Annotated in this window: 105 protein-coding genes and 4 pseudogenes (1 of these 109 only partly in view); 51 read left to right on the forward strand and 58 right to left on the reverse strand. The window is 72.1% G+C overall.

The genetic code is table 11. The annotated features are described in order from the left end of the window. Positions 1-168: 168 nt before the first annotated feature. Genes ACFVSN_RS35690 through ACFVSN_RS35705 form a run of 4 tightly spaced genes read right to left on the reverse strand, consistent with a single transcriptional unit; the run spans position 169 to position 2,744 of the window. Positions 169-1,011 (reverse strand): metal ABC transporter permease, encoded by an 843-nt coding sequence (locus ACFVSN_RS35690; RefSeq protein WP_387600452.1) that lies wholly within the window; start codon positions 1,009-1,011, stop codon positions 169-171. A gap of 31 nt (positions 1,012-1,042) precedes the next feature. After that, positions 1,043-1,492 carry an ATP-binding cassette domain-containing protein gene (locus tag ACFVSN_RS35695; protein WP_387600449.1) on the reverse strand — a complete coding sequence of 150 codons (450 nt, stop codon included), beginning with the start codon at positions 1,490-1,492 and terminating at the stop codon, positions 1,043-1,045. Beyond that, the gene (locus tag ACFVSN_RS35700) at positions 1,423-1,905 is read right to left on the reverse strand and encodes an ATP-binding cassette domain-containing protein (RefSeq protein ID WP_387600455.1); all 483 of its coding nucleotides are present in this window, start codon (positions 1,903-1,905) and stop codon (positions 1,423-1,425) included. The genes ACFVSN_RS35695 and ACFVSN_RS35700 overlap by 70 nt, the downstream gene beginning before the upstream one ends. Before the next feature lie 32 nt (positions 1,906-1,937). Further along, positions 1,938-2,744 carry a metal ABC transporter solute-binding protein, Zn/Mn family gene (locus ACFVSN_RS35705; RefSeq protein WP_387957599.1) on the reverse strand — a complete coding sequence of 269 codons (807 nt, stop codon included), beginning with the start codon at positions 2,742-2,744 and terminating at the stop codon, positions 1,938-1,940. A 525-nt stretch (positions 2,745-3,269) separates the two neighbouring features. Here ACFVSN_RS35705 and ACFVSN_RS35710 point away from each other — a divergent pair. Continuing rightward, complete coding sequence (locus tag ACFVSN_RS35710; RefSeq protein WP_387600444.1) at positions 3,270-4,535, forward strand: vanadium-dependent haloperoxidase; 1,266 nt, start codon at positions 3,270-3,272, stop codon at positions 4,533-4,535. 147 nt (positions 4,536-4,682) lie between these two features. Here the strand turns inward: ACFVSN_RS35710 and ACFVSN_RS35715 are convergent, their stop codons facing one another. Further along, positions 4,683-5,417 carry a Rieske (2Fe-2S) protein gene (locus ACFVSN_RS35715; protein WP_387600441.1) on the reverse strand — a complete coding sequence of 245 codons (735 nt, stop codon included), beginning with the start codon at positions 5,415-5,417 and terminating at the stop codon, positions 4,683-4,685. Further along, entirely contained in the window at positions 5,414-5,989 is a 576-nt protein-coding gene (locus tag ACFVSN_RS35720) for an RNA polymerase sigma factor (protein WP_387600438.1), read from the reverse strand. Before ACFVSN_RS35720 ends, ACFVSN_RS35715 begins: the two co-directional genes overlap by 4 nt. Positions 5,990-6,286: 297 nt before the next feature. Between ACFVSN_RS35720 and ACFVSN_RS35725 the strand changes: the two genes are divergently transcribed. The 3 genes from ACFVSN_RS35725 to ACFVSN_RS35735 are packed head-to-tail and all read left to right on the forward strand — an operon-like array spanning position 6,287 to position 8,204. Continuing rightward, the gene (locus ACFVSN_RS35725) at positions 6,287-6,808 is read left to right on the forward strand and encodes a cupredoxin family copper-binding protein (protein WP_387600436.1); all 522 of its coding nucleotides are present in this window, start codon (positions 6,287-6,289) and stop codon (positions 6,806-6,808) included. Continuing rightward, on the forward strand, positions 6,805-7,746 hold the full coding sequence (locus ACFVSN_RS35730; RefSeq protein ID WP_387600433.1) for a metallophosphoesterase family protein: 942 nt from the start codon (positions 6,805-6,807) through the stop codon (positions 7,744-7,746). The genes ACFVSN_RS35725 and ACFVSN_RS35730 overlap by 4 nt, the downstream gene beginning before the upstream one ends. Further along, positions 7,743-8,204, forward strand: a complete 462-nt coding sequence (locus ACFVSN_RS35735) for a hypothetical protein (RefSeq protein WP_387600431.1) — start codon at positions 7,743-7,745, stop codon at positions 8,202-8,204. The genes ACFVSN_RS35730 and ACFVSN_RS35735 overlap by 4 nt, the downstream gene beginning before the upstream one ends. Positions 8,205-8,292: 88 nt before the next feature. Here the strand turns inward: ACFVSN_RS35735 and ACFVSN_RS35740 are convergent, their stop codons facing one another. Further along, positions 8,293-8,760 (reverse strand): nuclear transport factor 2 family protein, encoded by a 468-nt coding sequence (locus ACFVSN_RS35740; RefSeq protein ID WP_387957601.1) that lies wholly within the window; start codon positions 8,758-8,760, stop codon positions 8,293-8,295. Positions 8,761-8,861: 101 nt separating this feature from the next. Next, positions 8,862-9,680, reverse strand: coding sequence for a MerR family transcriptional regulator (locus ACFVSN_RS35745; RefSeq protein ID WP_387600425.1), 819 nt, complete (start codon positions 9,678-9,680; stop codon positions 8,862-8,864). A gap of 128 nt (positions 9,681-9,808) precedes the next feature. On the opposite strand from ACFVSN_RS35745, the gene ACFVSN_RS35750 reads away from it, so the two are divergent. Next, entirely contained in the window at positions 9,809-10,183 is a 375-nt protein-coding gene (locus ACFVSN_RS35750) for a nuclear transport factor 2 family protein (protein WP_387600423.1), read from the forward strand. Between the two features lie 451 nt (positions 10,184-10,634). On the opposite strand, the gene ACFVSN_RS35755 is transcribed toward ACFVSN_RS35750, so the two are convergent. Next, a complete protein-coding gene (locus ACFVSN_RS35755) occupies positions 10,635-11,651 on the reverse strand; it encodes an alpha/beta hydrolase (protein WP_387600420.1) in 1,017 nt (338 codons plus the stop codon). Positions 11,652-11,792: 141 nt separating this feature from the next. Between ACFVSN_RS35755 and ACFVSN_RS35760 the strand changes: the two genes are divergently transcribed. From ACFVSN_RS35760 to ACFVSN_RS35780, 5 genes are all read left to right on the forward strand, one after another. Beyond that, a complete protein-coding gene (locus tag ACFVSN_RS35760) occupies positions 11,793-12,626 on the forward strand; it encodes an alpha/beta fold hydrolase (RefSeq protein ID WP_387600417.1) in 834 nt (277 codons plus the stop codon). Between the two features lie 19 nt (positions 12,627-12,645). Beyond that, on the forward strand, positions 12,646-13,551 hold the full coding sequence (locus ACFVSN_RS35765; RefSeq protein ID WP_387600414.1) for an alpha/beta fold hydrolase: 906 nt from the start codon (positions 12,646-12,648) through the stop codon (positions 13,549-13,551). Next, positions 13,548-15,128, forward strand: a complete 1,581-nt coding sequence (locus ACFVSN_RS35770; RefSeq protein ID WP_387600411.1) for an FAD-dependent oxidoreductase — start codon at positions 13,548-13,550, stop codon at positions 15,126-15,128. Before ACFVSN_RS35765 ends, ACFVSN_RS35770 begins: the two co-directional genes overlap by 4 nt. 46 nt (positions 15,129-15,174) lie before the next feature. Beyond that, a complete protein-coding gene (locus tag ACFVSN_RS35775) occupies positions 15,175-15,519 on the forward strand; it encodes a DoxX family protein (RefSeq protein WP_387600409.1) in 345 nt (114 codons plus the stop codon). Between the two features lie 203 nt (positions 15,520-15,722). Next, positions 15,723-17,072, forward strand: a complete 1,350-nt coding sequence (locus tag ACFVSN_RS35780) for a ferric reductase-like transmembrane domain-containing protein (RefSeq protein WP_387600406.1) — start codon at positions 15,723-15,725, stop codon at positions 17,070-17,072. Positions 17,073-17,205: 133 nt separating this feature from the next. Here ACFVSN_RS35780 and ACFVSN_RS35785 read toward each other — a convergent pair whose 3' ends face one another. After that, positions 17,206-17,832: a TetR/AcrR family transcriptional regulator gene (locus ACFVSN_RS35785; RefSeq protein WP_387600403.1), complete on the reverse strand. Its 627-nt coding sequence runs from the start codon at positions 17,830-17,832 to the stop codon at positions 17,206-17,208. Between the two features lie 536 nt (positions 17,833-18,368). Between ACFVSN_RS35785 and ACFVSN_RS35790 the strand changes: the two genes are divergently transcribed. Genes ACFVSN_RS35790 through ACFVSN_RS35800 form a run of 3 tightly spaced genes read left to right on the forward strand, consistent with a single transcriptional unit; the run spans position 18,369 to position 22,597 of the window. Beyond that, the gene (locus ACFVSN_RS35790) at positions 18,369-20,537 is read left to right on the forward strand and encodes an MMPL family transporter (RefSeq protein ID WP_387600400.1); all 2,169 of its coding nucleotides are present in this window, start codon (positions 18,369-18,371) and stop codon (positions 20,535-20,537) included. Between the two features lie 3 nt (positions 20,538-20,540). After that, positions 20,541-21,218, forward strand: a complete 678-nt coding sequence (locus ACFVSN_RS35795) for a response regulator transcription factor (protein ID WP_387600396.1) — start codon at positions 20,541-20,543, stop codon at positions 21,216-21,218. Then, the gene (locus tag ACFVSN_RS35800; RefSeq protein ID WP_387600393.1) at positions 21,215-22,597 is read left to right on the forward strand and encodes an ATP-binding protein; all 1,383 of its coding nucleotides are present in this window, start codon (positions 21,215-21,217) and stop codon (positions 22,595-22,597) included. Before ACFVSN_RS35795 ends, ACFVSN_RS35800 begins: the two co-directional genes overlap by 4 nt. A gap of 132 nt (positions 22,598-22,729) precedes the next feature. Here ACFVSN_RS35800 and ACFVSN_RS35805 read toward each other — a convergent pair whose 3' ends face one another. The 3 genes from ACFVSN_RS35805 to ACFVSN_RS35815 form a co-directional block, all read right to left on the reverse strand. Next, positions 22,730-23,164 (reverse strand): nuclear transport factor 2 family protein, encoded by a 435-nt coding sequence (locus ACFVSN_RS35805; protein WP_387957603.1) that lies wholly within the window; start codon positions 23,162-23,164, stop codon positions 22,730-22,732. A 112-nt stretch (positions 23,165-23,276) separates the two neighbouring features. Further along, positions 23,277-24,542, reverse strand: a complete 1,266-nt coding sequence (locus ACFVSN_RS35810; protein WP_387600387.1) for a M24 family metallopeptidase — start codon at positions 24,540-24,542, stop codon at positions 23,277-23,279. A gap of 4 nt (positions 24,543-24,546) precedes the next feature. Next, positions 24,547-25,572, reverse strand: a complete 1,026-nt coding sequence (locus tag ACFVSN_RS35815) for an NAD-dependent epimerase/dehydratase family protein (protein ID WP_387600384.1) — start codon at positions 25,570-25,572, stop codon at positions 24,547-24,549. A gap of 56 nt (positions 25,573-25,628) precedes the next feature. On the opposite strand from ACFVSN_RS35815, the gene ACFVSN_RS35820 reads away from it, so the two are divergent. The 3 genes from ACFVSN_RS35820 (at position 25,629) to ACFVSN_RS35830 (ending at position 28,291) form a co-directional block, all read left to right on the forward strand. Continuing rightward, positions 25,629-26,096 (forward strand): MarR family winged helix-turn-helix transcriptional regulator, encoded by a 468-nt coding sequence (locus tag ACFVSN_RS35820; RefSeq protein ID WP_387600380.1) that lies wholly within the window; start codon positions 25,629-25,631, stop codon positions 26,094-26,096. 1,211 nt (positions 26,097-27,307) lie between these two features. Further along, positions 27,308-27,658, forward strand: a complete 351-nt coding sequence (locus ACFVSN_RS35825) for a helix-turn-helix domain-containing protein (RefSeq protein WP_387600377.1) — start codon at positions 27,308-27,310, stop codon at positions 27,656-27,658. 270 nt (positions 27,659-27,928) lie between these two features. Next, on the forward strand, positions 27,929-28,291 hold the full coding sequence (locus tag ACFVSN_RS35830) for a hypothetical protein (RefSeq protein ID WP_387600374.1): 363 nt from the start codon (positions 27,929-27,931) through the stop codon (positions 28,289-28,291). A 108-nt stretch (positions 28,292-28,399) separates the two neighbouring features. Here the strand turns inward: ACFVSN_RS35830 and ACFVSN_RS35835 are convergent, their stop codons facing one another. Then, positions 28,400-28,579 carry a hypothetical protein gene (locus ACFVSN_RS35835; RefSeq protein ID WP_387600461.1) on the reverse strand — a complete coding sequence of 60 codons (180 nt, stop codon included), beginning with the start codon at positions 28,577-28,579 and terminating at the stop codon, positions 28,400-28,402. A gap of 77 nt (positions 28,580-28,656) precedes the next feature. Beyond that, positions 28,657-29,526 carry an NAD-dependent epimerase/dehydratase family protein gene (locus ACFVSN_RS35840; protein WP_387600371.1) on the reverse strand — a complete coding sequence of 290 codons (870 nt, stop codon included), beginning with the start codon at positions 29,524-29,526 and terminating at the stop codon, positions 28,657-28,659. Between the two features lie 86 nt (positions 29,527-29,612). Here ACFVSN_RS35840 and ACFVSN_RS35845 point away from each other — a divergent pair, with 86 nt between their 5' ends. Next, the gene (locus ACFVSN_RS35845; RefSeq protein ID WP_387600368.1) at positions 29,613-30,188 is read left to right on the forward strand and encodes a TetR/AcrR family transcriptional regulator; all 576 of its coding nucleotides are present in this window, start codon (positions 29,613-29,615) and stop codon (positions 30,186-30,188) included. Positions 30,189-30,275: 87 nt separating this feature from the next. On the opposite strand, the gene ACFVSN_RS35850 is transcribed toward ACFVSN_RS35845, so the two are convergent. The 4 genes from ACFVSN_RS35850 to ACFVSN_RS35865 form a co-directional block, all read right to left on the reverse strand. After that, positions 30,276-30,644 carry a hypothetical protein gene (locus ACFVSN_RS35850; RefSeq protein WP_387600458.1) on the reverse strand — a complete coding sequence of 123 codons (369 nt, stop codon included), beginning with the start codon at positions 30,642-30,644 and terminating at the stop codon, positions 30,276-30,278. Between the two features lie 85 nt (positions 30,645-30,729). Next, positions 30,730-31,125: a DUF2267 domain-containing protein gene (locus tag ACFVSN_RS35855; protein ID WP_387600365.1), complete on the reverse strand. Its 396-nt coding sequence runs from the start codon at positions 31,123-31,125 to the stop codon at positions 30,730-30,732. A 54-nt stretch (positions 31,126-31,179) separates the two neighbouring features. Next, complete coding sequence (locus tag ACFVSN_RS35860; protein WP_387600362.1) at positions 31,180-31,584, reverse strand: DUF2267 domain-containing protein; 405 nt, start codon at positions 31,582-31,584, stop codon at positions 31,180-31,182. Positions 31,585-31,714: 130 nt separating this feature from the next. Beyond that, positions 31,715-32,149 (reverse strand): Hsp20/alpha crystallin family protein, encoded by a 435-nt coding sequence (locus tag ACFVSN_RS35865; protein ID WP_387600359.1) that lies wholly within the window; start codon positions 32,147-32,149, stop codon positions 31,715-31,717. A 109-nt stretch (positions 32,150-32,258) separates the two neighbouring features. Here ACFVSN_RS35865 and ACFVSN_RS35870 point away from each other — a divergent pair, with 109 nt between their 5' ends. From ACFVSN_RS35870 to ACFVSN_RS35880, 3 genes are all read left to right on the forward strand, one after another. Then, positions 32,259-32,969: a hypothetical protein gene (locus ACFVSN_RS35870; protein WP_387600356.1), complete on the forward strand. Its 711-nt coding sequence runs from the start codon at positions 32,259-32,261 to the stop codon at positions 32,967-32,969. Beyond that, positions 32,944-33,222 carry a hypothetical protein gene (locus tag ACFVSN_RS35875; RefSeq protein WP_387600353.1) on the forward strand — a complete coding sequence of 93 codons (279 nt, stop codon included), beginning with the start codon at positions 32,944-32,946 and terminating at the stop codon, positions 33,220-33,222. Before ACFVSN_RS35870 ends, ACFVSN_RS35875 begins: the two co-directional genes overlap by 26 nt. Before the next feature lie 238 nt (positions 33,223-33,460). Next, positions 33,461-33,892, forward strand: coding sequence for an Hsp20/alpha crystallin family protein (locus tag ACFVSN_RS35880; protein WP_387600350.1), 432 nt, complete (start codon positions 33,461-33,463; stop codon positions 33,890-33,892). A gap of 193 nt (positions 33,893-34,085) precedes the next feature. Here the strand turns inward: ACFVSN_RS35880 and ACFVSN_RS35885 are convergent. The 3 genes and pseudogenes from ACFVSN_RS35885 to ACFVSN_RS35895 form a co-directional block, all read right to left on the reverse strand. Next, positions 34,086-34,839: pseudogene (locus tag ACFVSN_RS35885) on the reverse strand (IS701 family transposase); the annotation flags it as partial. A 74-nt stretch (positions 34,840-34,913) separates the two neighbouring features. Beyond that, on the reverse strand, positions 34,914-36,707 hold the full coding sequence (gene ltrA, locus ACFVSN_RS35890; RefSeq protein WP_387600347.1) for a group II intron reverse transcriptase/maturase: 1,794 nt from the start codon (positions 36,705-36,707) through the stop codon (positions 34,914-34,916). Between the two features lie 675 nt (positions 36,708-37,382). After that, positions 37,383-37,787, reverse strand: a pseudogene (locus tag ACFVSN_RS35895) (transposase); the annotation flags it as partial. 288 nt (positions 37,788-38,075) lie between these two features. Between ACFVSN_RS35895 and ACFVSN_RS35900 the strand changes: the two are divergent. Next, a complete protein-coding gene (locus ACFVSN_RS35900) occupies positions 38,076-39,551 on the forward strand; it encodes an aminotransferase class I/II-fold pyridoxal phosphate-dependent enzyme (protein ID WP_387600344.1) in 1,476 nt (491 codons plus the stop codon). A 5-nt stretch (positions 39,552-39,556) separates the two neighbouring features. Here the strand turns inward: ACFVSN_RS35900 and ACFVSN_RS35905 are convergent, their stop codons facing one another. Both ACFVSN_RS35905 and ACFVSN_RS35910 read right to left on the reverse strand, forming a co-directional pair. Beyond that, on the reverse strand, positions 39,557-39,826 hold the full coding sequence (locus ACFVSN_RS35905; RefSeq protein ID WP_387600341.1) for an SsgA family sporulation/cell division regulator: 270 nt from the start codon (positions 39,824-39,826) through the stop codon (positions 39,557-39,559). A 17-nt stretch (positions 39,827-39,843) separates the two neighbouring features. Beyond that, entirely contained in the window at positions 39,844-41,073 is a 1,230-nt protein-coding gene (locus ACFVSN_RS35910; protein WP_387600338.1) for an IS110 family transposase, read from the reverse strand. Positions 41,074-41,860: 787 nt separating this feature from the next. Between ACFVSN_RS35910 and ACFVSN_RS35915 the strand changes: the two genes are divergently transcribed. Further along, positions 41,861-42,109, forward strand: a complete 249-nt coding sequence (locus ACFVSN_RS35915; RefSeq protein ID WP_387600335.1) for a hypothetical protein — start codon at positions 41,861-41,863, stop codon at positions 42,107-42,109. Between the two features lie 49 nt (positions 42,110-42,158). Here ACFVSN_RS35915 and ACFVSN_RS35920 read toward each other — a convergent pair whose 3' ends face one another. Further along, entirely contained in the window at positions 42,159-43,328 is a 1,170-nt protein-coding gene (locus tag ACFVSN_RS35920) for a YbdK family carboxylate-amine ligase (protein WP_387600332.1), read from the reverse strand. Positions 43,329-43,521: 193 nt separating this feature from the next. Here ACFVSN_RS35920 and ACFVSN_RS35925 point away from each other — a divergent pair, with 193 nt between their 5' ends. The 4 genes from ACFVSN_RS35925 (at position 43,522) to ACFVSN_RS35940 (ending at position 47,097) form a co-directional block, all read left to right on the forward strand. Then, positions 43,522-44,490 (forward strand): LLM class F420-dependent oxidoreductase, encoded by a 969-nt coding sequence (locus tag ACFVSN_RS35925; protein WP_387600329.1) that lies wholly within the window; start codon positions 43,522-43,524, stop codon positions 44,488-44,490. A gap of 195 nt (positions 44,491-44,685) precedes the next feature. After that, on the forward strand, positions 44,686-45,030 hold the full coding sequence (locus ACFVSN_RS35930; protein ID WP_387600326.1) for a hypothetical protein: 345 nt from the start codon (positions 44,686-44,688) through the stop codon (positions 45,028-45,030). A 22-nt stretch (positions 45,031-45,052) separates the two neighbouring features. Next, positions 45,053-45,592, forward strand: coding sequence for a DUF6328 family protein (locus ACFVSN_RS35935; protein ID WP_387600323.1), 540 nt, complete (start codon positions 45,053-45,055; stop codon positions 45,590-45,592). 347 nt (positions 45,593-45,939) lie between these two features. Beyond that, positions 45,940-47,097: a PP2C family protein-serine/threonine phosphatase gene (locus ACFVSN_RS35940; protein ID WP_387597311.1), complete on the forward strand. Its 1,158-nt coding sequence runs from the start codon at positions 45,940-45,942 to the stop codon at positions 47,095-47,097. 76 nt (positions 47,098-47,173) lie between these two features. Here the strand turns inward: ACFVSN_RS35940 and ACFVSN_RS35945 are convergent, their stop codons facing one another. Beyond that, positions 47,174-48,073, reverse strand: a complete 900-nt coding sequence (locus ACFVSN_RS35945) for an SDR family oxidoreductase (protein WP_387597473.1) — start codon at positions 48,071-48,073, stop codon at positions 47,174-47,176. 316 nt (positions 48,074-48,389) lie between these two features. Beyond that, a complete protein-coding gene (locus tag ACFVSN_RS35950) occupies positions 48,390-48,899 on the reverse strand; it encodes a flavin reductase family protein (RefSeq protein ID WP_387597314.1) in 510 nt (169 codons plus the stop codon). A gap of 339 nt (positions 48,900-49,238) precedes the next feature. Between ACFVSN_RS35950 and ACFVSN_RS35955 the strand changes: the two genes are divergently transcribed. The 6 genes from ACFVSN_RS35955 (at position 49,239) to ACFVSN_RS35980 (ending at position 53,243) form a co-directional block, all read left to right on the forward strand. Beyond that, on the forward strand, positions 49,239-49,406 hold the full coding sequence (locus ACFVSN_RS35955) for a hydrophobic protein (protein ID WP_387597317.1): 168 nt from the start codon (positions 49,239-49,241) through the stop codon (positions 49,404-49,406). A gap of 55 nt (positions 49,407-49,461) precedes the next feature. Continuing rightward, entirely contained in the window at positions 49,462-49,623 is a 162-nt protein-coding gene (locus ACFVSN_RS35960) for a hypothetical protein (protein WP_387597320.1), read from the forward strand. A 106-nt stretch (positions 49,624-49,729) separates the two neighbouring features. Continuing rightward, positions 49,730-50,053 (forward strand): plasmid stabilization protein, encoded by a 324-nt coding sequence (locus ACFVSN_RS35965; protein WP_387597321.1) that lies wholly within the window; start codon positions 49,730-49,732, stop codon positions 50,051-50,053. A gap of 85 nt (positions 50,054-50,138) precedes the next feature. Next, on the forward strand, positions 50,139-50,336 hold the full coding sequence (locus tag ACFVSN_RS35970) for a hypothetical protein (protein ID WP_387597324.1): 198 nt from the start codon (positions 50,139-50,141) through the stop codon (positions 50,334-50,336). 52 nt (positions 50,337-50,388) lie between these two features. Next, a complete protein-coding gene (locus ACFVSN_RS35975) occupies positions 50,389-50,862 on the forward strand; it encodes a hemerythrin domain-containing protein (protein WP_387597326.1) in 474 nt (157 codons plus the stop codon). Between the two features lie 35 nt (positions 50,863-50,897). After that, a complete protein-coding gene (locus ACFVSN_RS35980) occupies positions 50,898-53,243 on the forward strand; it encodes a molybdopterin oxidoreductase family protein (protein WP_387597329.1) in 2,346 nt (781 codons plus the stop codon). 132 nt (positions 53,244-53,375) lie between these two features. Here ACFVSN_RS35980 and ACFVSN_RS35985 read toward each other — a convergent pair whose 3' ends face one another. The 7 genes from ACFVSN_RS35985 to ddaH all read right to left on the reverse strand — a co-directional run bounded on the left by ACFVSN_RS35985 (position 53,376) and on the right by ddaH (position 59,105). Beyond that, positions 53,376-53,915: a hypothetical protein gene (locus ACFVSN_RS35985; RefSeq protein ID WP_387597332.1), complete on the reverse strand. Its 540-nt coding sequence runs from the start codon at positions 53,913-53,915 to the stop codon at positions 53,376-53,378. A gap of 155 nt (positions 53,916-54,070) precedes the next feature. Further along, positions 54,071-55,255 carry an alcohol dehydrogenase catalytic domain-containing protein gene (locus ACFVSN_RS35990; protein WP_387597335.1) on the reverse strand — a complete coding sequence of 395 codons (1,185 nt, stop codon included), beginning with the start codon at positions 55,253-55,255 and terminating at the stop codon, positions 54,071-54,073. Positions 55,256-55,292: 37 nt separating this feature from the next. Continuing rightward, on the reverse strand, positions 55,293-56,264 hold the full coding sequence (locus ACFVSN_RS35995) for an SDR family NAD(P)-dependent oxidoreductase (protein WP_387597338.1): 972 nt from the start codon (positions 56,262-56,264) through the stop codon (positions 55,293-55,295). Between the two features lie 76 nt (positions 56,265-56,340). Then, a complete protein-coding gene (locus tag ACFVSN_RS36000; RefSeq protein ID WP_387597341.1) occupies positions 56,341-56,565 on the reverse strand; it encodes a CDGSH iron-sulfur domain-containing protein in 225 nt (74 codons plus the stop codon). Further along, positions 56,552-57,202: a HemK2/MTQ2 family protein methyltransferase gene (locus ACFVSN_RS36005; RefSeq protein WP_387597343.1), complete on the reverse strand. Its 651-nt coding sequence runs from the start codon at positions 57,200-57,202 to the stop codon at positions 56,552-56,554. The genes ACFVSN_RS36000 and ACFVSN_RS36005 overlap by 14 nt, the downstream gene beginning before the upstream one ends. 41 nt (positions 57,203-57,243) lie before the next feature. Continuing rightward, positions 57,244-58,269, reverse strand: a complete 1,026-nt coding sequence (locus ACFVSN_RS36010; protein ID WP_387597346.1) for an iron-containing redox enzyme family protein — start codon at positions 58,267-58,269, stop codon at positions 57,244-57,246. After that, complete coding sequence (gene ddaH / locus ACFVSN_RS36015) at positions 58,266-59,105, reverse strand: dimethylargininase (protein WP_387597349.1); 840 nt, start codon at positions 59,103-59,105, stop codon at positions 58,266-58,268. Before ddaH ends, ACFVSN_RS36010 begins: the two co-directional genes overlap by 4 nt. Before the next feature lie 380 nt (positions 59,106-59,485). Between ddaH and ACFVSN_RS36020 the strand changes: the two genes are divergently transcribed. The 3 genes from ACFVSN_RS36020 (at position 59,486) to ACFVSN_RS36030 (ending at position 60,671) form a co-directional block, all read left to right on the forward strand. Next, positions 59,486-59,644 carry a hypothetical protein gene (locus ACFVSN_RS36020; protein ID WP_387597352.1) on the forward strand — a complete coding sequence of 53 codons (159 nt, stop codon included), beginning with the start codon at positions 59,486-59,488 and terminating at the stop codon, positions 59,642-59,644. Between the two features lie 251 nt (positions 59,645-59,895). Then, on the forward strand, positions 59,896-60,072 hold the full coding sequence (locus ACFVSN_RS36025) for a hypothetical protein (RefSeq protein ID WP_387597355.1): 177 nt from the start codon (positions 59,896-59,898) through the stop codon (positions 60,070-60,072). A 173-nt stretch (positions 60,073-60,245) separates the two neighbouring features. Then, complete coding sequence (locus ACFVSN_RS36030) at positions 60,246-60,671, forward strand: hypothetical protein (protein WP_387597479.1); 426 nt, start codon at positions 60,246-60,248, stop codon at positions 60,669-60,671. A gap of 223 nt (positions 60,672-60,894) precedes the next feature. Here the strand turns inward: ACFVSN_RS36030 and ACFVSN_RS36035 are convergent. Continuing rightward, positions 60,895-61,038: pseudogene (locus tag ACFVSN_RS36035) on the reverse strand (cyclase); the annotation flags it as partial. Positions 61,039-61,226: 188 nt separating this feature from the next. Here ACFVSN_RS36035 and ACFVSN_RS36040 point away from each other — a divergent pair. After that, positions 61,227-62,753 carry a recombinase family protein gene (locus ACFVSN_RS36040; protein ID WP_387957605.1) on the forward strand — a complete coding sequence of 509 codons (1,527 nt, stop codon included), beginning with the start codon at positions 61,227-61,229 and terminating at the stop codon, positions 62,751-62,753. Between the two features lie 305 nt (positions 62,754-63,058). Here the strand turns inward: ACFVSN_RS36040 and ACFVSN_RS36045 are convergent, their stop codons facing one another. From ACFVSN_RS36045 to ACFVSN_RS36090, 10 genes are read right to left on the reverse strand one after another with little or no spacing between them, the layout of a single operon-like run. Beyond that, entirely contained in the window at positions 63,059-64,822 is a 1,764-nt protein-coding gene (locus tag ACFVSN_RS36045; protein ID WP_387597361.1) for an ABC transporter ATP-binding protein, read from the reverse strand. Beyond that, the gene (locus ACFVSN_RS36050) at positions 64,819-66,606 is read right to left on the reverse strand and encodes an ABC transporter ATP-binding protein (protein WP_387597364.1); all 1,788 of its coding nucleotides are present in this window, start codon (positions 66,604-66,606) and stop codon (positions 64,819-64,821) included. The genes ACFVSN_RS36045 and ACFVSN_RS36050 overlap by 4 nt, the downstream gene beginning before the upstream one ends. Beyond that, on the reverse strand, positions 66,599-68,206 hold the full coding sequence (locus ACFVSN_RS36055) for a (2,3-dihydroxybenzoyl)adenylate synthase (protein ID WP_387597367.1): 1,608 nt from the start codon (positions 68,204-68,206) through the stop codon (positions 66,599-66,601). The genes ACFVSN_RS36050 and ACFVSN_RS36055 overlap by 8 nt, the downstream gene beginning before the upstream one ends. A 1-nt stretch (position 68,207) precedes the next feature. Then, positions 68,208-69,530 (reverse strand): salicylate synthase, encoded by a 1,323-nt coding sequence (locus ACFVSN_RS36060; RefSeq protein WP_387597370.1) that lies wholly within the window; start codon positions 69,528-69,530, stop codon positions 68,208-68,210. Between the two features lie 24 nt (positions 69,531-69,554). Beyond that, complete coding sequence (locus ACFVSN_RS36065) at positions 69,555-74,969, reverse strand: amino acid adenylation domain-containing protein (RefSeq protein ID WP_387597373.1); 5,415 nt, start codon at positions 74,967-74,969, stop codon at positions 69,555-69,557. Then, positions 74,966-76,324: an FAD-binding oxidoreductase gene (locus ACFVSN_RS36070; protein ID WP_387957607.1), complete on the reverse strand. Its 1,359-nt coding sequence runs from the start codon at positions 76,322-76,324 to the stop codon at positions 74,966-74,968. The genes ACFVSN_RS36065 and ACFVSN_RS36070 overlap by 4 nt, the downstream gene beginning before the upstream one ends. Beyond that, entirely contained in the window at positions 76,312-77,028 is a 717-nt protein-coding gene (locus tag ACFVSN_RS36075) for a VOC family protein (RefSeq protein WP_387597379.1), read from the reverse strand. The genes ACFVSN_RS36070 and ACFVSN_RS36075 overlap by 13 nt, the downstream gene beginning before the upstream one ends. A 5-nt stretch (positions 77,029-77,033) precedes the next feature. Then, on the reverse strand, positions 77,034-79,244 hold the full coding sequence (locus ACFVSN_RS36080) for a Gfo/Idh/MocA family oxidoreductase (protein WP_387597382.1): 2,211 nt from the start codon (positions 79,242-79,244) through the stop codon (positions 77,034-77,036). Continuing rightward, complete coding sequence (locus ACFVSN_RS36085) at positions 79,241-80,320, reverse strand: saccharopine dehydrogenase NADP-binding domain-containing protein (RefSeq protein WP_387597385.1); 1,080 nt, start codon at positions 80,318-80,320, stop codon at positions 79,241-79,243. Before ACFVSN_RS36085 ends, ACFVSN_RS36080 begins: the two co-directional genes overlap by 4 nt. Further along, the gene (locus tag ACFVSN_RS36090; RefSeq protein ID WP_387597388.1) at positions 80,317-87,924 is read right to left on the reverse strand and encodes an amino acid adenylation domain-containing protein; all 7,608 of its coding nucleotides are present in this window, start codon (positions 87,922-87,924) and stop codon (positions 80,317-80,319) included. The genes ACFVSN_RS36085 and ACFVSN_RS36090 overlap by 4 nt, the downstream gene beginning before the upstream one ends. Positions 87,925-88,038: 114 nt before the next feature. Between ACFVSN_RS36090 and ACFVSN_RS36095 the strand changes: the two genes are divergently transcribed. Next, the gene (locus ACFVSN_RS36095) at positions 88,039-89,634 is read left to right on the forward strand and encodes an MFS transporter (RefSeq protein ID WP_387597391.1); all 1,596 of its coding nucleotides are present in this window, start codon (positions 88,039-88,041) and stop codon (positions 89,632-89,634) included. A gap of 23 nt (positions 89,635-89,657) precedes the next feature. Here ACFVSN_RS36095 and ACFVSN_RS36100 read toward each other — a convergent pair whose 3' ends face one another. From ACFVSN_RS36100 to ACFVSN_RS36115, 4 genes are read right to left on the reverse strand one after another with little or no spacing between them, the layout of a single operon-like run. Then, positions 89,658-90,434: a thioesterase II family protein gene (locus ACFVSN_RS36100; protein WP_387597394.1), complete on the reverse strand. Its 777-nt coding sequence runs from the start codon at positions 90,432-90,434 to the stop codon at positions 89,658-89,660. 33 nt (positions 90,435-90,467) lie between these two features. Further along, positions 90,468-92,894: an ATP-binding cassette domain-containing protein gene (locus ACFVSN_RS36105; protein ID WP_387957610.1), complete on the reverse strand. Its 2,427-nt coding sequence runs from the start codon at positions 92,892-92,894 to the stop codon at positions 90,468-90,470. A gap of 41 nt (positions 92,895-92,935) precedes the next feature. Further along, a complete protein-coding gene (locus ACFVSN_RS36110) occupies positions 92,936-93,889 on the reverse strand; it encodes an ABC transporter permease (protein ID WP_387597400.1) in 954 nt (317 codons plus the stop codon). Continuing rightward, positions 93,886-95,448 (reverse strand): ABC transporter substrate-binding protein, encoded by a 1,563-nt coding sequence (locus ACFVSN_RS36115; RefSeq protein WP_387597403.1) that lies wholly within the window; start codon positions 95,446-95,448, stop codon positions 93,886-93,888. The genes ACFVSN_RS36110 and ACFVSN_RS36115 overlap by 4 nt, the downstream gene beginning before the upstream one ends. A 114-nt stretch (positions 95,449-95,562) precedes the next feature. Between ACFVSN_RS36115 and ACFVSN_RS36120 the strand changes: the two genes are divergently transcribed. Further along, on the forward strand, positions 95,563-96,357 hold the full coding sequence (locus tag ACFVSN_RS36120; protein ID WP_387597406.1) for a class I SAM-dependent methyltransferase: 795 nt from the start codon (positions 95,563-95,565) through the stop codon (positions 96,355-96,357). 360 nt (positions 96,358-96,717) lie between these two features. Here the strand turns inward: ACFVSN_RS36120 and ACFVSN_RS36125 are convergent, their stop codons facing one another. From ACFVSN_RS36125 to rpmG, 7 genes and pseudogenes are all read right to left on the reverse strand, one after another. Further along, the gene (locus tag ACFVSN_RS36125) at positions 96,718-97,458 is read right to left on the reverse strand and encodes a TIGR03943 family putative permease subunit (protein WP_387597409.1); all 741 of its coding nucleotides are present in this window, start codon (positions 97,456-97,458) and stop codon (positions 96,718-96,720) included. Continuing rightward, the gene (locus ACFVSN_RS36130; RefSeq protein WP_387957612.1) at positions 97,446-97,997 is read right to left on the reverse strand and encodes a permease; all 552 of its coding nucleotides are present in this window, start codon (positions 97,995-97,997) and stop codon (positions 97,446-97,448) included. Before ACFVSN_RS36130 ends, ACFVSN_RS36125 begins: the two co-directional genes overlap by 13 nt. A 115-nt stretch (positions 97,998-98,112) precedes the next feature. Beyond that, positions 98,113-98,460 (reverse strand): annotated as a pseudogene (locus tag ACFVSN_RS36135) (permease); the annotation flags it as partial. A gap of 544 nt (positions 98,461-99,004) precedes the next feature. Further along, a complete protein-coding gene (locus ACFVSN_RS36140; RefSeq protein ID WP_387957615.1) occupies positions 99,005-99,820 on the reverse strand; it encodes a hypothetical protein in 816 nt (271 codons plus the stop codon). Between the two features lie 369 nt (positions 99,821-100,189). Further along, entirely contained in the window at positions 100,190-101,413 is a 1,224-nt protein-coding gene (locus ACFVSN_RS36145) for a GTP-binding protein (protein ID WP_387597417.1), read from the reverse strand. A gap of 38 nt (positions 101,414-101,451) precedes the next feature. Then, positions 101,452-101,721 (reverse strand): type B 50S ribosomal protein L31, encoded by a 270-nt coding sequence (locus ACFVSN_RS36150; protein ID WP_387597420.1) that lies wholly within the window; start codon positions 101,719-101,721, stop codon positions 101,452-101,454. A gap of 32 nt (positions 101,722-101,753) precedes the next feature. Further along, on the reverse strand, positions 101,754-101,918 hold the full coding sequence (rpmG, locus tag ACFVSN_RS36155; protein WP_030461239.1) for a 50S ribosomal protein L33: 165 nt from the start codon (positions 101,916-101,918) through the stop codon (positions 101,754-101,756). Positions 101,919-102,082: 164 nt separating this feature from the next. Between rpmG and rpmB the strand changes: the two genes are divergently transcribed. The 11 genes from rpmB (at position 102,083) to ACFVSN_RS36210 (ending at position 108,822) form a co-directional block, all read left to right on the forward strand. Then, positions 102,083-102,319 (forward strand): 50S ribosomal protein L28, encoded by a 237-nt coding sequence (gene rpmB / locus ACFVSN_RS36160; RefSeq protein ID WP_387597424.1) that lies wholly within the window; start codon positions 102,083-102,085, stop codon positions 102,317-102,319. Then, positions 102,319-102,624 carry a 30S ribosomal protein S14 gene (gene rpsN / locus ACFVSN_RS36165; RefSeq protein WP_387597427.1) on the forward strand — a complete coding sequence of 102 codons (306 nt, stop codon included), beginning with the start codon at positions 102,319-102,321 and terminating at the stop codon, positions 102,622-102,624. The genes rpmB and rpsN overlap by 1 nt, the downstream gene beginning before the upstream one ends. Before the next feature lie 123 nt (positions 102,625-102,747). Then, a complete protein-coding gene (locus ACFVSN_RS36170) occupies positions 102,748-103,935 on the forward strand; it encodes a CobW family GTP-binding protein (protein ID WP_387597430.1) in 1,188 nt (395 codons plus the stop codon). A 35-nt stretch (positions 103,936-103,970) separates the two neighbouring features. Beyond that, entirely contained in the window at positions 103,971-104,222 is a 252-nt protein-coding gene (gene rpsR / locus ACFVSN_RS36175) for a 30S ribosomal protein S18 (protein WP_387597433.1), read from the forward strand. After that, positions 104,219-105,457: a GTP-binding protein gene (locus ACFVSN_RS36180; protein WP_387597436.1), complete on the forward strand. Its 1,239-nt coding sequence runs from the start codon at positions 104,219-104,221 to the stop codon at positions 105,455-105,457. Before rpsR ends, ACFVSN_RS36180 begins: the two co-directional genes overlap by 4 nt. Positions 105,458-105,472: 15 nt before the next feature. Further along, positions 105,473-105,643 carry a 50S ribosomal protein L32 gene (gene rpmF, locus ACFVSN_RS36185; RefSeq protein WP_387597439.1) on the forward strand — a complete coding sequence of 57 codons (171 nt, stop codon included), beginning with the start codon at positions 105,473-105,475 and terminating at the stop codon, positions 105,641-105,643. Positions 105,644-105,649: 6 nt separating this feature from the next. After that, positions 105,650-105,931, forward strand: coding sequence for a hypothetical protein (locus ACFVSN_RS36190; RefSeq protein WP_387597442.1), 282 nt, complete (start codon positions 105,650-105,652; stop codon positions 105,929-105,931). Next, entirely contained in the window at positions 105,928-106,974 is a 1,047-nt protein-coding gene (locus ACFVSN_RS36195) for a CobW family GTP-binding protein (protein ID WP_387597445.1), read from the forward strand. Before ACFVSN_RS36190 ends, ACFVSN_RS36195 begins: the two co-directional genes overlap by 4 nt. Beyond that, the gene (locus tag ACFVSN_RS36200; RefSeq protein WP_387597448.1) at positions 106,971-108,017 is read left to right on the forward strand and encodes a WD40 repeat domain-containing protein; all 1,047 of its coding nucleotides are present in this window, start codon (positions 106,971-106,973) and stop codon (positions 108,015-108,017) included. The genes ACFVSN_RS36195 and ACFVSN_RS36200 overlap by 4 nt, the downstream gene beginning before the upstream one ends. A 2-nt stretch (positions 108,018-108,019) precedes the next feature. After that, the gene (locus ACFVSN_RS36205) at positions 108,020-108,415 is read left to right on the forward strand and encodes a (2Fe-2S) ferredoxin domain-containing protein (RefSeq protein ID WP_387597476.1); all 396 of its coding nucleotides are present in this window, start codon (positions 108,020-108,022) and stop codon (positions 108,413-108,415) included. A 71-nt stretch (positions 108,416-108,486) separates the two neighbouring features. Then, positions 108,487-108,822, forward strand: coding sequence for an ArsR/SmtB family transcription factor (locus tag ACFVSN_RS36210; RefSeq protein ID WP_387597451.1), 336 nt, complete (start codon positions 108,487-108,489; stop codon positions 108,820-108,822). Between the two features lie 196 nt (positions 108,823-109,018). Here the strand turns inward: ACFVSN_RS36210 and ACFVSN_RS36215 are convergent, their stop codons facing one another. Together ACFVSN_RS36215 and ACFVSN_RS36220 are read right to left on the reverse strand one after the other, a co-directional pair. After that, a complete protein-coding gene (locus ACFVSN_RS36215; RefSeq protein ID WP_387597454.1) occupies positions 109,019-109,705 on the reverse strand; it encodes a cation transporter in 687 nt (228 codons plus the stop codon). Beyond that, positions 109,696-110,031: an ArsR/SmtB family transcription factor gene (locus ACFVSN_RS36220; RefSeq protein WP_387597456.1), complete on the reverse strand. Its 336-nt coding sequence runs from the start codon at positions 110,029-110,031 to the stop codon at positions 109,696-109,698. The genes ACFVSN_RS36215 and ACFVSN_RS36220 overlap by 10 nt, the downstream gene beginning before the upstream one ends. Before the next feature lie 223 nt (positions 110,032-110,254). Here ACFVSN_RS36220 and ACFVSN_RS36225 point away from each other — a divergent pair, with 223 nt between their 5' ends. Together ACFVSN_RS36225 and ACFVSN_RS36230 are read left to right on the forward strand one after the other, a co-directional pair. After that, complete coding sequence (locus ACFVSN_RS36225) at positions 110,255-111,217, forward strand: metal ABC transporter solute-binding protein, Zn/Mn family (protein ID WP_387597459.1); 963 nt, start codon at positions 110,255-110,257, stop codon at positions 111,215-111,217. Beyond that, positions 111,214-111,477, forward strand: partial view of a metal ABC transporter ATP-binding protein gene (locus ACFVSN_RS36230; protein WP_387597462.1) — the beginning only. 663 nt of this gene lie beyond the right edge of the window; the window shows 264 of its 927 coding nt (coding positions 1-264); its start codon is at positions 111,214-111,216; its stop codon lies beyond the right edge, outside the window. The genes ACFVSN_RS36225 and ACFVSN_RS36230 overlap by 4 nt, the downstream gene beginning before the upstream one ends.

The following is a 111,477-nucleotide window of genomic DNA, read 5'->3' on the forward strand; positions in this document are numbered from 1 at the left end:
GCGCCCCCCCCGGGGGCCGGGGGGGTTGTAGGGCGCCCGACCCCCCCTTGGGGGGGCCGGGGGTTTCCCGTGGGCCCGCCGCGGGGGGGGGCGCCACGACGGAAGACTGTGGTCAGCGTCTTGCTCTTCGTCTCGGTCACGGTCAACCCCCGGTGGTCGCGCTGCCGGTCAGGCCGGCACCGGCCGGGCGGCGCGGGCCGGGCGGATGAGGAAGGTGGCCGCGTAGACCGCGCTCGCGGTGGCCATGATGGCGAAGCTCGGCGGGAGCTTGGGGGCGGCGGCGCTGAGCAGGAGCCCGCCCCACATCTCGCCCACCGCCAAGGCGGCGGAGAGCGCGAGAGCGCGGAACGGGCGGTCGGTGAGCCGGATCGCGGCGCCGGCCGGGGCGGCGAGCAGGCCGAGCAGCAGCAGTGAGCCGACCGCCTGGGTGGCCTCGCCCGCGGTGGCGCCGACCAGCGCCAGGAAGCCGAAGCCGAGGAGGCGCACCGGCACCCCGCGGGCCGCCGCCACGGCCTCGTCCAGGGTGGCGAACAGCAGCGGCCTGCCGATCACTGCCAGCACCGCGAGCACCACCGCACCGACCATGGCCAGGGTCACGACCTGGCCGGTGGTGATGCCCAGGAAGTCGCCGAACAGAAGCGCGGTCGGCCCCTCCAGCAGGCCCTTGTAGAGGCTGATGAACAGGAACCCGCAGGCCAGCGCGAACGCTTGGACGGTGCCGGTGACGGCCGACTCCTCGCCGCCGGCCTCCCTGCCCTTGCGGTTCAGCGCGGCGATCACCAGCGCGGCGGCGATGCAGAAGCCGAAGTAGCCGAGCGTGGTGGAGAAGCCGGCCAGCACGGCCAGCGCCGCGCCGGGGAAGGCCGCCACGGAGAGCGTGTGTCCGGCGAAGGTCTGCCGGCGCAGCACCATGAACCAGCCCACTACCGCGCAGACCACGGCCACGATCAGGCCGGCCCGGAAGGCGTTCACCATGTACAGGTAGGACCACATGTCTTGGAAGTCCGCCATCAGGTTCCACGAGAACGCGGGCGATGTAGCGTCAGATGCCAGCATTACGGCCTCCCGTGGCGTGCCGGTCGGTGTGCAGGGCCGGGGCCTCCGGCTGGCCGACCACCACCAGGCGGCCGTCACTCGTGCTCAGCACCTCGACGGGTGTGCGGTACAGGCGGGTCAGCGCCTCAGAGGTGATCACGTCTGCGGGCGCGCCGGAGACGGCGCCGCCCTCGGCGATGTAGACCACCCGGTCCAGGTGGTGCAGTATCGGGTTCACATCGTGCGCGACCATCACCACCGCCACCTTCTCCAGATGGCAGATCTTGCCCAGCAAGCAGGCGATAGCAGCCTGGTTGGTCAGGTCAAGACTGTCCAGCGGCTCGTCCAGCAGCAGCACCCGGGGGCGGCGGACCAGCGCCTGGGCGATCAGCAACCGCTGCTGCTCACCGCCCGAGCACTGCCCGATCGGCCGGTGCGCGTACTTCGTGGCACCCACCAACTCGATGACCTCCGCGACGCGTTCGCGCGCGGCCCGTCGCTTGGCCCGGCCCAGGCCCGGAACGGGGACCCCCCCCACAGATCCCCGTCCAGGCCCAGGCGCACCACGTCCACCCCGCGGATGCGCACGCTCGCGTCGAAGCTGCGGCGCTGCGGCAGGTACCCCACGGCGCCACTGTGCGAGCCGGGCTCGCCTCCCAGCACGCGCACCTCACCTGCCGCTGCGGGCAGCACCCCGAGCAGCACCTTCACCAGAGTGGACTTCCCTACCCCGTTGGGGCCGAGCACGGCGGTGAACTCCCCGGCCCCCACGGTCAGATCGACACCCGACCACAGGGTCCGTCCGCCCACCCGGACGGCCGCGCCGCGCAGCGACAGCACCGGGTCCGCACCCGGTGTGGTGCGCCCCATCTCCGTTCGGACCTTCTCGGTCGGGTGGATGCTCACTTGCCCGTCGCCGCCTTCAGTGCGTCCGCGATGCCCTGCAGCTCCTGGGTCTGCCAGTCCTGGAACGTGGCGTTCGCGGGGGCGAGGGTCTCGGTGACCTGGGCGACCGGGATGCCCTGCGCCTTGGCCGCGTTGACCTGGGCCACCACGTCCGGGTTGGAGTTCTGGGTGTTGTAGACGTAGATCTTGATCTGCTTGCCGCTGATCTGCTGGTCGATGGCCGCCTTGTCGGCGGCGGTCGGGTCGGTGCCCTCGCTCTCCGCGTCCAGGAAGGTCTCCGGGGTCAGCATCTTCAGGCCCACGCTCTCGGCGAGCGGGGTGACGATCGACTCCGAGGCGCCGATCGGTGTGTCCGCGTACTTCGCCTTGATGTCGGCTTCCAGCTGGTTGTACTTGGCCAGCGTCTGGGTCTCGAAGGTGCTCTTCTGCGTGTCGAAGTAGGCCGCGTCGGCCGGGTCTATCTTCTTGTAGTCGGCGGTGATCTGGTCGATCACCATGTACACGCTGTCGTGCGAGTACCACTGGTGCGGGTTGTCGCCCTCCTTCTTGCCCAGCAGGTCCCCGACCTTCAGCGCGGTCCGGCCCGAAGCCGGGTTCGCCGCGAGCAGCTTGTCGGACCAGGCGTCGTACCCGATCCCGTTGCTGATCACGTAGTCCGCACCCGCGACCGTGCGCCCGTCGGCAGCGGTCGGCTCGTAGGAGTGCGGGTCGGTGTCGGGGTTGGTGATGATGCTGGTCACCTTCACGTGCTCGCCGCCCAGTTGCGTGGCGATGCTGCCCCAGAAGTTCTCCGCCGCGGTCACCTGGATCACCTTCGAGCTGCCCCCGCCGGTGGCGGAAGCCGCAGCCCCGCTCTTCGGCGACGACGCGGTCGAGCAGGCGCTGGTCGCAGCCAGGGCGGTAACCGCCGTGGCTCCCAGAACGAATCTGAGCGAGCGGCGGAGCGTGATGGACAGGACGGCGGGCATGACGGATCACTCCTCGAAGACAGCCGGCCACCGCTGGGCAGGGTCCGGCTCCGTTGGACACCGCCACCCTAGATGGAAACGATTTTCACCACCAGGCACAAGGTGGGCAAAATGGAAATCATTGCCAAGACTTGACGTGCGGGCAGCGGCGAGGCGCGGCCGAGTCGGCCACGTCGAACCGTCGATGGGCGTTGCAGGTCGAGCCTCGGCGTGTTGGTGGGACCCCCTTCTTCGAGTTCAGCCGAGCGGGTGGACGTCAAAGGGGCTTGTCTGGCTATGAGACATCAAGTCGCACTAAGTGTGTAAAAGTCCACGATGGCGGCCAAAGTCCTGTATCGCGTACCAGATTGGAACTCACCCATGAGGCGCACAACCTGGCTGATCGCAGCCCTCGCCGTGAACCTGGCCATCGTCGGCGCCACCGCCTCTGTGGGGCACGCCGCCGGCGCGCTGGACGCGGCGCCCGCGTCCAGCGTTCCGGACCAGGTTCTCGTGTGGAACCAGGAGCTGAGCACCGTGCTCGTCGCTCCTGGAGCACAGCCGGCGACGATTCAGCCCACCCGGACCATGGCGATCACCCAGCTCGCGGTCTACCACGCGGTGAAGACCGTCGAGGGAGGGCACTCGTCCCCCCAGTCAGACACCTCCGCACAAGCCGCCGCCGCGGCGGCGGCACACGCCGCGCTCGTGGCGCTCCTGCCGACCCAGAAGCCGGCGCTCGATGCGAAGTTCCAGGAGTCGCTGGCCCAGCTCGGCTCCGGGACGCCGGTCCGCCAGGGCATCCAGGTCGGCGAGGAAGCCGCGAAGGAGGTCCTCGACGAGCGGGCAGACGACGGCTCGGCGACCGTCGTCCCGCCGTACCAGCCGCAGCCCGGCCCGGGTGAGTACCAGATCACCCCGCCGAACAACCCGACGCCGGTGTTCACCGGCTGGGGCAAGGTGCGGCCGTTCGTGCTCGACAGCGGTGACCAGTTCCGCCCGCCGGCCCCGCCGGCCGTCACGAGCCCGAACTACGCCGATGACTTCAACCAGGTCAAGTCGCTCGGTCAGCTGAACAGCACGACGCGCAGTCAGAACCAGACCGACATCGCCAAGTTCTGGAGTGCCGGCCCGGTCTGGATCGTGTGGAACCAGATCGCGCAGCAGGCCGCGGCTCAGGCCCACACCAGCCTCGGGCAGAACGCGCGCCTGTTCGCCCAGCTCGACGTCAGCCTCGCCGACGGCGTGATCGCGCTCTACGACGCCAAGTACGCGTACCACTTCTGGCGTCCGGTCACCGCCGTCCGCGCCGCCGGCACCGACGGCAACGACGCCACGGCCGGCGACCCGGCCTGGCTGCCGCTCTTCAACACCGCGCCCGACCCGAGCTACCCCGGCGCCCACGCGGAGATCAGCCAGTCCGCCGCATCGGCGTTGCGCAACTTCTTCGGCAACGACGTGGTCGACATCTCGCTCTCGAACGCCGGCGTCCCCGGAGTCGTACGCGAGTTCCACAGCTTCTCCGCCGCCGCGGACGAGGCGGCGGAGAGCCGGATCTTCGCCGGCCAGCACTTCCTGTTCGACGAGAACGCGGGGCAGGCGCTCGGAGACCAGGTCGGCGACCTGGTCTCGCGCTCCTGCCTCTAGTAGGACAAGCTCACGGCCATGCCCGGAATCCCTGGCCCGACGATCTTACGAATGCCCGCCCCGGGCCCATGCTTGGTGGGGTAGGACAGGCTCAGAACTCGGGCACGTCGGTTGGCTTCCTCCCGGAGCTGTCCCGGTGGGGCGACGTTACTCGGTTGTCGCCTTCGGGGAGTGGTCGGCAGCCGGGGCGTAGATCTGGATGGCGCCGTCGAGTTCGCGCACCGGGAGCCGCGGCAGCGCGGGCAGCGGCTCGCCGGACTGGTGCGGACGCGTCAGGTTCACGCCGGCGAGGCTGAAGGTCGCTCCGTGGCACGGGCAGGCGAGCCTGTCGCGGGCGCTGTCCAGGTCGAGCCGGCACCCCTGATGGGTGCAGTTGCCCGAGACGGCCCGGATACGCCCGTCGGTACGGCGGACGAATCCGGTCACAGCGCCCAGGTCGAAGGCGACGACGGCTCCCTCGGGCAGCTCGGCGGCCTGGACGACCGGCTGCCAGCTGCCGGTGACCGGGACGAGCTCTGCCGACGGGCCGGGCTGCTGCGCCTGCGCGCCCTCCTCGCGTCGCTGCAGGAGCTGGTCCGCGGCCACGCCGGCCAGCGCGCCGGTGGCGGTGAGCGCTCCCGCAGCCAGCAGCCGACGGCGCGGCGGGGTGCGCCACGCCGGCTGCGGTGCGGGCGTGGCGGCCCGCGTCTGCTCCTGTTCGCGCAGCTGCCGGCGCAGCCGGTCCACGAAGGCAGGGCTGGGGCCCTGGGCGTCCGGTCCGGCGGCCGCGAGGTCGATGGCGGTGCGTACCACGGCCAGCTCCTCCTCGGTGGCCGCGAACGGCTTGGGGCGGCGCCGGGCGAACAGCCGTTCCACGTAGCGCTCCACTGCCTGCCGTCTCATGACGCTTCCCCTTCCTTGTCGGCGTTGTTCTCCACCCGGGCGGCCGCACGCAGGGCGCGGTGCTGGAGGACCTTCGCGTTCGCCACCGTGACCCCGAGTTCCGTCGCGGCCTGCCGGACGGTGTACCCCCGCAGGAATCTCAGGACGAGAATCTGCCGGTACCGCTCCGGCAGCGCTTCCAGGATGCGCTGCGCGTGCGCGTCGGCTTCGGCGGTGTCGCCCTCCCCGGCACCGAGTGCTTGATCGGCGAGGTCGAGGTCGGCGGGGTCGATCTCGGTGACCTGGTGGCCCAGGGTGCGACGCCAGTGCTCGGCGAGCACGGTGCGCGCGGTCGCCGTCAGGTAGGCGCGTACCTGACCGATCTCGGCGCCGGGCCGCAACGGCCCGAGCGCGGCCGTGAACACCTGCGAGGTCAGGTCTTCGGCGTCCGGACGGTTGCCGACCTTCGCGAACATCAACCGGTAGATACGCCCCACGTTGTCGGCGTAGATCGCGTCCCAGTCGGGGTACGTCGCCCACGGCAGTACCGAGGGGCGGGACGCCGGCACCGCGGTGTCAGCCCGCCAGATCATGCCGGGGCCGACCCGTCTGAGCGCTGCGAATCTCCGGCGACCGGCCACGGCTCATGGTAGAGCGCGGCGTGCACCGGACCTGTTCTCTCGGCATCGATTGACCTCCGTCGATTCTCCTCGCCAACAGATACGGGCAGGGGTTACAGCCGTGCCGTGCGCGGTGCCGGTGTAACCCCCGCCCGTATCCCCTTTGCGACGGCAGCGGGCCGTGGCGCAAGCGCCCGGCCCCGGCACCCGTCGAAGCCAGATCGAGGTCTGCGTCCGCGCCCGTCCAGGGCCGATCAGAGAGCCGAACCGATGAACATCTCCCTCACCAGGCGCCGGGCATGCGCCGCTGCCGCGCTGCTCGCGGCAGCCGGGCTGACCCTGGCCGGATGCTCCAGCCCCACGCGCAGCACCGCGTCGGCCACCGCCACCGCCCTCACCCCCGGCTCCGGCCAGTCGAGCCTGGCCGGGATGCCCGGCGCCACCGCAACCGGCGCCGGTCCCATGCCGACCATGACGATGCCGATGCCCACGACCCCCGGCACCGACGCGCAGACACCCGCGGGTACTCCGGTGGGCTCCGACAGCGTGGCCATCAAGAACTTCGCCTTCGCCCCCGCCGCCGTCACGGTGAAGGCCGGCACCACGGTGACCTGGACCAACCAGGACAGCGAGCCGCACACCGTCACCGGCCAGAACAACACCGGACCGCTGAACTCCAAGGCGCTGACCACCGGGCAGAGCTACTCGTACACGTTCACCACCCCGGGCACCTACAGCTACCTGTGCACCATCCACCCGTTCATGACGGCCACCGTGACGGTGACCCGATGACCGATCCCGTGACCGCCCCCATGACCCGCCGCCAGCTCGCCCGGCACGCCGGCTGGTTCGGCGCCGCCGTGGTGCTGAGCGTCACCGCGGGCGAGGTCGTCAGCCACATCGCCGACTCGCGCGACAGCATCGCCGCCGCAGCGACCGGCGACGCCAAGACGCTGCGCTTCGTGCAGGTCTCCGACAGCCACATCGGCTTCACCGGGCCCGCCAACACCGACGTCACCGGCTCCTTCACCCGCGCGATCGACCAGGTCAACGCGCTGGGGTTCCGGCCGGACTTCGTCATGCACACCGGGGACCTGACCCACCTGTCCACCCCGGCGCAGTTCGACCAGGTCAAGCAGATGATGAGCGGCCTGCGCACCGAGCGGGTGTTCACGGTCCCCGGCGAGCACGACTCGGTGGGCGACCAGGGCCGTGCCTACCGGCAGGCCTTCGCCCAGGGCACGCAGGGTGACGGTTGGTACAGCTTCGACACGCACGGCGTGCACTTCATCGCGCTCGTCAACACCCTCAGCCTGGAGAAGCTGGGACACCTCGGCGCCGATCAGATCGACTTCGTGCGCCGCGACGTCGCCGGCCTGTCCTCCGACACCCCGATCGTCGTGTTCAGCCACATCCCGCTGTTCGCCATGTACCCGCAATGGGGGTGGTCGACGGACGACGCGCTGCAGGTTCTCAACCTGCTCAAGCGGTTCTCCTCCGTCACGGCCCTCAACGGGCACGTCCACCAGCTGTTCAGCCGCGTCGAGGGCAACGTCACCTTCCACTCGGCCACCACGACCGCCTACCCACTGCCCAAGCCAGGACAGGCCCCCGCTCCGACCCCGCAGGTGCTCCCGGCCCGGCAACTACACACCGCCCTCGGCATCCGCACCGTCCAGTACCGGCAGGGCACCACCGCGCTGGCGATCACCGACCAGGAGCTCGCATGAACGACACCACCGCGCCGGTACGGGCAGGAGCGCGCCCGCCCGTGGCCGCGAGACTGCTGACCCCGGCCGCCGGGGCCACGCTCGCCGCCAGCGGCGTTGTCCACGCTCAGCTCTACCTCGACGGCTACCGCTACCTGCACGTGGTCGGCGTGCTGTTTCTGCTCCAGGCCGCGGCCTCGTTCGGCCTCGGGGTGCTGCTGGTGGCGGGGGCACTCCTCCCGCCGCCCGCGCTCATCCACCTCGCTGCCGTGGGCACGGCCGTCGGTGCGCTGGCCGGCTTCGCCGCCTCACGCACCACAGGCGTCTTCGGATTCGTCGAACACGGCCTGCAACCCGCCCCGCAGGCGCTCATCAGCATCGTCGCCGAATGCGCAGCCGTGCTGGCGCTGCTCGCAGCTGGATATCTCACTGTCCGGCACCGGCGGGCACCCGTGTCCCGCCCACCGAGCGCGGGCTGAAGACAGTCCGGGCCCGGCCCCTGGTGGGCGGGGGACCGGGCGCATCCTGAACCAGCGGTACGAGAGCGGGTGTGCCTGGCTGAGTGGTTCATGGAGTGCTGGGGCGGGTCTCGGTCCAGTCGACCATCAGACGTCGTTCGGCGAAGAGCCACTCGCCTTCGCGCTTGGCGAAATGGTCCAGGTAACGGATGGACGCGATCATGATCGTGCGCTCGGCATCCGCGCCGTAGGAGATGTGGTGGGCCAGGCAGTAGCTCTCGCCGCTCGCCCGGTCGCCGTCCAGGATCACGGTGCTCTGGCCGTTGAAGTGGGTGGTGGCCTTGTAGGTGTTCAGGTTGTCGAAGACCGGGGCAAGGGCTTCGCGGCCGTGCAGTTCCTGGGTCGGCTCGGCGGCGGTGGCGTCCATGAAGACCAGGAAGCGGGTGTCCTCGGTGAACAGTGCCATCTGCCTCTTGGCGTCCCGGCGGTCGGCGCAGTGGGCGTAGGCGTCGATGAGTTCCCGGATGGCCAGCCGGTCGGCGGCCTCCTGCGGTGAGATCGGATCGTGAGAGGACAAGGCGACTCCCTCGGGAAGTGAATGACACCTGCATGAGAGCACCGGTGGGCTGAGCCCGGATCAAGGCACGCCGTAACCGCACCGGCGCGGGCGAACCTCCGCTATCCGTTCGAGCGGAAGATGGGCCAGCCGACCTCGGTGACCCAGTCGTGCTCGTTGGTCGCGTCGAGGGGGCTGCGCAGGTAGAACTCGCGCAGCGGGCCGTCGACGCCGATCTCGTGCCGTGCGGCGTAGGTGCCCAGGTCGCCGTAGGTGAGGTCGATGGTCTCCAGGGGCCCGTGGTGGACCGCGACCGCGAGTTCCGCGCCGGGCACGACCACTGCGTCGATCCGGCCGACCGGGCGCGCGTCACCGTCGACCGGAAGGAACACGAGCGCCTCGCCGCGCTCGTCCTGGAGCAGCTCACTGGCGAACAGGCCGCCCATCGGGGCCGTCCGGCGCAGTCCTCGGGCCGTGGCGAAGCCGTGCAGTTCGCCGAGGGCGCCCTGCCACCAGCTCACCACGTCCTGCCGGTCGACGACTTCGCGGATGCCGATGGCCGGCTGCCCGTGGACCGTGCGGTACTCGATGGCTGACCCGCGCGCGGGCCGGGCCAGCAGCTCGCGCAGCGATTCGACGGCGCTCTGCGCCTTCGCGAGCCGGTCCTCCAGCCGCGCGAGATGCGCGCTGATCAGCTCGTTGCGGGTGCCAACGTCTTCCGTGGCGAGCACGGCCTTGACGTCCGCCACGGGCATCTCCAGGTTGCGCAGGCGAACGATCACCTGCGCCGTCGGCACCTGGTCCAGGGAGTAGTACCGGTAGCCGGTTCCCGGGTCGACGTCGGCCGGCGTGAGCAGCTCGACGTCGTGGTAGTGCCGCAGCGTCTTGACGCTCAGATGGGACACGCGGGAGAACTCGCCTACGGTCAGACCGGTGTGCATGGCGCCAGTATGAACCCTCCCCTTACCGGAGGGTCCAGCACCGGACCACCGGTTGACCCTCCCGGACGGGGAGCACCCAACGTGTTCAGTACGGACCCCAACGGTCACAGGCCGACGAAGGAGCCACCATGAACACCACCGGCCCAGCCGATGCACTGCCCGACGTCGTCACCGCCCACATCGCGGCGGTCAACGCCTTCGACGTGGACGCCATCATGGCGACCTTCACCAACGACGCCCTGGTCAACGACGCGCTGCGCGAATTCGTCGGCACCGCGTCGATCCGCGCCTGGGCGAGCCGCGAACTGGTGGACGCCAAGGTCACCATGGACGTGACGCAGGTCGTGCCCCACCGCACCCTGACGATCGTGCGGGCGCGCTACGACGACGAGTACGACAAGACGAACCTCCCCGACGAGCTGGTACTGACCAACTACTTCACCGTCACCGACGGCAGGATCAGCTCACTGATCATCGTGCACAACGCGCCGGCTCCCTACTGAAGACCTGTCCGCTCCGGCGGCCGGCTGGCGCGAGTCTCCCGAACTCCCACCGCTGCCCGGTGACCGGACAGCACCAACACCCCTCAGGAAGCACCCCATGAGCACAGTGGTCATCGCCGAGCTCTTCTCCCAGCCCGGCCGGGGCGACGACGTCGCAGAACTACTGCTGGACATCCTGGGTGAGAGCCTCTAGCACGAGGGCTGCGAACACATCCGCATCCTGCGCGACCAAGGCGACGCCGACCATGTCGCCGGCCTGACCAGGTGGACCGAGGCACACAACTACACCGACTACCTCGCCTGGCGCACCGCGAACGGCTTCACCGCCACCTTCGAGGCCATGCTCACCCGCCCCCTGGTGATCCACTACTACGACGAGATCTACCACGGCCAGGGCATCGCCGCTGTCGCCGTCGAGGAGTAGGGCCGCAGGCAGGACAGGCCAGGGCGGTCAGGGTTTTGCCAGGGCAGTTCGCAGAGCGTCGAGGGCGGCAGTGCGGAATGCGGTCATCGAAGGTGCTTTGCCGTCGAGCAAGGCGTCAGCACCGTGGTACATGCCTGGTTCGACCCGCAGCTCGCAGGCGACGCCGGCCTCGCCCAAGCGTCGGGCGTAGTCGACGTCTTCGTCGTGGAACAGGTCGAGGTCGCCCACGCCGATCCACGCGGGCGGCAGCCCATCGAGGCTTCTACGTCTTGCCGCCGCGATGTAGGGGCGATCGTCGCGGTCCTGTGGCGGGCGGCCGAGGTAGGAGGTCCAGGCGAAGCGGTTGGAGTCCGGGGTCCACGTGTAGATCGCGCTGTTGGGAGGGTCGACGCGTAGGGCCGTGCGGTCGTCGAGCATGGGGTAGAGGAGGAGTTGGAACCGGACCGGCACTCCTGAATCGTGGGCTCGCTGGACGACGACGGCGGCGAGTCCGCCTCCAGCGCTTTCGCCGCCGACGGCGATCTGGGCGGGATCGATGCCGAGGGTGGCGGCACTGGCGTGAAGCCAGCGGAGTACACCGAAGCAGTCGTCCAGAGCTGCGGGGTACGGATCTTCGGGTGCGAGGCGGTAGTCGACGCTGACGACCAAGACGCCGAGTTCGTCGGCAACGCGGCTGCACCAGGTGTTCTCCTGCCGAGCGGCACCCATGACGGTTCCTCCGCCGTGGATCCAGAGCAGTGCTGCGCGTGGCGCTTGGCCTGATGCCTGGTAGGTGAGCACCTCGACGGAGGGGTCGGCGGTCGTGGCCGGCAGTGTGCGCCGCTCGATGCGGACGCCGGGCCTGGAGGCGGCTCCCGCCAAGGGAACGAGGCGGCGGGCGATGGCCAGAGTGACCGGGTTGCCGAAGTTCAGCGGGAGGAGGAGCACGGGGTGCCGCAGCTCGCGGGGGACTGCCACCAGAGCGCGGCGACGTGTGCTGATCGCCGCGGCAACGCCGAGGGTTGCTGCGGCGCCCAGGCCGCTGAGAACGCGTCGGAGTGTCATGTACTGCGCACCTTTCGTTCGGGTGGCCGCGGTTCTCGGGTTCAAGCGGTGGCGCCTCGCCGGTCGGCCGAGGCGGGCGCCGCGCCCGCGACGAGGGCTTCCGCTTGACACGACCACCTTATCGGTAACAGTGTATCCATTATGAGTATCTGGTCTGAGCCCCAGCCCGATTCCCGGTTCGTCGAGGTGGACGGCCTGCGGATCCACTACAAGCGCGCCGGGCACGGCCCGGTACTCGTGCTGCTGCACGGCAGTGCCTCGTCCCTGCAGCACTTCGACCGCGCGACGGATCTCCTGTCGGATTCGTTCGACGTCATCCGTCCCGACCTGCCGGCGTTTGGACTGACGGGCCCGCGCAAGGACCGCGACTACCGCATCCCGGCGTACGCCGCGACGGTGGCGGGCTTCGCGGAGGCGCTGGGCGTGCCGCGCTACGCGTTGGCCGGCAATTCCCTGGGCGGCAACATCGCCTGGAACGTCGCGCTGGACCGTCCGGAGCGGCTGACCGGCCTGGTGCTGGTCAACGCCACCGGCTACCCGGAGAAGACGGTGCCCGCGGGGATGCGCCTGACCCGTAACCCGCTGGTGCGGCCGCTGCTGAGGCGGGTGATGCCGCGCGGGGCAGTCGAACGCAGCCTGCGCGAGGCCGTCGGGCCGCATGCGCAGATCGTGGACGACGCCATGGTGGACCGCGCCTACCAGCTCATGAGCCGCCCCGGTAACCGCTCGGCCTTCGTCGACTTCTGCAACACCGACCAGCCGGACCGCAGCGCGCAGATCCCCCGCATCACGGTGCCCACGCTGGTGCTGCGCAGCGCGGGCATCGACGGACAGCACTTCACCCGCGACATCCCCGGCACCCAGGAGCTGGTCCACCCCCACGGCGGACATCTGCTGCCGGAGGAGGAACCGCAGTGGGTCGCGTACGCGATCGCGAAGTTCCTCGGCTCCCGCGCCGACACCCCCGCGAACTGAGGGCAAGGAGACCCGTGCCATGAAGTACTTCGTCGCCCCGGGCGAGGACCGCAAGCTCACCGCCGACTCGCGCAAGGCGCTGCGCGGCAGTTTCGTCGAGCTGTCCGACGGCGTCACCCACTACGAGCTGACGGGGCCCCAGGACGGGGAGGTGGTCCTGATGGCGGGCGGCCTGACCATCCCGCTGTCCTACTGGGACGGCCTCGTCAGCGAGTTGCACGCCCGCGGGCTGCGCACGCTGACCTGCAGCGCCTACGGCCGCGGCTACTCCGACCGGGTGCGAGCGCGATACGACGAGACGCTGTTCACGCGGCAGCTCGCCGAGCTGACGGACCGGCTCGGCCTGACGGCGCGGCCCCTGCACCTGGTCGGCACCTCCATGGGCGCGCTCGTCGCCATGACGTACGCCGCCCGGTACCGCCCGTCGGTGTCCACGCTCACCATCGTCGGACCCGCCGGTCTCGCCAAACCGCTGTTGGCCTCCCCCGACCGGCTGCTGCGCAGCGATCTGCTGGCCGGAGTGGTCGCCCGCCGTCGCGGCCTCCGGCTGCTCCAGGGGCACCTCGGGCACAACGTCCGGGACTCCGAGCTCGGCGCGGAACTGACCGAGATGGTCCTCGGCACCCTGCGCTTCGAGGGCTCGCTGTACGCGGTCTTCGACACCCTGCAGCACCTGCCTCTCGCCGGCCGTGACGACCTCTTCCGGCGGACGGGGGCGCTGGGCATTCCGACGCTGCTGCTGTGGGGCGACGAGGACACCGTCACGCCGCCGGGGCACTTCGACACGGCGCGCGCCCTGCTGAAGCCCCGTCACCATCACCTCATCACCAAGTGCGGGCATATGGCCCCGTTCGAACGGCCTCGCGACGTTGCCGATCAGCTCGTCCCGTTCGTGTCCGCACGCGCTGAAAGGCTCGACCCATGAACAACCCGCAGCCCATCGACGTACTGATCATCGGTGCCGGCCCCTCGGGCTCCGCCCTGGCGATCGACCTCGTACGCCGCGGACTCGACGTCCGGATCGTCGACAGGTCCCCCCACACCTTCGACGGCTCGCGCGCCAAGGGCATCCAGCCCCGCAGCCTCGAAGTCCTCGAAGACCTCGGCGCTCTCGACGACGTGCTGGCCGGCGGCGACCTCTATCCCAAGCTCGGGCTCCATGCCGGACCCCTCAGTGTGCCGTGGAAGATGTTCCCCCACCGAGAGGCAACTCCGGACGTCCCGTACCCGAACACCTGGCTGATCCCGCAGTTCCGCACGGACCGCGCCCTGCACGCCCGGCTCGGTGAGCTCGGCCGCGAGGTCGAGTTCAACAAGGCACTGACCGAGCTGACGCAGGACGAGGACACGGTGCTCGCCAAGGTGGTGGGCGCGGAGGGGGTCGAGACGATCGTCGCCCGCTATGCCGTGGGGGCCGACGGCGGCTCCAGCGCGGTGCGCAAGCAGCTCGACATCGGTTTCGCCGGGACGACGGACGAGTCCGACCGCGTGCTGATCGTGGATGCCTCCGTCAGCGGCCTGGCCCGCAACCGGTGGCACATGTGGCCCGGCCTCGGCGGCAAGCTCATCGGCGCCTGCCCGCTCCCCGGTAGCGACATGTTCCAGTGGATGATCCGGCTCACGCCAGACGAGACGCCGCCCCAGGAGATCGGCGCCATCATCGACCGGATCCACTCCCACACCCGCAACCGGCACATCCAGCTGCACGAGATCCACTGGAAGTCCGTGTTCCGGCCCAACATCCGTCTTGCGGAGCACTACGGCCGCGGACGCGTCTTCCTCGTCGGCGACGCCGCGCACGTCCACACCCCCGCCGGTGCCCAGGGCTTGAACACCGGTATGCAGGACGGCTACAACCTCGGCTGGAAGCTCGGCCAGGTCCTCGCCGGCGCCGACCCGGCCCTGCTGGACACCTACGAGGCCGAGCGGCAGCCGATCGCCGTCGGGGTCCTGGGACTGTCTACGGAGAAATGGGGCGGCATCGCCAAGCTCGACCCCTCCAGCATGAAGCGCGGCAAGGACGAGCAGCAGCTCGCCCTGACCTACTACGGCGGCCCGCTCGCCCCCGCCAACGGCACCGACACCGCCACGCTGCGCGTGGGCGACCGCGCCCCGGACGCCCAACTGCTCGGCGCCGACGGCACCGAGGCCCGTCTGTTCGACCTCCTCCAGGGACCGCACTTCACCGCCATCGCCTACGGCCCCGGCGCAGCCCGGGACCTCGAACTCCTCGAATGGCCGACGACGGGCGCCCAGCTCAAGCGGCTGACCGTCGGACCGGCCGCGGGCGACGGCCGCGCCTTCACCGACCCCAGGAACACGCTGTGCAGTGCCTACGGCCTGACCGGCGACACGCTCCTGCTGATCCGCCCCGACGGCTACCTCGCGCACATCGCCACCCGGGACTTCCACACCACCGCGCAGGCCGCCGTGCGGGCGATGACGCCGCAAGCAAGGAGCCGCACCATCTCCCAGCCGAGCCACACCTACCGCCCTGCCTGAGCCACACCGTGACGCCACCCCGACGCCGACACCCTGGAATCACCTCATGATCCTCACAGTCACCCTCGCCTGCCTCATCGCCCTGATCTTCGGAGCAAGCGGAGTGCTCAACACACTCGCACTGCCGAAGGCACGCCAGCTGGCCGCCGAGACCGGCTTCTCCGTCGCCGCCTACCGCCGCATCGGCGTGCTGCAACTGGCAGGAGTCGCCGGCGTGGCGCTGGGCCTCGCCGTGCCGCTGCTCGGCGGCCTCGCGGGCGCCGGGCTTCTCCTGCTGCTCGCCGGAGCCGTGGTCGTGCACCTGCGCAAGGGCGACCCGGTTGCCAAACTCGTGCCCGCCGCCGTGTGCGCGGTGCTTGTCGCCTCATACCTCGTGGCCTTGTTCGCCTGAGGCGCTGCCGATCGTGTCCACGCCTCCACGGATGGGCAGCGCCGGGAGTCGCCCGGAACGCAGATAAACGGCTACACTGTAGCCATTATTAGAGTGGCAGGAACCGCAGCCACCTGGGCCTGATGGCGCTCAAGCCGCGACCGCACGGTCCGCCTGTCACCAGGGCCCTTTCGTCCACAGTGCCGACCCCCGAGGGGTAGACGATGCCCATCCTGATCGCGATAGCGATCTACGCCGTCCGGATCGCGCGCGCCCCCTTGGACGCGCGCCTGAAAAAGCGCCACGTCGGACCCCTGTCGGTCACGACCGGAGCGGTCATGCTCTACCTGGCCTGGGACTGGCTCAGGCCCGAGGGCCTCAGCGCCGTCTATTTCATCGGCGAGTTCACCGGCGTCCTGTCCGCCTACCTGATGTCCTGCACCCTGGTGCTGGCCACCCGCCTGAAGTGGTTGGAGCAGTGGTTCGGCGGCCTGGACCGCATGTACCGCCAGCACAAGCGGTACGCCGTATGGTCCATCCTCCTGCTCGCCCCCCACCTGCTCCTCCACTTCCTCTCCGGCTTCGACGGGAGTTGGTACGGCTACGCCCACCAGACCGCGTCGGTAGGAATGGGCCATCTCCTCGGTGCCGTCTCCGCCATCGGCCTGCTGCTGCTCGTCCTCATCTCACTCGGCCAGGTCGGCCGCATCCTCCGACTGCCCTACGAGCGCTGGCTGTTCCTGCACCGCCTCACCGGCCTGCTGCTCCTGTCCGCGCTGCTGCACGGCTGGTTCCTCGATCTCGTCATCAACAGATCCACGCCCCTCCTGGCGATCTACGTCACCATGGCCACCATCGGCATGACCGCCTACGCCTACGACGAACTGGTGCTACGGCGCAGGGAACCCCGGGCGGACTACACCATCCACCGGGTCGAGCGGCCGACACCCGACATCCTCGACCTCACCCTCACGCCCACCGGCAGGACGGCGCTTCCCGTGACCGGAGGCCAGTTCGTCTACCTCCGGGTCGGCGGCTGGCACGAACATCCCTTCAGCGTCGCAGGAACGCAGGCCGACGGCTCGGTACGCCTCACCATCCGTGCCCTGGGCCGCGGCACACGCGGCCTCTACACGGACGTGAGCGAAGGACACCCCGCAACCCTCAAGGGCCCCTACGGCATGTTCGACCACACCCTCGGCGGACCCCGGCAGATCTGGATCGCGGGCGGCATCGGTATCGCGCCCTTCCTCGGCTGGCTCACCCACCCCGGTGCGGCGCCGGCCCGCACCGACCTCTTCTACTGCGTCCCCAGCGCCGAAGACGCACCGTTCCTCCCGGAACTCACCGCAGCGGCAGCACACCGCCCCGAGTTCCGGCTCCACCCGACGTTCAGCCGCAGCCACGGCCGTCTGACCGCCGAAAGAATCCAGGCCGAGGCCGGACCGATCACCCCCGACACGCACGTCTTCCTCTGCGGCCCCGCCTCAATGATCGAAAACCTCACCCGCGCCCTCCACCGCCAGGGCGTCCCCCGCGAGCAACTCCACGCCGAGCACTTCGCCTTCCGCTGACGAACCGCGCCGGCCACGCGGATCACGACAGCTGTAGGCCTGACCATCCGGCGACCGGTTGCCCCCGGACGCCTGGGCGCCGGCCGAGACGACCCCGTAGGCGGGCGGCTCGGGTTCGCGTCGTCCTGGCTGGTCAGGCGCCGTCGCGCAGGTGGGCAAGCCCGCTGAGAAGGAGTTCGAGCCCGAAGGAGAACTCGTCCTCGATCGGAACGGGCATCGACCCGGCGACGGTGCTCGTTGCCGGGAACAAGGCTGGATCGACGTTCTGGAAGACGGCGGACAGTTGTGCGTCCGCGAGTTGCCCGCCGCCGCCATGACCGTTGACCTGTATGGCGAATCCGAGGACGTAGCGGGCGAGGGTGGCAAAAGCGTTCGCAGCCAGTCGCGGCGGGAAGCCGCTGTCGAGCAGTGCCGCGACACAGTGCTCCCGCAGCGCCATGGCGTTCGGCCCCAGGGGTATCTCCTCGACCAGCAGGCGCGCCGCGTTCCGGTGCCGGGCCAGGGCCCCGAACATGGTGTGCGCGACCGTCCGCAGCGCTTGCTGCCAGCCCATCGCGAGGAGTTCGTCGCCCTTCAGCTCCACGGCGCCGAACACGCGGTCCACGACATGGGCGACCAGCGCTGTCCGGTTGTCGAAATGCCGGTACAGCGTCGCCGTGCCCGAGCCCAGGCGCTGGGCCAGCGTCCGCATCGAGAGAGCGTCGGCCCCTTCCTCGTCCACGATCTGCAACGCGGTGGAGACGATCCGCTCCAGCGGCACGGGCGGACGCCCCGGGCCCCGACCTGATACCGGGGTTGCTCGCGTAGGACCAACTGCTGCCACTGAAACGTCCACCTCCTCGGCCAACACCATAACAGCAACACCGTATCCACTATGGAGTCGCCGGTTGGACACCGAGTGGCGGCCGCCCCTTCGATCCGCCCGGTGTCGTCGCAGGTGCCCAGTTGCTCGCCTGGGATGTAGCGGGCCGCGCGCAGCACGCGGCTGCGGACCTCCTGGGTGGATTGCAGTGCCTCCGGCGTGTCCTCTCGGTGGGGTACGCATCCTGCCAATGGTCAGCTTCTGACGCCCCATCGGATAGTGCCAGTGAACTCGCACAAGTAGGCAGTCGGGCGCTCCCGGGAAGCACGGACCAGCGGTCACAGGCTCCCACCAGCGTGCAGGGGGCATGTGCCGCCCGGTCACGCTGTCCTGATGGCTCCCGAGGCCGAAAGCGTCCCGTAAGGAAGCCCTCCCTACCGTCCGGAGTGAGCCAGGCAGCGTCCGCAGTCGCTGCCGGTCACAAGGAGGGAATCATGGAGAAGCTGAGCGGGTGGGTGATCCGCCATCGGCTGCTGGTGGGCCTGAGCTGGCTGGTGGTCACCATCGTCGGGGTGCTGCTGGCGCCGTCGCTGTCGAGCCGGCTCCAGCCGGGCACGCATGTCAGCGGCCCCGGCTACACCGCCAACGTGCAGATCGCCCAGAAGTACGGCGGCGCCACCCAGGACCCGGGTGTCGTGATCCTGGACGCCCCGGGAGGTCGGACCGTGACCTCGCCGCAGGTGCAGGCGGAGCTGAAGGCGGTGGACGCGGGCATCGCCAAGGCCGTGCCGGAGCTGCGGGTGGTCTCCTACGCCTCGACCGGCAGTCGGACGCTGGTCGGGACCGGTGGTGCGAGCACGATCGTGCTCGCCTATCCGCCGAAGCCGGGTGACGACATGGCCACCGAGCAGGTCGACGCCCTGACGCAGGCCGCGAAGGCGGCGGCGCCGGGTCTGACCGTGCACGGCACCAGCCTGCGGGCCCTGGAGGCCGGCAACACCAGCGGCAGCGGGAACTCCAGCGTCACCGGCGAGCTGATCATCGGCGCGCTCGGCGCCCTGGTGGTGCTGGCCTGGGTGTTCGGGTCGCTGCTGGCGCTCCTGCCGCTCCTGATGGCCCTGATCTCGGTGCTGACGATGCAGTTGCTCGTCTATGGCCTGACGTACCTGATGCCGTCCTCCTCGCCGATCCACCCGTCCGTTCAGTACATCGTGGCGCTGCTGGGCCTGGGCCTGTCGATCGACTACTCGTTGCTGGTGGTCACCCGCTGGCGCGAGGAGCGGGCGGCCGGCCGGAGCAACGACGAAGCGGTGCGGGCGGCCGTGAAGCGGGCCGGGCACAGTGTCTGGTTCAGCGGCCTGGTGGCCTCGCTCGGCCTGTTCGCGCTCATCGTGGTCCCCAACTCGATGGTCCGCGGGATCGGCGTGTCCGGCCTGTTCATCCCCTCCACCGCGACCCTGGTCGCGCTGACGCTGCTGCCCGCGGTGCTGTCGAAGATCGGCCCGCGCGTGGACTGGCCGAGGCGGGCGTCGCGGCGGCAGGCCGCCAGCCGGTTCTGGACCGGCTGGTCGAAGTTGGTGATCCGGCACCGCGTGGCCTCGGCCGTCGCGGGCCTGGGCATCCTGGCCGCGCTGACCGGCACCGCCGCGACGATCAACATCAGTACGCCGAGCAGCCACGCGCTGGCCACCGCCGGCGCGTACACCGACGGCCTGCACACGCTGGAAGCCGACGGATTCCCGTCCGGGACGCTGACGGCGGTGCCGCTGTACGTCCCGAACGCCGCCGACGCGGGGACCGTCGTGAACACCCTGGAGACCGTCTCCGGCCTGCGCGGCGCCGTCGCCCCGGCCGGCGCGACCTGGCATGCCGGGGGCGGCACGGTGGTCATCGCGATCCCGCAGTACGAGGTCGGCAGCGCGAACGGCGGCACCTCGCTGGACCGGATCCGCCACAGCGTCCCGCACGGTGTGCAGGCCGGCGGCGAGGGCGCGCAGAAGATCGACGAGACCAACGCCACCTACGGCTCGTTCCCGCTGCTGTTCGCGGTGGTCGCGGTGGTCACCTTCCTGCTGCTGGCCCGCGGGATGCGGTCGATCCTGCTGCCCGCGAAGGCCGTGCTGCTCAACATGCTGTCGGTGGCAGCCTCCTACGGCCTGCTGGTCATCGTCTTCCAGCACGGCGTCGGAATGCAGGCGCTGTGGGGCGCGTCCAGCTACGGCGCGATCGACACCCTCGCCCCGGTGCTGATCTTCGGGTTCCTGTTCGGCGTGTCGATGGACTACGAGGTGTTCATCCTGGCCAGGGTCCGGGAAGGGTACGAGCGCACCAGGTCCACGAGGGAGGCCGTCATCGAGGGCGTGTCGCGCACCGGCCGCCTGGTGACCTCCGCCGCGCTGATCCTGTTCTTCGCGCTCGCCTCGCTGGCCACTGCCAACGACGTCACCGTGCGCGAGATCGCCATGGGCCTGGCGTTCGGGGTGGTGCTGGACGCGATCGTGGTCCGGATGCTGCTGCTGCCCGCGCTGGTCTCGCTGTTCGGGGACTGGAACTGGTGGCTGCCGGCTCGGGCCGCGCGACTGGTGCGCATCCCGGCGGCGCCATTGGCCCCCGTTCGCGTCGAGCAGCCGGAGCCCGTTTCGGCTCGGGTCGGGGATGCTTAGACCATGCGGGTGCTGGTGGTAGAGGACGAGCCGGACGTTGCCCAGGCCCTGGTCTGGGGCCTGGAGGCCGAGGGCTACGTGGTCGACGCGACGGGCAACGGCACGGACGGGCTGTGGATGGCGACTACGAGCGCCTACGACGTCATCGTGCTGGACGTGATGCTGCCCGGCCTGGACGGGTACCAGGTGGCCAAGCGCCTGCGCCAGCGCGAGCGCTGGACACCGATCCTGATGCTCACCGCCATGGACGACGACCTCGACCACGCCGAGGGGCTGGACTCCGGGGCGGACGACTACCTGTCCAAACCGTTCTCCTACCCCGTCCTCCTCGCGCACTTGCGCTCCCTGACCCGACGCACCCTCAGCGCCAGGCCGACGGTGCTCACCGCCGCCGGCCTGGCACTGGACCCCGCCGGACGCACCGTCACCCGCGACGGCGCGCCCTTGGACGTGACCGGCCGGGAGGCCGCCGTGCTGGAGTACCTGCTCCGGCACAAGGGCGCCGTCATCTCCAAGACCGAACTGCTGGAGCACTGCTGGGACGCCCACTTCGACGGCGACCCGGCGGTCGTCGAGGTCGTCGTGCACCGACTGCGCCGCAAGATCGAGAGACCGCAGGGGCCGGCCGTCATCTCGACCGTGCGCGGCAAGGGATACGTGATCAGGAGCGAGGAGCGATGATCGGGCTTGCGCACATCTGGCGAGGCCTGCTGCACCGGGCGAGCCCCCGCAGCCTGCGGACCCGGGTCACGGTCCTCGCGGGGCTCGCACTCACCGCGGCCGTCATGATCGGTCTCCTGGTGATGTACCTGCTCCAGGTCGACCAGGCCAAGCGCACCGTCGCCGGGCAACTGCGCACCTACGCCGTCCAGATCGAGCAGTCGGCGACCGGCTCGGTGCTCCCACAGCCGCTGCCCCCGTCGCTCCTCGACACCCAGGCCCAGGCCCAGGTTCTCGCGCCGGACGGGACCGTCATCGCCGCGACGCAGAATCTCGTCGGCAGGCCCGCGCTCTTCGCGCTCCCGGCCGACTCCGCCACCCCGGTCCGGCAGAAGGCCGCCGACGGCGTCCTGCCCAGCGAGGTCTCCGTCATCGGCGAGTACAGCGCGGTCGGCGGCCGACCGGTGTCCGTCATCACCGTGACCACCACCAACCAACGCGACCAGGTCAACGAGACCTTCGCCCGACTCCTCGTCATCGGCGTGCCGACCACGCTCCTGCTGGCGTGCGGCACCGTCTGGTGGGTGGTCGGCCGCGCGCTCCGGCCGGTGGAGCAGATCCGGCGCACCGCCACCGCCATCACCGCCGCCGACCTCTCCCAGCGCGTCCCGGAGCCCGGCACCGACGACGAGATCGGCAACCTGGCCCGCACCATGAACGACATGCTCACCCGCCTCGACGACTCCGCCGCCCGCCAGCGCCGCTTCGCCGCCGACGCCAGCCACGAGCTCCGCAGCCCCCTGACGGCCATCCGCACCGGCCTTGAGGTCGGCCTTGCGCACCCCGACCGCGCACCGTGGCCGGACATCGCCTCACGCGCCGCACGCCAGACCGAACGGCTCGAAGCCCTGATCTCCCAGCTGCTCGCCCTGGCCAAGGCCGACGCCGGACAACTGGCCGCACGTCAGCAAATCGTCGACCTGGGCGCGTTGCTCACCGAAATCCGGGCGACGACCGTGGTACCCAACCGGAAGTTCGAGATCGCCGTCCCGGCGCAAACCACGGCGACCGGCAATCCGCAGGACCTGTCACGACTGTTCCGCAACCTCATCGACAACGCCGCCCGCTACGCCCGAACGCGGGTGTCCGTTACCGCGAGGGTCGAACCGGACAGCGTCCGGGTCGAGATCAGCGACGACGGACCGGGAATCCCGGCCGAGGATCGCGAGCGCGTCTTCGACCGATTCGTCCGCCTCGACGCCAGCCGAGGGCGCAACAGCGGGTCCACCGGACTTGGGCTGGCCATCGCCAGGGAGATCGCCACGGCGCACGGAGCGACGATCGTGCTCACCGAGGCCGACGGCGGCGGCGCGTGCGCCGTCGTGACCCTGCCGCGCTGACGCGGTGCGCCACACCGCGGTCAGCGCGGCGTCATCGACCCGGGCGAGGGTCGGTCGTTGAGGGCCCCAGCCACGGCGCGACCGCAGGCCCCCACCCCTCTGACGCTATGACTGTGGTCTCGACATCCTTCGTTACCAGGCCGGGCCGTTCTTCTTGAAGAAGTCGATCAGCCCCTGCGTGTCGGACTGGTAGACGTCCACCTTGCTGATCGCGTGGCCCCTCACCTCGTACCGCTCGAATTGCTGATAGCGGATGGTCTCACCGCTGGCGTGTGCGGTGAAGACCGCGCTCCAGAGGCCGGCGAGCCGCTCGCCGTCCCCGAAGATCTCTCCCTCGACGAACTGCCACGTTGAGAACTGGTTCAGCCAGCCCGGAACCTTCTGGAAGAACTCGTCGCGGCTCGTGGTCGTCCCGCCGTACGGCAGTGCCGAGGGCTCGGTGATGACGACGTCGTCGGCGAGTGACGCGGCCAGCGCGGCCGGGTCCTGCGACTTCATCGCTTCGTAAAAGAATTGGATTACCGAGGCACTCATGGTCATCCCTTCGTTGAAGTTGACGCTGTGCATGGGGCGGCATCGCGTCTCGCGAAGGCCGCTGTGCGGGCTGCGGGGTCGCCCGAGCGCGTCGCCGCCTCCGGCGGGTTGCGTCTCGATGCTGCGGCTCCGGATCGAGCCGACGCTATGCGACCCGCAGTAGTTTTGCGGTCAGTGGGTTGAGCTCGACCGGCCCGTCCTCGCCGACGAGGACCGTTCCGCCGAGGGTGACCATGTGGTCGCCGATTCCGCAGCTCGACTCGAAGGCGAAGGACATTCCGGGTTCGAGGGTCAGGTCGGCCAACATCGCAGGCCGTGGGGGCGCTATCGGGTACCGGTCGCCGCCTTCGGCCTGGATGAGTCCCCCGGGGATGCGGCTGAAGGCGCCGTAGGGGTTCAGTCCGTGGATCTGAGGGCCCCGGAACCAGGCGCCGACTGCCTCGGCGGGCGCCAGCATGGCCTCGGAGACCTCCCCGAACGTCGCGCCCGCGCGGAGCACCGCCAGACCGGCGGCGTAGCACTCGCTCGCGATCCGGGCGGCGCGCTCGATCGTCCGGTGTACCTCGCCGATGGCGATTGCGGCCTGGTGCTGCGTCTGACGGCCGCCGAAGTTGCTGAAGATCTCCGTGGCGATCAGGTCGCCTTCCCGCAGGATGCGCGGTGGCTGCGGCCGGTAGCCCCACGCGGGCTGTCCGGATGCCGACGGTGCAGGGCCAGAGCAGAAGTGCATGTCGGGCGCGAGTGCGCCGTGCCGGTACGCGGTGGCCATGGCGGCGGCGTACACGTCAGCTTCGGAGACGCCCGGTGCGGCCGTGGCCACCATGGCCTCCGCCATCGCGTCGCCGATGCGGGCGGCATGACGCACCACGGCGATCTCCTCGTCGCTCAGCGGCATCATGAGGCGGGCGAACGCGTGCCCGACGTTACGGAAGTCGGCGCCGGGCAGCTGCTTCAGCACGGTGTCCCAGAACGGGTACGGGATGCGCCCTTCGGGATGCGCGGGAAGATACGGGTCGAGGCCCATGACCCCGATGGAGCCGTTGCCGAGCCCCAGGTCCTTCAATGCCCGGACGAGCTGGTGGGACTGCCGGCCGAGCCGCAGGTCGTGCGCGTCGAGCCACAGTTCGCCGCCTCTGTGCACTGCTTCTCGGTGGTCGAAGAGAAACGTCGGGATCGGCACGAGCGCCGTGGGTGTCCGGTCGCGGGGGAAGACGAGAAGGACGCCCGGCCGGTCATTGGTGAACCAGCTGTCGAAGGCGAAGGGTGCGGGTCCTGCGTCGCCTTCGCCGAACACGACCAGACCGTCGAGACCCTCTCCTGCCATGAAACTGCGAGCCAGGCTCCAGCGCCTGTCCCGCTCGGCCAGTGAGTAGACGGGAACGGAAGTGCGTTGCATCGGCGGGAGCTTCATGCTGCTACCCCTGTCGTGATTCGGCGATGAGCGCGATGGCGGTGTCGATGATCGTCTGTTCGGCGGGGCGGGGATGCCAGCCGAGCTGCGTGCGGGCCTTGCCGCTGTCGACGAGCCTGGTGCGGCCGAGCTCGGAACGCACCATCGCCAGCTGCGGGTTGCGCAGCGCGAGCAGCTTGACGACGAGGTCGGGCATGGCGCGCGTGGGCACCTTCGCGGCTTCGTCCGGGAGCTTCTCGCGCAGAATGCGGGAGATCTCCCGGTACCAAAGGAAGGTGCCCGAGCCGAGGTAGCGCTGGCCTGCGGCGGCCGGGCTGGTCATGGCGAGGATGTGGAGTTCGGCGATGTCGCGCACGTCGACGACGTTCCAGCCAATGTTCGGCACGGCGGGGATCTCCCGGGCGAGCAGGCGGCGGATGACCTCGACCGTTCCCGGCCTGTTCGCTGTGCCCAGCATCGGGCCCTGCATGAACGTCGGGAGGACGGCGGTCAGTTCGAGCCCGGTCGCGTCGGCGAGCTCCCACGCGTCGCGCTCGGCGAGGATCTTGGAATCGGGGTACGCGCGAAGCGGGGTGCCGGACGGCGCGGTCCATGCCGTCTCGGTCGCGGGCGTGTCCGGGGCGCCGGTGTCGGCCGTGACGCCGGACGAGGTGAACACGGCACGCCTGACCCCGGCACGCGCGGCGGCGCCCAACACGCGGCGGGTGCCCTCACGGGCGGTCGTGATCAGGTCCACGCCCGGACCGAACGGCATCGGCGAGGCCGTGTGCAGCACGTAGTCGACACCCGCGACCGCCTCGTCCCACCCGTCGTCGCCGAGGAGGTCGGCAGCCGCGAACTCGATGGTCCCGGCGGCCTGCCCGCCGGTCTGCTCACTCACCGCGTGGCGCACCTGCTGCGCCTTGTCGAGGCTGCGCACGGTGGTGCGCACCCGGTAGCCGCGCTGGAGCAGGCCCGCGATCACCCAGCCGGCCAGGTAGCCGGTTCCGCCCGTGACGAGCACCGTCCCGTTGAACAGGTCGTCAGCCATCTACTTCTCCAATATCATTGAGTTTCTCATTGATATTGGGAGCGTATCATGGCCGCATGACTGTGGGTAGTGACGAGGAGGTACCGGTGGCTCAGCGCGCGGACGTCGAGCGGAAGGCCGAGATCGTCCGCGTTCTCGTCGAGGTGGCGAACGCCGCGGACGGGGTTGTGGCCCAGGTGCTCGGCGAGTTCGGGGTCCCGACCTCCGTCACTGGCACGCTGTGGGCGCTCGCCCCGGGAACCGAGCCGCCGACGATGCGCGAGGTGGCGGCCCGCCTGCACTGCGACCCGTCCACGGTGAGTCTGGCCGCCGACAAGCTCCAGAGCATGGGACTCGTCGCCCGTCAGCCTCACCCCGCCGACGGCCGCAAGCGCACCCTGGTCCTCACCGAACAAGGGCACGAACTGTGGGAGGCGCTCAGGACGCGGCTGCACGCCTCCGGGCTGTTCGCCGGTCTCGACGCGCAGGAGCAGGACACCCTGCTCGCGCTGCTGACGAAAATGCGAAACCCGCACCGCCCATAGCCGAAGATCGCCCGCCCTGGGCCGGACGGCCCGGAGCGGGCGACGATGCCGGTATGACCGACTGCGGACCTGGCCCGCCCGCGCCTTCTGATCCGGAGGCACCGCGGGCTGTGCCCACTATCGGCGATCCGGCGGGCGGACGCGACGGGGCCGGGAATCAATGGCGTCGCGAAGGGCCGGCGGGTCGGTGAGGGTGACCTGTTCGGCGAAGCGGGTCAGCAGCCTGCGCAGGCTGCGTTGGTCCCGGTCGCGGACGGCTTCGGTGAGGGCGGCCACCAGCCACGCCCGCCCGTGCGGGTCGGGTGCGCCCGCCCCGCACGTGGCCTGTGGCTCTTCCGCCGCCCACCTCCGTCCGTGGTGCCTCTCGTTGCCCCGGGCTGGACCCTGAGGACCTCCCGTTTCACGGGGCGCAGACTACCTTCCTCTCGAACACCGAAAAATCTATGCTGGCTGGAGTAGACATTGCTCGTGGCTGTGGTTAGTGTTTCTCTCGTAGGCGCAGTCAAGGGATACCCGCCAGACACGAACTGGCGGGCGGAGGTACAGAAGTTCGCAGGTGGGCACGGCTGTGGGGTCCTGAAGCCGGGTTTGGTGCAGTAAGGCGACAGGATCGGCGGCCGGGCCGGGTGGCCCGCAGTGATCAGGGGCGACCGGTGAGCGGTACCGCGGTAGGTGCATTACCAGTAGGTGAAGTTGAGTCGAGCGGTACCAGCAGTCGCAGGATGCGGTATCCCGGTAAATGGCGCCAGGCTGCGGGCGCGCGTACTGGGAGTCCGGCAGTGGGGTTCCAAGCCAGGGAAAGTGCAGGACGGGCGACGGGGCTGGCTGTTGGACCAGGGGCCCGTCAGGGCCTTGGCACCATGTAGTTGAAGTTCAGCATTGCCGAGCAGTACCCGTGTGAGCAGTACCTAGCAGGTCGCAGAACCAGTAATTCAGTCCGTACAGAGGATGAACGGAGGGACAGAGCGCCATCAGGATCGCCCGGCCCGTGAAGACGTCACCCGGGCGGACACCGCAGACCCCCTTTTGAGTACGAGGACGGTGGTTTCCGGTCACGCATACGCGATCCCCGCACACCCCCACCGATGGGGAGTTGCGGAACAAGGAACCCGGCCCAGGCCGGTAGATGGTGTTGTTTCCCCTTCGGGGCCCCGGAGCCGCCTTGGCGCCGGGGCCCCTCGACGCGTTCCCCAGGAACCCAGAGAGGTGCAGTGACTACGACGACCGACAGGCCCCACACCCCCGACACGCTCGACGACGACGACTACCCCGCCTACACCATGGGCCGCGCCGCCGAGATGACCGGCACCACCGCCGGCTTCCTGCGCTCGCTCGGCGAGCAAGGCGTCATCACCCCGCTGCGCTCGGAGGGCGGCCACCGCCGCTACTCCCGCTACCAGCTGCGCATCGCGATGCGCGCCCGCGACCTCGTCGACCAGGGCACCTCCATCGACGCCGCCTGCCGCATCATCATCCTCGAAGACCAACTCGAAGAAGCCCTGCGCATCAACGACCAACTCCGCCGCTCCCAGCCCGGCCAGGAACCCGCCGCCGACACCTGACCCCGTTGCCCGCGCCCCGACGAGAGCGGCCCGCGGTGAGTGCCGGGCACTCACCGCACCCCGCCCGCGGCCTGCGGCGGACGACACCTGCCACCCTTGATCGCGGACCTGCCCGACGGGCGGGCACCGCGCCGCGGTCGGCCGGCCTCCGCGGCAGCGGGCACCGGCCGGAGCCCGGCGGCGTAGAGCTGCGACACTGCCCGCAGGCGTCACGGTCACTACCGTGGGGGGACTCCCGCACACCGACCGCCGTGTCTTAATCTGGGAGTCATGTCGAACCCTGACGGGCTGCTCGTCGACATCGCCGCGATGGTCGAGTCCGAGCACAGTAACCAGATGTCCTTGACCGTGGTGGTCCCCGGAGCGGTGATCACCGGCAGGCTCGCCCCGGTGTCCCTGTGGTGGGAGCGGGTGGCGGAGGTCCTCCAGGCCTCGGAGCACCTCAAGCCGTTCGCCGCCCTCTTCGCCCCGCCTGCCGACGGCCCGCCCGCGCGTCCCACCCACCTCCACCTGCACCGCGCGAAAATCCTGCAGGGTGACTTCGCGCTGCCCCACACCGGTGGCATGTACCGCATCTCCATCGAGGACATCAGCAGCTGGACCATCGGCGACCTCGGCTACTCCGACACCTGAGACGGTGAACAGGAAGCCGGTTCTGTTCACGAGAGCCGCACCTCGGTGGGTGGTTGTTCGATCTGGGTGAACGTGTGAAAGCCCAGCGCCCTGGTGCCGGCTGCGGACTCACGGGGTTGCCGGCTCCGGGCGGCTCCCGTGTGCTTCGCGGATGCAGGTGTCCAGGATGTCGATGGCCTGTTCGACGTCCTGCTGGGGGGCCGGCCATGGCCTGGAGGTGGAATCCGCGTCCCGGTGATCGCCCAGCTGGTGCAGGCCGACGAGGACACCGTCCGCGACGTGATTCACCGCGGTGGAGCCCTCGCCGAGCCCTGCCCTTACCACTCAAAGATCAGTTACGGGAGGACCCGTAGCCTCCTGGCGGCTCAGCGATCGAAGTAGAAGCCTGCGTCGAGGTCGGCGAACAAGGTGGGGTGCTCCGGCTCCCAGCTGAGCAGTTCGCGGGTCGCCTCGTTCGGCATCTTGACGTCGATGCCGATGAAGGGGAAGGCCTTGAAGTGCTCGGCTGCCTGCTCCGCCGACATGCTGACGGCCTTGACACCCAGGTGGCGGGCGACGGACTCGGCGATGGTACGGACCGGGACGCCGGCCTCGGTCGCGCCGGTGACCTGTGAGCCGGCCGGGGCCTTGTCCACTGCGAGCGCCCAGACACGGGCGACGTCGAGGGTGTGGCCCGCGGCCCAGGTGTTGGCGCCGTCACCGACGTAGCCGGCGACGCCGGTCTGGCGGGCGATCCGGAGGTACTGCGGGATGAACCCGTTCCGGTCGCGCTTGCTGTGCGTGACGTTCGGGACCGCGACCAGGACGGTGCGCACGCCGCGCTCGGTGTATCCGTGGATGGCGAGCGCGACCTTGGCACGGGGATTCCGGTGGTTCGTGAGGTCCTCGACGCTGCCCATGCCGATGCCGAGGAATGCCTTGCCGGTGCCGACGAGTTCGCCGCAGATCGCGTGGACAACCTCCTCGTCCTGCGCGGCGACCTCGGCGAAGCGGCCGGAGGCGATGCCCTCGTGCTGGAAGCCGAGGTGAACGACCGCGTCGGCGTGGCGGGTGGCCTCGCGCAGGCCGTCGAGGTCGGTCAGGTTTCCGCGGCGGGCCTCGGCGCCCATCGCCCTGACGGTCGCGGCCGCCTCGTCGGATCGGGCGAGGCCGATGACGTCGTGACCTGCGTGGATGAGCTCGGGAACGACGGCGGAGCCGATGTGGCCGCTGGCGCCGGTGACGAAGACACGCACGAGGATCTCCTCGGGAGGTGATGTGACTTGGTAACATCACGTTAGCACGGTGACGTTACCAAGTCACATCACCTAGGATTGCCTCCATGGCTAGATGGGAACCGAATGCACGGGAGCGGCTGGTCCGCGCTGCGGTCGAACTGTTCGCGGAGCAGGGATACGAGGCGACGACGATCAACGAGATCGCCGAGCGGGCCGGAGGGCTGACCAAGACCACGTTCTTCCGGCACTTCACCGACAAGCGCGAGGTGCTGTTCGCCGGGCAGGAGATCCACAATCGGATCACGGCCGAGGCGATCGCGGAGGCGCCCGAATCGGCCACGCCTCTGGAGATGGTCGGCCTGGCGCTGGACGGACTCGCGTCCTCGTTCACGGAGGACCGGCGCGACATCGGGCGGCGGCTTCGGGCGGTCATCGCGAACAGCGCGGAGCTGCAGGAGCGTTCCGCCTCCAAGCGGGCGGCGCTCTCCGAGGCGACGGCGCAGGCGCTTCGCACCCGCGGCGTCTCGGAACTCGTCGCCGATCTCGCGGCCGAACTGGGCACACGCGCGTTCTACGGCGCGTTCGACCGGTGGACGTCGTCGGCGGATCAGCGGACTCTGGTCGCGTACGCGCGAGAGGTGTTCGGCGAGTTGAGGACGGCTGTGTCCGTGCTCGAATAGCTTTCTAGTGCGGGAAGGTTCGCCGGTTGGGTGACGCGTTCGTCAGGCGGGTGGACGTGGGCCGGCGCTGGTGACTGTGCCGGCCCATCAGTCCGGTTGATCCGATTCGCGCCACTGGACTTCCGGGAGTCCGTGCGTGAGTTCATCGGCCTTCAGGCGGCATGCCGTCTGCGCGGTACCGGGCTCGGACGCGGGCGCGAGATCGTTGAGAGCGCCGTCGGCGATGCCCGAGGGGTCGGTGAAGTAGATCGCGTACCGCCACCTGTCGAGGCTCGGTGGAGCACGAGGGTCATCGGGATTCCGAAGCTGCGCCAGTACGGCTGCCGCTTGCTTGCCAGGTCCGCACGGTACTGGCTCTGGCGGGTTCACCACCGCGGTCGAGCAGCTGGGGACAGTGGACGTCCGCCCCACGTCGCGGACGGTGTCCTCGTCGGCCTGCACCAGCTGGGTGATCACCGGGACGCGGTTCCTGCGGGCCGAGGCCAGCAGCATCATCCAACCGCGGGAGCGACCAACCCGGCGAAGGTTGCCCGACGCGGCACTAGGCGGCGGCGGTGAGGTCGGCGCGGCCGTAGAGGAGTGCGTAGCCGTGGGGGAGTTGGGTCAGGACGCTGCTGGTCAGGGGTTCGCCGGTGAGGTCGGTGAGGGCGGTGAGGACGGCGCCGGTGTGCCGGCGGGCGGCGTCGGTGGTGGTGTCCAGGGTGGTGGCGATGGTGTCGACGAAGGTGTGGGCGTCCAGGGGCTGGGTGAGGGGGATCTGTGCGGCGAAGGTGGTGCGGCCGGGTTCGGGCAGGGCGGCGGCCAGGTCGCAGCGTTCCTCGCCGATGAGCTGGCTGCCGAGTGCGGCCAGGACGGCGCGCAGGACGCGTTCGGCTTCCTGGTCGGTGTCGTAGCGGCCGAGGTCGCGGACCTGCTGCAGGAGGTGGTGCCAGGTCATGGCGGGAGCCTTTCGGGTCTGTGGGGCCGCGCGGTGGCGGGGTGGCGTGGGTGGTCAGGGCCGGTGGCCGGGAGCTGGCCGACCGAACAGGAGGTCGTAGCCGGGGGGCAGTTGGAGCAGGATGCGTTCGGTGAGGTCGGTGCCGGCGGCGTCGGCGGCGGTGGACAGAACGGCGCCGATGTCCCACAGGGCGGTGGCTTCGGTGGCGCCTTCGATCCAGGCGGCGGTGGCGCGCACGAAGCGCTCAGGGTTGAGTGGTTCGGCGGCCTGCAGGGGGTTGAGCAGGATCAGGGCGAGGGTTTCGGGCAGGCGGGCCGCGAGCCCGGCGCGCACCTCGCCGACCAGGTGGGCGCCGAGCAGGGCCAGCACGACGCGGGCCGCTTGTTCGGCTTCCCGGGGTGTGTCGTATTCACCGCGTTCCTGGACCTCGGCCAGGAACGTCTCCCATCGAAGAGTCACCGCGGGTCTCCCTTCGCGTCTGGGGCTGTCGCGACCGGCCTGCGGCCCGAAGTGCCCGGTGCGGTCCGCCGGGGCCGTCCCGCACGGTCCGAGGGGGGATGGCAGTGCGGGACGGCGGTCCGGGAGCGGGTCAGGCGCGGATCTGCTTGCGGTCGCCGCCGTGGCTGATGGCGACCTTGCGGGGCTTGGCCTTCTCGGCGACCGGGATCTTCAGGGTCAGTACGCCGGCGTCGTAGTCGGCGCTGATGCCCTCGGGGTCGAGGGTGTCGGAGAGCATGACCTGGCGGGAGAAGATCCCCAGGGGGCGCTCGGACAGCTCCCACTTCACGTCCTCGCCCTCGTGGCGGGGACGGCGCTCGGCCTTGACGGTCAGCATGTTCCGCTCGACGTCGATGTCGATCGCCTGCGGGTCCACCCCGGGCAGGTCGAAGCAGATCATGTACTCGTCGCCGGCGCGGTAGGCGTCCAGCGGCATCGGGGTCGGACGCGACCAGGTGCCGGTGGCGGTGAGGAACTGCTGGGTGAGCCGGTCCAGCTCACGGAAGGGATCGGTGCGCATCAACATCGGGAACACCTCCGGTGGTTCGGGCAACAGGGCCAATGCGCTTCACCTGAAACCGTTCTAACATGTCATCCATCCGATGACAACAGCCCAGGTCGTCAGGAGAGTGACAATGACGCGTGACAGGCCCAAGCCGCCCCCGCCCGACGCCGCCCCGCCCGTCGGGCCCGCATCCCTCCTCGCGGCCGCCGAGGCACTGGCCGCCATCGGCGACGCCGTCCGCACCGCCCAGACCCAGGCCCCGCAGGACGGCGCCGCACCGGGCCCCGATCCGCAGGTCAGCCCCGAGCAGGCACTGGCCGCCTTGGTCATGCTGCGCGAACTGCGCACCGAGCTCGCCGGTTGGGAGGCGGGCCTCGTGGAGAGCGCCCGCGCCACCGGCGCCACCTGGGCCGACCTCGCCCGCCCCATGGGCGTCGCCAGCCGTCAGGCCGCCGAAACCCGCTACCTGCGCCTCAAGCCCCCCATCACGCCGCCCGAGGTGACCGGGGCGACCGAGACCGGAGCCGAGCGCGTCAAAGCCGTCCGCGACCACCGCGCCGCCGAGCGCACCGTCACCACCTGGGCCCGCGACAACGCCGCCGACCTGCGCGTCCTCGCCGCCCAGATCACCGCCCTCACCGACCTCCCCCCGCAGGCCCGCCGCGCGCAGGCCAACCTGCGCACCGCCCTCGCCACCCCGGACGCCGCCGACCTCATGACACCCCTCGCCGACGTGCGACCCCACCTCGATCCCGGCCACCCCGACCTCGCCACCCGCCTGGGCGCCCTCACAGCCCACACCGACCGGCTCCGCCATGACAGCAACCGCCGCCGCAGCTGATGCCGCCGCCGACGAACGCTGGCGGCAACTCCAAGACCAACTCGACACGGTCCGCGAACGCCTCCAAGCCGAGACGGGCGCCGCCATTGCCGCCATCGACACCTGCCTGGCCAGACTCACCGCCCTGCGCCAGGACCTCGCCGACCACCCCTGGACCCCGACGGTGGGATCCCCTGCCGCCGACGCTCCCGCCCACCCCGCAGGCGGCCCTGGCGGCCGGGACGACCCCCGCCTCCAGCCGCTCCCGCCATGAACGGGCACCGCGCGATCCGTCGTCCCCAACGACGACCCCGCCAAGGATCTCCGACCACCCCTGACCTGAGTCCTTACCGGGCCGCACGCACCCGGCCCGCCAAAGTTGAGCCCTGGCTTGTCAGGAAACATCTCGTGGCGCTATAACTTTTCCGTCGAGGTGCCCGGCAGAAACGAAGCCGGGAAGGCCCGGCCTGCGGGCACCCGTGACCGTTCACGACTGTGAGGAGCTGATCCCCTTGTTGATGCGCACCGACCCCCTTCGCGGCCTGCGCGACCTCGACCGGCTCACCCAGCAGCTGGTCGGCACCGTCTCCCAGCCCGCCGGCATGCCCCTGGTCGCCTACCGCGACGGCGAGGTCTTCGTACTGCGCCTGGACCTGCCGGGCATCGATCCGCAGAGCGTCGACCTGGACGTGGAGCGCAACGTCCTGACCGTTCGCGCCGAGCGCGCCACCCAGCTGCCCCAAGGCGCGGAAGTACTGGCGGACGAACGGGTCCTGGGCCGCTTCTCCCGCCAGGTGTTCCTGGGCGACGCACTGGACACCGACCGGATCGAGGCCGACTACGACCAGGGCGTCCTGAGCGTGCGCGTGCCGATCAGCGAGAAGGCCCGCCCCCGCAAGATCACCATCACCGCCAAGGGCGAACGCGAAGCCATCACCGCCTAATACTGCAACGGTGCTTACCGTGACGAGGCTTCAACTCTTGGGTTGTGGCCTCGTCTCTTGTAGTGGCTGGTCCGGGCCTGTTGTTGGCGTTTGCGTCGCCATCGGGACCAGTGCAGGGCGTGGTCGATGCTGCGGCGGACAGGCCGGGTGAGATGCGTGATCAGTCGGCGGATCTCGGGGACGGTGAGCGGGATCAGGTCTGGCGTTCGAGCAGGTCCGGCCCCCTTTCGAGGTGCTGGGCCCGGATCACGGTGAGGTAGGCGTGGGCGGCCATGGCGAGGGTGATGTGCCGGTACCACCCCGGGTGGCGTCGGACCTGGTAGTCGTCCAGGCCGCACTGGCCCTTCGCGGTCTGGAAGCACTCCTCAATCGCCCATCGGGCACCCGCGACGGCGATCAGCTCGTTGAGTGTGGCCCCGGCGGGCGCGTAGGCGATGTAGTTAGGCGACCTTCGCCGGGTCGGCGATGCTCCGGCGGGCCAGGACCCAATGCCTGCGGTCGTGGCGATGCCATGGCCGGACCTCGACGCGGGCCCAGTCGTAGACCCGCAGGCCGTGGGCACCCTCGCCGCACGAGCGGCGCTTCCACTTCTGGCGGGGCAGGTCGGCAACCAGCTCGTGCAGGCGATGGTCCAAGGCCCACCGGGTGACGACGGTGTCGTGGCTGGTGGTGGCCACGACGTGGAAGACGTCGGCCTGCTCCAGCTCGTAGCGCCAGCCCTTGCTGTAGCCGTAGCCGGCGTCCGCGGTCACCCACCGGAACGGGATCCCGTCGTCGATCGCACGGCGGACCATCGCCCTCGCGAGCTCGACCTTGGTGGCGAACTCCACCTCGTCGCCGATCCCCGCCGCCCTGCACCGATCACGGTCGTCCGTCCAGGACTTCGGCAGATAGAGCGCCCGGTCTATCAAGGTCCGGCCCAGCTCGCCGGAGTAGGCGAGAAAGAGTTGGGTAGCTCCGGCGCATTACTGCGCCGGAGCCCCCTCAGAACCGGGCATGCCCGTTTTCCGGGCACCACGGCTCAAGCAAGCCCTGGAGGCGTGCGGGCGTGCAGAGTTGATGTTGCGGGCTTGCTGCCAGCGGTGTTGAGCTGCTGACAGGTGGCGTGGACAAGGCGGAGTTGTGTTCCATCCGGCGTGCCGATCCCGTGGTGGGTGATCATCCGTGCGGTGATCGCCTGGCGGGTCGCCCGCAGCCATGTCTCCCACTGGGTGGGGTCCGCTGGCGGGCGTTCGGTGGGCAGCAGCGGCCTGCGGCAGATCTGGCAGCGGCCGTCCTGCGCGTTGAGCATGCGCAAGGTGGCGCGGTTGACCAGCGAAGGTGCGCTTCTGCGCCGTCGATCGGCCCAGTACTCGGTCAGGGCGGGGTCGTCCGGGGACGCCCCGTTCTGAACCATCTGGTGTCGGAGAATGCTCGTCCAGGCGAATTTCAGCAGGTAGGCGCCGCTGTGGCGGTCGCCGAACACCCACTGGTCCTGCCGGGACTTGTTGAACCGGCCGAAGTAGCGGGCGGTGACCCAGTGCCTCGACTTGTTCGGGTGGGCGCGAGTGGCCCACTTGTAGGCGAGCTTCCACATGTAGTCGTCCAGGGAGGCGAAGACCTCGCTGGAGACCACGTTCCGGTAGTAGGCCGCCCAACCCCGGATGATCGGGTTGAGCCGGTGCAGCACCGCCGCCGCGTTGGCCCCGTTCAGGGCGCGCACTTCGGTGCCGAGCCTGTCCCGGATCCGTCTGACGGCCTCGCGGCTGGGTTTGATCAGCAGCTTGCCGTGATAGCGGCGGACGGTGAACCCGAGAAAGTCAAAGCCCTGTTCGAGGTGGACGACACGCGTCTTCTCCTCGTTGAAGGCCAGACCCCGGGGCGCCAGCCACTGGGCGAGCCGTTCCTTGACCTGTTCGGCCTGTTCCCGCGAGTGGCACAGGGCGACAAGATCGTCGGCGTATCGAACCAGCAGTGGGGAGCCCGGCATCGTGTCGCCAGCGCGGCGGCCCGTCTGCCGGTACTGCACTCCCGCGGCCGTCTCCATTCCGTGGAGGGCGATGTTCAAGAGGACAGGGCTGATCACGCCGCCTTGAGGAGTTCCCTCCCCGGTCGGGGTGAGCCGGCCGTCCTCGACCACGCCGGCCTTCAGCCACCGCTCGACCGTTCCCCGGGCGGGGAAGGAGCCGAGCTGGGCGAGAAGGTGGGCGTGGTCGATCCGGTCGAACGCCGCCACCAGGTCCGCGTCCAGCGCCCACCGACGCAGGGCACTCTTACCCTTGGCCGTCCAGTAGATCGCCGCGATCGCATCCTGGCAGCTGCGGCCCGGCCGAAAGCCGTACGACTTCGGCTCGAACCGCGCTTCCCACTCGGGCTCCAGTGCTTGTGAGACACGGGCTTGCTGCACCCGGTCCACGACCACGGGAATGCCGAGCGGGCGCCTCTTGCCGCCTGCTTTGGGGATGTACACGCGCTTGACGGGTCGGGTCTGCCATGAGCCGGTGCGGTGCTGGACCCAGTGGGCCAGCTCCGCCTTGCCCCGGGAGGTCAGGACGACCTGCCCGTCGACGCCCGCCGTCTTGCGCCCCGCGTTGATCTCCGTCACCCGCCGCACGCTCACCAGCGTGTTGGCACGCGAACGGAGCATCAGTTTCTGCAGATTGCGGACCTTCTTGAGGTCCCCTGCCTGCGACGCCGTGAAGATCCGCTGTCGAAGACGCCGTACGTTCTCCTCCTCGGCGCGCCAGTCGATGGCGTCCCAATCGGGGAGAGAGCCCTCCGGTCCGTTCACCGCGCGGACCTGCGGCGTCGCAACAGCAGTCGCCTCGGTCCTCATGGTGTCCAACTTGCCCTTCGGTTCCGGAATCCTTGATCAGTCACGTTCTCCACGGGCTCACCCGGCCCACGTCAGCTCCCTTTCGGGATCGGGCATACGCCCATATCCGGTCAGTTATGCGGGGCTCGGCGGAGGAGCCGATGGTCTGCCCCGGTTTCCTGCTGCCTTTCGGCGCACTGGCGTTGGCTTCTTGGGCCGTCCTGTTCCCGCTGGGGAGTTGGGCCTTCCTTGCGGTCGGCTGACCAGGCGACAAGCCGCCTGGACCCCAACGGGGTTGTCACGTTCCACACGTGTGAGGTGCGACCGAGGTGGGCGCCCTCATTACCCCGGGACGGTGGTGTCCTCCCGGCCGACTCGGTGTCTGCGACCGGCACCTGCCGCTTCTCAGTGGCCAGTCCTACACCCCGCCACTGCATTCCACCTGCGGGGCTTGCCATCACGAGGCATCGTCGAGGGTTCATTCACATTCACCCGTCCGGTCTTCTCCTTGCCTGTGGCCTCCGAGTGGAGCGGAGGCCCTTGGGCTTCTTCCCGGAGCTTCGCACCCCGCCGTTACCAGCGACGCACGTCCCAGCGGAGACAGGCCATGGACACTGGCCCGGGGCTACGTCCTCGGCATCACGCCGATCCTCCTCTCAACGAGCCCACTCACTACGTGCGACTTCGTGTCGCACCGCCGACCTGGCAGTTCTCGGTCCGCCCGGCGGTGCCGGAGTACTGCCGCTGAACGCCGGCCGACCGCGTGCCCTTCTTCAGGAACCCGGTGTCGTCCACGATCAGCACACCGCCCGGATCCGCCAGGTGCTCAACGACGTACTCGCGCACGTCGTCGAGCACCCCGTCGGCGTCCCAGTCGATCCGGTTCAGCAGCCGCTGGATCCGGTCCGGGCCGCCGTGGCCGGCTTCCTCGGCCACCGTCCACCCGTTCTTGCGCTCCAACGGCGCCAGCAGGCCCCGCATGTAGGCCAGCGCAGACTCCCGCGACTCGCTCCGCGCAAACCGATGAGCAAACCGCTCGTGCAGCTCCACCAACCCGTCCGACCAGCGACGAGCATCTACCTCGGATATGTCCCCACCCATGAACAACCCAACGAGCGAACCCGACAACCGTCACGGTAAGCACCGTTGCAGTACTAGGAGGAGAACCCCGCACTCGTTGCTGGGGAGCCGGTCGATGCCCTCATGGACTGCCGAGAAGTGGAGGCGGTATTGGCTCTATTGGGAGAACCGACATGCGGACCAGGGGGACTCGGCGGCGCAATCTCACGCCATTTGCTGTGCTATGTCTTTGGGCCTGGGTCAGTCAAAGATCGCTTGCAGAGGTCGGAGCTCGCGTTTCTGGCCTTCGGCACGGGGCACACGCCGGTCATGGACCAGTCCCAGGCACCGGTGCTCGAAGCCCTCGCGGCGTTCCATGCCAACCCGCTTACGTGCTTCACGCCGCCAGGTCACAAACAGGGCCGCGGGACCGACCCGCGCGTGCTGGCCACGCTCGGCACCGACGTGTTCCGGGCGGACGTGCTTGCCACCGGAGGCTTGGATGACCGCACGGACTCCCGCCACATCCTTCAGCACGCCCAGACCCTGATGGCGGAGGCCGTCGGGGCAGAGCACACGTTCTTCTCCACCTGCGGCAGCTCCCTCTCGGTGAAAGCCGCGATGCTTTCGGTCGCCGGGCCGCACGAGGAAATCCTGGTGGGCCGTGATGCACACAAGTCCGTGATCGCCGGCCTCGTCCTCGCCGGCATCCGCCCGGTCTGGGTCGAACCGCAGTGGGACGTGCGGCTCCACCTGGCACACCCGCCATCCGCGGAGTCCTTCGCCGTCATGCTCGACCGCCATCCGGACGCACGCGGGGCGCTGGTCACCTCACCCACCCCGTACGGGACGTGCGCCGACCTGCTGGCCATCGCCGAGGTCTGCCACGCAGCCGGGAAGCCGCTGATCGTGGACGAGGCGTGGGGCGCCCACCTGCCTTTCCATCCGAACCTGCCGACCTGGGCGATGGACGCGGGCGCGGACGTCTGCGTCACCTCCGTCCACAAGATGGGCTCCGCCCTCGAACAGAGCTCGGTCTTCCACCTCCAAGGCGACCTGGTGGACCCGGCCGTCCTCAAGCAGCGCGAGGACCTGCTGGGCACCACCAGCCCCTCCGCCCTGATCTACGCGGCCCTGGACGGCTGGCGGCGCCAGATGGTCCAGCACGGCCGCACGCTCTACGACCACGCTCTCGACCTCGCCGCCGGTGTCCGCGAGCGTATCGAGGCGCTGGAGGGCCTGCACGTCCACGGCCGCGCGGACTTCTGCGCACCCGGCCTCGCCGCCGATCTCGACCCGCTCCAGGTCATCGTCGACATCTCCGAACTGGGCACCAGCGGATACCGCGCCGGGGACTGGCTGCGCTCCCACCACCAGATCACGCTCCACGTGTGCGACCACCGGCGCATCAGCGCCCAGCTCACCCACGCCGACGACTCCACGACCGCAGACACCCTGCTGCGGGGGCTGGCCGAACTGGTCCAGGCCGCGCCCGGCTTCCCGGCCGACCCGCCGGTACTGGTGCCCGACCCGCCGCAGCTTCGCCTGGAGCAGGCGATGCTGCCGCGCGACGCGTTCTTCGGCCCCACCGAGCAGGTCCCCATCGACGAGGCCCCGGGCCGCGTCGCGGCCGAGATGCTCACCCCTTACCCGCCCGGCATCCCGGCCGCCCTGCCCGGCGAGCGTCTCAACGAGGACGTCATCGACTACCTGCGCACCGGGCACGACGCCGGAATGCTCATCCCCGACTCCGCCGACCCCGACTTGCGCAGCGTGCGGGTCGTCGCCCGCGACGACGCGGCGTGAGGAGATCAGCCGTCGGCGCGCAGGCGCGCGAGGACCGTGTCGATGTCGAGGTGATCGCCTTCCGATCCTGCGGGTACCAGGGTGAAGGCGTCCGCGAGGAAGCCGGCCACGGCGCCCTGCGGGGCGCTGAGCACAGCGTGGCCGTCCGGTCCGTGGAGGCTGATCAGGACTTCGCCGGCGGGGCCGGGCCGGACTCTGACGTCTCCGCTGCCGGCCGGGGCGTGGCGGCCCTCGTTCAGCAGGTCGCGGCCGAAGTACCAGCACAGCTCAGACATCCCATGGCGTAGGGATGTCAAGCGGCGGTGGTGAGGGTTGCATGGTGTGACCACGCGGTGGCCTCGTCGTAGAGGGTGCGGGTCTTGAGGCATCCGTGGAGGATGCCGACGAGACGGTTGCCGAGCTGGCGCAGGGCGGGGTTGTAGCCGGCGTCGCGGGCGCGCTGTTTGTCGTGGTAGCGGCGGGCGCCGGGCGAGGTGCTGATGGCGGAGAACGCCTGCTTGTGCAGGGCGTCGGCGAGGCGGTGGTTTCGTGCGTGGCGGGAGTGGACGGCGTGGGTCCTGCCGGAGGCTCGGGTGATCGGGCTGGTGCCGGCGTAGTTCTTGCGGGCCTTGGCGGTGTCGTAGCGGGTCGGGTCGTCTCCGAACTCGGCGAGCACCCGGGCGCCGGTGATCTCGCCGATGCCGGGCATCGACAGGTAGATCTCAGCGTCCGGGTGCGCGCGAAAATGCGCGCTCACCTGCTCTTCCAGCATCTGTATCTGCTCGTTCAGGGCGAGCATCAGGTTCGCGTGGGCGGTGGCCGCCGCGGCGTAGGCGGCGGCGACCGGAGCCGCGACACCGAGCTGGGGCTCGCGCAGTGTGGCCTGGATCGCGGCGGCCCGCTGGTCCCGGTTGCGTCGGCGCTGACGGGCCAGCGCGGCGGTGATCTGGGTCTTCGTCAGCTTCGCCGCCTGGTCCGGGGTGGGCGCCTTGAGCAGCAGTTCCAGGGCGTCGCCACTGGTGAGCTCCAGACTCGCGTAGGCGTTCAGTGCGCCGGGGAAGTACTCGCGGAGCGTGTTGCGAAGCCGCTGGAAGGCGCGGGTGCGTTCCCAGATCAGGGTCTGGTGGGCGCGGGCGACGACCTTGATGGCCTCGGCCTGGTCGCTGTCGCCGGCGACGGGCCGCAGCTGAGCTCCGTCGATGCGGACCATGTCCGCCAGCGCGTGCGCGTCGCCCTTGTCGCTCTTGGCCCCCGAGGTGCCGTACCGCTCCTTGAACCGGGCCGCCTGGCGGGGGTTGACCGCATAGACGCGGTAGCCGGCGGCGATCAGGGCCTGCACCCACGGGCCCCGGTCGGTCTCGATGCAGACCGTCACCCGCCCGGGCTCCAGGTCCTCGCCGCCGTGGCGGGCGATGAGGGCGTGCAGCTTCGCGATGCCCTCGGCGCCCTCCGACAGCCGTGCGCTCGCCAGCTTTCGGCCCGTCTCGTTCTGCAGCTCCACGTCGTGGTGGTCTTCGGCCCAGTCGTCGCCGACGAACAGCACTGGTCTTCCCCAGTTCTCTTGGCTTCGGGTGGTACGCAGCCAGCGGAAGGCACGGCTCGCGTTCTAATGGATCAAGTGCTCACGCCCAACCTGCCTGGCGGGCACGCCATCCCATCAGCAGTCAGGCCCCCCGGCCGACCAGCAGGGGCACGGTCTGACCTCAGAGCTCACGATGGCTCCGAACAGAGAAGTGCTCACCTGCTGGCGGCTACGGGCCGTAGTCTCTCCTACTGCCCGACGGCGCCCATTAGAACCGATCGCGCAGCCGAGCGAGGCGGGCGCGAACACCAGGCAGGCCGCGTAGGGGAGTTCGGCGTCGAAGCGCAACTCGGCTTCGACCGGGGTGTCGGGCATCAGGCTGTCGGGGAACGTGACGGGCAGTCGGCGGACGGCGGACTTCAGTAATCCGATCACCTTCCTGAGGTGCGCCGACCCGGGCCGGGCGACGCTGCCAGCACCGCCTACCCCGGCATCTGTCCGCCAGTCACACCCGCGGGACTCTGCACAACTCCGTTGCCTTCGGGGCACGCTGGTCGTCGGATGTCCTCAGGACTGCTGGAAAGCAGCCCACGTGAGCGCTTCTGCGCCCTGCGCCAGGTTGTCGCGCGGACTGACACGGGTAAGTACTCGTCAGGCAGATCCGACAGGAGCCGCGGGCGAGTGGATCGCGCGGACCAGGGAGTGCTGCCATGCTCGGCTGATCACACCTCGCGCAAGGAGGGAGTCTGCTGATGCTTGCACTGTCCGCGCTGGAGCGGCGTCCGACCAGGTCATGGTGAGGGGCTGGGTGATCGGGGTCCTCGGTGAACCGGGCGGCGCGCTGAGGCTCCTGGTGATGCTCGGTGACGGCCGGAGGCTGGTGGCCGGGGAGCTGACGGACCAGGAGCATGCCGTCGGCGCCCAGGTCGCAGGGCGGTTGCGGGAGCCGCATCCGGGCCGCTCCGTGGTGCGTTGGCTGCAACCGGTGCTCGCCGTCCTCGTCGAGCTGGAGGCCGGCCAGGTGCGCCGGACTGCCTTGCCTGCAGCGGACGGCTGAGTATCCGCCCCTGCTTCTTCTGCTCCTCTGCCCGAGGGCGGCGCGCGGGTCACATGGGCGCGGCGATGCGCTCCAAGGCGGGGGAGTCGGGGCCCGGAACGGCAGTCGAAGGTCCGGCGGTGAGCCGGGCGAGGTCGTCGACCACGTCGGTCAGCGACTGGCGGCGGGAGAACACGGCCCGTTGCCGGTCGGCGCCGGTGCCGCCGGTCAGCCGAGCGTGCACAAGCACCCGGGCGGCCTCCAGGTCGCCCGCCGCGGCCAGGGCAGGAGCAGTGAGGTCGAACAGGTCGGCCACCAGGCGGCGCATGGGCAGGCGGTGCCCGGTGAACGGGTGGGTCCCGGTCGCGGCGAGGCCGCCGACCGCGGCTTGGCGATGGGCCTCGCGCAGGACCACCGTCGCCATGCGGGGCGGCGGGCTGCCGGCGCGGTGGTCGGCGAGGAAGGTGCCGGCCAGGGCGCGCAGCAGCATGGCCAGGAGGAGCGGGGTGTCGGGGTCCGCGTTGGTGTCGGCGATCCGCACCTCCAGGGTGGGGAGGTGCTCGGACGGCCGGGCATACCAGTAGAGCATCTTGCGGTCGAGGATCACCTGATCGGCGGTCAGCCGCCGCACGGTCCGCTCGTACCCTTCCGCGTCCAGGACCGGGGCGGGTCCGCAGGTGGGCCACGCCAGGTAGCGGCCGGCCCGGCTGCTCGCGGCACCGCGGTCGTGCCCCTCGCAGAACGGCGAGTTGACGCACAGCGCCTGGAGAACGGGCAGCCACGGGCGCAGGTGGGCGCTGACCGCCAGGGCGTCGGCGCGGCTGAGGTCACCCAGATGGACGTGCAGGCCGCAGATCTCACCGCCCACCTGGTCGGCCGCGCCGTCCACGTGAGCTGCGACCCGCCGGTAGCGATCCGTGGGAGTGAGCGCCAGCGGGTGGTCGCTGGCCACGACCGCGGTGCCGCTGGCCACCAGCAGACACCCGGCGCTCCCGGCCGCCTCGGCCATGACCCGGCGCGCACCCAGCAGCTCCGACCGCAGGCCCGCGGCGGTCGTCACGGGGCGCGTGCACGCCTCGACCTGGGTCGCCAGGAACTCGCGCTGCGCCCGGGGCCCCAAGGCGCGGGCGGCGTACGGCACCACGAGGTGAGCGCGGGGCACGGTCCGCCGCGTCACCGGGTCGACCAACAGGAACTCCTCCTCGACCCCGAACTTGAGGGCCTCCTCACGGCCGGTCATCTCCGGCGCCCCGTGACCGTGGCCGGCGGCTGGTGCCGGGCAGCATTGCGTTGGCAGAAGTCCTGAATCATGAGGCGACGCTCCCTTGTCGCCCTGCGTATGTCCCGCCCGAGCGGGCGGAAACGACGGAGGTGCTGCTCGTCGCTGACCGGGCTACCCGTGTGCAGGGCGACGCCCGGGGCAGACGCGGGCCATGGTGAAAATCGGATACACGATGATGACCGAGCAGCGCGGCCCGAGGGACCTGGTCGCGGACGTGGTGCGGGCGGAGCAGGCCGGGTTCGACTTCTCGGTGATCTCCGACCACTCCTTCCCCTGGCTGGACGAGCAGGGCCACGCCCCGTATGCGTGGGCGGTGCTCGGCGCCGCGGCGCAGGCCACCTCCCGCATCCCGCTCATGACCTATGTGACCTGCCCGACCTTCCGCTACCACCCGGTGGTGGTGGCGCAGAAGGCGGCCACGGTGCAGTTGCTCTCCCAGGGCCGCTTCCGGCTCGGTCTGGGTAGCGGCGAGAACCTCAACGAGCACGTCGTCGGCCGCGGCTGGCCTGCGGTGGCGGTGCGCCAGGCGATGCTCGACGAGGCCGTGCAGATCATCCGTGAGCTGTTCGACGGCGGGTATGTCAGCCGCAAGGGCCGGTACTTCGACGTCGAGGGTGCCCGGCTGTGGGATCTTCCCGACCAGCCACCACCGATCGGCATCGCCGTCTCGGGGCCGGACTCCTGCGAACTGGCGGGCTGGCTGGCGGACCTGGTGATCGCCGTGGAGCCGGACCCGGAGCTGGTCGGGGGCTTCGCGCAGCACGGCGGTGCCAGGAAGCCGGCGGTGGGCCAGCTGCCGGTGTGCTGGGGCACCGACCGGGACGCGGCCGTGCGACGGGCCCACGAGCAGTTCCGCTGGTTCGGCGGAGGCTGGAAGGTCAACGCCGAGCTGCCCGGCACGGCGGGCTTTGCCGCAGCGAGTCGCTTCGTCCGCCTTGAGGACGTGGCCGAGGCCATCCCCTGCGGTGACCGGGTCGAGGATTTCGTCGAAGCGGTCCGGCCGTTCGCCGACGCCGGGTTCGGCGAGGTCGCCCTTGTCCAGATCGGTGGCGACAGCCAGCCCGCGTTCCTCGACTGGGCCGAGACCACCCTGCTGCCCGCGCTGCGAGAAGCTTTGTGAACCCGCCCCACTCCCGTACAAGATGCCCGTTCCGTCCCTCCCCGCTCGCCGACACGGCGACCAGCGACACCCATGCTTGGCTTCCGGTACCGGTTCACCCGGTCGCCGACGTGCCACCGGGCACAGCCCGGCCGGTCCGCCGCTGGGCTGGCCCGTCCAGCGGCGGGCTCCGCTCCGCGGACGTAGGTTGCGGGCATGACCAGTGACGAGACGGCGGTCCCGGCCGTGGGGGTGCGCCGGCTGGACGAGGTGTTCGACGCGGTCGAGGCCGCGAACCGGAGCCCGCAGCCGTGGACCGCTTTCGACCACGGTGTCCTGGGCGCCTACCGGTGGGCCGTCGGGACTCAGGTCGCGGCACCGGTCACCGCCAGTGCCGCACTCGGCGCCGCCGGGCCCTGCCGGGCCCAGCTGCTGGCCGAATGCCAGGCCGCTGCGGTCAGCCTGCGCGAGGCCCTGGCCGCAGGCGCCGACAGTAGGGGCGCCCTGGGCGCCTACCAGGCGCTGGCGTGGCTGTGTGGCCACCACGACGACCGCCCCTGACCGGCCAACGGTGGAGGCTCTGATGGCGAACGACGGCTCCGCAGGCCGGCACGAGACCCCGCAGGAGCGGGCCGACCGCATGTGGGCCGACATGCTCCAGGAGGTGCGCGTGTGCCAGACCGGCGCGCAGATCCTGTTCGGCTTCCTCATCGGTGTCGCCTTCACCCCCCGCTTCGCCGCCCTGCCCGGCTTCGACAAGAACCTCTACACCGCCACCGTGATCCTCGGCGCCCTCGCCACCGGCGCCCTCATAGCCCCCGTGGCCTTCCACCGCCTCCTCGCCGGGCACGGTATGAAACCCGAGCTCATCCACGTCGCCGGCCACCTCATCACCACCGGGCTCATCACCCTCGCCCTGACCATCGCCGCCGCCCTCCTGCTCCTCCTGCGGACGGCGACCGGCAACCCGGCCGCCGCGTGGATCATCAGCGGCGCCGTCCTGCTGTGGTTCACCACCACGTGGCTCGTCCTGCCGCAGGTCGTACTGCGGCGCACCGCCGCGCGCCAGGCAGCCCCACGCGAGAACCCTCGCGCTGGAAGCGACGGCCAGCCGTCGTCCTGACACCCCGGACCGTGCGGACCTGCGCCGGGCCCGAGCGCCTGTGATCTGTGCCCGGTGGTCAATCACCTGCACCGATGTCCTGAGGCTGCCATCGGAGTGGCCGGCGGGTTGACTGCGCCGGGGCTCGCTCGGACCGGGGATACCCGTGCTGAAGTGCGGGCCGGACACGGTCGGTGCGCGAGCGGGGGTCGGGACAGCAGGCAGGCACCGCGCTTCCGGGATCCCGCGAAGCTCCCCGTGACCACGGCCGCTCGCCGCGGCGCGTACGAGGTGGAGGGAGGAAAATCGCGCGACGATGGTGGCAGGACAGGACCGGGACGCGGGGGACGCGGCGGGAGACGAGGGAGATGGATGACCGGATCGGCTTGGCCGAGCTGCTGGCCGCAGCCGAAAGCGCGGCACCGGTGGCTTCGTTGGACATGGTCGCGCAGAACCTGCGGGAGCGGTTCGGCGCCCGGGACGTGACGTTCCTGTTCGTCGACGTGGTGGGGCGGCAGGTGGTGCGGATCAGCGAGGAGGACGGCCCGCAGCAAGGCCGCCATGCCGAGCAGATCCCCCTGGCGGGCAGCATCTACGACAGGGTCCTGCGCAGCCAGCACCTCGTGCAGGCGGAAGACTCCGAGCGCGGGCAGCGCCTGGTGGCACCCGTCACCAACCGCGGCGACACCATCGGCGTCCTGGAGCTGTTCCTCACTGAGGTCACCCCCGACGTGCTGGAACAGATCGAGGAAGCCGCGCACGCGCTGGCGTACATCGTCGTCACCGACCGCCGCTTCACCGACCTCTACCACTGGAGCCAGCGCACGGCCCCGATCAGCCTCGCCGCCGAGATCCAGCGCCAGCTCCTGCCCACCGCCCCCTCCTGCGAGGCAGCGCAGTTCGCCCTGGCCTGCGCCTTGGTGCCGACCAACGCCATCGCCGGGGACACCTACGACTACAGCCTCGACCGCGGCACCCTGCACCTGGCCATCACCGACGCGATGGGCCACGACGTCAGCGCCTCCCTGATGGCCACCCTGCTGGTCAACGCCTCCCGCGGCGCCCGCCGCGCCGGAACCGACCTCGCCGAACAGGCCCGCCGCACCAACCAGGCCCTCCTCGACCACGGCCACCACACCCTGGCCACCGGCCAGCTCCTGCGCATCGCCCTCGACGGAGGTGGCGCCCAGCTTGTCAACGCCGGCCACCCCTGGCCGCTGCGCCTGCGCAAGGGCATGGTCGAGGAGGTCACGCTGGCGGTCGACCTGCCCTTCGGCGTCCACGGGCCCGGCCCCTGGCACGTGCAGGACCTGGACCTGCAACCGGGCGACCGGCTGCTCCTGTACACGGACGGTACGCAGGACCGGCAGGCGCACTCGGTCGACCTTCCCGACGTGATCCGCAACACCGCCGCCGATCACCCCCGCGAAGTGGTCCGCACCACGGTCCAGGCAGTCAACGACGCGTGCGTCGGACACCCTCAGGACGACGCCACGATCGTCTGCCTCGACTGGTACGGGCCCTGAGGCTCGCCCCTGCGACAGGACGCCCGGTGTTTAGCGGCGGGATCGCACTGCCCGGTCCGGCCGAGCCGTCGGTGCCTTAGGGCAGCGGGGTGCCGCCGGTGGCGTTGAGGATCTCGCCGGTGATGTACGACGCCTCTGGCGAGGCGAGGAACACGAAGGCGGGGGCCATCTCGGCGGGTTGGGCGGGGCGGCCGAGCGGCGACTGCTCGCCGAAGTGTGCGACCTTCTCCTCGTCCATGGTCGCGGGGATCAGCGGTGTCCACACCGGCCCTGGCGCTACGGCGTTGACCCGGATCCCGTCGGGGGCGAGCTGCTGGGCCAGGCCCTGGGTGAACGCGACGATCGCCGCCTTCGTCATCGCGTAGTCCAGCAGGTGCGGGCTCGGCTTGTACGCCTGCACCGAGGCGGTGTTGATGATCGACGCCCCGGGACGCAGGCTGGGCAAGGCGGCCTTGGTGAGCCAGAACATGCCGAAGAGGTTGGTGCGCATGACCCGGTCGAACTGGGCGGTGGTGATCGCGGTGAGCCCGTCGGGCTGGGACATCTGGTAGGCGGCGTTGTTGACGAGGATGTCCAGGCCGCCGAGGTCGGTGAGGCATTGGTCGGGGAGCCGGGTGCAGAAGCCCTCGTCCCGCAGGTCCCCGGCGATGGGCAGGGGCCGCTGGCCGGCCTGTGCGATCAGGGCGGCGGTGGTGTCGGCATCGGCCCGTTCCTCGGGCAGGTGGCAGAACGCGATGTCGGCGCCCTCGCGGGCGAACGCGAGGGCAACCGCTCGCCCGATCCCGGAGTCGCCGCCGGTGATCAGCGCGACCTTGCCCGTCAGGCGGCCCGAGCCGCGGTAGGAGGCTTCGCCGTGGTCCGGCCGCGGTTGCATCTGCTCGCCGCTGCCGGGGTGCGGCAGGCTCTGCTCGGGAAGCGGAGGGCGCGGGTACTGCTGGGCTGGATTCTGCTGGGTGTTCTGGTCCGCACGGGTCACCACGTCGTCCTCCTCGCCAGCGGACGCGTGCCACTGTCATGGCCTGGCGCTTCCCGCCGTACCCGCCGAGTCTGCCCGTCCCGCCGCGGCACCGCGTTGTGCACCGCGGGCCCGGGGCGCCCCGCTCACCCGATTGGGGCCGCACGGGATCACCAGTGTGGCGGCGGTGTCGATCGCGGCCCGGCGCGCGGGTCACGCCGCTTCGGCGCCCTCCACGAGCAACCGCTCCAGGAGCCGGCAGCGGTGAAGGGCGGCGACGGGTTCCAGGAAGTCGGGGTGGCGCAGCAGGGCGGTGGCCTGGGCTTGATCCAGACGGTCAGGCGGGGTGGCCCGGTTCGATGCCCCGGGCCTGCCGGTAGGTCATCGGCCGGGCGGCCGGGCCGCGGCCGACCGCCACCGGGGCGAGGAGGAAGCCGACGTGGTCCCCGCCCTCCAGGCGGTGCAGGACCTTGCCGACGAACCAGGCGGGTGCGTCGCGCAGCAGTACCGTGTCGGCGGGGCCGCAAGTCCATTCGGCCAGGGCGAACTTGTCGGTGGTGTCCCCGGTGCGGCCGCCGAAGAGCTCGGCCAGGGCGTGGTCGGGCGGCAGCAGGTGGACGGCCAGGTGCTCGGCCGCCAGAGCGACGCGGTAGGTGCGGTTGGCGGTGGAGAGCCACACGACGAACCGTGGCGGGTCGATCGAGCACTGGCTTGCGAAGCCGACCAGACAGCCGGCCCGCCCGGCAGGGGTCGTGGCCGTCACGATGTAGAGCGGGTAGTCGAGCAGGTCCGTGAAGGCGTCGAACCCGTCGCCCTGCTCCGCCGATGTGGACCGCCTTCCGTCCATGTGCCCACACTCCGATCCGCAGCCGGTCGGGCCGCCACGCCGTCGCGCGGTCAGCGTGCTCCTGCCGCCGCACCCCACTCTGCCACCGAGGAGTGAGCGGCGGGTCTTGCCGCCGCGGTCGTCCGAGCCGGTCCCGATCGGATGGCGCACGGCCCTTACCCCCGGGCCGCGCGCCACCGCGCCGCAGGCGTCCGGTCGCGCCGGTCGGGCCTGGGCGGAGGTGATGACGCCTTGTGTCGGTTCGCGGAAGACGGGTACACGCGGTGTCGCAGCGCCCTGTGGCTGCTTGCCCGGGCACGTCTCCCGGGCACCGGGAATTTGTCGGAAAGGGAGCCTCCCATGCTCGCTCTTGTTCTCGTTCTGTTGCTCGCGCTGGTCCTGGGCGGTCTGGGATTCGCCGTCCACGTGCTGTGGTGGGTGGCGCTGGTGGTCCTGGCGCTGTGGCTGCTCGGCTTCGTCTTCCGCGGGGCGGCGGAGGGCGGGCGCAGCCGCTGGTACCGGTGGTAGCCCGTGCCGGTCACAACCGTGCCGGTCATCCAGGCCGGGGGGCGGAGGTCTGGTTGTGACCGTGTTCCTGGCACTGACGGTGATCGCCATCCTCCTGGGACTGGTAGGCGTCGCCGTCCACGGAGTGCTCTATCTGCTGTTCATCGGCATTGTCGTGTTCGTGGCCGGCCTGGCCCATCTCGGGCTGGCCGCCGCGCGCGGGCGTTCTGCCCGCTGAGGGCACCGCTCCGTCTGGTTACAGCGACCGGCGGAGCGGCCGGCCCGGTCAGGAGTCGTTCCCCACGCGCGGGGTAGACGCTCCGCCACCCCACAGAGGAGGGATCATGCCCGCGGGTTCGAACAAGAAGCGTGAACGCCAGTACGAGCACATCAAGGACAGTGAGCTGAAGAGCGGGAAGAGCCCCGAGCGGGCCAAGGAGATCGCGGCGCGGACCGTGAACAAGGAACGGGCCCGGCACGGCGAGTCGAAGACCGCCAGCCGCTCCTCCACCCACGACATGTCCTCCTCCCGGCGCGGAGGCCAGCGCTCTCACTCCGGCTCCCAGGGACCCACCAAGGAGCAGCTGTACAACGAGGCGAAGCAGCGCAACATCCACGGCCGCTCGACGATGAACAAGCAGGAACTCGCCAGCGCCCTGGGCCACTGACCGCACGGCGCGCCGGTGACCGGCGTGGCGCCTGCGTGCTGCGGGGCTGCCCACAGCCGCCCCCCAAACACGGAAGGACGATGCAATGAGCACGGACGGCACGGCTGCCCACCACGAGCACGACGACCCCCGTGGCGAAGACGACGGCACTGTCCGGGAGCGGTGCGAGCAGGAGCGGAACACCACGACTCCCACTCCCGAGGAAGCCCGAGCCAGGGCCGCGGACGACCACGAGGACGGGGAGGAGGCCGAGCCGCCCGCCGCCGACACCCAGGCCCCCTGACCGGCGGCGCCCGCCGGCCGGACGCGTCGAGACCCACGGATCGAGGTTTGTGATGGACGCGATCGTTCTGCTCAAGGACGACCACAAGACGGTGGAGAAGCTGTTCAAGGAGTTCGAGAAGGCCGATGACGGCGCCCACGCGGACAAGCGCCGCATCGCCGACCAGGTCATCGAAGAGCTGACCGTGCACGCCGTGATCGAGGAGACGGTGTTCTACCCCGCTGCCCGCGAGGCCGCCCCGGACACCACCGACCACGTGCTGGAGAGCGTCGAGGAGCACCACGTCGTGGTGTGGATGCTCTCCGAACTCGCCGCCATGGACCCGGAGGACGAGCGGTTCGACGCCAAGATGACCGTGCTGATCGAGAACGTGCGCCACCACGTCGAGGAGGAGGAGAAGGACTGGTTCCCCCAGGTGCGCAAGGCCATGGGCCGCAACCGCCTCGTGGAACTCGGCGAGCAGCTCGAAGAGGCCAAGAAGACCGCCACCCGCGACCCGCTGAAGGTCCCCAGCGCCGACGAGTAAGAGGGCGTTGCCCCGACCTGGGGGCGACGGAAGGAGTGACGGCCGTGGACCGCATCACCGACCCCTGGGGCGTGAGAACCCCGTACGCACCCGGTGATCCCTGGCCGGCCCGTGTGGACCTACAGCTGGCCGACGGCCTCACCGAGGCGGACGTGCAGCGGTGGGTGCCCTCCGCGTCGCTGCTCCACTCCAACGGCGACGCCATGGACATCGCGGTGCGCGACGGCCGGATCGTCGGCGTCCGAGGCCGCACAGGCGACCGGGTCAACCGCGGGCGGCTCGACATCAAGGACCTGTTCGGCTGGCAGGCCAACGCCTCGCCCGACCGCCTGACGGCGCCGCAGATCCGCCGTGACGGCAGGCTGGTGGACACGGACTGGGACACGGCCCTGGACGCCATCGCCCGTCGGTGCCGGTCCGCCCTGGATGGGGGCGGGCCGGGCGCGGTCGGCTTCTACACCTCCGGGCAGCTGTTCCTGGAGGAGTACTACACGCTCACCGTGCTCGCCCGGGCCGGCATCGGCACCAACCACCTCGACGGCAACACCCGGCTGTGCACCGCCACCGCGGGCGAGGCGCTCAAGGAGTCTTTCGGCTGCGACGGCCAGCCCGGCAGCTACGAGGACATCGACCACGCCGACGTGATCGCGCTGTGGGGCCACAACGTCGCCGAGTGCCAGCCCGTGCTCTGGATGCGCATCCTCGACCGCCTCCACGGCGCCGACCCGCCCGCGCTGCTCGTCCTCGACCCCCGCCCCACAGCGACCGCCCGCGAAGCGGCCCTGCACCTGGCACCGCGCCCGGGCACCAACCTCGCCCTCCTGAACGCCCTGCTGCGCGAGATCATCGTCACCGGCCTCGTCGACACCCGCTACGTCGAGGCGCACGCGGTCGGCTACCGGGACCTGGTGGCGCGCGTAGCGCCCTGCATCCCGGAGTGGGCGGCCGGCATCTGCGGCTTGAGCGTCCGCGAGATCCGCCGTGCCGCCGAGCTGCTCGCGGGCACCGACCGGCTCGTGTCCACCGTGCTGCAAGGCGTCTACCAGTCCCATCAGGCCACCGCCGCGGCGGTGCAGATCAACAACCTGCACCTGCTGCGCGGACAGCTCGGGCGTCCCGGCGCCGGCGTGCTCCAGATGAACGGTCAGCCCACCGCCCAGAACACCCGCGAGTGCGGCGCCAACGGAGACTTGCCGGGCTTCCGGAACTGGGCGAACCCGCGCCACGTCGCCGAACTCGCCGGCCTGTGGAACATCGACCCCGCCGTCCTGGACCACGGCGGGCCGCCCACCCACGCGCTGGAGCTGTTCCGCCTCGCCGAGACCGGCGAGCTGACGTTCCTGTGGATCAGTGCGACCAACCCGGCCGTGTCCCTGCCCGACCTCGCCCGCATCCGCCGCGTCCTCGCCCGTCCTGGCCTGTTCACCGTCGTGCAGGACATCTTCCCGACCGAGACCACCGAGTTCGCCGACGTGGTGCTCCCCGCCGCGACCTGGGGCGAGAAGACCGGAACCTTCACCAACGCCGACCGCACCGTCCACCTCTCCGAACAGGCCGTCGACCCGCCCGGCCAGGCGAGGCCAGACCTCGACATCTTCCTCGACTTCGCCCGCCGCATGGACCTGCGCGACCGCACCGGGCAGCCGCTGATCACCTGGAACGGTCCCGAGCAGGCGTTCGCCGCCTGGCAGCGGTGCAGCGCCGGCCGCCCGTGCGCCTACACCGGCCTCAGCTACCGGCTGCTGCGCGACCACGGCGGAACCCAGTGGCCCGCCACGCCCGAACGACCCGCCGGCACCTCGCGGCTGTACGCCGATGGCGACTTCCCGGCCCACCCGGACGTGTGCGAGACGTACGGCCGCGACCTCAATACGGGCGAGCCCGCCACCGAAGCCCAGTACCGCGCCCTGAACCCGCACGGCAAGGCCGTCCTGCGGGGCGCCGACTACCAGCCGGCGCCCGAACCCCCGGACGAGCGGCACCCGCTGTGGCCGACCACCGGCCGCACCATCTACCACTTCCACACCCGCACCAAGACCGGCCGCGTTCCCGAGCTCCAGCGCGCCGCCCCCGAGGTCTGGGTCGAATGCTCGCGCGCTGACGCCGACCGGTACGGCCTCGCCGACGGGCAGATGGCCGCCGTCGCCACCGCCCGCGGCACCGTCGCCGCGCGGGTCCGGATCACCGGCATCCGCGAGGGCCTGCTCTTCCTGCCGTTTCACTACGGCTACTGGGACCAGGAACCCGATCTCGCAGACGGCCCCGCCCGCCACGACCGGGCGGCGAACGAACTCATCCCCACCCGCCTCGACCCCGCCTCCAAGCAACCGGTCTTCAAGACCGCCACCGCCAGCATCGCCCCCCTCGAACAGCACGACTGAACCTGGCGCGAGCTCCTGCCGGTCAGGGTGCCGGGCACAGAGGGCTCGGGAGGAGGCGCAGGGCCTCGGCCACGCGCTGCCGGCGTCCAGCCGGCAGGCGCAGGGAGACGGCCCGTGCCGGGCGCGAGCCGCTCACAGGACGGTTCCCGTGCCGGAGTCCGGCCGCCGGGTCGCGCGGCGGTGCCCGAGTACGGCGGCGCTGACCGCCTGGTGCCAGCCGTTTAGCGTGCGTGCCTGCTCGGCGGCCCGCTCGGCAAGCCGTTCCAGCTGGACCCGGTCCAGGCGCTCGTCGCTGTCGGCGATGGCGTGCAGTGCCCGCCACAGCGCGGCCTTACCCTCGACGCCGGTGCGCAGCGCCTCCAGTTCGATCAGGTCGCTGAGCGGTGCGCGGCGGACCACGGTCCCGTTGGGCTTAAGCCGGCCCAGCCGTTCACCGGCGAGGCCGAGCCAGGTCCGGTAGCGCCGGACGGGTACGCCGAGCCGGTTCATGATCCGTACGAGGTCGTCGCGGTCCTGCTCGATGTCGCGGGCCAGCTGCCACAGGTCGCTCGCGCGGCGGCTGCCGGGATGGGTGCGGGCCATGCGCTCGGCGAGGGCGGCGCCGCCGAACGCGCCGGTCAGGTGGTCGTTCAGGTAGATGTGCAGGGGCTCGGCCAACGGCTGTGGGGACATCACGAATCCTTCGGTGCGACGACCAACTGGGACGCCGGGTGGATGCGGCGCCCCTCGGCCGGGGGCGGTACGGACACGGTGCTGGTCACTTCATCGTCCTGCGAGCGGCCGCGCCGTGCTCGCGCACGCACCCCGAGGGCGGCAGCGGTCCGTGTCTACGGCTGGAACAGCACCTTCACGGCGCCGTCCTGCTTGGCCTGGAACATCCGGTAGGCGTCCGGGGCCTCGGCGATCGGGACGTGGTGGGTGGCGAACTGCTCGGCTCCGAGCGGGTCGCCGTCGGCGAGCAGCGGCAGCAGGTCGGGCATCCAGCGCAGGACGTTGGCCTGGCCCATCCGGACGGTGAGCTGCTTGTCGAACATGGTCAGCAGCGGCATCGGGTCGGTCATGCCGCCGTAGACGCCGGACAGCGAGATCGTGCCGCCGCGGCGCACCATGTCGACGGCCAGGTGCAGGGCGTGGAGGCGGTCCAGGCCGACGCGGGTCATCAGGCGGGCGGCCAAGGCGTCGGGCAGCAGCGAGGTCATGCGCTGCGCGGCGGTGGCAGCGGGGGAGCCGTGGGCCTCCATGCCGACCGCGTCGATCACCGCGCAGGGGCCCCGGCCGCCGGTCAGCTCACGGGCCGCCGCGACCACCCCGCTGCCGAGCCGGGCCAGGTCGAGCACCTCGACCCCGCGCTGCTCGGCCCGCTCCAGCCGTTCGGGCACCAGGTCCACCCCGATCACGGTGCCGGCGCCCCGGTGGGCGGCGATGCGGGTGCACATGTCGCCGATCGGGCCGAGGCCGAGCACCGCGAGGCTGCCGCCTGGCGGGATGTCGGCGTACTCGACGGCCTGCCAGGCGGTGGGCAGGACGTCGGTGAGCAGCACGAACCGGTCGTCGGGCGGTCCGTGCGGGACGACGACCGGCAGGGTGTTGCCGAACGGCACCCGCAGCAGCTCGGCCTGCCCGCCGGGGACCTGCCCGTAGAGCTTGGTGTAGCCGAACAGGGCCGCGCCGGTGCCGTAGGGGTGGACCTGGGTGGTCTCGCACTGGGACTGGAGCCCTTGGACGCACATGAAGCAGGTGCCGCAGGAGATGTTGAACGGGACGATGACCCGGTCGCCAGGGGTGAGGGCGTGGACGCCGGGCCCGGTCTCGCGGACGATGCCCATGGCCTCGTGGCCGAGGATGTCGCCTTCGTCCAGGAATGCGCCGAGGACCTCGTACAGGTGCAGGTCGGAGCCGCACAGGCCGGTGGTGGTGACCTCGACCAGGATGTCGGTGGGTTGCTCGATCCGCGGGTCGGGCACGCTGCGGACCTCGACGGTGCGGCGCCCCTGCCAGGTGACTGCCTTCATCGGTTCCTCCTCGGAGACTGGGGCGGTGGACGGACGTTCAACGCCACTGGGCGGACGGTTCGTTGTTTCGGTGCCCGGCGCGCTCGCCGAGCACGGTCAAGCGGTGGAGGAAGCCGCCGCGCCGGTGGCTGCGGGCCGCCTCTGCCCCGGAGCGGCGGGGTTCGGGGGTGTCGCCGGCCGGGGGCAGCAGCCGGGAAGCCATGGCGAGGGCCCGGCCGGTGGTGGCAGGCGCCAAGCCGTGGACCAGCATTGCGGCCTTCGCCAGTGGCGTGAGCACCAGTTCGCGGCGGCCCTGTTCGACGGCGTCGGCGATCCGCCGGGCGGCCCGCCGCGCGTCGATCGAGACCAGCGGCAGCGAGGCGCCGGTGGCGAACCAGGCGTACTCCCGGCCCGGCCGCCCGGCGAACTCGGCGCCGTTCTGCGAGCCGGTCCGCATCAGGCCGGGCACCACGGTGGTGACCCGGACGCCGGTGGTCGCCAGTTCGGCGGCCAAGCCCTCCGAGAGGCCGACGGCCGCGAACTTGGCCGTGGAGTAGGGCAGGAGGTGGGGGACAGCGATCCGCCCGCCGACCGAGCCGATGGTGGCGATCGACCCGGACCCCCGGGCGAGCATCCCGGGCAGGACGGCCTGGACCAGCCGCAATGGTGCGAGGGCCATCAGCTCGTAGGCGTCCCGGAAGTCCTCCTCACCGAGCGCGGACAGCGGGCCGACCTGGATCGAGCCGGCGTTGTTGACCAGCAGGTCGACATCGGCCCCGAAGTGGAGGCGCACCCCGTCAAGTAGCTTGGCGGGGGCGTCGGCGGAGGTCAGGTCGCAGCTGGTGGCCGCGACCGCCCCGGGCAGTCCGCGCAGCTTGGCCAGGGCCCGTGCGAGGGCGAGTTCGTCGCGTCCGCAGAGCATTACGCGGCAGCCGCGCGAGGCGAGTTCGCCGGCGATCAGGAGGCCGAGACCTCGTGAGGAGCCGGTCACCAGGGCGATCCGTCCGGCGGTCGGGGTTCGCTTCGACATTGCCCTCATCTCGCTCTCCAATCATCCCGGGCGGGATCCGGCGCGTTACCGGCCCGGCTGACGACGGCGCGCACTCTCAGGTGTCCGCCGACGGGTGTTCCGCGTGGTCACGGTTGCGGTGGCTGGTGTCGCAGAAGGGGTAGCGGCGGCTGCGGCGGCAGGTGCACAGCTCGGTCACCGGGCGGTCGGCCCGGATGCTCCGCCCGTCGGGGAGCACGATCTCCACCGGTCCGTCGACCAGCACCGGACCGCTGCCGGTCAGCCGCAGCCGGGGAACGGCCTGTTCGTCACGGCCGGACACCGCGCACCACCACCAAGGTCTCCTCGTGCTGACCGCGCGCGATCAGACCACGGTCCTCGAACCAGTGGGTCCGCTCGGACATGACCGGCCCGAACGGCTGGGTCCGAGTCGCCGTCACACCGGCCCGCAGCCCGGTTCGGTGCAGCGCGGCGACGGTGGCCGCCGGGTCCGCCAGGGAGGACTGCACCACCAGCAGCACGCCGCCGGCGGTCAACAGCCGGGGCGCCTGCGAGCAGATCCGGTCCAGCAGCAGCCGCCCCGTGGGCCCGGCGTCCCAGGCCCGGGCGATGCCGCGCCGAGGGAGCCGGCTGCGGGCCGAGGGGACGTAGGGCGGGTTGGAGACGATGAAATCGAAGCGGCGACGCGTGACCGGCGAGGTCAGATCCCCCCGCCGGAGCGTGACGCGCAGGTGACGCAGCCGGGCGTTCGCCCAGGCGGTGGCCAGCGCCAGCCGGGACAGGTCCACGGCGGTCACCGCGGCGCCCAGTTCGGCGCCGGCCAGCGCGACCGCCCCGCTGCCGGTGCCGAGGTCCAGAAGCGTTGATCCCGGTGGTGGTTGCTCGTCGCGCAGTGCCTCGATCAGGAGCGAGGTGTCGCCCTGAGCGGGATAGACGCCGGGAGGTTGTAGGAGAAGCATGGTGGGCGCCTGCCCAGTTCATCCGTCTTGACCCATGAGCCTCAGATCCGCGCTACCCGCACGGGCAGTTCGGCCAGGGGCGCCCTCAGGGAGCTGCGGCCGCGCTGCCAGCAAGTGAGCAGGTGAGTTCCGAACCGGCCCTCCACGGCGCCGGTGGCGGCGATTCCGAAGGCGATGTCGGGGCCGAGCGAGGGGTCGTCCCTGACCAGCGGCGTGATGACGGTGCGCCGGACGAGCTGTTCGTGGACGGCGTCGGCCAGCACGTGCTCGCGGTAGAACAGGGTGCCCGCAGGGGAGGCGCCCAGGCGTTCGAGCGCGGCGGCGAGGCGGGCGGCGCCGGGCGGGGAGGTGATCTCCACCGTCGCGAACTGGCCGACGAGCGCGCCGCGCAGCGAGCGGTGCAGACCGAACAGCGACATCAGGTTGACCACTGCCAGCGTGGGCGCGGGGACGGCGTCGAGGTAGTGCCCGTAGCCCGGGTCCAAGCCGAGGTCGGCCATCATCTCGGCGAACAGCTGGGCGTGGGCCCGCTCGGGGCGGCCGGCGCCGTACTCGTCGTACTGCACCGTGACCAGAGCGGCCTTGGCAGGGTGGGGCAGCCGCGGCACCACCCACATCTGCGGGTCCGCCTCCTTCAGGTGGTAGAGCGAGCGGTGCACCAAATACTCGCGCGCCTGCCAGCGCTCCCCGCGGTCGAGCAGGTGGTGGGACGGGCCGGTTCCGCCCGTGTCGTCGGCCAGCAGACCGGCCAGGGCCCGGGCCAGCGGCCGCGGATCGCCGGTCTCCCGCCGGACAGCGGTGAGAAAGGTGCGCTCCAGCGCGGACCGCAGGGCCAACTGCGCCGGGTGCCACTCCCACTCGGGGTCGACCTCGGCGAAGCCCTGGTAGTGCAATTCGTAGCAGACGTAGAGCGCCAGCTGGACGTCTTCGCCCCACGGGTCGCCGACCGGCGGGCGCCCGATCCGGGCCGTCGGGCTGGGGGTGGTACGCAGGGCGGGGAAGAGCTCGGCGCAGACCGGGCCACGAGGGTGCGGCAGAACTGGCGCCAGGCCGTCGGGCGCGTTCACGCCGACCTCCGGGGCGCCGGGTGGAGCTCCAGGGCGCAGCACTTCGGTCCGCCGCCGGCCTTCAGCAGCTCGGGCAGGTGCACGCCGACGGGCGCGAAGCCGTCCGCGCGGAGCTGGGCGGCGAGATCGTGGGCGGCGTCCGTCAGCAGGACATGGCGGCCGTCACTGATCGCGTTCAGCCCGAGGACGGACGCGTCGTGGTCGGAGGCCAGGATCGCCCTGGGGAAGAGCGCGCGCAGAGTGCGGTCGCTCTCGTGGGTGAAGGCCGCGGGGTAGTACATGATCTGGTCCTCGCTCAGCACGGCCAGTGCGGTGTCGAGGTGGTAGTAGCGCGGATCGGTCAGCCGCAGGCTGACGACGCGCCAGCCGAACGCCAGCTCGGCCTCACGGTGGGCGGCCGCACTGGTCCGCAGACCCGAGCCCGCCAGGACCCTGCCGCCGACCGGCAGGAAGTCGCCTTGGCCCTCGTTCGGCAGCTGAGCGACCAGAGGCCGGAACCCCGCCCGGCGAAACCAGACGCGGTGCGCCGCCGCCTCCGGCGCCCGTTCGGGGTGCCGGAACCGGGCGACCAGGACACGGCCGTCCACCACCGAGGCGCCGTTGGCGGCGAACACCATGTCGGGAAGCCGTGGCCGTGGAGCGATGGTCTCGACCCGGTGGCCCAGCTCCCGAAGTGTGGCCTGGAGCGTCTGCCACTGCCGTAGAGCGGCACCGGTGTCGACCGGGCGACTCGGGTCCATCCACGGATTGATCGCATACTCGACGGTGAAGTAGGTCGGCGGGCAGAGCAGGTAGCGTCGGCGGGTTGCGGTCCGCGTCGGGGCGGTGGTGGTCATCAGCTGCTCCTGAGCGGTTCGGGGAGCCACGGGTTGGTGGGGCGGCCGGGCGGCAGGGCTTCGGTCACCGTGTCGGCCCGGTACCCCTGCCCGTGAGGGCCGGCCGCACGGCTCCGCGGCACGGATGCCACCGGACCTCGAAATCCCCGCCTGCTCCGCACTCGCGCCTACCCAGCGCGCCGGTCCCCAGACGCGTCCGGGCCGGGGCTTCTCAGGGCACGCTGCGCGGCGGTTGCCCGCGGCAGCAGCAGCGGCGCCGTGCGCGGTGCCACGCCCGCCGGTCACTCTCGCAGGGGTTTCCCGGAGGGGAGGCCGGGTAGCCGAGAGCACCTACCAGGAAGTCCGGTTCGGGCTTTCGAGAACCTCCGGAGGTGGCCCCCATGGACGCGCGCGAAGGCGGCGGCCCGGGCCGAGCCGTCCGCATACCCGAGCAGGCCGAGCACCGCGAGGCCGAACCCCGCCCGGCGCCCGTTGAGCCGGTCGAGAAGCGCTGGGAGCAGGACGATGCGGAACGCTACGCCGTCCTCGGCGAAGACTGACCACGCCGGACAGATGCCGGGCCGGCTCGCCCGGCGCCCGGCGCACCATCGCCCAGGCCGCCGGCGCCCAGCCGCAGGCCACAGCGCCCAGTACCCCGGCCAGTGCTGGCGGCCCGCCCGGACGTGATCGGGCCCGATTGGAACTGGACCCCGCCTGTGTCGACGGCAGGGGGGAAACCGGCAGGCCACCGGCCGTGCCGGCGCTGTACCCCCGGCCCTGCGCCACGGGCGGGAACGGCGAGGAGAGAGTGATGGATGACGTACCCCAGGGCGGCGCCGGCGGTGTGCCCCTGCACCACGAGACGGACGCCACGAAAGACAGGCCGGCGGAGGACCAGCCGGCACCTGCCAAGACTGTCCGGGCCGGCAAGCCGGTGGCCGAGCAACGCACGGAGAACCCCGACCCGCCCCAGCAGGAGAAGGACTGACCGGGCACCGGGTTTGCGCCGGTACCGGCGGGCCATGCGGACAAACCTGGCGGTTCACGCTTTGCCGGACTCGGGCTCGCGGGCCCTGAGGTCCGGTCAGTGGCCCCCGGGCACCCGGGCCTTCAAGCGATGGCCACGGACTTCGAGCAGGGGGAGGAGGGAAGGCGTCGGCCATGACGGGCAGCTGTGTTCCTCCGGGTGGCGAACGGCCCTCGGCCGGGGACTTCGAACCGTACGACATCTGCGATCTGTGCGGTCAGGTAGCCGGTGACGACGAACTGCTGGCAGCGATCGTTCCCGACTCCTCGGCCGTGCACGACACCAACCCGTCCCTGGACGGCAAACGCGGGTTGACCGCGTGCACCGTGGACCACCTGGCCGCTCTGGTGGAGGAGTACCGGGACCGGCCGTTCATGCCGGAAGAGCAATGGGCAGCCAAGATCCGCCGCGCGCTGGCCACCCTGGACACACCGGTGGGGCTGAGCGTCGTGGCGGAGCTGAGCGGATTGTCGGAGGCCGAGGCCATGCGCGGCATCGACTGGCACACCGCGCGAGTCCGCGAGTGGCAAGCCGGCAACGGCGCAGTCGGCAGCGGCTGACCCTGTCTGGTCGAGCAGCCCTCCGCGGCAGGAAGCGGCGGCACCGGCGTGGCCGGCACCACCGCTTCGGCAAGCTGCCGAGGTCGGTTGTCAGCCTCCCGGGGTGATGCGGCCGACGCCAGCCGCCTTCCTCGACGCCGTGATCCTCGATGAAGGACTTGAAGCGCTTGAGGTCGCCCTTGACCCGGCGGTCGACCATCCCCATGGCGTCGGCTGCCTTCTCCGCGACGCCGTCGGGCTCGAAGTCGATGGCCAGGCGGACCGTGGTGTGCTGGTCGTCGAGCCGCTCGAAGGTGACCACGCCCATCTGCTGGACCTCGCCGCCGGTGGTGCGCCAGGCGATCTTGTGGTCGGGCAGCTGGTCCACGATCTCGGTGTCGAACTCGGCTCTCCCCAATACCGGCGAGACACTTAGGTCTACTCTCCAGCGGATAGACGCCTTTTCGAAAAAGGTCCACCCGTTCGAGTGCAGCCTCTTCGAGGGTGTCCGCTGGTCTGGGCGGTAGGGGGCCTCCCGTGGGCATCATGACAGCTTCGGCGCCGGTTCGAGCAGTGGTGGGTTCGCGTGTCTCGGACACGCATGGGGACGAGGGCAAGGTCTCGCACCTGGTCCAGGCGGAGTCGGCGACCCGGCACGCCCTCTCGAAGGAGTGGGAGATCATCGGGTCCTTCGAGGATCTGGACGTCTCCGCCGAGATCACTCCCTGGAAGCGTCCGGACCTCGGGCCGTGGCTCACCGACCGCCAGAGCGAGTGGGACGCGATGGTGTGGGCCAAGGTCGACCGGGCGTTCCGCTCGGCCAAGGACTGCGCCGATGTCGCCCACTGGGCAGAGGAGAACCGCAAGGTCCTGGTGTTCACGGACGACGGCATCACGCTGGACTGTCGGGAGGGCCGCAAGTCGTCGTTCGGGAACGAGCTGGCGAAGGTGTTCCTGATGCTGGCGTCGATCTTCGCCGAGATGGAGCTCAAGCGGATCAAGGCGAGGGTCACCGCCGCGCACAAGCACCTGCGGAAGACGGACCGCTGGGCCGGCGGGCAGCCGCCCTACGGGTACCGGATCGTCGACCGTCCCGGCGGCGGGCGCACCCTCGAACCGGACCCGGTCACGTCCGAGGCCGTCCGGTACATGGGCAAGCTTCTCCTGGAGGGGCAGAGCCAGTGGATGATCGCCACAGCCCTGGAAGCCGCGGGTTTCGACACCCCGGCCACCCACGCGTACAAGAACCAGGGCGAGTCGTACTCGAGCAAGCGCAAGACGCCGCCGTCGAACCACTGGAACCCCACCAGCGTGGGGAAGATCCTCCGCTCGCCGGCGTCGATGGGCCTGAAGCTGACCGGCCGCTCCGTCAAGGCGCGCAAGATCGCCCGTGACGCGAAGGGCCTGCCGATCCGGATGGCCAAGCCGTTGTTCACGGAGGAGGAGTGGGCCGCGGTCCAGGCGGCGATGGACGAGTGGTCGGTCACCAAGGAACGCTCCAACGGGGCTTGGCCCTGGCTCGGTGTGGTCCATTGTGACCGCTGCGGCGACCGGTTCTACCGGCAGGTGAACCTCGCCATGAACGGCCGGGTGTATGAGTACTACCGGTGCGCGAAGACGGCGGGCAAACCGGCTTGCAAGGGGCAGTCCGTGAAGGGGGAACGGGTCACCGCCGCGATCACCGCTCTGGTGGAGCGCCTGGCGGGGCTGGCGATGACGGTGCGCGGGTTCATCCCCGGCGAGGACCACACCGAGCAGCTCTACCACGTCACCCAGGCCATGCGCGACCTTCGCGAGGAGAAACGCCGCAACCTGTTCGACTACCCCGGCGGCGACGACGAGTACTCCGAGGCCCTCGAAGTCCTCGTCGACGAACGCCGCCGCCTCGCAGCCCTCCCACAACGCCCCTCCGCCTGGGTCGACGTCGATACCGGTCAGACCTTCGCCGACGCCTGGACCCAAGCCGACCAGGAACACCGCCGCCAGCTCCTCCTCGGCCTCAAAGCCCGCCTCTACATGACACCCACGATCGAAGGCTGGTACCTACCCGCTGGACTCGAAACACGCGTAGGGCAGCTGGAGTGCGCCGGAAGTCCGGCGTAGGGCGTGAGGCCGGCTGCGGCACGTGGCGTGTCAGGCGGCGACCTGCGGGAGCTTAACGGCCCGTGATACGAGCTGCCGAGGCGCGGGTGAGCTGCCTACTCGGCGCTCGCCTGTGTCCGGCTGACGCCATCGACAGGACCCGAGTCCGGGTCGCGTCCGCGGCCTCAACACCACTGCCGCGCCGTGGTGTTCGGCCGCCGCTAGGTTCTGGCAACGTACTGCTGCCGTACGCCTCCACCACCATTGAGGGGGCGGAGCCCAGACGGGCTTTGCCCTCTCAACCGTTCGCGGCGTTAGGGCAGCCTCTAGGGGACTCCGGCATCTGTCGGCGGCAGGTGCCAGTGGCGGGCGGCCAGTTGGGCGGTCCACATCCGGGCGTAGCGGCCGTCGGCGTCGGTGAGCAGCTCGGCGTGGGTGCCTCGCTGGGTGATGCGGCCGTCGTCGACCACCACGATCTGGTCGGCGCCCACCACGGTGGAGAGCCGGTGGGCGATGACGACGACGGTCCGGCCGGCCACCAGGCGGTCCACGGCCTGCTGCACCACCACCTCGGACTCGGTGTCCAGGGCGGCCGTGGGCTCGTCGAGCAGCACGATCGGCGCGTCCTTGAGGATGGCCCGGGCGATGGAGATCCGCTGCCGCTCGCCGCCGGAGAGCGCGGAGCCGATCTCGCCGACCCGGGTGTCGTAGCCCAGGGGCAGCCGGGCGACGAACTCGTGCACGTTGGCCGCGCGGGCCGCGGCCTCGATCTGGGCGTCGGTGGCGTCGGGGCGGCCGAGCGCGATGTTGGCGCGGATGGTGTCGTCGAAGAGGTAGACGTCCTGGAACACGACGGCGATGTGGCGAAGCACCTCGTCCGGTTCGAGGGTGCGCAGGTCGACCCTGCCGATCCGTACGGTGCCGTGCTGGGGATCGGCGAAGCGGCTGATCAGCCTGGTCACGGTGGTCTTGCCGGAGCCCGAGGGCCCGACCAGAGCGGTCAGGCTGCGCTCGGGGACGGTGAGGTCGAAGGCGCGCAGCGTGGGCTCGTCGCGGCCGTCGTAGGCGAAGGTGACGTGCTCGAAGCGGATCTCGAAGTCCTTCGGCTCCGTCCCGCCGGGGGCGACGGGCAGCGGTTCCACCCGCAGGACCTCGTCGATCCTGGTCAGGGCGGCCTCGGACATCTCGAAGAGCTTGGTCATCACGGCGGCCATGCTCAGCGGCTCGGCGAACCGGGCGGCCGTCACGACGATGGCGACCAGCAGGCCGAGCGACAACTTTGCGTCGAGGACCAGCGCCGAGCCGAGCGCGACCAGCGCCACCAGGGCCAGCCGGACCAGGAGTTGGGCGGCGGCGAGCGGCGCGGCGGCCGAGCGGTTCGCCGCCGACTGGGCGTGGTGCTGGTGGGCGAGGACGGCGGCCAGCCGGGGCGAGTCGGCTCCCGCCTGGCCGGTCGCCTTGAACACCGGCAGGCCCTGCACGTACTCGACGATCCGGTTCGCGGACGCCGCGTCCGCCTCGTCCACGGCGTGGAAGCCCGTGTTGGAGGAGCGCTGTACCCGGCGGACGAACGGCAGTGCCGCGCCGGCCGACACGGCGAGCACCAGCCCGAGCCGCCAGTCCACGGCCAGCACGACGGCCCCCAGCACCACGGGTACCGTCACCAGCTGCACGAACAGCGTGGACAGGGCCGACACGGCGGTGGCCGCGGCCGTGGCGTTGGCGCCGACCACCGAGGTCAGGTCGCCTGCCGCCCGCCGGGCGAGCTCCTGCTGCGGCATCGCGCGCAGCCGCTCCCCGAGGCGCAGCCTGGTCGCCTGGGTGACCAGGTGCCAGTAGCCATAGGTGAAGCCCGACTCCCGGACGCGCAGGGCGCCCTCGGTGACGACCAGGGCGGCGAGCACCCCGACCCACAGCCAGGCGTGCCCGGTGCGAACCGGGTCGCGGGAGAGTTCGGCCAGCAGCGGTACGAAGCTCGCGTACGCCGCCGCCTGGACGGCGCTGGCGGTGAGCGACACCCGCAGGGTGGCGCGGAACTGCGGTGCGTACGGGCCCGCCGCCGTGAACATCAGGCGCAGGATCCGCCTCATTGGGAGACCTCCCTCTCGCGGCCGCTGGCCAGCCCCCAGGCCGCAGCCACCTCGTGGCGCGCCCAGAGCCGGGCGTAGCGGCCACCGGCGGCGACCAGCTCGGGGTGGCGGCCGCGTTCGACGATCCGCCCGCGGTCGAGGACGGCGATCTGGTCGACGTCGACGATGGTGGAGAGCCGGTGGGCGATGATCAGGACGGTTCGGCCGTGGGTCAGCCGGGCGATGGCGTCCTGGATGGCGGCCTCGCTCTCCGGGTCGGCGAAGGCCGTGGCCTCGTCCAGGATCACGATCGGGGCCCGGGACAGGACGGCACGGGCGATGGTGATCCGCTGGCGCTGCCCGCCGGAGAGCCGGGCGCCGCGCTCGCCGACCTGGGTGTCGTAGCCGTCGGGCAGTTCACGGGTGATGAACTCGTGCGCGGCGGCGGCCTCGGCGGCCGTCCGGACCTCCTCGTCGGTGGCCTCGGGCCGGGCCAGGCGGATGTTCTCGGCGACGGTGCCGGAGACCAGGAACGGGTCCTGGAAGACCAGCGTGACGTGCCGCAGCAGCGTCTCGGTGCGGATCTCGCGCACGTCGACGCCGCCGACCCGGACGGTGCCCGCCTCGACGTCGAAGAAGCGCGGGATCAGCCTGGCCACCGTCGACTTGCCGGAGCCGGACGGCCCGACCAGGGCGCAGACCGTGCCGGTCGGGACGTCCAGGTCGACGCCGTCCAGGACGGGTTCGCCCCGCTCGGCGGCGTAGCGGAAGCGGACGCCCTCCAGACTGATCGCGGAGCCCTGCGGTTCGCGCGGATTCGCGGGCTCGGGCAGCGGCGGGGTGTGCAGCAATCCTGCGATCCGGACGGCGCCGGCCTTGGAGTCGTTGAGGAAGTTGGTCAGGTGCATCAGCGGGGCGATCGCCTCGACCGGCATCGCGCCGATCATCAGGGCGAGGACCAGGTCCGGGACGGAGATCCAGTCGGCCGCCAGCATCGGGACGGCGGAGGCCGCGACGATCAGCAGCGTCGGCAGCGGGACGATGAACAGCTGGTTGAGGACGCCGGAGGTGCGCGAGGTGGCGATCCAGGAGGCCACCGCCTCCGTGAACTCGCGTACGGCGGCGGAGAACCGGCCGAAGGAGCCCTTGCCGTCGTCGAAGGTCCGTACCACCGGCATGCCCTGGACGAACTCGACGACGGCCGCGTTCACGTTCTCGTTCGCGCGGTTGTAGCGGGCCCGCTGCTCGGCGTGGTCCCGGGTCAACAGGGACAGGCAGAGTACGGCGATCGGCACGATCAGGAGGACGGCGATCAGCAGCCGCCACTGCACCACTCCGAGGGTGAGCAGCGCCGCGAGCGGCTGGGCGAGGCCGGAGCCGACGAACGGCAGCGCGTCGGCCACCGCGTTGTGCAGCGCCTTGACGTCGTCCTGGACGATCTTCTTGACGCGGCCGGAGCCGAGCCGTTGGACCTCGCCCAGCGGCATCCGGGCGAGTGCGTCGGCGAGCTCGCGCCGGAGTACCACCTCAAGGTCGTAACTGGCCTCGTGCGCCAGGTGTTCGGCCAGCCACCGGCTCGCGAACGAGACCAGCAGGCCGGCCAGTGCTCCGGCCAGCCAGCCCACCGGAACCGACCCGTCGTCGGTGAACAACCGGCCCACGGCGAAGGCCGCGCAGGCGAACCCGGCCACCGTGGCGGCACCGCCGAGCACGCCCAGCAGGGCGGCTCGGACGAGCCGGGCGCGTACCGCCGGTGCCAGCGCCACCAGCCCGGCCAGCACGCGCAGGCCACCGCGCTCAGCCATGCGTCAACTCCTTCAGTATCGTGGCGAGTTCGGACTTGTTGACCTTGCCGAGCGCGGTCCGGGGGAAGTCCTCCAGCACCACCACCCGGTCCGGCAGCTTGAAGGCCGCCAGCCCGAGTGCGGTGAGGTGGGCGTTCAGCTCGGCGCGGCCGGGCGGGGTGCCGTGCGCGATCACGCAGGCGCAGGAGCGCTCGCCGAGCGCCTCGTCCGGCACGCCCACCAGTGCGACGTCGTGCACGGCCGGGTGGGCCAGCAGGTGGTTCTCCACCTCCTCGACCGGGATCTTGTCGCCGCCGCGGTTGATGACGTCCTTCACCCGCCCCTCGACCACCAGGTGGCCGCTGGGCAGTCGACGCACCAGGTCGCCGCTGCGGTAGAAGCCGTCGGTGGTGAAGGCCGAGCGGTTGTGGTCGTCCGCCCGGTAGTAGCCGCGCAGCGTGTACGGGCCGCGCGTCAGCAGCTCGCCCACCTCCCCCGGGGCCACCTCCCGGTCGTCGGCGCCGACGATCCGCAGCTCGTCGTGCTCGGCCAGCGGCCGGCCCTGGGTGGACAGCGCGAGGCGCTCGGGGTCCTCCGGCCGGGTGAAGTTGAGCAGCCCCTCGGCCATCCCGAACACCTGCTGGAGGCGGCAGCCGAGCGCCGGGCCGATCCGCTTCGCCGCCTCCTCCTTCAGTCGGGCCCCGCCGACCTGGAGCAGTTCCAGGCTGCTCAGGTCGCCGCTGGACCAGGTGGCGGCCTCCAGCCAGAGCAGTGCGAGCGGCGGAACCAGTGCGGTGACGGTGACCCGCTCCCGCTCGATGAGCCGGAACGCGTCCTCGGGGCTGGGGGTCGGGGACAGGACGACCGTGCCCCCGACCGCCAGCGTGCCGAGCACCCCGGGGCAGGCCAGCGGGAAGTTGTGCGCGACGGGAAGCGCTGCGAGGTAGCGGGTCGAGGCGTCCATGCCGGTCACGGCCGCGCTCGCGGTGGCGTTGTAGAGGTAGTCGTCGTGCGTACGGGGGATCAGTTTGGGCACGCCGGTCGTGCCGCCGGAGAGCAGCAGCAGGGCGACGTCCGAGGACGCCGGGCCGGCCAGGGGCGGCGGGGTGGCGTCGACTTCCTCCAGCGCGGTGAACTCCTCGGGCTCGCCGACCACCAGCACCTCGCGCAGCCCTGGCCGTCGGGCCCGGACGGCTCGGGCGAGCTCCCGGTGGTCGAAACCGAGATGGCGGTCCGGGATGACGTACGCGACGGCCCCGGAGAGTCGGGCCAGGTGGGTGATCTCGGTCTCCCGGTGGGCGGGCAGCGCGAGGACCGGGACGGCACCGAGCCGGAACAGCGCGAAGCAGAGCGACACGAACTCGGCGACGTTGGGCAGGTGCACCAGCACCCGGTCGCCGGGGGCGATGCCGCGCCGGTGCAGGCCGGCGGCCAACCGGTCGGCCCGCAGGTCGAGTTCGCGGTACGTCCAGCGGCGAGCGCCGTCCACGACGGCGGTGCTCTCCGGGGCGCTCAGGGCCCGCTCGCGCAGCACCGAGCCGAGCGTGCGGCCCTGCCAGTAGCCGAGCTCGCGGTAGCGCGCCGCGAAATCCTCGGGCCAGGGGGTGAATCCGTCGAGCATGTCAGCCCTCCTCATGGCCGTGACGAGCGGCGGGGACGAGGTAGGGGGCGACGCTCGCCAGCTTCTCGCAGGTCTCCTCGTACTCTCGGGCCGGCCGGGAGGTGCCCACCACGCCGGCCCCGGCGCGTAGCCAGGCCCGGCCGTCCCGCTGGTAGACGGCGCGCAGGACGAGCGCGGCGTCCAGCGAGCCGTCGGCGGCGGCCATCAGGACCGTCCCCGAGTACAGCCCGCGCGGCTGCTCCTCCAACTCCTCGATCAGCCGGTACGCGGCGGCCTTCGGGATGCCCGAGGCCGTGACGGGCGGGAACACCGCGCCCAGTGCGTCCCAGGCGGTGCGGCCGTCAGCGAGCGTGGTGGTCACCCGGGAGGCGAGGTGCTGGACGCTGCCGCGCCGTCTGACGGCCATGAACTCGCTGACCCGGCAGGCGCCGGGCTCGCCGACCGACTCCAGCTCCGTGACGGCGAGCCGGACCGATGAGGCATGCTCGAAGACCTCCTTCGGGTCCCGGAACAGCTCCGCGCGCAGCGCCTCGTCGGTGTCCGGGTCGCCGGTGAGCGCCCGGGTGCCGGCCAGCGGCTGGGTGCTGGCCGTCCCGACCGCGTCGACCTCGACCACCGTCTCCGGGCTGAACCCGGCCGCCTGCCAGCCACCGAGGTCGAGCAGGAACGAGCGGGCCGGGGTGTTGTGCCGACGGCCCGCCAGGTAGCTCGCGGTCAGGTCCACCGGGAAGGGGACGGGGACCGGCCGCGAGAGGATCACCTTCTCCAGTCGGCCGCGCCCGATCTCCGCCACCGCGTGGGCGACCCCGGCCTGGTAGGCGGTGTCGGCCTGCCGGACGTCGAGGGGCACGCAGGTCGGGTCGGGGCCCTGGGCGGGCTCGGTCAGGAGCTTGCGGGCCGCGTCGAGGTCGCTCCCCTCCAGTGCCCTGACCCGGACCCGGTCCGCCCGCACCTCGAATTCGACTCCGGGGACGAAGAGATGGGCGAGCGGCTCGGCGGTACCGGAGCCGGGACGGCTCGCCAGTTCGAAGCAGGCCCAGCCGTACGCGTGCCAGTCCGCCACCGGTATCCGGCCCAGCGCCCGTTCCACCTGCCGCCACGGTCTGCCGGACCAGTCCTCGGCCGAGCCGCCTCCGGCGAGGAGGGTGTGCACCCGTCGGTCGTCCACCCGGATCTCCGCCACCGGGTTCCCGGCGACGTGCCAGCACGACTGGCGCTCGTACACCACGTACTCGCCGAGCAGGCCGGAGCCGACCAGCTGGGCGGTGATCGCGAGCGGGTCGAACTCGCCCTCGAAGAGGGCCTCTTGATAGTGCTGAAGCACGGTGTTTCTCCTGTCGGAAGCGGGTCAGCGGGCGGCGGCGCGCAACGGGGCGGCGATCAGGTCGGCGACGGCGCGGGCGTTCCGCTCCTCGATGCAGCTGAAGTGGTTGCCCTCGATGTCGGTCACGGCGAACTCGCCGAGGCAGACGTCGCGCCAGAAGGCGAGCGTGGTCTCGTCCATGCCGGGGGCGAAGCCCGAGGCGCCGCGCGGGCGCAGGAAGCGGATGTCGCCCGCGTACGGCGGCGGCGTGAAACGCGCGGAGCGGAAGCTCTGCCGGAAGACCCGGAACATTCCCTCGGCCATCTCGGGCATCAGCTCCTGGCCGGTGACCTCGGTCGCGGCCTTCGCGTACCGGGCGAAGCGCTCCTCGCGGGTGTGCTCCGACAGCCGGCGGAAGTAGGCGGCGACGGAGTCCGACGCGGGGTCGCCGCCGACCTCGACCAGCGAGCCGGCCGGCACCCGGCCGCCGTTGCGCTCGATCACCTGCATGAAGGCGTGGACGGCCGCGTCCGGGTCGATCCCGTCGAAGCCCGCCTGGGTGAGCTCGATGTGCAGGTTGGGGATGAACAGGGTCTCGATCATCAGGTCGTCCTCGACGTCGAAGACCACCGGGTGGCTGCTGGCCAGCACCAGGTCCTCCACCTGGACGCCGCGCTCGTCGAGCCGCCGGGCCACCTCGGTGGCGTACAGGCCGCCCAGGCAGTAGCCGACCAGCTGGACGCGCTGGTGCCCCTCGGTCAGCAGGCGTTCGGCGTAGTCGTCGGCGGCCCGCTCGATCACCTCGGCGGGGTCGAGCGCGCAGTACCGTTCGGGGTCGTCGACGACGATGCCGAGCACCGGGCCCAGGTTCTGGGCGACCAGCTCCTTGGCGAGCGGCCGGTAGCAGTCCATGGTGCCGAGGCCGGCGTGGAACAGGACGCGCAGCGGGCCGTCGCCGCCGGTGCCGAACGGCACCAGCAGGGCGTTGCCGGTCGTGCCGCGCCGGCCCTCGGGGGTGGTGTCCGGGGTGGCGCGCCCGCGCAGGAAGCGGGCGAGGGCCTCGACGGTCGGCTGGTTGAGCATCTGCCGCAGCAGGGTGTCGAAGGGGACGTCGTGGGCCTCCGGCAGCTCCTCGCGGAGCCGTCCGGCCATCCGTGCGGTGATCAGGGAGTCCGCGCCGCGCTCGTGGAAGCTCTCGGTCCGACCGATCGCGTCGACGGCGAGCGTTGCGGCCCACAACTCGGCCAGGCGGGACTCGAGTTCGTCGGCCGGCCGGTCCGTGGCCGCCGTCCGCGCGGAGGCGTCGGCCGCCGGGCGCCAGGTGCGCAGGGTACGGCGGTCGACCTTGCCGTTGCCGGTCAGCGGAAGGGCGTCCACGACCTGGAGGTGCGAGGGCAGCATGTGCGCGGGCAGTCGGGCCGCCAGGTGGCCGCGCAGCTCGGCCTCGGTCACCGGCATGCGGTCGGTCTTCAGCCGGGCGGCGAACAGGTGGACGTGCTGGGGGGCCAGGGCGTGGTCGTCCGCGGGCAGGCTGTGCACCAGCGGGGCCCCGGCGTCGGCGAGGAGGCCGAGCCACTGGTCACGGTCCAGGTAGGACGGGCCGTGGCGGCGCGTGTCGTCCTCCGGCGGGGTCATCAGGAAGGCCTGGGAAGCGAGGATCCACGGGTGCTCCCGGGTCGGCTCGGTGAGCATCAGCCAGCCGCCGGGCGCGACCAGGTCCACCAGTCGGTCGAGCGCGGCCCGCACGTCCCGGGCGTTCTCCAGCACGCCGGCGGCCAGCACCACGTCGAAGGAGTTCGGGGCCAGGCCCTGGGCGCGGTGGTCGCCGTCCACGTCGAACAGGCCGAACCGGACGCCCGGGCGGTCACCGAACCGGGCCCGCGCCTCGGGCAGGAAGAACGGCGAGACGTCGGTGAACAGGTAGTCGCAGTCGACACTGGAGAGGGCCTCCAGCACGTTCTCGGTGGTGCCCCCGGTCCCGGCCCCGGCCTCCAGGACGCGCAGCGGCCGGTCGCGGTCGGTGGCGGCATCAGCGGCGATGCGGCGGAACAGGCCGCTCACCGCGCTGTTCAGGTACCGGGCCATCGCGTTCTCGCGGTACAGGGCGCGGGTGGTGTCCAGGCCGCCTTCGGGGAAGAGCAGCTCCACCGGGTCCTGACGGCCGGTGAGCAGGTCGGGGAGCCGGTCGGCGTTGCGCCGCAGATAGGAGAGGAACTCGGGCGAGCCGAGTTCGGCCGTCCAGGTCGCTCCGGCATCCGTCCAGAGGTCGGCGACGACGGCCTCGTCCACGGTGGCCGCATCCACGTCGGTCTCGGCCAGGACGGCCCGCCAGCGCTCGGCCAGCCACCGGTGCTGCTCGGCGACCTCGCCGGCCACCTCCCGCAGGGCCAGCGCCATCGAGGCGAGCACGGCCCGGTCGAGACGATCGGCGAAGGCTGTGACCGTGTCCCGGTCGAGGCCGCCGAGGGTGGACTCGGCGGCCTTCCGGGCGTCCTCGATCAGCGCCCGGTCATCCGGGCGGACCGCCTCGGCCACCCGGGCGCTCTCCACCACGCCGAGCAGCCCGCGCTCCGCACCCGAGCCGTCCAGCACCACCCCGGCCGCCGCGACGGCGGGGTGCTCCAGCAGCGCGGACTCGATCTCGCCGAGCTCGATCCGGTGGCCGCGCACCTTGACCTGGGTGTCCTCACGGCCGAGGAACTCGATCTCCCCGCCCGGCAGGTACCGGCCGAAGTCGCCGGTGCGGTACAGGCGCTGCCCGTCTCCGGGCGTCAGCACGAACCGCTGCGCCGTGGTCTCCTCGTCCCCGAGGTAGCCCTGGGCCAGGCCCGCGCCGGAGATGTACAGCTCGCCGGCCGTCCACACCGGGCAGTCGCGCAGCGATGCGTCCAGCACCCGGAAGCCCTGGTTGGCGAGCGGCCGCCCGTACGGGATGCTGCGCCAGCCCGGCTCCAGGCCGCGGTACGGGTGGGCGATCGACCAGATGGCCGCCTCGGTGGCGCCGCCGAGGGAGACGACCTCCAGGCCGGGCAGGCGGGTGGTGACGGCGTCGGGCAGGGTGAGCGGGATCCAGTCGCCGGAGAGCAGGGCCAGGCGCAGCGCGGGCAGGTCCAGGCCGGGCTCGGTCTCCAGGTAGGTGGAGAGCATCTGCAGCTGCGCGGGCACCGAGTTCCACAGGGTGACGCCGTGCTCGGCGGCCAGCTCGGCCCAGTGCGAGGGGTCGGCGCGGCGTTCGGGGTCGGGCAGGACGAGGGCGCCGCCGACCGCGAGCGGCCCGAAGACGTCGTACACCGAGAGGTCGAAGCCCAGGTGGGCGAGGGCCAGGACGCGGTCCTCGGCGGTGACACCGAAGCGGCGGTTGATGTCCGCGATGGTGTTGCCGGCGGCCCGGTGGCTGATCACCACGCCCTTGGGGCGGCCGGTGGAGCCGGAGGTGTAGATCACGTACGCGGGCGCGCCGGGGTCGCCCCCGGGCAGGGTGGTCGGGGGTGCGGCGGGTGCCAGCCGGTCGACGGCGATGGCATCGGGACCGGTGTCCACCCAGGACTGGGAGAGCACGTGCCGGACCCCGGCGTCGGCCAGGATGGCGGCCCGGCGCAGCGGCGGCTGGACGGTGTCGACCGGCAGGTAGACGGCCCCGGCGAGCAGGGTGCCGAGCACGGCGGCGACCTGCTCGGGCCCCTTGTCCATGACGATCGCGACGTGTTCGCCCGCAGTGCAGCCGGCCTGCTTCAGCGCCTCGGCCACGGCGGCGGCCCGGCCCGCGAGTTCGCCCTGGCTGACGGTGCCGCGCGGGCCGAGCAGCGCGGGCCGGTCCGGCGTGCGGGCGGCCTGGGCGAACACGCCGTGGTGCAGCAGGGTGTTCGGCAGCGGGGCCCGGGTGTCATTGGCGCGGCGGCGCTCCTCGGCCTGCCAGGCGGGCAGGGGGACGGCCTGGTCGGCGTCCCAGGGTGCGTCGGCGGTGGCCAGGGAGCGCAGCAGGGCTTCGAAGGCGGCGAACATGTCGTCCGCGAGGCCGTCCGGGAAGATCCCCTCGCGGACGTCCCAGTTGACCTGGAGGCCCTCGGCGTCGTCCATCGCCTGGCAGTCGATGAACACCTGCGGGGTCTGGGTGATGCCGAAGCCGTCGAGCCGGCCGACGGCCCGTGCGTCGGTGCCGATGCCCGCCTCGCCGAGGCCGATCGCACTGGTGAAGACGATCGGCATGAGCGCCGCCTCGCGGCCCCGGCGGCGGGCGAGTTCGCGCAGCACCTCGACGCCGGAGCAGAGCCGGTGGTCGAGGTCGTCGAAGAGCTGTCCGCTCACGCTCTTTGCTCGCTCGGCGAAGGTGCTGCCGTCGGCCCAGTCGACGGCCAGCAGGTTGACCGAGGTGAAGTCGCCCACCACGCGGTCGACTTCGGGGTGCAGCGGAAGGCGGTTCAGCACGGTGAGGTTGAGCGCGAAGCGCGGGCTGCGGCTCCAGCGCTCGATCGCGGCCGCGTAGGCGGCGAGCACCACGGAGGACGGGGTGAGGCCGCGCTCCTGCGCCCGGCGCTTGAGGTCCGCCCATGCGGTGGCGTCCAGTTTGAGGAAGCGCCGCCGGAAGCGGGCCTCGGCCGGACGCTCAGCCGGGTGCTCGGCGGGCGTGCGGTCCGCGAGCGGAAGGTCGGGCGCGGGCGGAAGTTCGTCCAGCCGGGCCCACCAGTAGTCGCGGTCGCGCTGGAAGCGGTCGGACTCCCGCAGGCCGCGCTCGGCGAGCAGGTAGTCGCGGAACCGCAGCTCCAGCGGCGGGAGTTCGGCGTCCGGGGTAGCGTGCAGCGTCTCGAACTCGGCGAGCAGCAGCCAGATGGACGCCCAGTCGGCGATCAGGAAGTCCATCGACAGGTGCAGCACGGCCCGCCCCTCGGCCCTGGTGATCCGCAGGTCGAACAGCGGCCAGCTGCTGGTCTCGTACACCCGGTGGCCGAAGTCCTCGCGGACGGCGGCGAGTTCGGCCTCGACGGCGTCGGTGCCGCCGGCGCCGCGCAGATCGGTGGCGGGGACGGCGAGGTGCGGCACCTCCGGCAGCACCCGCTGGTGGCCGTCGGCTGCGATGACGGCCCGGAGCATGTCGTGGCGCCGGATCAGCCGGTTCCAGGCGGCCTCGGCGGCCGCCGGGTCGAGATCGGGGTATCCGACCTCCAGGTAGACGTGGCAGGCGACGCCGCCGTGTTCGAAGGCCCCGCCCCGGCCGAGCAGGTAGGCGGCCTGGACGTCGGTCAGCGGGAAGGGCTCGTGACAGGACTGCGGATCGGGGACGACGAGCGGCCGCTCGCCCTCGGACCGCAGCTGCGCCAGGACGGCCTCCTTGGCCTGCCGCAGCGCGGCGAGCCGCTCGGGGCCGAGCGCGCCCTTGGGCGCGCGGTAGCGCAGCTGGCCCGCCTCCTCCCACAACTGGACGCCCGCGCCGCGGAGTTCGGTGATCAGTTCGGTGACGCTCATGCTTCTCGGGTGTCCTCTTCGAGTCGCGGGGGGATGGTGGCGTTGAACCGGAACACGTTGTCCGGATCCCAGGTCGTCTTGAGCCGGACCAGCCGCTCGTAGGTGGCTGGGCCGTATGCGGCGCGCACCCACTCGGGCTCGGGGTCGGGCAGGAGGTTCAGGTACGGTCCGCGGGACACGGGCTGCAGGGCGCGCCAGCCGTCGAGGGCCGGCCGCAGGTGGACGGCGCTCTCCGGCGCGCCGTACCACTGGGCGCAGATCTCCACGAACCAGCGGGCGTCGCGGTGGGTGAAGGCGGTGGGCCCGGCCGGGGCACGGCCGATGGCCCCGCCGAGGGCGCCGAGGACCACGGAGAAGTTCGGCCCGGCGGCGGCCCAGCGGGTGAGCAGGTCGTCGATGACGGCGTCGGACAGTTCGGGCAGCAACTCGCCGCGGTTGTAGACGTTCTGCTCCCGGAAGCCGGGCGGGGAGGGCAGCAGCCGCTGGTAGTCCGCGTACCGCATCCGTCGTACGCCGTCCGAGACCGGCCGCGGTCCCACGTTCCGGAGCGACGCGAGTACCTCGTCGCCCTGTTCGGGCGCGCCGAACCAGGTGGGGATCAGCACGACCGAGCGCTCGAAGTGCAGCTGCTCTGGGACGAACGGCACTGGCGGGGCCGTCCAGGCGAGCGCGACCAGCGACGCCTCGTCGGGCGCCGTGGCGAGCCAGTCCCGGGCGGTCCGCAGGACGGCCGGTGCATGGCGGGCCGGGTGGACGAGCGGGCCGGCCAGCACGTGGGTGACCGGGTGCAGCCGGAAGCCGAACCGGACCACCACGCCGAAGTTGCCGCCCCCGCCGCGCAGGCCCCAGAACAGTTCCGGGTGCTCGTCCGCACTGGCCCGCACCCGGCGGCCGTCTGCGGTCATCAGGTCGAAGAAGACCACGTTGTCGCTGGTCAGCCCGAACTGGCGGGACAGGTCGCCGACCCCGCCGCCGAGGGTGTGGCCGGCGATGCCGACGTCGGTGTTGCGCGGCCCGGGCAGGGCGAGGCCGTGCTGCTGCGTGGCGGCGTCGAACTCGCCCCAGGTGAGGCCCGGTTCGGCGATCGCCAGGCGGGCGTCCGGGTCGATCTCGAGGCGCTTCATGCCGCTGAGGTCGAGCACCATCCCGTCGTCGCAGGTGCCCCAGCCGGCCACGTGGGCGCCGCCGCCGCGCACCGCCACCGGCAGGCCGCGCCGACGGGCGAGCGCGAGGGCGGCTGTGACGTCATCGGCGTCGGCGCACCGGGCGATCAGCGCCGGGCGGCGGTCGATCCGGGCGTTGCGGACCCGGCGGGCGCGGTCGTAGCCCGGGCTCGCGGGGGTCAGGAGTTCCATCGTGCGCTCCGCTCCGACGCGGCCGGGCCGAGCTCGGCGCCGTGCAGAGCGGCGGCGTCGAGTGGGTGCGTCAGCCCGGTCAGGTCCACGTGTAGGACACCGGTGCGGTCGGCGGGCTCGGGCGTCAGCCACGGGTCCGCGCCGACGAGCGTGTCGAAGGCGGCGCGGTCGCTCGCGGCCACGCCCAGCCGCACCCGGGAGACGCCGAGCGCGCCGTTGGGGTGGGCCACATGAGCGGGCCGCTGCGGCGGGTGGTAGGCGGAGACGACGAACGGGAGCCCGGCCGGGGCGGGGGTGAGGAACCGGTAGCGGACCGGCTGTCCGTCGGGCCTGGTCCGGCGGCCGGTCATGACGCGGGAGGCCGGGAGACCCCGGGCGCGCAGGTCGCGGCGGGTCCCGGACAGCTCGAAGCCGGTGGTCTCCAGCGCGACATCGCGCCACCCCTCGCCCGCTCGGGCCCACTTGGCGAGCCGGGTGCTCGCTGCCGAGCCGTACGCGAGGCCGAACGGTCCGCGCAACAGGGCGAACCGGGAGGGGAGTTCGAAGAGCTCGATGAACGGGCCCTGCTCGAACCAGATCAGCGCGTTGTGGGCCTTCGCCGGTGCGCTGCCCCACTCCACGGTGAAGCCGAGGTCGGTGAAGTCCCGTACGGCCGCCCGGATGTCGTCGACCTTGCACAGGACGTGACTGCACGTCAGTTCCATGGTTCTCATTTCTCGGCCTTGCGGGCGACGAAGAGCCGCTGCCCGAGCGGAGCCAGGACATGGGACTCGGCCGGCAGCGTCCGCACCTGCCGCAGGCCCGCCCCGGCGAACACGTCCAGCCACTGGCCGGGGGAGAGGAAGGTGCGGCCTGTCTTCGCCCTGGCGTCCTCGGGGGCGGTCATCATGAACGCCTGCGAGGTGAGGATCTCCAGGTGCTCGCGGGTCGGCTCGGTGACCAGCAACCAGCCGCAGGGAGCGAGGAGTTCGACCAGGGCGCGGACGGTGGCGTCGGTGTCGCGGGCGTTGTTCAGCACGCCGGCGGCGATGACCACGTCGAAGGAGCCGGGGGAGTGTCCCTGTTCGCGTGGGGCCCGGTCGACGTCGTACACGCCGAGCCGCAGCCAGCGGTGGCGGGCGAACCGCTCCCTGGCGGGGCCGAGGAAGAAGCGGGACACGTCGGTGAACAGGTAGTCGACGTTCGGCGCGGCCGTGCCCGTCACCGTCAGGGCCCGGACGACCGCCTCGGTCGTCGCGGCGGTGCCGCCCCCGACCTCCAGCACCCGCAGCGGTCGCCCGTCGGCCGGGACGAGGCGGCGGACGGCGGTCGCCACGGCCGTGTTGAGGTAGCGGGCGGTGATCGTCTCCCGGTAGACGGTGTCCGCGAGCTCCGTGCGCCCCTCGGGGAAGAGCAGCAGGGCGGCCTGCTGCTCACCGCTCAGCAGGGCGGGCAGCCGTTCGGCGTTGAGCCGCAGGTAGTCGACGAACTCGGGCGCGCCGAGCCCGTCCGCCCACAGGGCCGCCGCGCGGTCCCAGGCCTCGGCCGCCTCGGCGTGCCGGACCGTCCGGGTCGCGACGAATCGCTCGCCATCTCGGACGACCCGACCACGCTCGGCCAGAACGGCCAGCCAGCGTTCGACCAGGCCGTGATGGGCCGGTGCTACCCGGGCGGTGGCGAGGATCTCCTCCAGGGTGCCGAGGGCCCCCGGTAGTGCCAGCAGCATGCCGGCGAGCACGGCCTCGTCCAACTGCTCGACGAAGGCGCGGACCTGCACGGCTCCGACGCCGCGCACCTGGAGCTCGGCGGCTCCTGCCGCCGCCTCGACCAGGCCGTCCAGGGCGGGCGGTACGACGGCCGCATCGTCCACCGTCGCCAGCAACTCGCCGACGGGGAAGGGCTGGTGAGCCTGCCCCGGCCGCAGCGTGGGGTAGCCGAGCCGGGAGGTGAGGTCCTGCCACAGTCGGGTGAGGGTCAGATGGTACTGGTCGGGCCGTTCGGCCTCCGGCTCGCCGAGGATGCCCGCGTGCAGTGCCAGCAGGTCGGCGCCGATCGCCTCGGGCCAGGTCCGGCTCAGCGCCTCCCGGTAGGGCGGCGGTCCGGCGGGGCCGAGCACGGTCGTGGCCGGTTCGGCGAGGTGGCCGGTGTCCGGGCCGTCGAAGTCGAAGCGCTCCTTCACCGCGTCGGGGATGTGCAGCCGGGGGTGCCACAACACCGGTCCGTGCGGGTCGGTCAGGCTGAGCGTGCCGCCCGCCGTGGCGATCGTCACCCGGTGCAGCAGCTGGATGTGGTTGTCCGGGTCCGCCGGGTCGACCTCGTTCTGCACCCGCAGCGTCAGCGGCACGGCGCCGAGTACTCCCGTCAGCACCGTGAACGGGCCGTCCGCCGGGCCCGACGGGGGATCGATCCGCCAGGGACGCAGGCTGCCGAGCGCGTCGCCGAGCAGGTGCACCAGCGGGAAGGCGACCTGCATCGAGCAGGCCGCGTCCACCGACAGGGCCGGCTGTTCACCGAGCAGCCGGCGTGCCGCCGTCGTGAAGCGGCGCACCGCCGGGAGCCGGACGTACAGGTCGCCGAGCCGGTACCGCACGCCGTTCCGGCGCGCCTCGCGCAGACAGCGGGCCAGGTCGTCGTGGTGGACGGGCTGCTCCTGGAGGACGTGGACGCCACGGCCGAGCAGCCGCAGCGCGAGCTCGGTGCCGGGCCCGCCCATTACCCCCGACCGCACCACGACGCAGGCCAGGTCGATGTCCTCCGGCAGTTGGTCGACCTCGGTGAACAGCGGCACCCCGAACCGGCGGGCGCATTCGACGGAGCGGGGCCCGCCCCTCGCGAGCACGCCCGCGATCTCGAACTCCTCGGGCAGCCGGGCCAGTGCGGCGAGGTAGAACTGCCCGAACGTCGTCCCGCACACCACGGTTCGCAGTCGGCGGCCGGTCACAGCACTCCCTCCTCGACGAGATCGACGAGATCGCCGATCGGCCCGTCGGTCACGGTCAACTCCATGGCGCCCGGGAGCCGTTCGACGGTCGCGGCCGGATCGAGCACCGCGTCCGCCCAGTGCACCCCGGCCGGCACCTCGCCCAGCAGCACCGCCAGCGCGGCCGCCGCCGTGACGGCTCCGGTCAGCTCGGCGATGCCGGGCGCGCGCAGCACGGCCGTCCGGCTCAGGGGGCGCCCGTCGGCCGTGCCGTCGAGCTGGACGAACAGCGCCGCGTACGGGGTGCGCCCGGCGGTGTCCAGGGCGGTCGCCCGGCACAGGCCCGCGACGGCCTCGGCCCGGTCGAGCCCACGGGCGGCGTCGAGCGCGGCCGGCAGGTGCTCGCCGTCGAGCACGGTGTACCAGCGGCCGTGGTCGAGGGCGAGGTCGTGCGCCAGCCGCTCGCCTTCGGCATCGAGGTACGGGTAGGCGGCGACGGAGCGCGGCAGGAGCGGCAGCCGCAGCCCGGACTGCCGCGCCAGCGCCCCTGCCCGGCGCCCACCGCCCTGCCAGGCGGCGAGTGGCTCGTTGCCGCCGCCGAGGACGCCGTGCAGGTAATCCTCCGCGCCCGTGGCGGTGAAGCGGTCGAGCACCGCCGCGTAGCAGGTCAGCCCGTGCACGGTGGCGAAGCCCTGCCCGGCGAGCCAGCGGGGGAGCAGCCCGGAGAGCCCCGGCAGCGCGCCCGCCGCGAACACCGTGCTGAACGTACCGTCGCTGTCGGCGAGTTGATCCGGCGCGCCCGCGTCCACGTGGTGCGCACCCGCCGCCAGCGCCGCCCGGGCCACCCGGGCGGCCGAGGTGTGCGAGGGCCCCGCGCAGTGCACGACGACCCGGCAGCCGGCGACGAACTCGGCCAGCGAGGCGTCGTCCGCCACGTCGACCCGTACGGCCTCGGCCGGGCCGGGCAGGGCGGCGGCCAGCTCGGCCGCACGCTCCAGGCGTCGACCACCGATCCGCAGCGGGCCCGCGCCCCGGGCGGCGAGCAGCCGGGCGGCCTGGGCGCCGACCGCGCCGTAGCCGCCGATGATGCCGATCACAGAGTGCCTTCCTCAAGGTCGTCGTGCTGTGCGAGCTCCTCGGCCACGGCCGCCGCCACCTGGGCGAGGCCGGGCCCGTTGAACATCCGGCGCAGTGGCAGCTCCACACCGAAACGCTGCTGCAGCTGGGCGAGGAAACGGGTGGCCAGCAGACTGTCGCCGCCCTGCTCGAAGAAGCTCCGCCGTCGGCCGACGACCGCCAGCCCCAGCAACTCCACCCACATGGCCGCGAGTTGCTCCTCCAGCTCGCCCTGCGGCGGCTCATCGGCGTCCTCGTCACCGCCCTCGGCCAGCGCCGCGGTGACTGCTGCCCGGTCGACCTTCCCGTTGGCGCTCAGCGGCAGCCAGGGCAGCACCTCGATCCGCTCCGGCACCATGTGCGCCGGCAGCAAGGCCGCCACGTGATCGCGCAGGTCGGCCGGGTCGGGGTCGAGCGAGGCCTCCGGCCGCCGGGCCCAGAGCCGCTCCATGAAGGAGTCGCCGACCGCCAGGTGGCCGGCCTCGTGCAGACCGACCCGGGCGAACAGCTCCGCCCAGCGCGACGCCGGCAGCATCGGCGTGCCGGCCAGCCGACGCGCCCGGTCGAAGGTGACGTAGCCGCGGTCGAGCAGGCCCGCCGTCAGCAGCGCCACCGGGGTCAGCTCGGCCCGCTCGACGGCCAGCAGTCGCCCGCCGGGCCGCAGCAGCAGGGCGGCCAGGGCCGGCCCCTGCTCGGGCTCGGGGTAGCGGTGGAGCACGTTGTCCGCCACCACCACGTCGAAGCGGTGCCGCAGTTCCTCGGGTATCCGCTGGTCCGGCAGCTGGTGGCAGACGGCGTGCGGCTGCTCCGCCAGGCGCCGGGACGCGGCGGTGACCATCGCGGCCGAGGGGTCGAGCAGGGTGTAGCGCACCTGCGCCGGGGAGAGCAGGCCGAGCAGCTGCTCGGCGGTGCGGCCCGCGCGCCCGTCCAGCTCGGCCACCTCGATGGGGCGGCCGGCGGCCTCGGCCAGGTCGGCCAACTCCCGCGCGATCCCGGCCAGGGCCGCCGCACCGCCGGGATCGGCGGCCGCGAGGTTCGCCGGGGCGAGTACGTCGTCGTCCAGCAGGACGGACGGGTCGAGCCGCCCGGCCAGGATCGCCCGGTAGTCCGCCACCCGGTCGAGCAGCTGCCGCCGGGCGCGGACGATCAGGGCGCCGTACGCGTCGGAACCCGTGTCGGGCTCGCCGCGGGTCAGGGCGACGGCGAGCTCCGGCCCGGCGCTGTACCCGTTGCCCTCCTCGACCAGCACCTTCCGCTCGACCAGCCACCGCAGCCACAGCCGCAGGACCGGCCGGTGCTCCTCCGTCACCTCCAGCCGGGCGGCCAGCGCGTCCAGGTGCTGCGGGCCGTCGAGCCCGTCCGGACCGAGCAGTCGGATCAGCACCTCCTCCGCCGCCTCGGCCTCCACCTGCCGGGCCCGCGCCGCCGCCACGGTCGTCCGGACGGTTCCGGTCGGCGACACCTCCTGCGGTGCGACCGCCGGAACGACCGCTGCCGCCAGCCGCCGCCCGGACCGTTCCCCGACCACCGCCACGACCGCGCGGCCCACCGCCGGATGCGACCGCAGCGCCGCCTCGATCTCACCGAGCTCGATCCGGTGGCCCCGGAGCTTCACCTGCTGGTCCGCCCGGCCGAGGAACTCCAGCGTGCCGTCCGGCCGGTAGCGGCCGAGGTCCCCCGTGCGGTACCAGCGCCCGCCCGCCCACTCGACGAACCGGCGCCCCGTCAGCTCGGGCGCTCCCCGGTAGCCGCGGGCCACGCCCGCGCCACCGATCCACAGCTCGCCCGGCACCCAGTCCGGGCAGTCCCGGCCGAAGCCGTCCACCACCCGGAACCGCTGGGCGCGCAGCGGCCGGCCGTACGGGATCGAAGGCCAGGCCGGGTCGACCTCGCGCACCTCGAAGGAGTTGGACCAGATGGCCGCCTCGGTCGCGCCGCCGAGCGCGACGAACCGGCAGTGCGGCAGCAGTGCCGTGCAGCGGCCCGGCAGGTCGAGGCCGACCCAGTCGCCGGAGACCAGCGCCAGCCGCAGCGGCTCGGGCGCCGGACCGGTCTCCGCCACGGTGAGCAGCATGTCGAGCAGCGCGGGCACGGAGTTCCACACCGTCACCCGGTGGCGGCGCGCCAGCTCCAGCCACCGCCGGGCGTCCCGCCGGGCCTCCTCCTCGACCAGCACCACCGCGCCGCCCGCCGACAGCGGGCCGAACACGTCGTACACCGAGAGGTCGAAGTCCAGCGCGGACACCGCGAGAACGCGGTCCTCCGGCCCGACGGCAAAGCGCTCGTTGACGTCGTCCACGGTGTTGGCCGCCGAGCGGTGGGCGATCTCGACGCCCTTCGGCTCGCCGGTCGACCCCGAGGTGAAGATCACGTAGGCGAGGTCCTTCGGACCGGTCGCGACCGGCGCGGGCAGCGCCTCCCTGCCCTCGGAGATCCCGATCCTACGGATACCGTCGTCCCCCGTCCCCGCCTCGTCGGTGACCGCGAACCGGGCCCCCGCCAGGCGGTGGATCCGCTCGCGCCGCGCCGTCGGCTGATCGACCCCGACCGGCAGGTACGCCGCCCCGGCCGCCAGCACCCCGAGAACGGCCACGACCTGCTCCGGCCCCTTCGGCAGCGTCACCGCCACCACCTCGCCGGGCTCCACCCCGCGCCGGCGCAGCACCGCCGCCAGCCGCAGCGCCCGCTGCGCCAGCTCGCCGTACGTCCACGCCTCGCCGTCACCCCACACCAGGGCGGTCCGGTCCGGCTGTTCGGCCGCCCGACGGAAGAACCCGCCGTGCAGCAGCCCGGCCGGCGCCTCCGTGCCGGTGGCGTTGACCTGCCGACGCACCAGCCGCTGCGCCTCCGGCAGCAGCTCGGGCGCGGGCTGGTGCCAGTCGGCGGCGCCGAGGTGGTCGAGCAGCCGCAGGTAGCCGGCGAGCATCGCGTCCAGCACGCCGTCGGGGAAGAGCTCCTCGACCGCGTCCCAGTTCAGCCGGATCCCGCCGTCGGCGGTCTCGGTGACCTGGTGGTCCAGCCAGACCTGCGGTGTCTGGGACACCCCCCACACGTGCTCGGCGAAGGGGCCGTCCGGCGCGCCGGCGCCGACCCCGAGGGCGCTGGTGAACACCACGGGCATCGTGGTCTCCGGTTCACCGGTACGGCGCGCGAGGTCGCGCAGGACCTGGACGGCCGACAGCTCCCGGTGGTCCAGCGCCCGCCACAGTTCCTCCTGCACCCGCCGGGCCGTGGCCAGCCAGCCCTCGTCGCGCTCGGGGCGCACGGGGACGAGGACCAGCGAGGTGAAGTCGCCCAGCACCCGCTCGATGTCCGGGTGCACCTCCCGGCGGTCGAACAGGGTGAGGTTGAGCGTCAGGTCCGGCCGCGCGCTCCAGCGGCCCAGCACCTCGCCGAAGGCGGCGAGCAGCACCGCCGACGGGGTCAGGCCGTGCTCGCGCGCCTGGTCGGCGATCGGCCGCCACCGCTCGGCGGACATCCGCGCCTCGCGCCGGGTGAAGTACGGGCGCGCCACCTCCGACGGATCGACGGCGAGCGGCAGCTGCGGCGCGGGCGGGAGCTCGGCGAGCCGCTCGGACCAGTACTCCCGGGCAGCGGTCAGTGCCTCGGGGGCGGGCGCCGCGCCGAGCACGTAGTCGCGGAACGAGACGTCCAGCGGCGGGAGTTCGGCGTCCAGGTCCTGGTACACGGCGCCGAGTTCGGCGTAGAAGCGCAGGATGCTCAGCGCGTCCAGCACCAGGTTGTCCATCCCGATGCCGAGCCTGGTCCGACGGCCCGAGCGCACCGCGCGGATCGAGAACAGGGGCCAGACGCCCGGGTCGAAGACCTGGTGGGAGGCGCTCTCCCGCAGCTCGGCGAACGCGGCCTCGGGGTCGGGGCCGGCCTCGGCCAGCGGGATCGTGAAGCGGGGCACCTCGGGCAGGACGCGCTGCTCGCCCCGCTCGTCGACGACCGCCCGCAGCATCTCGTGCCGTGCGACCAGCCGGTTGACCGCCTCCTCCAGACGGTCCGGGTCGAGGTCGTCGAGGTCGTACTCGCGGTAGAAGTGGCAGCCGATCCCGCCGAGGGTGAAGCCCTTGCCCCGGCCCAGCCAGTACGCGCGCTGGACGTCGGTGAGCGGGAACGGCTCGTGGCGGCCCGCCGGGTCCGCTGCGAGGACGGGGGCTGGGGCCGGTGCGGCGTCCGGCCGCAGCGTCGCCGCGAAGTCGGCGAGGACCGGCCGGGCGAACAGCTCGGCGAGCCGGACCTGCCCGTAGCCCGCCGCGCGCAGCCGGCCGACCAGCCGGGTCGCCAACAGGGAGTCGCCGCCGAGGGCGAAGAAGTCGTGCTCCCGGCCGACGGCGGCCGCGCCGAGCACCTCCGTCCAGGCGGCGGCGACGGCCTCCTCGGCCGCGCCGACCGGAGCCGTGACGGGGGTGGTGTCCGGAAGGTCCCCGGCCGCCAGCACCTGGCGCAGGGCTGCCCGGTCCACCTTCCCGTTGGGCGTCAGCGGCAGTCCGGGCAGCACGGCGATCCGCTCGGGCACCATCGCCGAGGGCAGCCGTTCCGCGAGGAAGGCACGCAGCGCCGCCGGGTCGAGAGCGGAAGCGCGGCCGTCCCGCAGCGCGCCCACGGTGGCCAGCGCCTGCCAGTCGGCGGCCGCGCGCTCCCGGTCGGCGGTGAGCGCGGCCCCGAGTCTGCCGTCCGCGCAGACCACGGCGACGCCCTGCGCCACGCCGGGGAAGACGGTCAACGCGGCTTCGATCTCGCCGAGTTCGATCCGGTGGCCGCGCACCTTGACCTGGTGGTCGGCCCGGCCGAGGAACTCCAGGGTGCCGTCCGGCCGGTAGCGGGCCCGGTCGCCGGTGCGGTACCAGCGCCGTCCGTCGGCCTCGACGAAGCGCTCGGCGGTCCGTTCGGCGTCGCCCCGGTAGCCGCGGGCGAGGCCCGCGCCGCCGATCCACAGCTCGCCCGGCACCCAGTCCGGCCGGTCCCGTCCGAGCGGGTCGACCACCCGGCAGACGACGCCCCGCAGCGGTGTGCCGTACGGGATCGATGACCAGTCGGCCGGGACCGGCCGGGGGACCTCGCAGACGGTGGAGTGGATGGCCGTCTCGGTGGTGCCGCCCAGGGCGACGAACCGGCAGCCGGGCGCGAGGGCGGCGAGCCTTCCGGGCAGCTCCAGCGGTACCCAGTCGCCGCCGAGCAGCACCGTGCGCAGCGCGGGTGCGGGGCCGTCGGCTGCCGCGGTGACCAGCATGTCCAGCAGCGCGGGCACGCAGTTGACCACGGTGACGCGGTGGCGATGCATCAGCTCGGCCCAGACGGTGGCGTCCCGGCGGTCCGGCTCCTCGACGCAGACCACCGCCGCGCCGGCCGACAGCGGGCCGAAGACGTCGTACACGGACAGGTCGAAGTCCAGGGCGGACAGCGCCAGGGTGCGGTCCCGGGGCCCGATGGCGAACCGCTCGTCGAGGTCCTCGACGGTGTTCACGGCGGCCGCGTGCGGGATCTTGACGCCCTTGGGCTCGCCCGTCGAGCCGGAGGTGTAGATGACGTAGGCGAGGTCGGTGTCGGCGCCCGGCAGCGGGCCGGCCAGGGGCTCGACGTCGGCGGGGACGGTGACGTCGTCCAGGACGAGCCGGATGCCCGCCGAGGTGTGGATCCGGGCGCGACGGGTCTCGGGCTGGTCGATGCCGAGCGGCAGGTAGGCGGCGCCGGCGGCGAGGACGGCGAGGACGGCGGTGACCTGGTCGGGCCCCTTGGGCAGGGTGACGGCCACCAGGTCACCGGGGCGGACGCCCCGGTCGTGCAGGTGGGCGGCCAGGCGCAGGGCCCGGTGGGCCAGCTCTCCGTATCCCAGTGCTCCGCTCTCGCCCCAGAGCAGGGCCGGGACGTCGGGGTGCGCGGCGGCGCGGGCGAAGAAGGTGTCGTGCAGTCGGGCGCCGGAGCGGGTGTGCGCGGTGTCGTTCGCCCGTTCCCGGACGGCCAGTTGGGCAGCGGGGAGCAGTGGCGGAACGGGTGCGCCCCAGGCGTCCGGGCCGTCGAGCAGTCGGTCGAGCAGGGTGCCGTAGGCGGCGAACATGGCGTCCAGGATGCCGGGGGCGAAGGCGTCCTCGCGGGCGTCCCAGTTGACCAGCAGCCCGCCGTCGACCTCGGTGACCTGGGCGTCCAACCAGACCTGCGGGCCCTGGGAGATGATCCAGGAGGCCTCGCCGAACGCCTCGCGGACCGCGGGGGCGAACAGTTCGCCCAGCCCGAGGGCGCTGGTGTAGACGACCGGTGCGAGCACGCGCTCGCCGTGCAGACGGGAGAGGTCGCGCAGGACCTCGACGCCGGAGTGGCCGGCGTGTGCGGCGTCCGCGTGGAACCGGCTCTGGAGGCGGGTGGCGCGCTCGGCGAAGGTGCCGGGGGCGGAGCCCTCCCAAGCGAGTAGGACCGAGGAGGTGAAGTCGCCGACCAGTTCGCCCACTTCGGGGTGGAGCGGGGCACGGTCGAAGAGTGGCAGGTTGAGCAGGACGTCAGGCTCGGCGCTGAAGGCCGTCAGCGTCTCGGCGAAGACGGCGGCGAGCGCCATGGCCGGGGTGAGTCCGTGTCGGCGGGCCAGGCGGTCGAAGGCGTGCACGGCCTCGGCGTCGAGCCTGCGGTGTCTACGGACGACCGTGGTGGCGGCGGAGGCGAACGCATCAGGCGCGAGGGCCAGTTGGGGCGCCGACGGAAGGTCGGGCAGTCGGGCCTGCCAGTACGCCCGGTCCGCGTGTTCGGCGTCGGGGTCGGCGGCCGCGGCCCGGTCGGCGCGGTACCGCGGGTAGCTGTAGTCCAGGGGCGGCAGCGGCCGGTCGGGCTCGGTGTAGGCGCGGGCCAGGTCGGCCAGCAGGACCCGCAGGCTCAGCGCGTCGGCGGCGACCATGTCCAGGTTGATGTGCAGCCGGGTTCCGTCAGGCCTCAACTCATCGGGGAGCAGTGAGAGTTGGACGTCGAAGACCTCGCCGCTCGCGATGTCCAGGGAACGGTGCGAAAGACATCGGCGTAGCTCCGCCAGCCGGTCCTCGGCCTCGGCGGAGGGGAGTTCGCGCAGGTCGTGCGCGCGCAGGCCCGGCCAGGTGGTGTCCGGCGCGATCCGCTGACGGCCGTCGTCGAGGACGTGCACCCGCAGCATTCCGTGGCGGGCCAGCACGGCCCGGACGGCGTCTTCGAGCCGGGCCGGATCGACGCCGGCGCCGTCGAACTCATGGTAGAAGTGCGCTGCCACACCGCCGAGTTGCTGACCCTCCTCGCGCCCGACCCAGTACGCGTGCTGCATCAGGGCCAGCTCGAACGGCGCCGACTCGTCGACGGCGGCCGGCGCCGGACGGGCCGTCGCTGTGCCCGGCTGTCTGTCGAGCAGCGAGTGCCAGGCGGAGAGCCGGGGTTCGGCGGCCAGGTCGGCGAAGCCGACGTCGAGGCCGTGCTGCCGAAGCCGGCCCGCGAGGCGCATCAAGGTCAGTGAGTCCAGCCCGAGTTCGATCAGGTTGGCATGCTCGGCCACCTCCTCGGCGGGCAGGCCCAGCAGCTCGCCGACGGCCTTCGGCAGATCGATGGGCGGCGGCCCGGATACCTGAGACAACAGGGGCTCCTCTCCTTCGGTGCGGTGTGCTCGTATCTTAATAGCATTGAAAACCATTTCCATCTACTGCTAGCGTCCAGGGCATTCGAGAACACCGGCCACGAAGGGGCGGGGATGACCAACTCCACGACAGGACCCGTAGAAGATAAGGAAGTTGACCAGGCGGACACGTCAGCCGACGTGCTCTCCGGGCGGCGCTGGACGACCGCGCTGACCTCACTGGCGGCCGCGATGATGACCCTGGACATCACGGTCGTCAACGTGGCCCTGCCGAAGATCGGGGAGGACCTCGACGCCTCGCTCGACTCCCTCCAGTGGATCGTCAACGCCTACACGCTCAGCTTCGCCGCGCTGCTGCTCACGGCCGGCTCGGTGTCCGACCGGATCGGCCGCCGCCGGATCTTCCTCGCCGGGGTCGCGCTCTTCACCGCCGCCTCGGCCGCCTGCGCGCTCGCGCCGAACGCGGCCGTGCTGATCGCGGCCCGCGCCGTCCAGGGCGCGGGCGGCGCGATGGTGCTGGGCACATCGCTGGCGCTGATCGCCGGGGCGTACGAGGGCGCTCCCGCCCGGTCCCGGACCAGCGCCATCGGCCTGTTCACGGCCGGCGGCGCGGTCTCGGCGGCGCTCGGCCCGCTGGTCGGCGGCGTGGTCGTCGAGTGGCTCAGCTGGCCCTTCCTGTTCGCGGTCAATGTCCCCATCGGGCTGGTCATCCTCTACGGCACCGCGCGCCGGGTGCCCGAGAGCGCCGCCCCCGGCGCGGCGCAGCCGGTCGACCGGGTCGGCGCGGTGCTGGCGGTGCTCGCCCTTTTTGCCCTCAACTACGGCATGCTGACCGGCGCGGAGCAGGGCTGGTCCGCGCCGCGGGTGCTCGCCCTGCTCGGCGCCGGGGCGGTGCTGGCGGTGGCGTTCGCCGTCGTGCAGTGGCGCCTCGGCGAGCGGGCGATGCTCGACCTGCGACTGTTCGCGATCCCCACCTTCAGCGGTGCGGTGCTGCTGAGTTTCGCGGCCCGGGTCTTCAGCTTCGGCCTGCTGCCCTTCCTCACCCTGTGGCTGGGCGGCATGCTCGGGCTCTCGCCGTTGCGGATCGGGTTCGTCCTGCTCGCCCAGTCCCTCGCCCTGGTGGCCGGCGCCGCGGTCAGCTCGCTGCTGACCAAGGTGATGTCGATCGGCCGGGTCCTGGCGCTCGGGATGGTGCTGGTGGCCGTAGGCCTGTTCACCGCCGTGGGCATCGGCCCCGGGGACGGCTGGACGGTCGTGCTGCCGATGCTGGTGCTGGTGGGCGCGGGCGCCGGTCTGACCCTGCCGCACCTGCTCGCCCTCGCCGTCGGCGTCGTCCCGGCCGCGCGGGCCGGCACCGCTTCCGGCGCGGCCAACAGCTTCTTCCCGCTGGGTACGGCGACCGGCGTGGCCGTGTTCGGCGCGGTCCTGACCGCCAAGGTCGGAAACGTTCTGTCGCCGGAGGCCCTGGACCGCCTGGGCGGGCAGTCGGGCGGTGCCGGGCAGGTCCACCGGCTCGTCACGGCGGGCCAGTTCGATGCGGCGGCCGCCCCGTTCCCCGCGGCCGCTCGTGGCGAGTTGCTCGACCTGGCCCACTCCGGCTACACCGGCGCCCTGTCCACCATCTTCCTGATCGCCGGCATCGCCGCCCTGGTCGCTGCCGGGGCGAGTCTGGTGCTGATCCGCGAGCAGGACGCCGACCGGAGCAGCTGATGCAAGGCGAGCCACGGGCCCGGTCACCCCTTCCGGTGACCGGGCCCGCCGCTCGCCCCAGCCGAGGACAGCAGCCGCTCCAGGAGGGCGTCCAGCACCGCCCGGGGCTGCTCGGAGAGGTAGAAGTGCCCGCCGGGGAAGGCCAGCGACTCGAACGGGCCGCTGGTCCACTCACACCAGCCGGCCGCCTCCTCGGGAGTGAGCTCGGTGTCCTGGACACCGGTCAGGGCGGTCACCGGGCAGGGGAGCAGGCCCTCGGCGGCGGCCGGGTACGTCTCGATCAGCCGGTAGTCGCCCCGTACGGCCGGCAGGACCAGACGCAGCAGCTCGGGCAGCTCCAGTACCGCCGGGTCCGTGCCGCCCAGCCGGGCCAGTTCGGCGCACAGCGCGGCGTCGTCGAGCAGGTGGACGGTGCCGCCGCGGTGGTGCTGAGGCGCCTCGCGCGCCGAGACGAACACGTGGGCGGGCGCCCGGTGGCCCCGGCGCAGCAGGTGCAGGGCCAGCTCGTGTCCGACCGTCGCACCCATGCTGTGTCCGAACACCGCCCACGGCCGGTCCAGCAACGGGCCCACCGCATCGGCCAGTTCGGCCACCATGGCCGCCAGGTCGGGCGGTATCGGCTCGTCGAGGCGCTCCGCCCGGCCCGGCGGGCAGACGAGGACGAGGTCCACCTGGGGTGGGAGCAGCTCGGCCCACGTCCGGTAGAGCGCGGCCGAACCGCCCGCGTGCGGCAGGCAGATCAGACGCAGCGAGGCGTACGGGCGTGGGCGCGGGCGGCGCAGCCATCGGGAGTCGGGCATTGGTCCGGGTCCTCGTGGTCGTCACGGATTCGGTCAGCGCTGGGCGGGGTCGGGGATCGCGAGGCCGGCCGGGTCCGGCAGGTCCGGTACGGCGGCGACGAGCCGGGCGGTCACCGGGTCGGCGGGCGCGGACAGCACCCGCTGCACCGGCCCGCTCTCGCGGACCGTGCCGTCGGCGAGCACCGCGAGCGTGCCGCCGATCCGGGCGGGCACCGAGAGGTCGTGCGTGACGACGACCAGCGCGACGCCCAGGTCCCGGCGCAGCTCGTCCAGCAGGGCGACGACGGTGGCGGCCGTCGGCGGATCCAGTGCGCTGGTGACTTCGTCGCAGAGCAGCACCTCGGGTTGCGCGGCGAGGGCGCGGGCGAGGGCGACCCGCTGGCGTTGCCCGCCGGACAGCTCTCCGGGCCGCCGTCCGGCGTGCTCCGCGGTCAGGCCGACTCGCCCCAGCAGCCGGTGCACCTCGGCGCGTACGGCCTCGGCGTCCAGCTCCGGCCGGAACAGACCCAGCGGGCGCGCGATGATGCGGCCCACCGGGTGGCGCGGGTTCAGCGAGTCCTGGGGGTCCTGCGGTACGAGCTGGACGCGGCGGAGCTGGTCGCGGCCGCGCATTCGCAGCCCTGCCGGGAGTGCGTCGCCAGCGAGCCGGACGGTGCCCGTCCATTCGGGGTGCAGCCCGGCGAGGCAGCGCAGCAGGGTGGTCTTCCCGCTGCCCGACGGGCCGACCACGCTCAGGCAACCACCGGGTGCGACGGCGAGGGCGATGCCGGAGAGCACCGCACGGCCACCGCGGTGGGCGGAGAGCGCGTCGACGTCCAGCACCCGTGTCGAATCGGCGGCCCCGGTCGCAGGCCGCGCGGCCGGGAGCGTGCTTGCCCGGGCGGCCGCCACCAGCCGTCGCCCGGCCTCGCTCTCCGGTCGGGCGAGCACCTCGGCGACCGGTCCCCATTCGACCAGCTGCCCGGCGTCGAGGACGGCCACCTCGTCGGCCACCGAGGTCACCTGGGCCAGGTCGTGGGCGACCAACAGCACCGCCGGCCCGCCGTCCTCGCGCAGCCGCCGGACGTCCGCCAGCAGGGCGGCGGCCGTGGCCGGGTCGAGCGCGCTGGTCGGCTCGTCGAGCACCAGCAGGTCGGGCCGGTGCGCGAGCGCGCAGGCCAGGGCGACGCGCTGCCGCTGCCCGCCGGAGAGCTCGTACGGCCGTCGGCGCAGAAAGGCGGGGTCGTCCGGCAGCCGGGCCAGCCGCAGCGCCGCGCGGATCCGCTCGGGCCGTTCGGCGCGGGGAACGGCCCGGGCGCGCAGGAACTCGCCGATCTGGTCGGCCACGCGCAGCGTCGGGGCGAGCGAGGTGCGCGGGTCCTGGGGGACGTACCCGGAGTGCCGGGCGCGCAGTCGCCGCAGCGGCCGGGGCGCCAGGTCGAGCACCGGGTGCCCGGCCAGTCCGACCTGCCCGGACCGCAGCGCGAGCCCGGGGCGGATCTCGCCGAGCGCGGCGAGGGCGAGGGTGGTCTTCCCGCTGCCGGACGCGCCGACCAGCGCCAGGATCCGGCCCGGCGGCAGGTTCAGGTCGACGTGGTCGAGCACCGGCGCACCGTCCGGCCCGGCCAGGCAGAGCCCGCGGACGCGCAGCACGGAGCCGTTGTCCGGGGCGCCGTTCGGGGCATCGTTGGGCGTGGCAACTCGGCGACGAGGTCGGGGGGTTGCCCGAGCGGCAGCCGGAGAGGCGGTGTCGACCAGCAGGTTCGCGGACAGCAGCAGGACCAGGATCGCGGCCGCGGGCACGGCGACCGCGAGCGGCTGCAGGGCGAGCCCGTCCCGGTTCTCCAGGATCATCAACCCCCAGTCCGCCGACGGTGGTTGGGTGCCGTACCCGAGGAACGACGCGGTGGAGACGATGAACACCGCTCCGACGAACCGCACCCCGGCGTCGGCCGCCAGCACCGGCGCGAGGTTGGGCAGCACCTCGCGCAGCAGGACGTACCCGGTGCGCTCGCCGCGCGCCAACGCCGCCTCGACGTAGTCGTGTTGCAGCGCCTGGAGGGTCGCCGCGCGCACCACCCGGACGACCTCCGGCAGTAGCACCACGGCGGCCGCCGCGCCGACCCCGAACCCGCCGTGCCCCAGCGCCACCACGGTCACGCTCAGGAGTAGGAAGCCGGGCAGGCTCAGCAGCACGTCCGTCGCACGCAGCACCCAGGTGTCGAGGCGCCCACCGCGCAGCGCCGCGAGCATCCCGGCGGCCGCGCCCAGCCCGTACGCGGCGGCGAGTGCGGCCGTCGACTGCACCAGCAGCGCCCGTCCGCCGGCCAGGAGCCGGCTGAGCACGTCCGAGCCGAGGTGGTCGGTGCCCAGCGGGGCCGCGCCGCCGGCGGGTGCGTACGGCATGTCCAGGACCTCGCCGCTCCCGTGTGGGGCGAACAGCGGGCCGAGCATGGCGAGCAAGACGACGGCGATGAGCACGCCACCCGCGGCGACTGTCTGGACCCGCCTCTTTCGTATCATCAACTCGTTGTCCTAGCAGCGGGATTGAGTGCTCGGGCGAGCAGGTCGGCCAGCAGGTTGAGCACGATGGTCAGGCACGCGACCAGCAGGGCGCAGCCCAGCACGACCGGGGTGTCCCGGGAGGCGGTGGCGTTCACCAGCGCGGCCGCCAGCCCGGGGTAGCCGAACAGCGTCTCGGCGACCAGCGTCCCGCCCAGCAGATAGGCGAGGTAGCGGGCGAACGCCGGGACGGCGGGCACGACGGCGGCGGGCATTACCCAGCGCAGCACGACCCGGTGTTCGGGCACTCCGCCGAGTCGCGCGGCGAGGACGGCGTCCGAGCCGGTGGCCGTGAGCACACCCGAGCGCACCAGCCGCACGTTCTGGGCCAGGCTGACCGAGAGCAGCGTGACCACCGGCAGGACCAGCAGCTGGGGTTGGGTGAGCACGCCCTCCCCGGCGGGCGGCACCGAGACCGCAGGCAGCCAGCCGAGACCCACCGCGAACACCAGCACGAGCAGCGTGCCGGTCACGAACTCGGGCAGGCTGACCAGCGTGAGGGTGGCCGCCGACACCGTGCGGTCCGCGGCCTGACCGGCCCGCAGCCCTGCCCAGAGGCCGAGGCCGAGCGCCAGGGGCACCAGCAGGACGGCGGTCACCGCACCCAGCAGCAGCGAATTGCCGGCCCGCTCGGCGATCAGCCGGGCGACCGGCTCGCCATTGGCGTAGGAGGTGCCGAGGTCGCCCTGGACGGCATGCCACAGCCAGTGCGCGTAGCGGGTCCACAGCGGCTCGTCCAGGCCCAGCTGGTGCCGGAGTTCGGCGATCCGCTCCGGTCCGCCGTGACCGGCCAGCCGGGCGGTGGCCGCGTCCCCGGGGGCCAGGGCGGTGGCGGCGAACACCAGGACGGAGACGGCCAGGAGCGTTCCTGCCGCGCCGCCGAGTGCGCGGAGCGGCCTCAGCACGTTCCTCATGCGCCGAGGAACGCGTCGCGCAGGGACGGGTAGTCGAAGAACCCGAGGGCCTTGACGCCCTGGACGCTCGGCTTGGCCGCCGCGACCGGCGGGATCCGCGCGAAGACCACGTCGCCGCCGTGCTCGTAGAGGTGGTGCTGGACGTCGTGCACCGCGCGGGTGCGCTTGGCGTCGTCCCCGACCGCCGCGTGCATGGCCGTCAGCAGCCCGTCCAAGGTCGGACCGGCGGGCCCGGTGAAGGGGTACGACGCCTTCGAGCCGTAGTACATCGACAGTTGCAGCGGCAGCGGCATCGCGTGGTAGAGGTTGGTCTGCAGCGGGGTGCTGAGCAGGGTCTTGATGTCGGTGTAGTAGTCGGCGGCGGGGATCTTGTCGACGTTCACCGACAGCCCGGCGTCCTTGGCCTGCTGGACGAAGGCGGTGGCGCTCTCCAGCGTGCCGTACTCGTAGTCGCTGGTGCGGACCGAGAGGGTGAGGCCGCCGAGTCCGGCGGCGGCGAGCACCGTGTGGGCCTGCGCGGGATCGTGGGCCGGGCGCGGCAGCGAGGTGTCGTACCAGGACTGGTGACGGCCGAGCGCGTCGTCGGCGACCTCCCCGTAGCCGAGGGTGACGGTGCGCACCATCGCGTCCCGGTCGACGGCGAGGCGCAGCGCCTGGAGGGCCTCGGGCTTGTCGAAGGGGTGGGCGCCGAGGTTCATGGTGAGCGCCAGGTCGCTCCAGAGTTCCTGCGGCGCGGTCAGCACCCTGAGCGCGGGGTTCTTCGCCTCGGCGCGGGCGGCGGCCAGCGAGATGGCGCCGGCGTAGTCGAACTGGCCGGCCTTCAGGCCGTTCAGGCGGGCCCCGGCGTCGGCGACGGAGACCAGCTCGATCTCGTCCAGGTACGGCCCGCCGCCGGCCGCCGCGCCCCAGTAGTCGGTGCGCGCGGTCAGCAGACTGCTCGCGCCCCGGGACCAGCTCTTGAGGACGAACGGGCCCGAGCCGACGGAGTGTTCGAAGTCCGTGGTGCCCGCCGGGAAGACGAACATCGACTGGGCGAGGACGAGGTCGAAGAAGCCGTCCGGCGACTTGAGCGCCAGAACGACGGTGCGCGGGTCCGGGGCGCTGGAGGCGGCCGGGTCGAGGGCGCTGAGCAGGCCGCTCTGCGTGGTCGGGTTGGTGGCCAGCGTGCGCAGGCTGAACAGCACGTCCTCGGCGGTCAGCTTGCGGCCGTCGCTGAAGGTCGCGCCGTCGCGGACGCGGACGGTCCAGCGGGTCGCGTCCGGGCTCGGCTCGACGGATTCGGCCAGCCGCCAGACCGGCTTGCTGTCCTCGATCTCGCCGAGGGTGTCCCAGACCAGCCGGGCCCGGACGTAGTCGACCGCGCTGCCGGTGGCCTGGAGCACGCTGGTCGACTCGGCGGCCGAGCCGGCGAACGTGGCCCGCAGCCGCCCGCCCTTGCGGGGTGCGACCGAGGAACCGGTGGCGGCTGTGAGCGGCGGCCGCGTGCCGTCGCTCCCGCACGCGGCCAGCAGGCCGCTCACGGTGGCAGCCCCGAGGCCGGCGCCGACGCCTCTGAGCATGGAGCGGCGGGATATCTGATCAGGAGTCACGTGACCTCATTCGAACGGGCGGAGGGCGGGCCCTCACTCTAGAATGAAACGATAATGCTTTTCAATAAGGTTCCTGGGGGTCTCATGTCCGACCGCTCGCCCGCCCGTACCCGTCGCGCCGGGGTTCTCGACCGATCGACCGCAGCCGCCTGGATCGCGCGCTGGGAGATCCAGCAGGAGAGGTACGCGGTCGACCGCGAGGAGCGCTTTGAGGCGATCGACGACGTGGTGGAGCTGGCGACCGCGAGGAACCCGCGGCCGCTGGTGGCCGACCTCGGCTGCGGTCCCGGCTCGCTCGCGGTCCGGCTTGCCGGCCGCCTGCCGGGCGCGCGTGTGGTCGCTGCCGACGCCGACCCGTTGCTGCTCGCGCTGGGGCGTGCATACGGCTTGAACGCGGTCGAGTACGTGGACGCCGTCATCGGAGAGCCCGGTTGGGTGACCGCGCTCGGGCTGGACCGTCCGCTGGACGCCGTGGTGTCCAGCGCGGCGTTGCACTATCCGCAGGCCGAGGCGTTGGGCGCGATCTACCGCGACCTGTCCGATGCGCTCAGGCCGGGTGGGGTGCTCGTCAACGGTGACCACATGGAGCCCGGCGACCCCGCGATGGCAGCGTTCGCTCGCGCCGTCGGCCGCCGCCGGGCCGAGCGGCGAGCCGAGGTCGAGGGGGAGGACTGGCAGTCGTGGTGGGACGCCGCCGCGCGGGAGCCCGCGTTCGCCGAGCTGCTGGCGGAGCGGGCCGAGCGCCCGGCCTTGGCCGATGGGGGCGACAACCTGTTGTCGGCTGCCGACCATGAACGGTTGCTCCGCGCGGCCGGATTCCGGTCCGTGGGGGTGGTCTGGCGGTGCGGCCCGAGCTGCGTCCAGGTGGCCGTTCGCTGATTCCGTATCGGGCCCGGCAGGCGGCATGACTGCCTCGACTGATGGTCGAGGGCGGTCGAACCCGGGTTGGCCGGGTCTGGTGATCGCTGGAGGTCAGTGCGACGGCGAGTCGGTCCCGAGGGCTTCGGTGAAGGGGGCGTCGGACAGCCGCCAGTGTTCCATTCGGAGGGCGAGCTCGGAGTCGGTGAGCAGGCACTTGTTCAGCCGCTCGTGGAGCGACGGGACGTCGAGGTCGATGCCGGTGAAGGTCAGTTCGCAGCGGCGCTCGCCCTAGTGAGCGCGGCGACCACACCCAGCGCGAGTACGGCGACCGCACGGCGGCGGTTTCTCATATGTCCTTCGGTCATGGCTGACGGGTGCTCACTCATACGGGTCGCCCGGTTCGGCGATCCGATGGACCTGGTCCGCCGCCAGGACCGGGACGGCGCTGTCCTGGCCGGCCGGCCCGTCCGGCTGCCAGCGGCCGGTGACCTGGACCCAGGCGCCCTTGGGCGGTGCGTCGGCGCCATGGATCTCGACCTTGCTGGTCTGCGCGTCGGCGGCGCAGCAGGTGATCGTCAGCCGGGCGAGGTACCAGCCGCCTGCGTCGGGTGCGGGCGTGGCGAAGCCGGTGAGCCGGACCTGCCGTCCCTTGAGCGAACCGCTGGTGTCCCAGACGGCGCGGGCGTCGAAGTCGGCGAGCCGCATGGCGATCGGGTCGGTTGTGGGCAGCGGGGCGAGGCCGCCCGCGGCCTGCGCGGGTTTGACGGTGGTGCTGTCCGAGCGCTGTGCGGTGTAGGCGCCGAGCGCTCGGGGTTGAAGCAGATAGATTGCCAGGACGGGCAGGAGGAGGAGCCACGCGGTGCGGGGTGTGCCGTGACCGTGCCCGTGGTGGGCGTCGGGTGTGTCGGCGTCGTGCTTGGGGCGCAGCAACTCCCGGGCGGCGACGGCCGCGCCGATCAGGCCCACCGCGACGAGCAGTGTGCCGCTCGCGATCAGGTACGGTCGCAGGCCCTTGCGGACGTACCGCAGGTACAGCTCACTGAAGAGCGCGATGTGCAGCACTGCCGCACCGAGCAGGATGTGCAGCAGCGCCCGGACTTCGCGCCTCACAGAAGCCACCAGCCGGTCACGGTCGACGCGGTCACGGCGACGGCGAACGTGGCGGCGCAGAAGCGCCAGGCGAAGGCCCGTCCGAAGGTGCCGGCCTGGAGGGCGATCAGTTTGGCGTCCACCATCGGGCCGACGACCATGAACGCCAGCCGGGCGGTGGGGGAGAAGCGGCTCAGTCCGGCGGCGACGAAGGCGTCCGCCTCCGAGCAGACCGCGAGCAGGACCGCCAGCAGGGCCAGGACCAGGACCTCGACGCCCGACAGGCCGGCCGCGCCCCTGAGCAGGTCGCGCGGCACGGCGACGTTCAGGGTGGCCGCCGTCATCCCGCCGATCACCAGGAAGCCGCCGGCGTGCAGGAAGTCGTGTTCCAGCGAGGCGCGGAAGGCCGTCCAGCCGGTCGGACCGTTCGACGGCACCCGGGGCCGCAGCCACTCCGGGCGGCCGAACCGGGCCCAGAGCAGCCCCATGACCACGGCGGTGGCGAGGGAGGCGAGGAAGCGCGCCGCCATCAGCTCGGGCTGCCCCCGGAAGGCGACGGCGGTGGCCACCAGGACCACCGGGTTGACGGCCGGTGAGGAGAGCAGGAACGCCAGCGCGGCGGCTGGCGCCCCCCCCGCGCGCGATCAGCCGCTCGGCCCCCGGCACGGAGGCGCACTCGCAGCCGGGCAGCACCACCCCGGCCGCGCCGGCGATCGGCACGGCGAGCAACGGGTTCCGCGGCAGCGCCCGTTCCAGCAGCCGCGCGGGAACGAACGCGGCGATCGTGGCCGACAGCACCACGCCGAGCAGCAGGAACGGCAGCGCCTGCACGCAGACGGCGACGAAGACCGCCCCCCAGGCCTCCAGCCACGCCGGTCCCGTCCAGCCGCCCAGGAACTGACGGCCGACCAGCACGGCCACTATCTCGGCGACCAGCGCTTCGAGCGAACCGGGCGAGCGGACCCGGCGGCGGGTGCGGTCGGTGCCCGCAACCGGGTGCGGCCTGGCCTCGACGGCGGTCTTGTCAGCCATGGCGGCCGGACGCTCCTTCACCGCAGGAATCTGAGGTACGGCCGCACCCGAACGCGCGGCCGGGGGCGAGTCTAGGCGGTGCCTGCGGAGGAACGCCCGAGACCCCGGACAGAGCCCCAGCCGCGTCCCGGGGCTTGCTCTCCGATCCGAGACGTCGCCGATGGGTCGGGGCACAGCTGCCCGCCACACGTCCTGGGCGGTGGCGGCCCCGCGCGCCCTCACCACCGGCACCCGGCCGGCAGGTCAACTGCCTGCCAAGCGCTGAGCAAGGTCTCGGCAACGCCGTCATTTCGGACCGATGCTTCTGGTTGGCTGGGAAGCCGGGGCCGGACGAGGGTTCGGAGGGTCGCGCGGGACCGGGGGTTTCGGTGCCGGCGGCCTGAATGCTCGCGAACTCGTCCGTGTCCGGCCCCGAGGCCGGCTGCGCACGCTGTGTGGGGCACAGCGAGCGGACTCTGCGCAGCCGGCACCGCCTGCTCCCGAGCACGGAGTTCAGGGCTGCGGAGTGTCCCGGGAAGGGTGGTCGGGCCGGGCACCGCGGATTTCAGTCGACGTGCAAGGTGAGTTCGGCGGTGTGCAGTTGTCCGGCGGTCTGGAACTGCAGGAAGACCCGCCAGTTGCCGGGCTCGGCGAGCAGGGCCTGGAAGGTCAGGGTGGGCCCGCCGTGGTCGCCGTTGACGGTGTTCGCCGGGTGGAGGTGGGCCAGTGCCTGGTCACCCTCGTGGAAGGCGGTGAGGTGGGCGTAGCTGTCCAGGTAGGGCTGGAGGTCGGTGACGGGGCGGCCGGCCTGGCTGACGGTGGCGGTCAACTGGTGTGCACCGGCCATCGGTTGGGCGTGCAGGGTGACGGTGTAGCCGTCGACGACGGTGCTGCCGGTCGGGGCGGGCAGGGGTGTCGGGACAACCTCGCCCGGCACCGTCACGGTGCGGCTGAGGACGAGCTCTGTGGCGTGGGGGCCGGTGTTCGGGATGAAGTCGGCGTACAGCCGCCAGGTGCCCGGAGCGAGGGCGGCGAGATCGGCGGTCCAGGTGCCGTCGTCGGAGATGTCCGGGTGCAGGTGCTGGAAGCCGGTGAGATCGGTGCGGATCGCGTAGAAGTGCAGCTTCCTGGTCTGATGGACGGTGAAGTCGGTGACGGGGGTGCCGTCAGGGCCGGTGACGGCGAATTGGAAGGCCGTCGGCAGGCCGGCCGGCACGCCGCAGGTCGCGGCGTTCAGGCGGTAGCCGTCCTGCTCGGTGGCGAGGCCGCGGGCGAGGCCCTGGGCGGTGCCCGCCGCGTGCGCCATCCCGGGCATTCCCGGCATGCGCGCCGTCGCGTCCCGGGGTGAGCCGGAGGAGACGGGCGGGACGGATGCGGCCATCCCGAGCACGAGCAGCACGGGCACGCAGGACGCGAGCAGCCAACCTCGGGAGAATGAACGAGGCGGAGAAGCGGTCATCGGCAGGTTCCCGAGCCGGCGCGGCGAAGCCGGCGCCGTCCGGGGTCGAGGAGATTCGGCCTCGCTACAACAGGAGACCGGTGACGGGAACCGCGATAACGGAAAGTCCAGGCCGAGCGGAACGCCCTCGGCGGCGCCGACGGCGGTCGGGCCATGGAGGGCACACAGCGGGTGGCCAGGTTGTCGGCCGGCTCGGCGTCGGCTGGGAGGGAGGCAAAGGGGGTGGCGAGGTCGGGACGAGTTCCACGGACGTCACGGATTCGCGAGGTCGGCCCCCGCCTTGAGGACCGGTCATGCCGCCTCGATGCCGAGGGCTGCAGCGAAGGGGTCGTCGGGCAGGCGCCAGTGGTCCGTTCCGAGGGCGAGTTCGGAGTCGGTGAGCAGGCAGCTGTTCAGTCGCTCGTGGAGGGAGGGGACGTCGAGGTCGATGCCGGTGAAGGTCAGTTCGCAGCGGCGCTCGCCGTAGTAGGGGTGCCAGAGCAGTGCGGCGAACGTGCGCCGCTCGGCCGAGGCCGTCTGCCATGCCTTGCCGTCGTGCTCGGGTAGCCAGGTGCCCGCGGTGTGGATGGCCAGGTGCTCGCCGGCGGACTCCCAGCGGTGGATGGACCGGGGCCGGTTGGCGAGCCACAGGTGCCCGTGTCCGCGTATGACATCCGGGCAGATTTGCGCCAGTGCGTCGTGCAGGCGTTGTGGGTGCATCGGCCGGCGGGAGGACCAGTACGTGGTGCGGACGCCGAACTCCGGCGCGCGCGGCTGTCGGGGGACGGGCAGTGGGCCGTGCCGGTCCCGGACGTCGTCGGGGTCGAAGTGGTTCCGGCCGATCAGTGCCGGGAGGTCGGGCGTCCAGAGGGCGCCGGTCAGCGGGTCGTGGCAGATGTGGGCCATGGAGCGGTACGCGGAGAGGTGGCGCACCAGGGCGACGGCGCGTGCGGAGGCGGCGGGATCCGGGTCGTGTGCGTTCGAGGTCACCACGGTCCTGGCGCTCGCGAGGTGGCGGGCGGCGGTCTCGGCGACGGTGCGCCGGTCTGCGGGGCCGATGGCCAGTCCCCGGTCCAGGAGCCGGTCGCCGGAGCCCAGATCGTCCTCGAGTCGCGACAGGTCGACGCAGGCGGCGACCGTGTCGATGCGCAGGTGGTCGGCGAGTGCCTGCCCGCGGACGTGGCCCTCCGCCACATCCAGGGCGACCAGGTCCGGCGCCATGCCCGGTGGCAGGGCGAGCAGCAGGTGCCGGTAGCGGGCGGTGCGCGTCAGCTGCAGCAGGACGGCGAGCAGGGCCGGCGGCAGCGCGTCGGAGGAGCAGGGGCGCGCCGGGGTCAGCGTGCCGCCGCCGACCGGTCCGCGACGCTCGTGCACCTGCCAGGAGGCCGTACGGGCGTCGGCGGCGACCTGCACGGTGAGCACCGCGAGGCCCGGGACCTCGATGCGCGCCAGGTCGGCGACGCAGTCCCGGACGCCGGTGGCGAGGCCGCCGAGCACTGTGATCGGCAGCGGGCGGGGCTCGCCCTGCGGGGTCAACTGATTCCTCCTCGGTGCACCGGACGAGTCGGTGTGTGTCAGCTCGCCGTGCCGGGCTTCGAGCCGGTGAGGCCGTAGCGGCGCTGGAAGCGCTCGACGCGGCCGGCGGTGTCCAGGACGCGGGCGTTGCCGGTGTAGAACGGGTGGCTGGCGGAGGAGATCTCGACGTCGATGACGGGGTAGGTGTTGCCGTCCGTCCACTCGATCGTCTTGTCGCTGGAGGCGGTCGAGCGGGTGAGGAAGGCGAGGTCGCCGGCCTTGTCGCGGAAGACGACGGGGCGGTACTCGGGGTGGATGCCGGACTGCATGGGGTTCTCCTGGTGGCAGGCGGGGTGGGTGGTCAGCGCTCTTCGCGGAAGTCGACGTGCTGCCGGACTACCGGGTCGTACTTGCGCAGCACCAGGCGGTCGGGGTCGTTGCGGCGGTTCTTGCGGGTGACGTAGGTGTAGCCGGTTCCTGCGGTGGAGCGGAGTTTGATGATCGGGCGCAGTTCGTTGCGGGCCATTGGGGGTCCTTCCTGGTGTGTCGGACTGGCGTGGACTTCACCATAGCGTAATGGTTTTCGTTTTCATCTAGTGTAGTGTCGGCTCAACGTTCGCGGCAGCGGCGGCATTCCCATGGGCTGCCGGCCCCGTCTGCCGCCGCTGTCCTCACCGGCACGGAGTCGCCATGTCCGCCCACTGCCAACTCACCGGCCGCAAGCCCGGTTTCGGCAACGCCATCTCCCACTCGCACCGCCGCACCCGGCGCCGCTTCGACCCCAACGCCCAGACCAAGCGCTACTGGCTGCCGAGCGAGGGCCGGTTCGTCCGCCTGACGCTGAGCGCCAAGGGCATCAAGACCGTCGACAAGCTCGGCATCGAGAGGGCCGTCGCCGTCGTGCGTGCCCGGGGAGAGAAGGTCTGATGGCCAAGCGCAGCAAGATCGCCAAGAACGAGCAGCGCCGAGCCGTTGTCGCCCGGTACGCCGAGCGCAGGGCCGAGCTCAAGCGCCTGATCGCCTCCCCGGCGACCGCACCCGAGGACCGCCTGGCCGCGCAGGCCGAGTTGCAGCGCCAGCCGCGCGACGCCAGCGCCACCCGGGTCCGCAACCGCGACGCGGTCGACGGCCGCCCGCGCGGCTACCTGCGGGCCTTCGGGCTCTCCCGCATCGGTGTACGTCAGCAGGCCCACGCCGGATTCCTGCCCGGTGTGCGCAAGGCCAGCTGGTAGCGCACCGCGTGAACTGGTCGCGCCCCGTGCCGCGCGGACTCTCCCGGGTCGCGCCGTCCGGGGCGCGACCCCCAACCTGCTCCGCCGGCCAACGCCGGTGCAGTGACTGAGAAAGGAAGACCCGTGTCCCAACAGAGCCTGCTGCCCGTGGTGGTGGTCGCCGGCCTGCACGAGGCCGAGCGGCGTCAGGCCGTCCTGGAGCTGCTCGCCGGCTGCGAGGGGGCGGTGGTCCTGCACCACGACCTGACCGCAGCCGGCAAGGGCAGGGTGAGCCGAAGGGCCTGGGACGCATCCGGTCCGCTGGGCGAGGCCCACGTGCCGCTCACCAACGACTGCCCGTGCTGCGCGCTGCGGGAGGACCTGCTGCCCGAACTGCTGAAGATCGCCGATGCCGGGAGGCATCGCCTCGCGGTGGTGGAGCTGTGGGGCGGCAGCGACCCGCACCCGCTGGTCGAGGTGATAGCGGGCGGTGAGGCCGACGACCGGTGCATGCACGAGGTGGTGGACGTGGTCGGCGTGGTCACGGCCGTCGACCCGCTCCGGGTCGTCCCGGAACTGTCGGTCTCGGACCAGCTCTTCGAGCATCATCTGCACACCTGTGGCGACGATGACCGCACGGTGGCGGAGGCGCTCGCCCACCAGATCGAGTACGCCGACGCGCTGGCCGTCTCCCGCGCCGAGCAGGCCGCCGGGACGGCGGAGTTGCATGCGGGCATCGCGATGCTGCGGCAGCTCCACCCGACCGCCCGTGCGGTGCGTCTGGGAACCGGAGCTCTGGTTCGTGCGGCGCTCGGGGGATTCGACGTGGCGGCCGCCCGCGACCGGGTGAACCCGGCACTGGCCCTGCTGCCGCAGGAAGCCGACGAAGCGGGGGTGGCCACGCTGGTCTGGGAGCGGCGTCGGCCGCTGCATCCCGAGCGCCTGTATGACGCACTCGACCAGCTGGTCCCGGCCGCGCAGCGCAGCCGGGGGCGGTTCTGGCTCGCCAACCGCCCCGACCTGATGCTCGCCTGGGACGCGGCGGGGGCCAACCTGGCGGTGGAGGAGTGCGGTCCGTGGCTGGCCACGCTGCCGGACGCGGCCTGGGAGCTCTACCCGCCCGCCCGACGGGCCGCCGCGGCGCTCGACTGGGACGCCGTCCACGGCGACCGGGTGCAGCAACTGTGCTTCACCGCCGAAGGCTTGGACGTGGACGGGATCACCGAGCTTCTCGACTCCTGCCTGCTCACCGACGCCGAACTCGCGGCCGGCGAACCGGGCTGGAAAGCCCTGCCAGACGCCTTTAATGAACTGCTCGAGCCGGTCTCCTGACCTGCCGTCAACTTCAGCCGGAAGCAAGGAAAGACGTGATCAAGATCGCTCCCGCGCGCAGGGACCGCAAGCCGCTGCACGAAGCCCGCATCACCTACATCGACTACAAGGACACCGACCTCCTGCGGAAGTTCATCTCCGACCGCGGCAAGATCCGCAGCCGTCGGGTCACCGGCCTCACCGTCCAGCAGCAGAAGGCGATGGCGCGGGCCGTCAAGAACGCCCGCGAGACGGCGCTGCTGCCGCACGTCTCCGGTGGCCCGACCGCCGCGAAGGCGGGCCGGTGAGCGGCCGCCTCCCGGTCACCGTGCTGTCCGGATTCCTCGGTGCGGGCAAGACCACGCTGCTCAACCACCTGCTGAACAACCGGGAAGGCCTGCGGGTCGCGGTCATCGTCAACGACATGAGCGAGATCAACATCGACGCCGCCCTGGTCCGCGAGGGCGGCGGCGCCCTCTCCCGGACCGAGGAACGCCTGGTCGAGATGACCAACGGCTGCATCTGCTGCACCCTGCGCGACGACCTGCTGGAGGAGGTCGACCGCCTGGCCCGGGCCGGGCGCTTCGACTACCTGCTGATCGAGTCCAGCGGCATCTCCGAGCCGATGCCCGTCGCGGCCACCTTCGCCTTCGCCCGCGACGACGGCGCGACCCTGGGCGACGTGGCCCGCCTGGACACCATGGTCACCGTGGTCGATGCCGCGAACTTCCTGCCCGAACTGCGCGGCGGCGACGAGCTGACGGCCCGCGGCCTCGACCAGTACGAGGACGACGAACGCACCGTCAGTGACCTGTTGATGGACCAGGTCGAGTTCGCCGACGTCCTGGTCCTGAACAAGACCGACCTGGTCACGGCCGAGGAGGCCGACCGGCTCGCCGCCGCACTCAGCCGCCTCAACCCCGCGGCCAGGATCGTCCGCGCGACCGGCGGCAAGGTCCCGCCCGCCGAACTCCTAGGCACCGGCCTATTCGATCTGACCAAGGCCCAGGAGGCCCCCGGCTGGGTCGCCGAGCTCAACGGCGACCACGTGCCGGAGACCGAGGAGTACGGCATCACCAGCCTGGTCTTCCGCGCCGAACGGCCCTTCCACCCCGGCCGGCTCTGGGAGTTGGTGAGCCGCCGGCTCGATGCGGGGGAGTTCGGCACCGTCCTGCGCTCGAAGGGCTACTTCTGGCTCGCCTCCCGGCCGGCCGTCACCGGCCTGTGGTCGCAGGCGGGCTCGGTTGCCCGCTTCGAACCCTCCGGCATGCGCCCGACCACGAGCCCGGCGACGGACCTGGTCACGCTGACCGATGCCACGGCGCTGACCGGCCTCGGCGACGAGCAGGTGCACAGCGGCCAGGAGCTGGTCTTCATCGGCACCGGCCTACGCAAGGACGAGCTGCGCGCCGCACTCGCCCACTGCCTGCTGGACGACGCCGAACACACGGCCGGGCCACGCGCCTGGACGGCGTTCGAGGACCCGTTCCCGGCGTGGGACGAGTACGAGCTCCAGCAAGACCACGACCACACCCACGCATAGCAGGAGGAACCCGGCATGGCCGTCCCCAAGCGCAAGACGTCCCGCAGCAACACCCGGCACCGCCGCGCCAACTGGAAGGCGACCACGCCGCAGCTGGTGCCGATCACCATCGACGGCCGCGAGCACCTCGTGCCACGCAACCTGGTCCGCGCCTACGAGCGTGGCCTGCTGACTCCCGGGGCCTGAGACGCCATGCCCAGGCCGGCATCCCCGCGCCAGGCTGCCCAGCTGACCGTGCTCAAGAACCACGCCCGCCAACTCCTCGCCCTGACGGACGAGGACATCGTCCTGATCCGGCAGCTCGACTGCACCGAACCCGGCTGCCCGCCCGTGGAGACCGTCGCCGCCGTGCTCCCACCCGCCGGCGGCACCCGGCGCTGGACACTCCACCACCCCGTCGACGAGATCACGCCCGACCTGCTCGCAGCCGCCCTCGCCGAGCCCCCGACGACCTCCGAAGGAGAACGACCGTGAGCAACCCAGCCACGACGATCGACGAGCCCACGGACCAGGTCGACACCCGTGTCCCCGTCACCGTCCTGACCGGCTTCCTGGGCTCCGGCAAGACCACCCTGCTCAACCGCATCCTCACCGAGCAGCACGGCCTGCGCATCGCCGTCATCGAGAACGAGTTCGGCGAGGTCGGTGTCGACGACGCCCTCGTGCTCGACGCCGAAGAAGAGATCTTCGAGATGAACAACGGCTGCATCTGCTGCACCGTCCGAGGAGACCTGATCCGTATCCTCGGTGCGCTGATGCGCCGCCGCGACACGTTCGACCGCATCATCATCGAGACCACCGGCCTGGCCGACCCGGCCCCCGTCGCCCAGACCTTCTTCATGGACGACGAGATCTCCTCCCAGCTGCGCCTGGACGCGATCGTCACCCTGGTCGACGCCGCGCACGTCCTCGACCACCTCGACGAGGTCAAGCCCGAGGGCGTCGAGAACGAGGCGGTCGAGCAGGTCGCCTTCGCGGACAAGATCGTCCTCAACAAGACCGACCTGGTCAGCGAAGAACACCTCACCGAGGTCACCGCACGGATCCGCGCGATCAACACCCCGGTCGAGATCATCCGCGCCCAGCACGCCAAGGTCGAGCTGGACAAGGTCCTGGACGTCCACGCCTTCGACCTCGACCGGGTACTGGAAGGCGAGCCGGCCTTCCTCACCGAGACCGAGCACCAGCACGACACCACCGTCACCTCCGTCGGCATCGACCTTTCCGGCGACCTAGACCAGGACCGCCTCAACCGCTGGCTCGGCCACCTGCTGCGCACCAAGGGCGCCGACATCTTCCGCTCCAAGGGCATCCTCGCCATCGCCGGCTCGGAGCGGCAGTACGTCTTCCAGGGCGTCCACATGCTGCTGGAGGGCGAGAACGGGCGCCCGTGGCGGGACGGCGAGACTCGCCGCAACCGCCTGGTCTTCATCGGCCGCAACCTCGACCGCGAGCAGCTCAACGAGGACTTCGCCAACTGCCTCGCGGCCAACTCCCGTGCAGGAGACCGCGCATGACGAGCGCCACCACCGCCCCCGCCTGGACCACCGCCGTCGACGACGCGCCGATCGCCGTCGCCACCGCCGCCGGCCTGGTCGCGATCGCGGGCGCGGGCGGCACCGCGTGGATCCTGGAGGCCGCAACCGGCACCCCGGTGGGCACCGTCACGCTGCCCGGCGGACTGCTCGCCGCGGCCTTCTCCCCGGACGCCGCCCACCTCGCACTGTCCGGCCCCACTGGCCACGCGCTCTGGCGCCGCGCCGACGGGCGCGTCCTGGCCGAGCAGACCGGATCCTGGTCCAGCGCCGTACGGTGGCCCGCTCCCGACCGGGTCGCCGTCGCCTCCGGGCGCCGCGCCCTGGTCCTGGACCCGGACGGCACCCAGCAGTGGACCACCGACCCGGCCCCCAGCACCGTCACCGACCTCGCCTGGCTACGCGAGGGCCGACGCCTCGCCAGCTCCGCCTACGGCGGCGTGCGCTGCCACGAACGGCACACCGACAAGCCGGTCACCGAGTACAGGTACCTCGGCTCGCACCTCGCCATCGCGCTCAACCCCAACGGCCGATGGATCTGCACCGGCAACCAGGACTCCAGCATCCACATCTGGCGCACCCTCCCCCAGCCTTCGGCCGGGGGTGCCCCCATCGGCGACGACCTCACCATGCAGGGCTACCCCGAGAAGATCGCCCGCCTCGCCTTCGACGACACCGGCCGCTGGCTGGCCTCCGACGGCGCCCCCGACATCACCGTCTGGGACTTCTCCGGCAAGGGACCCGCCGGCACCAGCCCGCGCTCGCTGCGCGCCCACGAGACCATCACCGCCCTGGCCTGGCGCCCCGGCGGCTCGGCCGTCCTCGCCAGCGCGGGCGCCGAGGGCATCGTCGCCTTCTGGCGCGCCGACTCCGGCCGCCCCGGCGCCCGAGTCAAGCCCGCATGGCTGCGGGAACTGCCCGAGCCGGTCACCGCGCTGGCCTGGGCCGACCCGCGCACCCTGGTGATCGCCGACTACGAGGGGCGGGTCGAGGCGTGGCCGCTGCAGGACGTCCTGGCCCGGTGACGATGCGACCCGGCGGACGGCCCTGCACACTGGTCGTCTGCCGGGGCTGCTGCTGCGGCAGTGCCGCCAAGCACCCCGACACCGACCACTCCGGTCAACTCGCCCGCCTGCACGCGGTCGCCGCCGCAGCCACGCACGGCGGGTTGCTCGTGCGCACCACGGACTGCCTGGACGCCTGCGCACAGTCGAACGTCATCGTCGTCCAGCCCTCCGCCCGAGGCCGTGCCCAAGGCGGCCGACCGGTCTGGTTCGGCTGGGCACTCGACGACGACAGCCTCGACCTGATCACCTGGTACGCACTCGCCGGCGGCCCCGGCATCGCCGAACTCCCCGCCACCCTGGACCTTCAGCGCATCGCGCCGCCCCACAGCGGCGACCAGGCACGCACCCGCCGGTGACGGCTCCCGGTTGCCCACCACCCGCGTCCGACCAGGCGGGCAACCCACCACTGCGCACGGAAGGACCGGCCATGGGGCACGCACCCGACACCGCGGTCACCACCCCGGCCCTCCTGGACCTGCGAACCGCCGAGCAACTCGCGGCCACCCTGCAAGCCCTCGCCGCCCCCTCACGGCTGCTGATCCTCGCCCGCCTGCGACAAGGTGCTTGCCCGTCAACCGAACTGGCCGCCGCCGTCGGCATGGAGCAGTCCGCCTGCTCCCACCAACTGCGCCTGCTGTGGACCCTCGGCCTGGTCACCCGCCAGCGCCAGGGTCGCACCGTTGTCTACGACCTCTACGACCACCATGTGGCGGCCCTCCTCGACCAAGCCTTCGCCCACATCGAACACCTGCGACTTGCTTGACGCGATGGCACGTGCTGAGTGCCGGTGGTGCCGATCACCATGGATCGCCGACGACCACATCGCGCCGCGGGTTCACGGCTGGAGAGTTGGGAAGCGCGTCGCGGTAGGCGTGGGCCGGCTGGGGATGATCGCCAGCTGGTTGTGTCGAGCGCGGGCAGTTTCGCTCGGGTGGCGGTCGGGGCGAGTCGATCGCACATCAGCAGGCACAAGCACTGGTGCAGTCGCAGGTGCAGTCGCCCGGGTCGGCCTCGGCGGCAGGGGGAGGGCAGCAGGCTTCGCCGCGCCAAGCCTGCCGACCCTCCTTGACCGCGATCGCGGCGATCGCCAGGGCGGCGACCGGGTCGGCCCAGGACCAGCCGAGGGTGGCGTTGGCGAGCAGGCCGGCAAGCAGGACCGCCGAGAGGTAGGTGCAGAGCAGCGTCTGTTTGGAGTCGGCGACCGCCGAGGCCGAGCCGAGTTCACGTCCGGCGCGGCGCTGGGCGGCGGAGAGGACCGGCATGACGGCCAAGGACACGGCGGCCAGCACGACCCCCGGCAGCGAGTGCTGCGGGTGACTGCCGCCGTAGAGCGTGAGGACGGCGTCAATGCTCACATAGGCGGCCAGCGCGAAGAACGACAGCGAGATCATCCGCAACGTGATGTGCTCCCGTGCTTCGCGCACGGCGTGCTCACGGGCGGAGAACTGCCAGGCCAGGGCGGCAGCGGAGGACACCTCGACCAGGGAGTCCAGGCCGAAGCCGACCAGTGCGGCAGAGGAGGCCAGGCTGCCTGCGGTGATGGCGGCGACGGCCCCGACGACGTTGTAGGCGATGGTGGCGGCGGCCAGCAGTCGTATCCGGCGGGCCAGGGCGTTGCTCCGAGCTGCGGGTGGCATCAGCAGCATTCCTGGTCGTCGGCGTCCGGGCAGCTGCGGGCTTGGTCGACGGTGACGACGGCGGTGCGAAGGTCGTCCAGGGCGTGGCCGAGCCGGGGGTCGGCGAGCTCGTACCGGATGCGGCGTCCTAGCGGGACGGCTACCACCAGGCCGCAGTCGCGTAGGCAGGCCAGGTGGTTCGAGAGTCGTGTCCGGGAGATCCCCAGCGCCTCGGCCAGGTCGGCGGGGTGTGCCGGGGCATCGCGCAGGGTGAGCAGGAGGCGGCAGCGGATCGGGTCGGCGAGCGCGCGGCCGAACCGCACCAGCACGTCGACGTCGGCGGCGAGAGTCAGCATGCGCCCCACGGTAGTTCATGTATCTCTGAATTCATAGATCTATGAACTATGCGTGAGGGCCAGTCAAAGTTCGGCAATGATTTTCATCTCAAAGTAAAACGGCCTGGTTCTGAAAATCGTTTCCGACTAGCGTGGGAGGCGTCCAGCCGAGACGGGAGACGGGCCCTTCCCCAGGGGGTCCGCACGCTCGTGATGAGTAACAGCCTCAAGGAGTACCCACGCCATGCGCGTCGTCCTGCGCCGCTCCGTCCGCAGACACCCCGCCCGCCTCCTCCTGAGCGCCGCCGCCGTCGCCGCCCTCGCGACCACCAGCGCCTGCTCGACCTCCTCGCCGGCGAAGACGAGTCTGTCCAGCACGGCCGGCTCCAAGACCATCCAGGTGGTGGCGGCGGAGAACTTCTGGGGCAGCATCGCCACCCAGCTCGGCGGTGACCACGTCGAGGTGACCAGCATCATCACCAACCCGGACACCGACCCGCACTCCTACGAGCCGACCGCCGCCGACGGGCGGACCATCGCGGGCGCGGACTACGTGATCACCAACGGGATCGGCTACGACGCGTGGTCGGACAAGCTCCTCGCCGCGAACCCGGGACCGAACCGGACGGCGCTGAAGGTCGGTGACCTGGTGGGGAAGAAGGAGGGCGACAACCCGCACCAGTGGTACTCGCACGACAGCGTCTACAAGGTGATCGACCAGATCACCGCCGACTACAAGAAGATGGATCCGGCCGACGCGGCCTACTTCGACAGCCAGAAGCAGACCTTCGAAAGCCAGACTCTGGCCAAGTACAACCAGCTGGAGACCGACATCAAGGCGAAGTACGCGGACACCCCGATCGGCGCCTCCGAGTCGATCGTCACCCCGCTCGCCGATAGCGTGGGCCTGAAGATGCTCACCCCGGAGACCTTCCTCGACGCGGAGAGTGAGGGCACCGACCCGACCGCCGCCGACAAGGCGACCATCGACCAGCAGATCTCCGGCAAGCAGATCAAGATCTATGTGTACAACAGCCAGAACTCCAACCCCGACGTGGTGGCCCAGGTCGACGCGGCCAAGAAGCAGGGCATCCCGGTGGCCCAGGTCACGGAGACCCTCGCCCCCGCGAACGCCACCTTCCAGGACTGGCAGACCCAGCAGCTGCAGGGCATCGCTGACGCGCTGAAGCAGGCGACGGGCAAGTGAGCATCCACCCGATCGAGAAGGTCCGTACGGACATGGAGCGCACCGACCCGCTCTCCGAGCCCCGGCAGCCGACCGGTGAGCCGGTACTGTCGCTGAGCGGTGCGGCGGTGCGGGTGGGCGGGCGGACCCTGTGGTCGGGTGTCGATCTGACCGTGGGGGCCGGGGAGTTCACCGCCGTCCTCGGCCCCAACGGGGTGGGCAAGTCCACCCTGGTCAAGGTCCTGCTGGGGATCCTTCCGGCGGCGGCCGGCGAGGTACGG

The sequence above is a fragment of the Kitasatospora sp. NPDC057904 genome (assembly GCF_042887925.1).
GTDB lineage: Bacteria > Actinomycetota > Actinomycetes > Streptomycetales > Streptomycetaceae > Kitasatospora.

Bases quoted from the DNA above. Each gene is read 5' to 3' on its own strand.
- ACFVSN_RS35750 (WP_387600423.1), top strand. From the start codon at position 9,809: ATGAACACCACCGGCCCAGCCGATGCACTGCCCGACGTCGTCACCGCC.
- ACFVSN_RS35720 (WP_387600438.1), bottom strand. From the start codon at position 5,989: ATGATCTGGCGGGCTGACACCGCGGTGCCGGCGTCCCGCCCCTCGGTA.
- ACFVSN_RS36120 (WP_387597406.1), top strand. From the start codon at position 95,563: ATGTCCGACCGCTCGCCCGCCCGTACCCGTCGCGCCGGGGTTCTCGAC.
- ACFVSN_RS36115 (WP_387597403.1), bottom strand. From the start codon at position 95,448: ATGCTCAGAGGCGTCGGCGCCGGCCTCGGGGCTGCCACCGTGAGCGGC.
- ACFVSN_RS36100 (WP_387597394.1), bottom strand. From the start codon at position 90,434: ATGCCCGACTCCCGATGGCTGCGCCGCCCGCGCCCACGCCCGTACGCC.
- ACFVSN_RS36070 (WP_387957607.1), bottom strand. From the start codon at position 76,324: ATGGAACTCCTGACCCCCGCGAGCCCGGGCTACGACCGCGCCCGCCGG.
- ACFVSN_RS35805 (WP_387957603.1), bottom strand. From the start codon at position 23,164: ATGCACAGCGTCAACTTCAACGAAGGGATGACCATGAGTGCCTCGGTA.
- ACFVSN_RS35830 (WP_387600374.1), top strand. From the start codon at position 27,929: ATGTCGAACCCTGACGGGCTGCTCGTCGACATCGCCGCGATGGTCGAG.
- ACFVSN_RS36220 (WP_387597456.1), bottom strand. From the start codon at position 110,031: ATGCTGACTCTCGCCGCCGACGTCGACGTGCTGGTGCGGTTCGGCCGC.
- ACFVSN_RS36005 (WP_387597343.1), bottom strand. From the start codon at position 57,202: ATGCTTCTCCTACAACCTCCCGGCGTCTATCCCGCTCAGGGCGACACC.
- ACFVSN_RS35925 (WP_387600329.1), top strand. From the start codon at position 43,522: ATGGTGAAAATCGGATACACGATGATGACCGAGCAGCGCGGCCCGAGG.
- ACFVSN_RS35725 (WP_387600436.1), top strand. From the start codon at position 6,287: ATGAACATCTCCCTCACCAGGCGCCGGGCATGCGCCGCTGCCGCGCTG.
- ACFVSN_RS35965 (WP_387597321.1), top strand. From the start codon at position 49,730: ATGCCCGCGGGTTCGAACAAGAAGCGTGAACGCCAGTACGAGCACATC.
- ACFVSN_RS35755 (WP_387600420.1), bottom strand. From the start codon at position 11,651: ATGACACTCCGACGCGTTCTCAGCGGCCTGGGCGCCGCAGCAACCCTC.
- ACFVSN_RS35920 (WP_387600332.1), bottom strand. From the start codon at position 43,328: ATGACCGGCCGTGAGGAGGCCCTCAAGTTCGGGGTCGAGGAGGAGTTC.
- ACFVSN_RS35730 (WP_387600433.1), top strand. From the start codon at position 6,805: ATGACCGATCCCGTGACCGCCCCCATGACCCGCCGCCAGCTCGCCCGG.
- ACFVSN_RS35790 (WP_387600400.1), top strand. From the start codon at position 18,369: ATGGAGAAGCTGAGCGGGTGGGTGATCCGCCATCGGCTGCTGGTGGGC.
- ACFVSN_RS36210 (WP_387597451.1), top strand. From the start codon at position 108,487: ATGGGGCACGCACCCGACACCGCGGTCACCACCCCGGCCCTCCTGGAC.
- ACFVSN_RS36205 (WP_387597476.1), top strand. From the start codon at position 108,020: ATGCGACCCGGCGGACGGCCCTGCACACTGGTCGTCTGCCGGGGCTGC.
- ACFVSN_RS35940 (WP_387597311.1), top strand. From the start codon at position 45,940: ATGGATGACCGGATCGGCTTGGCCGAGCTGCTGGCCGCAGCCGAAAGC.
- rpsN (WP_387597427.1), top strand. From the start codon at position 102,319: ATGGCCAAGCGCAGCAAGATCGCCAAGAACGAGCAGCGCCGAGCCGTT.
- ACFVSN_RS36215 (WP_387597454.1), bottom strand. From the start codon at position 109,705: ATGCTGCTGATGCCACCCGCAGCTCGGAGCAACGCCCTGGCCCGCCGG.
- ACFVSN_RS35770 (WP_387600411.1), top strand. From the start codon at position 13,548: ATGAACAACCCGCAGCCCATCGACGTACTGATCATCGGTGCCGGCCCC.
- ACFVSN_RS36095 (WP_387597391.1), top strand. From the start codon at position 88,039: ATGACCAACTCCACGACAGGACCCGTAGAAGATAAGGAAGTTGACCAG.
- ACFVSN_RS35760 (WP_387600417.1), top strand. From the start codon at position 11,793: ATGAGTATCTGGTCTGAGCCCCAGCCCGATTCCCGGTTCGTCGAGGTG.
- ACFVSN_RS35935 (WP_387600323.1), top strand. From the start codon at position 45,053: ATGGCGAACGACGGCTCCGCAGGCCGGCACGAGACCCCGCAGGAGCGG.
- ACFVSN_RS35745 (WP_387600425.1), bottom strand. From the start codon at position 9,680: ATGCACACCGGTCTGACCGTAGGCGAGTTCTCCCGCGTGTCCCATCTG.
- ACFVSN_RS36065 (WP_387597373.1), bottom strand. From the start codon at position 74,969: ATGAGCGTCACCGAACTGATCACCGAACTCCGCGGCGCGGGCGTCCAG.
- ACFVSN_RS35715 (WP_387600441.1), bottom strand. From the start codon at position 5,417: ATGAGACGGCAGGCAGTGGAGCGCTACGTGGAACGGCTGTTCGCCCGG.
- ACFVSN_RS36200 (WP_387597448.1), top strand. From the start codon at position 106,971: ATGACGAGCGCCACCACCGCCCCCGCCTGGACCACCGCCGTCGACGAC.
- ACFVSN_RS35995 (WP_387597338.1), bottom strand. From the start codon at position 56,264: ATGTCGAAGCGAACCCCGACCGCCGGACGGATCGCCCTGGTGACCGGC.
- ACFVSN_RS35775 (WP_387600409.1), top strand. From the start codon at position 15,175: ATGATCCTCACAGTCACCCTCGCCTGCCTCATCGCCCTGATCTTCGGA.
- ACFVSN_RS35810 (WP_387600387.1), bottom strand. From the start codon at position 24,542: ATGAAGCTCCCGCCGATGCAACGCACTTCCGTTCCCGTCTACTCACTG.
- ACFVSN_RS35985 (WP_387597332.1), bottom strand. From the start codon at position 53,915: ATGTCCCCACAGCCGTTGGCCGAGCCCCTGCACATCTACCTGAACGAC.
- rpmB (WP_387597424.1), top strand. From the start codon at position 102,083: ATGTCCGCCCACTGCCAACTCACCGGCCGCAAGCCCGGTTTCGGCAAC.
- ACFVSN_RS35700 (WP_387600455.1), bottom strand. From the start codon at position 1,905: ATGGGGCGCACCACACCGGGTGCGGACCCGGTGCTGTCGCTGCGCGGC.
- ACFVSN_RS35870 (WP_387600356.1), top strand. From the start codon at position 32,259: ATGACGCGTGACAGGCCCAAGCCGCCCCCGCCCGACGCCGCCCCGCCC.
- ACFVSN_RS35815 (WP_387600384.1), bottom strand. From the start codon at position 25,572: ATGGCTGACGACCTGTTCAACGGGACGGTGCTCGTCACGGGCGGAACC.
- ACFVSN_RS36075 (WP_387597379.1), bottom strand. From the start codon at position 77,028: ATGGAACTGACGTGCAGTCACGTCCTGTGCAAGGTCGACGACATCCGG.
- ACFVSN_RS35900 (WP_387600344.1), top strand. From the start codon at position 38,076: ATGGACCAGTCCCAGGCACCGGTGCTCGAAGCCCTCGCGGCGTTCCAT.
- ACFVSN_RS35795 (WP_387600396.1), top strand. From the start codon at position 20,541: ATGCGGGTGCTGGTGGTAGAGGACGAGCCGGACGTTGCCCAGGCCCTG.
- ACFVSN_RS35970 (WP_387597324.1), top strand. From the start codon at position 50,139: ATGAGCACGGACGGCACGGCTGCCCACCACGAGCACGACGACCCCCGT.
- ACFVSN_RS36030 (WP_387597479.1), top strand. From the start codon at position 60,246: ATGACGGGCAGCTGTGTTCCTCCGGGTGGCGAACGGCCCTCGGCCGGG.
- ACFVSN_RS35905 (WP_387600341.1), bottom strand. From the start codon at position 39,826: ATGTCTGAGCTGTGCTGGTACTTCGGCCGCGACCTGCTGAACGAGGGC.
- ACFVSN_RS35875 (WP_387600353.1), top strand. From the start codon at position 32,944: ATGACAGCAACCGCCGCCGCAGCTGATGCCGCCGCCGACGAACGCTGG.
- ddaH (WP_387597349.1), bottom strand. From the start codon at position 59,105: ATGACCACCACCGCCCCGACGCGGACCGCAACCCGCCGACGCTACCTG.
- rpmF (WP_387597439.1), top strand. From the start codon at position 105,473: ATGGCCGTCCCCAAGCGCAAGACGTCCCGCAGCAACACCCGGCACCGC.
- ACFVSN_RS35930 (WP_387600326.1), top strand. From the start codon at position 44,686: ATGACCAGTGACGAGACGGCGGTCCCGGCCGTGGGGGTGCGCCGGCTG.
- ACFVSN_RS36190 (WP_387597442.1), top strand. From the start codon at position 105,650: ATGCCCAGGCCGGCATCCCCGCGCCAGGCTGCCCAGCTGACCGTGCTC.
- ACFVSN_RS36150 (WP_387597420.1), bottom strand. From the start codon at position 101,721: ATGCAGTCCGGCATCCACCCCGAGTACCGCCCCGTCGTCTTCCGCGAC.
- ACFVSN_RS36020 (WP_387597352.1), top strand. From the start codon at position 59,486: ATGGACGCGCGCGAAGGCGGCGGCCCGGGCCGAGCCGTCCGCATACCC.
- ACFVSN_RS36025 (WP_387597355.1), top strand. From the start codon at position 59,896: ATGGATGACGTACCCCAGGGCGGCGCCGGCGGTGTGCCCCTGCACCAC.
- ACFVSN_RS36110 (WP_387597400.1), bottom strand. From the start codon at position 93,889: ATGAGGAACGTGCTGAGGCCGCTCCGCGCACTCGGCGGCGCGGCAGGA.
- ACFVSN_RS36225 (WP_387597459.1), top strand. From the start codon at position 110,255: ATGCGCGTCGTCCTGCGCCGCTCCGTCCGCAGACACCCCGCCCGCCTC.
- ACFVSN_RS35975 (WP_387597326.1), top strand. From the start codon at position 50,389: ATGGACGCGATCGTTCTGCTCAAGGACGACCACAAGACGGTGGAGAAG.
- ACFVSN_RS35690 (WP_387600452.1), bottom strand. From the start codon at position 1,011: ATGGCGGACTTCCAAGACATGTGGTCCTACCTGTACATGGTGAACGCC.
- ACFVSN_RS36055 (WP_387597367.1), bottom strand. From the start codon at position 68,206: ATGCTCGACGGATTCACCCCCTGGCCCGAGGATTTCGCGGCGCGCTAC.
- ACFVSN_RS35735 (WP_387600431.1), top strand. From the start codon at position 7,743: ATGAACGACACCACCGCGCCGGTACGGGCAGGAGCGCGCCCGCCCGTG.
- ACFVSN_RS36140 (WP_387957615.1), bottom strand. From the start codon at position 99,820: ATGGCCGCATCCGTCCCGCCCGTCTCCTCCGGCTCACCCCGGGACGCG.
- ACFVSN_RS35990 (WP_387597335.1), bottom strand. From the start codon at position 55,255: ATGAAGGCAGTCACCTGGCAGGGGCGCCGCACCGTCGAGGTCCGCAGC.
- ltrA (WP_387600347.1), bottom strand. From the start codon at position 36,707: ATGAGGACCGAGGCGACTGCTGTTGCGACGCCGCAGGTCCGCGCGGTG.
- ACFVSN_RS35845 (WP_387600368.1), top strand. From the start codon at position 29,613: ATGGCTAGATGGGAACCGAATGCACGGGAGCGGCTGGTCCGCGCTGCG.
- ACFVSN_RS36050 (WP_387597364.1), bottom strand. From the start codon at position 66,606: ATGGCTGAGCGCGGTGGCCTGCGCGTGCTGGCCGGGCTGGTGGCGCTG.
- ACFVSN_RS35765 (WP_387600414.1), top strand. From the start codon at position 12,646: ATGAAGTACTTCGTCGCCCCGGGCGAGGACCGCAAGCTCACCGCCGAC.
- ACFVSN_RS35710 (WP_387600444.1), top strand. From the start codon at position 3,270: ATGAGGCGCACAACCTGGCTGATCGCAGCCCTCGCCGTGAACCTGGCC.
- ACFVSN_RS35800 (WP_387600393.1), top strand. From the start codon at position 21,215: ATGATCGGGCTTGCGCACATCTGGCGAGGCCTGCTGCACCGGGCGAGC.
- rpmG (WP_030461239.1), bottom strand. From the start codon at position 101,918: ATGGCCCGCAACGAACTGCGCCCGATCATCAAACTCCGCTCCACCGCA.
- ACFVSN_RS35820 (WP_387600380.1), top strand. From the start codon at position 25,629: ATGACTGTGGGTAGTGACGAGGAGGTACCGGTGGCTCAGCGCGCGGAC.
- ACFVSN_RS35855 (WP_387600365.1), bottom strand. From the start codon at position 31,125: ATGACCTGGCACCACCTCCTGCAGCAGGTCCGCGACCTCGGCCGCTAC.
- ACFVSN_RS35865 (WP_387600359.1), bottom strand. From the start codon at position 32,149: ATGTTGATGCGCACCGATCCCTTCCGTGAGCTGGACCGGCTCACCCAG.
- ACFVSN_RS35950 (WP_387597314.1), bottom strand. From the start codon at position 48,899: ATGGACGGAAGGCGGTCCACATCGGCGGAGCAGGGCGACGGGTTCGAC.
- ACFVSN_RS36045 (WP_387597361.1), bottom strand. From the start codon at position 64,822: ATGAGGCGGATCCTGCGCCTGATGTTCACGGCGGCGGGCCCGTACGCA.
- ACFVSN_RS35955 (WP_387597317.1), top strand. From the start codon at position 49,239: ATGCTCGCTCTTGTTCTCGTTCTGTTGCTCGCGCTGGTCCTGGGCGGT.
- ACFVSN_RS35780 (WP_387600406.1), top strand. From the start codon at position 15,723: ATGCCCATCCTGATCGCGATAGCGATCTACGCCGTCCGGATCGCGCGC.